This window comes from Streptomyces sp. NPDC037100, from assembly GCF_055606225.1.
Genome location: NZ_JBVJSX010000007.1, coordinates 84,815 through 198,667, shown reverse-complemented (window position 1 = coordinate 198,667; position 113,853 = coordinate 84,815). Strand labels below are relative to the sequence as shown.

Genomic DNA, 113,853 nt, shown 5'->3' with positions numbered 1-113,853 from the left:
CAGGCGGGACTTGGGCAGGCGGGACTTGGGCAGGCGGGACTCGGGCAGCCGCAGCCGGGAGCCGGGCAGACGGGACCTCGGCAGCGTAGGGGGCGGCCCGGTCCCCGGGTAGTGAAATACGGGTGCGTGCACGTGCCGCGGCCCGCATGATCGGTGGGTCGTCGTGCCGCCGCCCGCAGATCGGAGCCCTCACGTGATCCGCCGCGTCACCGTCCCGAGCCTCTTCCCGCCGCCCACCTACTCCCACGCGTCCGTCGTGGAAGCCGGCACGCGGCTGGCGTTCCTCGCCGGGTCCGTACCGCTGGGCCCGGACGGCACGCTCGTGGGACCCGGCGATCCCGTACGGCAGGCGGAACAGGTCATCGACAACCTGCGCGAGCAACTGGCGGCCGTCGGCAGCGACCTGGGGCATGTCGTGGCGACCGACGTGTACGTGGTGAGCGGCGAGCCGGCCGTACTGTCCGCCGTCTGGAGCGTGGTCGAGGCGTCCGGACTCAGTACGGGTCCGCACTCGTCGACGCTGATCGGCGTGGCGTGTCTCGGGTACACCGGGCAGTTGGTGGAGATTACGGCGACAGCAGTCGTTCCCGAGTAGGCGAGGACCGCCATGTTGATCGAGCACCGCGGACGGCGCCCCGTCGTCCCCGAGTCCGCGTACGTCGCCCCGACGGCCGTTCTGTGCGGGGCCGTCGTCCTCGGTGAGCGCAGCCGGGTGCTGCACGGGGCCGTGCTCACCGCCGAGGACGGGGAGGTGCGGGTCGGTTCGGACGTCGTCGTCATGGAGAACGCGCTGGTGCGGGGGCGTGCCCGACACCCCGCCGTGATCGGTGACGCGGTGCTCGTCGGCCCGCACTCCCATGTCAACGGGGCGACCCTGGAGGACGAGGTCTTCGTGGCGACAGGCGCCTGCCTCTTCCCGGGGGCCGTCGCGGGCGCCGGCTCGGAGCTGCGGATCCACAGCGTGCTGCACGTCAACTCCGTGCTGCCGCCCGGCACGGTCCTGCCCATCGGCTGGATCGCGGCGGGCGCGCCCCGGGCCCGGCTCTTCGCCCCCGGGGAGCACGACGAACTCTGGCAGATCCAGGAGGCGCTGGACTTCCCCGGCACGGTGTACGGCATCCCGCGCGGCACGTCGATGCGGGAGGTGATGGCCCGCCAGGCGGGGTTCTACGGGGCTCATCAGGGCGACGTCCCCCTGGACAGCCCGGCATGAGCTACTGCTCTCCGGTTCTCCCCCACACCCTCCGTTTCGGCAGCGGCCCGGCGTAGCTCCCCACCCGGCTCGTCGTCAGGCCCAGCGCCACCAGCGACTCCGCCAGTCTGACCGCCGCGGCGACCCCGTCGACGACCGGCAGGCCCAGCTTTTCCCCGACGATCCGCTGCAGCCCCGTCATGCCGGCGCAGCCCAGGACGAGCACCTCGGCCCCTGCCGCGCAGGCCCGTTCGGCGGCGGCCAGGAACGCCGTCTCGGTCCGCTCCCCGTCACCGAGGTCGAGCACGTTCAGGCCCGTGCCGACGATCGCCGCGCAGTTGCGCGCCACACCGGCCGTCTCCAGGCTGTCCTCGATCTGGCCGCACGAGCGTTCCAGGGTGGTCACGACGCCGTAGCGGCGGCCCAGCAGGCAGGCGAGATGCGCCGCGGCCTCGGTGATGTCGACGACCGGTACGTCGACCAGTTCCCGTGCGCCCTCCCTCCCGTGCTCCCCGAATCCGGCCATGACCACGGCGTGGTACTGCGGTCCGTCGTAGGTCCGCAGCGTGTCCAGGACGGCGGCGGCGGACAGGTAGCTGTCGAGCCAGCCCTCCGCGGACGCCGGTCCCCAGGCGGGGGTCAGTCCGGTCACGGTGGTGCCCGGGCCTGCCGCGGCCCGGGCACCTCGTACGATCTCCTCGGTCATCTCCTGCGTGGTGTTGCAGTTGGTGACGACGATCCGCACGTCTCTCAGACCTCCGCGGTGGTGCGTTGGGGACGGCACAGGGCCGCGTACAGCCCGGCGGCGAGCGCCGTGCCGATGAACCAGGAGTAGGGGGCGACGTCGCTGAAGGTCTTCACCAGCGCGAGCACCGCCGCGACACCGGCCGCCGGGAGGAACGCCCACAGTGCCTTGGGGTTGAAGCCCTTGCGGTAGTGGTAGCGGGCGCCGGGCGAGGCGTCGAACAGCTCGTCGACGTTCACGCGCCCGCGCTTGACCCAGTAGTAGTCGACCATGATCACGCCGAACAGCGGGCCGAGGAACGCGCCCAGGCCGCCGAGGAAGTAGTTCACGACGGTCGGGTTGGAGAAGAGGTTCCAGGGGGTGACGAGCAGCGCCGCGACGGTGCTGATCATGCCGCCGACCTTGAACGTGATCTTCTGTGGCCACACGTTGGCCAGGTCGTACGCCGGTGAGACGAAGTTGGCGACGATGTTGACGCCCATGGTGGCGATGGCGAAGGTCAGCGCCCCCACCACCAGCACCCAGGTGTTGCCGATCTCGGCGACGAGGTGGGCGGGGTCGGTGATCTCCTTGCCGAAGACCTCGAACGCGCCCGCGGTGACGATGACCGACACGATCACGAAGGCCGTGGAGTTGACGGGCAGGCCCCAGAAGTTGCCGCGCTTGACGGACTTGTAGTCGGGGGCGAAGCGGGAGAAGTCGCAGAAGTTGAGCATCAGGGTGCCGTACGTGGCGAGGACCAGGCCGATCGCGCCGAACCACTGGCGCCACTGCTCGCCGACCGAGACCGGGTGCGGGGTCGAGGTGAGCGAGATCGTCCAGCCAGCCTTGGCGAGAATCCAGACGGCCAGCGCGATCATGACGAGCCAGATCGCCGGGCCGCAGAAGTCCTGGAACTTGCGCACCGACTCCATGCCCCTGCTGATGATCGCCGCCTGGACCAGCCACAGGGCGATGAAGGAGACCCAGCCGAGCGCGTCCAGGCCCAGGAAGGAGTTGTGCGTCCACGACTCCAGACCGGGCCACGCCGCCAGCAGCATCACGTTGACGGCGACGGAGGCGAGGTAGGTCTGGATGCCGTACCACATGATGGCGATCACGGCCCTGATCAGCGCCGGGATGTTGGCACCCCAGATGCCGAAGGCGATGCGGCTGACCACCGGGAAGGGCACGCCGTGGCGCTGGCCGATCTTCCCCATCCAGTTCATGCCGATGTAGATGATCACGAACCCGACGAGCAGGGACGTGAAGATCTGCCAGACGTTCATGCCCAGGAAGAGCAGTCCGGCGGCGAACGTGTAGTTGCCGAGGTTGTGGACGTCGGACATCCACATGGCGAAGAGGTCGAAGACCTTCCAGTTGCGCTTGCCGGCGGGCGCGAGGTCTTCGTTGGTGAGCCGGGGATCGGGGACGAACGCTGGGGTACCGGTGGTCGCGGCACGATCGGCGAGGGACACGGGGCCTCCAGAGCAAGGGGACGACGGAGGGCTGCGCTGCGGGGGCTGCACGGCGGGCGCGTTTGGTATACCAAACTGCCGCCATGGTCTCGCCGTCAACAGTTCCGACAGATATCGCTCCCGTTAACGCTCCGTAAAAGCCACCTCGCGTCGGCGAAGATGGGCTGCATGACGAAGATCGAACCCCTGGGAGCGGTGCGCGAACGCGTCACGTCCGAGCTGCGGCAGCAGATCATCGCGGGCAGCCTGCTTCCCGGCGACCGCCTGGTCGAACGCGAGCTGGCGGAGCGTTTCGGCGTCTCGCGCGTGCCGGTCCGGGAGGCGATCCGGGCCCTCGTGGCCGAGGGCTTCGTCCACTTCGAGACACCCCGCCGCACGGTGGTGCGCCGTCTCACCCCGACCGACGTCAAGGAACTGTTCGAACTGCGAGAAGCCCTGGAGGTCTACGCCGCCGGACTCGCCGCGTCCCGCGCGACCCCGGAGGACCTGGCCGCGGTCCAAGAGCTGATCGACCGCGCGGCCGGTGCCACCGAGGCCGGGGACGCCGAGGCGATCACCGACATCAACAGCCGGCTGCACGACCGCATCATGGCGATGGCCGGCAACAGCCTGCTGAGCGAGGCCCTGGAACCGGTCGCCGGGCGGCTGCGCTGGATGACCCGGCGCAACGAGGAGTGGCCCCAGCTCCTCGTGGAACACCGCGAGCTGTACGAGGCCATCGCCTCGGGCGACCCGGACCGGGCCCGAGCGCACGCGCTGACGCATGTGCGGACCAACTACCGCTCCACGGTCCGCCACCTGTTCGGCGAGGAGGCCGCTCCCGGGCCGCCTGGGGAAGAGGCCGCTCCCTGACCGCCCCGGGTCGGCAGCTCCGCCGCTCGTCCGGCCGTCCGCAGGACGTCGCGCAGCATGGTGGGGGTGAGCCGGCCGGTGAAGGTGTTGCGCTGGCTGACGTGGAAGCAGCCGAAGAGTTCCAGGCCGTCGAGGTGGAACCGGGCGCCGTGGGAGAAGGCGGGGCGTGGCCGGGGCACGGACCAGCCGGCCTCGGCGAACGCGGGCAGTGCGGCCTGCCAGCCGAAACCGCCGAGCACCACCACGGCCCGCAGTGTCGGGCGCAACAGCCGCAGTTCCTGCACAAGCCAGGGACGGCAGGTGTCCCGCTCCTCGGGGGTGGGTTTGTTGGCGGGCGGGGCGCAGTGCACGGGCGAGGTGACACGCACGCCGTGCAGCTCCAGGCCGTCGTGGGCGTGCACGGCGGTCGGCTGGGAAGCGAGGCCCACGTCGTACAGCGCCTCGTAGAGCACGTCCCCGGAGCGGTCGCCGGTGAACATCCGGCCGGTGCGGTTGCCGCCGTGCGCGGCGGGAGCGAGTCCGACGATCAGCAGCCGGGCGTCCGCCGGCCCGAAACCGGGCACCGGCCGGCCCCAGTACGTCCAGTCCGCGAAGGCGGCCCGTTTGGCCCTGGCCACCTCCTCGCGCCAGGAGACCAGCCGCGGGCAGGCCCTGCAGTCCGCGATGCGCCGGTCGAGGAGGGGAAGACCGCTGGCGTCCATCACTCCACGGTAGGGGTGGCGGGGACCATTCCCCGCACCGGGGGCAGAACGCTCAGGACACGCCGGCACGCGAACTCGAGGCGATGGCCGTGTCCGGCGCGGGCCGTGCGCCGACGCGGCGCAGCCAGAGCAGGGCCCCGGACAGCAGCAGCGCTCCGGTCAGCAACCATGGCAGTGGGCCCGGCGGCAACACCCCGACGAGGAGGCCGATGAGCGCACCGGCCAGCTGCAGGGCGAGCGACTGGACGGACAGGGCGGTGGCCCGGCCCGCACCGGCGACGCGGCGGTGCAGGAGGTCGTTCTGGTTCGGAGACGCGGCGCCGATGCCGAGGTAGAGCAGGCAGAAGCCGACGACCGCCAGGGCCGTGGCCATCGGGTGCACTGAGGTCGCGCCGAGGGCGAGCAGAAACAGGCCGGTGGCCCCGGTGCCGAGACAGACCAGCACGGCCCGTTCGCCACTGCCCGCGACCCGGGCGGTGAGCGGCGCGAGGTGGCTGCCGACACCGTTGCAGACGAACCCCACGCAGGAGAGCGCGGCGTACACCATCGCTCCGGAGCCCGGCGCTCCGGTCAGCTCGACGGTACGGCCCGGTACGAGCATTTCGATGGTGGCCACGCCGCTGCCGACGGCCGCGGCGGTGAGCAGGATCCGGCGTACCAGTGCGTCGCGGCCGCCCAGCCGCAGTCCGCCCAGGACGGTGACCGGGACGCCGCGCAGCACCGAACGCAAGGTGGCCGGCGGCCGCGGCGGCTCCCGCAGGACGGCCAGCACGTAGCAGACGAGGACGACCCTGACGGCGGCTGCCAGCAGCATCGGAACAGACAGGGGCAGCACCGCACCGGACGTCGCCTCGCTCAACCGGGCGCCCAGGTCGGGGCCCAGCCCGAGGAGCCAGGGCAGGGCGCCACCGAGCAGCATGCCGACCGCGAGCGCGGCGGAGGTCGCGGAGCCGCCCCTGGCCAGGCCCGTGCGCAGCTCGGCGTCCGGGCCGGAGCACTCCTGGACGGTGTCGACGTACCAGGCCTCGGCGGTGCCGCTGGACAGGGCCCGGGCCGCGCCCATGAGCACCATGCCGGCGGTGAGCACCCACGCGGTGGTGCCGAGGCCGACCAGGACGCAGGCCACCAGGTTGAGCACCCCGGCCACGGCCAGCACCGGCCGGCGCCCGAGGACGTCGGAGAGCCCGCCCGTGGGCAGCTCCAGCGCGGCCACGGTGAGCGAGTGGGCGGCGAAGAGCCACGCGATCGTGGCCAGGGACATGCCGCGCTCGCTCAGCAGCAGGACCATCGAGGCCAAGCCGAGGCCCGACGGCAGCCATAAGAGTGCGCAGACGGTGACGTAACGTCGGCGAGCTGTCCGCGCCCTGAGCGGCTCGCTCATGAGGCGCCCTGCCGGTCCGTGTCCCCACGGTCGTGCGGGGCGATGGGCAGACCGGCGGTGAGCAGCACCACGTGTTCGGCACGCGGGTCGTCCGCGTCCCGGGCCGTCAGCTCCTCCAGCTTCCGGGCCACGGTGTCCCAGAGCTCCGTGAGCGAGTGAGCCGTCAGCCGGGGCATGAGGTCACTGACCCCGGACGGCTCCACCCATTCCTGGCCGAGACGCCCGGCGGCCAGGTCCGCCTCGTGCCGGGCGAGGGACCTCTCGAGATGCTCGACCTGCTGCCGCCGCGAGAGGCTGACGAAGGCCCGGCCCGCGGCGGTGGACTCCATCGTCTCGTTGCTCCAGGACGTGAGGGTGTGCAGCGCTCGCCAGCGCCGCTCCCGCCCGTCGCGGTGCTCGGCCTCGGCGATGAACGCGTACTTCGCCAGTACCCGCAGGTGATAGCTGGTCGACGCCGACGACTCCCCCGTCCGCGCGGCCAGCTCACTCGCCGTGGCGGGCCCGTCCTGCCGCAACAGCCCGAGCAGCTGGATGCGCAGGGGGTGGGTCAGGGCCTTCAGCGCGGCGGTGTCGTGTTCAGGATCGAGTAGGCGCTTGTGCTCGTCGCTGTCCATGGCGGGGAGGTTAGGCCGCCGAAGGCACTTGGCAAAACAGTTTTTGCAAAATTTCTTTGGCAGAGCGGGTTCTTCGGCGGCCTGAAGCGGGGGCCATCCCCGCGGGCGACGTCGAGGGCTCTCGAAAGGCTCTCGGAGGACCCTCGGAGGACTAAGGTCGAGAACATGGCTTCTCAGGGTGCGCAGCACGACAGGACGGACGGAGCGGCAGGCCCGACGCCCGGCTCCCCCACGCCCGTCGGCATCTCCGAGGGCGGCGATGCCCAGCCCCTGGATCCGAAGGTCGCCGCGGCGATCACCGCTGCCGAGGCCGCAGGCCCACAGACGGGGACCACCGTCCGCGTCGACAGCTGGATCTGGTCCGTACGCCTCGTCAAGAGCCGCTCCATGGGAGCCACCGCCTGCCGGGGCGGCCACGTGCGCGTCAACGGCGAGCGCGTGAAGCCCGCACACGCCGTCCGTGTCGGTGACGAGGTGCGCCTGCGGCACGAAGGCCGCGAACGGGTCGTCATCGTCACGCGGCTCATCCGCAAGCGGGTCGGCGCCCCCGTGGCCACCCAGTGCTACATCGACAACTCCCCGCCGCCCCCGCCCCGCGAGGCCGTAGCCCCCGCCGGCATCCGCGACCGCGGCGCAGGCCGCCCGACCAAGCGGGACCGCCGCGAAATGGAACGCCTCCGCGGCTCGACGGGCCCCGGCAGCGTGTCCGGCCCCGGGCCCGTTCCCGGCGGCGGAGCCTTCGGCAACGGCTCGGGCAGACCGAGGCCCTGAGCGAGCGGCAGGTCAGACCGCCCCGGGGAGGGGCCGTGGGCAAGGCACCGTGGGCAAGCCGAGACGCGGCCGGTCACATCCGACGCCGCAGCAGCCGGAGCAGATCCGCATTGTGCCGCCGCCGCGCCCACGCTATGAGGGTGAGCGGCACGATCAGAATCACCGGCGTCGCCGCGTACTGCCCGTCGAAGACGGCTGTCTGCACGATGAACGCGCCCACCATCAACGCGCTCAGCGCCATCGCCGCCACCGACTGAAGCACCGGGATCAACAGCGCGATCGCCCCGGCCAGTTCGAGCGCGCCGATGGTGTACATCCCCGCGCTTCCCCAGCCGAGCCGGTCGAACGACTCGGCAGCCGACGCGTGTCCGATCAGCTTCGGCAGGGCGCTCGCGATCCCGTAGAAGAGCGCGAGCAGCACCTGCAGAGCACGCAGGGCGATTCGCGCACGCCGCCCGCGAGCGGTCGCGGACTCGGCGATGACGACGCCGGCCGGGGTGGGATCGGGCGGGACGGCAGCGGTGATCTCGGACATGAAGGTCTCCTGGTCAGAGCGGTCCGTAGGGGTGTCGGAGAGGTAGACCGGCCCTCGCTCCGGAACTCATCGCCGCCCCGGGAACATGAAGCGGAATGGTCACCGCGACGCTGCCGGCCCCGCCCGACCGGTCACGGACAGAGCAGGTGGAGCCTCTCCCTCGGGTAGGGGGTCGCCCGGCTTTCCTCCTGGAGGGTGCGGTAGAAGTCGGTCATCGCAGACGCGACCGGGGCGTTGCGAATGAGGATCTCGGCTGTCCCTGGCGGCGCTCCGGCCGGTGGTCTCCCTTGCGCCGAAGCTTGTATCAGCTCTCCACGGATCTCCCAGTCCCGGCCGTACAGGGCGGTGATCAGCCAGTTCACGAGGTAACTGGCCGTGTAGCAGCGGTCGTAGGCGTCGTGCTCGTCGTAGAAGTCGGCCTCGGCGGGCGTCAGGTCGAAGCGGGTGGACAGGGCCAGGCCGAAGTCGGCGAAGTACAGGCGTCGGCCGTCGGTGAGGATGTTCTCGAAGTGGGCGTCGAAATGGAGAAGCCCACGGCCGTTCATGAAGGACGTGCCGTACGTCAGTTCCTTCTCCACGAGGGCACACGCCCGGTCGAGCGCCTCGTCACCGGCTTGCATCTGCGCCGTGAGCCAGGCGTGCAGGGTCCGGGGTATGTACTCCAGGAAGAGCGCGACGCTCGCCGAGGACCGTTGCAGGGCCTCGACCCGCCGTCTCACCGCCGTGCTCCCTCCCCAGTAGGCCACGACCTTCTCCACATCGGCGAGCTCCTCCGCCTGGTGCGGTGCCTCGTCCGGCAGCACCCTCCAGTGGTACATCAGCGGAGAGCCCTGGAACTGTCCGGACAGCGCCCAGTTCGTGGTCATGGTGTGGGCGGCGACCTCCCGCCACGCCCCGAACGAGGGCCCGCCGATGCCGTACTGGCAGACCATGGGCAGTCCGAACATGTTGGCAGTCGAGCGGTGGTGTTCGGGCCGCTGCTCCAGGTCCGTGAGGGGGATGCGCTTCACGAAGACCGGTGTGCCGGACACCTTCAGCCGGGCCGATTTCCCGCCGATGCCGGTGCCCAACGGCTCAGCCGCGTCCACCAGTTCGCGCAGTTCGGCGTCCCCGAGCAGCGCCAGGGAGGTCGCGACCGTGTCGTACCGGCTCAGGCGCCCTGGTTCCACTCCCCCCAGCCTGCTTTCACGCACCCTCGGTGACCTCGTCCGACGGCACCGCCCGTACCCATACTCGATCCTCTGTCAGATAGCGCTCCACCTTCAGGCCCGCCTCCTCCAACGCCTCCTCGAACTGCTCCCGGGTCAGGGGCCGCGCGCGGAACGTCTGGGTCCAGACCGCGTCCGGGAACTCGTACTCCGCGCGCACCGAATGAACTCCGTCGCCGACCGGCTCCGACGACGTGATCCGTACGGTGAAACCGCTGGGGTCCCTGCGCTCGCGCGGCAGGTTCTCGTGGTAGTCCTCCCCCTCCCGCTGGATCAGCACGCAGCCGCCCTTCGCCACATGGCGCACGCAGGTACGCAGTAAGCCCCGCCGCACCTCGGCATCTCCCGCGTGCACGAGGAACGACGCCAGCAGCACCACGTCGAACGTCTCGCCCAGTGCCAGCTCCTCGATCGGGCCGCATATCGTCCGCGCGCCGCGCACGCGCTCCAGCATGGGGGCGGACTCGTCCACCGCCGTGACCGTGAATCCCCGCTCCAGCAGTGCGTGGGTCATGCGTCCCACCCCGCTGCCGAGCTCCAGAATGCGGGCGCCCTCGGGGACCGCCGCCGCGATGACCTCCGGTTCGTCCCCGATGGGCAGCCGGGAGTACAGCTCCACGGCGCAGCCGTCCGGGGTGATGGCCCCGGGTCCCGTCCCCTCGTGCCCCTCACGCATTTTCATCTCCATGCCCGCACAACGGACCGCGTCCGCACACCCGTTCCCGTCGACCTCCACTTCACCCGACCGAGTGAATGAGACAGCGAGGGCGTGGAGTTGAGGCGAAGGCGTGGAGTTGCGCCCGGGGGTGCCCGGCCTCAGCGCTTGAAGGGTGGAGCTGCGACGAGGGCACGGTGGTGAGCCCTGGACGGCTGCAAAGACCTGGCGGCCACAGCCGAACCCACCCGTGCCGCCCGTACCAGTGGCCACCCGACCGCGGTGGTCCCCCACCGCCCGCTCCATCGACGTGTGCCTCGGCGCACCGGCCACCGGCAGGCCCTCGTCGACCATCGACGTGCGCCTCGGCGCACGGCCACCGGCAGGCCCTTGTCGACCTTGGTGGACCTTCGCCACGAGGAGTACGTTGCAAGCAGGAGTGGTGATCGACGATGCGTACAGGCAGTGAACCGAGGACCGCGCGCAGCGCCCTGCGGGCGCGCTTCTGGCTGAGCCTGTGGGGACTGGTCTGGGCCCTCTTCGGGACGGCGGCGTTCGCCATCACCGGGCGGACCGGGTGGGCGATCGCCTGCGGGGTGCTGCTGCTGATCGTCACGATCGACCTGGCCGTCGTTCTGCGGCACATCCGCCAGGGCCCGCACTATCAGCCGGGCCCCGATATTCCGCCCTACCAGCCGCCGGACAAACGTTCCTGAGGCGCACGGGGCAGGCCCCTCACGAGTCGAAGCGCGCGGCCTTCAGGAACTCCGGGTTCGGGTCGAGCGCCGCCGCCAGGCGGAAGTGGCGCTTCGCCTGGTCGGGACGCCCCTGGCGCTCATACGTACGGGCGAGCGCGAAGTGGGCGAACGCGTTGTCCGGCTCCCGCTCCAGGACGATCTGGAACTCCAGCTCAGCCGGCCTCAGCTGCGCCGCCGCGAAGAAGGCACGCGCCCGCAGCAGTCGCGCCGCGGTGTTCTCCGGGTGCGTGGCGATGACGCCGTCGAGCAGCTTCACCGCGCCCCTGGGGTCCCGCGCGGCGAGCAGTTGCTCGGCGGCGCGGAAGTCGATGACATGCGTCTCCGGGGTACGTCCGGTCGGACCGCTGGTCTCGGGCACGGCTGAGTCCTTCCCTCACTGCACGGGTTCAACGCCCCCGCTGGGTACCGCTATTCCGTGGGAGACGGCCGGGGCGTCCGCGACCTGCGCACCAGCTCGGCCCACACGTCCTTCACTCGCTGCTCCAGCCGCTCCAGCGGGACGTCGTTGTCGATCACGATGTCGGCGATCTCGCGGCGCTGCTCGCGCGTCGCCTGGGCGGCCATCCGCGCGCGGGCGTCCTCCTCGGCCATGCCGCGCAGGCGTACGAGCCGGTCGAGCTGGGTCTCGGGTGCCGCGTCGACGACGATCACCAGGTCGTACAGCGGCGCCAGGCCGTTCTCCGTGAGGAGTGGGACGTCGTGGAGGACGACCGCGTCCTCGGCGGCGGCCTCTTCGAGCTCCCGGGAGCGGGCGCCCACCAGGGGGTGCACGATCGAGTTCAGCACGGCGAGTTTCTCCGGGTCGGCGAAGACGACCGCGCCGAGGCGGGGCCGGTCCAGGCTGCCGTCGGCGGCGAGGATCTCCTTCCCGAAGGCCTCGACGACCGAGGCGAGCCCCGGCGTCCCCGGGGCGACTACCTCCCGCGCGATACGGTCCGCGTCGATCAGCACGGCCCCGCACGCGACGAGCAGCCGTGACACCTCGCTCTTGCCGGCGCCGATCCCGCCGGTCAGACCCACCTTCAGCATGCCCCGCAGCTTAGGCCCTGCCACTGACACGCCCCTCGCCCGGGCCGGACCGGGGGTCGGTCGTCGCCTTCTCGTCAGCTGTCACTCACTCGGTCAGCTGCAGCTTGCTCGTTCAGCCGTCGCCCGCTTGTTCAGCCGCCGCCTTCTCGGTCAGCTACAGCCTGCTCGTTCAGCCGTCGCCCGCTCGTTCAGCCGTCGCCTTCTCGTTCCGCCAGGAACTTCTCGAACTCCTGGCCGATCTCGTCCGCCGACGGGATGTCCACCGGCTCGGCGAGCATGTTGCCCCGCGTCTCGGCGCCGGCGACGGCGTCGTACTGGTGCTCAAGACCCTCGATGAGCGCGGAGAGATCCTCGTCGCCCTCTCGGATCTGCCGGTCGATCTCCGTCTGGGTGCGGTGGGCGTCCGAGCGCAGGGCGTGCGCGATGCCGGGGAGGACCAGTCCGGTCGCCGCCGTGATGGCCTCCAGGACCGTCAGGGCCGCGTCCGGGTACGGGGAGCGGGCGATGTAGTGCGGGACGTGCGCGGCGACGCCCAGGACGTCGTGACCGGCCTGGAGCAGGCGGTACTCGATGAGGGACTCGGCGCTGCCGGGCACCTGTGCCTCCTCGAACGGGCTGGGGTGGCCCGGGACGAGGTCGGTGCGGTTGCCGTGCGGGGTGAGGCCGACGGGCCGGGTGTGCGGGACGCCCATGGGAATGCCGTGGAAGTTCACGGAGAGGCGGACGCCGAGCCGCTCCACGATCTGCTTCACGGCGGCGGCGAAGCGCTCCCACTCCACGTCCGGCTCGGGGCCGGACAGCAGCAGGAACGGCGCGCCGGTGGCGTCCTGCACGAGCCGCACCTCGAGAGCGGGGTCCTCGTAGTCGCTCCAGCGGTCGCGCTTGAACGTCAGAAGCGGGCGGCGGGCGCGGTAGTCGACGAGCCGGTCGTGGTCGAAGCGGGCGACGACCTGATGGGGCAGGGAGTCGAGCACCCGGTCGACGATCTGGTCGCCCGTCTCACCCGCGTCGATGTATCCGTCGAAGTGGTAGAGCATGACAAGTCCGGCCGACTCCTGGGCCAGCGCCATGTCGACGACGGCCAGCCCCTTCGGCTCCCAGGCGTACAAATCCTGCGGATCAAGCACAGTGACCGCTCCTCCTCGTGTTCACACTGCACAACGCCGTTGCGGGCGTGGGCATTCCCGCAGGAGGAGATTCATGATCTTGGCGGCGGGAGCACGGAGCCTTCAGGGGCGCGCGAACCCGGCGACGAACCCCACGGTCCGCAGCCGAACGATGGCCCGAAAACACCGAGGGGCCGCACCTGGAAAGGTACGGCCCCTCGATCAGGAGCTACAGCTCAGCGGGCGTTCAGCTCTGCCCACCGGCCAGCTTCTCGCGCAGCGCGGCGAGCGCCTCGTCCGAGGCCAGCGCGCCGGAGTTGTCCGGGCCCTCGGAGGAGTACGAACCGCCACCGCCGGACGCGGCCGGAGCGGCAGCCTCGCCACCCTCGGCAGCGGCCTTCTCGTCCGCCTCGCGGGACTTGATGACCTGCGCCTGGTGCTGCTCGAAGCGCTGCTGCGCCTCGGCGTACTGGGTCTCCCACGCCTCGCGCTGGGTCTCGTAGCCCTCGAGCCAGTCGTTGGTCTCGGGGTCGAAGCCCTCGGGGTAGATGTAGTTGCCCTGGTCGTCGTACGACGCGGCCATGCCGTAGAGCGTCGGGTCGAACTCGACCGAGGCCGGGTCCGAACCGAAGGACTCGTTGGCCTGCTTCAGCGAGAGGCTGATGCGACGGCGCTCGAGGTCGATGTCGATGACCTTGACGAAGATCTCGTCGTTGACCTGGACGACCTGCTCCGGGATCTCCACGTGGCGCTCGGCCAGCTCGGAGATGTGGACCAGACCCTCGATGCCCTCGTCCACGCGGACGAACGCACCGAACGGAACCAGCTTCGTGACCTTGCCGGGCACGACCTGGCCGATCTGGTGGGTGCGGGCGAACTGCTGCCACGGGTCTTCCTGGGTCGCCTTCAGCGACAGGGAGACACGCTCGCGGTCCATGTCGACGTCGAGGACCTCGACGGTGACTTCCTGGCCGACCTCGACAACCTCGGAGGGGTGGTCGATGTGCTTCCAGGAGAGCTCGGAGACGTGGACCAGGCCGTCGACGCCACCCAGGTCCACGAAGGCACCGAAGTTGACGATCGAGGAGACGACGCCGGAACGGACCTGACCCTTCTGGAGGGTGGTGAGGAACGTCTGGCGGACCTCGGACTGGGTCTGCTCGAGCCAGGCACGGCGGGACAGGACCACGTTGTTGCGGTTCTTGTCCAGCTCGATGATCTTGGCCTCGAGCTCCTTGCCCACGTAGGGCTGGAGGTCGCGGACGCGGCGCATCTCGACCAGGGAGGCCGGGAGGAAGCCACGGAGGCCGATGTCGAGGATGAGACCACCCTTGACGACCTCGATGACGGTACCGGTGACGATCCCGTCCTCTTCCTTGATCTTCTCGATGGTGCCCCAGGCACGCTCGTACTGGGCGCGCTTCTTCGAGAGGATCAGGCGGCCTTCCTTGTCCTCCTTCTGGAGGACAAGGGCCTCGATCTCGTCACCGACGGCGACGACCTCGTTGGGGTCGACGTCGTGCTTGATCGAGAGCTCGCGGCTCGGGATCACACCTTCGGTCTTGTAACCGATGTCGAGCAGGACCTCGTCCCGGTCGACCTTCACGATGACGCCGTCGACGATGTCGCCGTCGTTGAAGTACTTGATCGTCTCGTCGATCGCGGCGAGGAAGGCTTCCTCGTTACCGATGTCGTTGACCGCTACCTGCGGGGTGGTGGCGGTGGTCTCGGTGCTGCTCGTCATGTGGGAAAGGGCTCCGGTACGGACATTGAAGTCGTAGGTACTGCTACGCCGGGAGCCCGTTTCGCTCTGCAGAAGCCGGACAGCCAAGGAAGCGCCACTCAGAAAACGGTGGCGCCTCGACAACCGAGGGGACATACATACAGATGCGAGCGCAGCCTGCTACGTCTGAGGTGCGCAGGCCCGCAGCGCAACTTGTAGCATACGGGGGCAGCCGGGCAGGGTCAATGCGCGAAGCCGCCCACGCGGGGCGAACGCCGCATATCCGGCACAAGTCGTGTCCTTCGAGGCCACGCGCAGCGCGCGACGCCCCCTCTGCGACACCGGCGGGACCGGCTGAACGGAAGTGCCCGCACACTAGTACGAGGGAGCCGATCATCCAAGAGTCCGAAGCGTCCGAACACGAGGCCACCCGGCGCGATGCCGATGTCACGGAAAGCTCCCGGGCCAATCGTGGCTGGTGGGACCGCAACGCGGACGAGTACCAGATCGAGCACGGCACCTTCCTCGGCGACGACCGCTTCGTGTGGGGTCCCGAGGGGCTGGACGAGGTGGAGGCCGAGCTGCTCGGGCCGCCGGAGGAACTGAAGGGCCGGGACGTCCTGGAGATCGGCGCCGGCGCCGCCCAGTGCTCGCGCTGGCTGACCGCCCAGGGGGCGCGCCCGGTCGCCCTGGACATCTCGCACCGGCAGCTTCAGCACGCGCTGCGCATCGGCGGTTCCTTCCCCCTGGTGTGCGCAGACGCCGGTGCGCTCCCCTTCGCCGACGCCTCGTTCGACCTGGCCTGCTCGGCGTACGGGGCGCTGCCCTTCGTCGCCGACCCTCGTCAGGTCCTGCGGGAGGTGCGCCGGGTGCTGCGGCCCGGGGGACGTCTGGTCTTCTCGGTGACGCACCCGATCCGCTGGGCCTTCCCCGACGAGCCGGGGCCCGAGGGGCTGTCGGTGTCGGCCTCGTACTTCGACCGCACGCCGTACGTCGAGCAGGACGAGGAGGGCCGGGCGGTCTACGTCGAGCACCACCGCACGCTCGGCGACCGCGTCCGGGACGTCGTCGCGTCGGGCTTCCGTCTGGTCGACCTGGTGGAGCCGGAGTGGCCCGTCTGGAACACCTCGGAGTGGGGCGGCTGGTCGCCGCTGCGCGGGAACCTGATCCCGGGTACGGCGATCTTCGTCTGCGAGCGAAGCGATACGGGGGCACCACCGGCCGCAGGCTCGGGGAGGGACTGAGGCACGTGCGCGTGGGGCCTCTTCCCCGGCGTACGACACTGAGGGCGTGATCCGTTACGACGCCCTGGAAGCCCTGCCCGTACGCGGTGCCCTGCCCGCCCTGGCCGACGCCCTGGAGGGGCACGGCACCGCCGTCCTCGTGGCGCCGCCCGGCACCGGCAAGACGACCCTGGTGCCTCTGGCGCTGGCGGGGCTGCTCGGGGAGGGGCCCGGGCGGCGGGTGATCGTGGCCGAGCCACGGCGGATCGCGGCCCGGGCGGCGGCGCGGCGGATGGCCTGGCTGCTGGGCGAGAAGCCCGGGCAGAGCGTCGGCTACACCGTGCGCGGGGAGCGGGTCGTCGGGCGGCACACGCGCGTGGAGGTCGTCACGACCGGTGTGCTGGTGCAGCGGCTGCAACGGGACCAGGAGCTGGCCGGCGCCGACGTGGTGGTGCTCGACGAGTGTCACGAGCGGCATCTGGACGCGGACACGGCGGCGGCGTTCCTGTGGGACGTACGGCAGACGCTGCGTCCGGAGCTGCGGCTGGTGGCCGCCTCCGCGACGACCGACGCGCAGGGGTGGGCGCGGCTGCTGGGCGGGGCGCCGGTGGTCGAGGCGCAGGGGGCCGCTCATCCGGTGGAGACCGTGTGGGCGCCGCCGGTGCGTCCCGTACGCCCGCCGCACGGGACGCGGGTCGATCCGGCGCTGCTGGCGCACGTGGCGTCCGTGGTACGGCGTGCGCTGGCGGAGCGGGACGGGGACGTGCTGTGTTTCCTGCCGGGCGTGGGCGAGATCGCCCGGGTCGCCGGGCAGCTCGGGGAGCTCGCGGGCGTCGAGGTGCTCCAGGTGCACGGGAGGGCGCCGGCGGCCGTCCAGGACGCGGCGCTGGTGCCCGGGGAGCGGCGGCGGGTCGTCCTGGCCACGTCCGTCGCGGAGTCGTCGCTGACCGTGCCCGGGGTGCGGGTGGTGGTGGATTCCGGTCTGGCGCGCGAGCCGAGGGTGGACCACGCGCGCGGGTTGAGCGCGCTGACGACCGTGAGGGCGTCACAGGCCGCCGGGCGGCAGCGAGCGGGGCGGGCCGGGCGTGAGGCCCCGGGAGCGGTGTACCGCTGCTGGGCGGAGGCCGAGGACGCGCGTCTGCCGCGGTATCCGGCGCCGGAGATCAAGGTGGCCGACCTGACGGCGTTCGCGCTGCAGGTGGCGTGCTGGGGGGATCCTGACGCGTCCGGGCTGGCGCTGCTGGACGGGCCGCCGAGTGGGGCGATGGCGGCGGCGCGGGACGTCTTGGCGGCGGTGGGTGCGGTGGATTCCGTCGGGCGGGCCACGGAGCGGGGAGTCAGGCTCAGCCGGGTGGGGGTGCATCCCCGACTGGGGCGGGCGTTGCTCGACTCCGTTCCGTTCATGGGGGCCGAGAGGGCCGCGGAGGTCGTGGCGCTGTTGAGCGAGGAGGCTCCGCGGGAGTACGGCGATGATCTGGCGGGTGCGTTGCGTCGTGCTCGGCGTGGGGGCGACGCCTATGCGTCGCGGTGGCAACGTGAGGTTCGGCGGCTGCGTGCCGCCGTCGGGGAGATTTCCCACCCACCCGCCGGTGACCAGCGTCCAGACGCCCGGACAGAGAACCTCGGCCATCTCTCCGAGGATCGCCGGGCGGGCCTCGTCGCCGCTCTCGCCTTTCCCGAGCGGGTCGCGAAGGCCGATGGCGGGTCGTACCTCATGGCGTCCGGGACGCGGGCGGAGGTCGGCGCGGGGAGTGCGCTGCGGGGTGCGGAGTGGGTGGCCGTCGCCGTGGCGGACCGGCCCGTCGGCAAGGGGCACGCGCGCGTGCAGTCGGGGGCGGTCGTGGACGAGGACGTGGCCCGGCTCGCCGCGGGGGCGCTGCTGGAGGAGCGGGACGAGGTCGGCTGGGACGGCGGGGACGTCGTGGCACGGCGGGTGGAGCGGCTGGGAGCCGTGGAGCTGACCGTGCGGGCGTTGCGGGACGCCGATCCGGGCCTCGTGCGCGGCGCGTTGCTCGACGGGCTGCGGCGTGAGGGGTTCGGGCTGCTGCGGTGGTCGGCGGAGGCCGGCGTTCTGCGGCAGCGGCTCGCGTTCCTGCGGCTGCATCTCGGTGAGCCCTGGCCGGACGTGTCCGACGAGGCGCTGCACGCGCGCGTGGAGGAGTGGCTGGAACCGGAGCTCGGCCGGGCACGGCGGCGGGCCGATCTGGCGCGGATCGACGCCGGGGAGGCGCTCGCCCGGCTGCTGCCCTGGGCCTCCGGTCAGGCGGGGCGGCTCGAGGAGCTGGCCCCGGAGCGGTTGACGGTGCCGAGCGGGTCGAGGATCCGGATCGACTACTCCCGGCCCGAGCAGCCCGTGCTGGCGGTGAAGCTGCAGGAGATGTTCGGGCTTCAGGAGTCGCCCCGGGTCGCCGGGGTGCCGCTGCTCGTGCATCTGCTGTCCCCGGCCGGCCGGCCGGCCGCCGTCACCGCCGATCTCGCCTCGTTCTGGCGGGAGGGCTACAAGGGGGTGCGGGCGGAGCTTCGGGGGCGGTATCCGAAGCATCCGTGGCCCGAGGACCCGGCGGGGGCCGAGCCGACGCGGCACACCAACGCGCGGCTCAGGCGCTGACCGACGACGGTTCCTCGGCCGCCGTGGAGGCCGGGCCGGAGGGGCGGCGGCCGCGGGCCTCCAGGTACAGCGCGAGGACCAGCAGGAGGACCCCCAGGCCGAGGAAGCCCCACGGCAGGTAGGACGTCATGAGCAGGACGAGCAGCCGCTGGGACTTCACCAGGTCGACCGTGTGCGTGAGGTAGTCCTCGCGCATCTTCACGTGGCCGGCGAACGCGGTCACCTTGCCGCGGTCGCCGAGGAGAGTGCCGCCGCGCAGTTCCTCCCGGTGGATCTCCTCTCCGTACACGGGCGCGCCGGTGAGGGGTTCGACCCAGAACTTGCGGACCGTGGTGTACCAGCGGGTCGTGCCGGTCTGCGCCACCGCCTCGGGGGTGAGGCCCTTGACGGGCAGGGTCTTGGGGATCCTCACCTTGGTCCAGGGGATGGTCTGCTCGAAGTAGTAGACCTCCAGGCCGCGGAAGTCACGGGTGCCCTTGTAGGCGATGGGCGCGGTGACGCGGGCCTGGGCGTCGAAGTACTCGTAGTCCCGTTTCTCGGTCAGGAAGGGCCACTTGAACTCGATGCCCTGGCGGCGCACCGGATCGCCGTCGACCATCTCGCCGGTGGCGTGGACGGGTTCCTGGGTGTGGGCGTCGAAGATGTAGCGCTCGGGAATCTTGGAGACCATCGCGCCGTCGGGTCCGACGACGTAGGACAGGCCGTCCCAGACGACGACGTCCCGGCCCGCCGACTCCTCGATCCGTTCAGAGGCCTCCACGTTGCCCCTGAGGGTCTGGACGATGGTGACCTTGGGGACCTTCTTCGCCTTCATCGTGCCGTAGTCGAGGAGGGTGGCGTTCTTCGCCTCCAGGACCATGTCCTGGTACTGGTTCGCGGGAACCTTGGCGAGGCGCGGGAAGGCGTACCAGCGCAGCAGCGGGGACAGGGCCGCGAAGAACACGGCGAGGGCGAGCAGGACCAGGCCGGCCTTGCGGCGCATCTCGGCCTCCCTCCCGGGCGGGCGGTCAGGGGTGTGCGGGCACGGTCGTCAGCAGCGGTTTCGGGGACGTCCCGCCTGACGGGGAGCCGAGGGCGGTCAGCGTCAGGACCACGGCGAACGCGAGGGCCAGACCGGTGGCGGCGGCGATGAGAGCGCGCATGCGGAACCTCCCCACGGGTCGCGACGGGCAAAGCTGATGCACCGTCAGGTTCCTCGGCACCGTAGCAACGCGCGACCGAGATGAGAACACGTTGCACACACAACGACGCCCCTCCTTATCAAGAGGGGCGTCGTCCGTCGTACCTGAGAGCTACACGCTCGGGCTGTCCGACGCGCTCGGGCTGTCCGACGGGCTCGGGCTGTCCGACGGGCTCGGCGCGGACGTCTCGGCCGCAGCCACGGTCAGTTCGACCGTGAGCGTCGCCCCGCCTGCCGTGGTGATGCGGAGCAGGAACGTGCCGGTCGTGTCGTCGGCGTACAGCTGGGGCAGCTTCAGCAGGCCCTTCGCGTCCGTCTTCAGACCCGTCAGGGTGCGGACGGACTTGCCGTCGGCGCCCTTGAAGTAGGGGCCCTTGTCGGTGGCGGTCGGGTCGTCCGCCGACTTGATCAGCGTGGCGGTGGCCGCGACGCCGTCGGCGACGGCGCCCTTGTAGGTGGCCTTCACCTCCACCTGGTTCGCGAACTCGCCGCCGGGGGCACAGGTCAGGGCGGCGTCGCCGGTACGGACGAGGGCGTCGGCCGCGCGCTCGGTCACGGTGGCCTTGTAGTCGAGGCCCGGGAGGGCCCGCCCCACCACGGTGGCGCGGACGGTGACGGCGCCGGTCTTCTCCCCCGCCTCGAGGGCGGGCGCCACGGCCACGCCGGAGCCGTTGGTGGCGACCGTGGCCACACTCTCGCCGCCGGTGAAGGTGGTGTCCGTGTCGCCGACGATGGTGAAGCGCACCCTGACCTTGGCGACGGCCTTGCCCGCCTCGGTCTCGGCACGGGTGCTGATCCGCCGGTCGAACGCGTCGCCGGCCATGGCGGTGAGCTTTCCGGTGCCGGCGTCCTCCAGGTGGTCCACCGTGTCGGTGGGGGTGGGGGGCGTCGCGGGCGGCGACGACGGGGTGTCGGCGGGCGGCGTGGTGGGCGGCTTCGGGGTCGTCGTACCGCCGCCGCCCGGCTTCTCGGGCTTGCCGGGATCGGGCTTGGGCTTCGGGCTGCCGGGAGTGGTGGTGCCCGGTGCGGTGACGCCCGGCGTGGTGGGCGTCGGGCTCGCGCCCGCGCCGTTGTCGCTGCGGTTGCCCGGCAGCGTGCCGGTGCCGTCCGGGACCTCGTGGGTGCCCTTGCGGTAGTACTCCAGCCACCTCATGACGAGGTTGAGGTAGTCCCGGGAGTTGTTGTAGCTGAGGATCGCCCGGTCGAGGTCGCCCTGCTGGGACAGGTCCCAGTTGTTGCGGCACAGGTAGTGGCCGGCGGCGAGCGCGGCGTCGTAGATGTTGTTCGGATCCTTCTTGCCGTCGGCGTTGCCGTCACGGCCGGCCCAGGACCACGTGGAGGGGATGAACTGCATGGGACCGACGGCCTGGTCGTACGAACTGTTGCCGTCGTACGCGCCGTCGTCGGTGTCCTTGATGAGGGCGAAGCCGTTGCCGTCGAGCTGCGGGCCCAGGATCGGCTTGAGGGTGGTGCCGTCGGCGTTCACGCGGCCGCCGCGCGCCTGTCCCGACTCCACCCGGCCGATGGCCGCGAGGAGTTGCCAGGGCAGGTTGCAGCCGGGCTTGGCCTCGCGCAGCGCGGCCTCCGCCTTCTTGTAGGCGTCGAGGACGGTCGCGGGGATGCCGGCTTCCGTCGTGCCCGTGCCGCCAGGGGCTGGGCCCGTGGACGGCGAAGGGTTCGGGCTCTTCAGCGGCGGCAGGTCCGTGTAGTAGGGCGAGTTGCCGGTGGCACTGCCGTTGGAGGCACTCGCTTCAGGTGCGGGGGTGGCGTCGGCGGCGGTCTGTCTGCCGTGGTCGTTCACGCCCGGAGCCTGGGAGGCGGACAGGGCCGCGACCGCTACCGCGGCCACGGCGGTCGTCGCCGCCCCCTTGCGCAGCCTCCTGCCGAATTGCGCCGCCATAGAGTGAACCCCTCCCGTGGACGCCCGAGCGTCCGTCTACGCCTGCAGTGTTCGCCCTGTTGTGACGATCCAACCGCCCGAGGGGTTGCCCTCCGACAGCCACAACTCTGTTCTCTCGCGTGCTCTGCTCATTACCGCGGTCGCGCATTCGACGCGCTTCCCGCGCGACGACTCTGGCGACCCTACGACAACTTCTTTTGCCCGGGCACCCGTTCGTGACCGTTTTTCACCAGTTGGCCATGGGCGCTCGTGACGTCCTCGGCAGCACGGCATCCCGCATACTGGGCCACTCACCGCCGGGCACCCCGGCTTGGTGCAACGACCGTCGCGAGGAGCCGAGTTGCCGTTCACGCTGAGCCATGCGGCAGCCGTGCTGCCCGCCGTCCGCACCGACGGCACCGGCCGGGGCCCGCTGGTGCCCGCCGTGCTCGTGGCGGGTTCTTTCGCGCCCGACATGACCTACTACGCGGCAAGTGTCTTTTCCGGAGCGATGGAGTTCGGTGACGTCACGCACGGGTTCCCGGGTGTGTTCACGGTCGATGTGCTCATCGCCTGGGCGCTGGTGGGGTTGTGGCTGCTGGCGCGTGAACCGCTCGTGGGGTTGCTGCCGCGGGCCCGGCAGGGGCGGGTGGCGGCCCTGCTGCGGTGCGGGGCGCCACGCGCGCGGGTGCGGCCGTCCCTGGTGGCGCGGTGGTACGGGTCCGCGGTGCTCGGTGCGTCGACCCATGTGGTGTGGGACGCGTTCACGCATCTCGACCGGTGGGGTATGCGGCTGTTTCCGGTGCTGGGCCGGGAGGTGGCGGGCTCTCCGCTGTACTGGTACCTGCAGTACGGCGGTTCTGCGGTGGCCGCGGTCGTGATCGCCGTGTTCGTGGCGCAGGCGCTGCGACGGGCGCCCGTGGGCGAGCCGGTCGGGGTCCCTGTGCTGACGGGACGGGACCGGTGGGCTGCCGCTGCCATGATCTGCGGCTTCGCGGTGGTGGGGGCGGTGCAGCGGGCGTCGCGGTGGTGGGCGTACTGGGGCTCGGCCGCGAAGCCGTGGGAGATCATCCCGACGGTGTGCTTCGGCGCGGGCGCGGGACTCGTCCCGGCGCTGCTGCTCTACGCCGTGGGGGTCCGGGTGCGGCGTCCGGTCCCCGTCCCCGTCCCCGTCGATCCTGCCCCTGCCGCGGTTACGGAGCCGAGCCGCCCGGCCGCTCGCTGACGACGCCGTCGGTCGTCGTGATGTACACGGTGATGGTGGTGTGCACGGGGCGGGGACGCGGGAGCAGCGTGAGGAAGAGGGTCAGGTAGTCGCGGGCCGACCGGGCCCAGGGGCGGGAGGGTTTGCCCCGGGTGCCGGGTGTGCCGGGGAGCCGGACCTCGATAGGTGCGGGGCCGGTGACGGGGGGTGGGTCGCTACCGGCCGACGGGGTGCCGGCGCTCACGAGGCCGGTCAGGGCGGCCAGATCGACGGCGCCGACGAGGTCCGCCACGGCCTCCGTGCCGACGAGACCGGTCAGGGCGGCCACGGCGTCGGTGCCGACGAGACCGCTCAGGGCGGCCACGGCCTCCGTGCCGACGAGACCGCTCAGGGCGGCCACGGCCTCCGTGCCGACGAGACCGCTCAGGGCGGCCACGGCCTCCGTGCCGACGAGACCGGTCAGGACGGTCAGGGCGTCGGCACCGGCCAGGGCGGGGGCGGCGGTGAGGCCGCCTGCGTCCGGGAGAGCCGTGGCGGCAGCCGGGTCGGCGGAGGCGGCGGACCGTCGTCCGCCGGGGGCCAGACGCCGCCGGAGGTCCGCCGTCGTGCGGCGCAGGGCCGTACTGAAGGTGACGGGGATGCGAACCGTACTCGCGGCGGCCTCGAACGCCGGGACCGGCTGCAGTGCCACGCCTGGGCCCGGGCGACTGAGGAACGTGCGTATACCCATGCCCCGCATCTTTGCGACCGGTCGGGGCGGGGGCGCCTTCTCGGGGGCCACGCGAGTGACGGTTTCCGGGGGAGGGAGGTGGGCTGGTGGGTGGCCGGGGCACCCCGGAGACTCGGCTCGGTGGGAACCTCGGGGACCAGCGAAGGCGGCGCCCCGGGAAGCCCCGGCGAGGCAGGACTCGGAAACTCCCCGGCCGAGGCAGAACCCCCGGCACCCCGGCCAAGGCAGCACCCCCGGCACCCCGGCCAAGGCAGCACCCCTGGCACCCCGGCCGAGGCGGGAGACCCGCACCCCCGGCCGAGGAGGGGGCGCCGGGCTGCGTGGGTAACACTCCCCGCCCGGTCCGACCACGTCCGTCGGATCGCCCCCCGGGGCCCTCGCACCTCCCCGGAGCCCTCGCGCCTCCCCGGGTCCCTCGCGCCTCCCCGAAGCCCGCACACTTCCCCGGGCCCTCGCGCCTCCTCCGGCCGTGCCGCGCAGCGCCTAGTGTGCTGCCGATTCCCAGTCCGCACCCGAGCCCACCGAGACGCCCAGGGGGACGCGGAGGTCGACGGCGTTCGCCATCTCCCTGCGGACCAGTTCCTCGGCGGCGGACCGCTCCCCGGGGGCGATCTCCAGCACGATTTCGTCGTGGACCTGGAGGAGCATGCGGGAGGCGAGGCCGGCGTCCTTCAGGGCATCGTCGACCTTGAGCATCGCGATCTTGACGATGTCGGCCGCCGTGCCCTGGATCGGCGCGTTGAGGGCCATCCGCTCGGCGGCCTCGCGGCGCTGGCGGTTGTCGCTGTTGAGGTCGGGGAGGTAGCGGCGGCGTCCGAAGAGCGTCGCCGTGTATCCCGTCGCCCGGGCCTCGTCGACCGCCCTGCGCAGATAGTCCCGTACGCCGCCGAACCGCTCGAAGTACGCGTCCATCAGGGCGCGGGCCTCCGCCGCCTCGATGTTCAGCTGCTGGGACAGGCCGAAGGCGGACAGCCCGTAGGCCAGGCCGTACGACATGGCCTTGATCTTGCGGCGCATCTCGGCGTCGACCGCGGTCGGCTCGACCGCGAAGACCTGGGAGGCGGCCGTGGTGTGCAGGTCCTCGCCGGAGGTGAACGCCTCGATCAGGCCCGCGTCCTCGGAGAGGTGTGCCATCACGCGCAGCTCGATCTGGCTGTAGTCGGCCGTCATCAGCGACTCGAAGCCCTCGCCGACGACGAAGCCGCGGCGGATCGCGCGGCCCTCGTCGGTGCGGACCGGGATGTTCTGCAGGTTCGGGTCGGTCGAGGACAGGCGTCCGGTGGCGGCGACGGTCTGGTTGAACGTGGTGTGGATCCGGCCGTCCGCGGCGATCGTCTTGATCAGGCCCTCGACGGTGACGCGGAGCTTGGCCTGCTCGCGGTGGCGGAGCATGATCACCGGGAGCTCGTTGTCCGTCTGTGTGGCGAGCCAGGCCAGGGCGTCGGCGTCCGTGGTGTAGCCGGTCTTGGTCCGCTTGGTCTTGGGCAGGGCCAGCTCGCCGAAGAGGACCTCCTGGAGCTGCTTGGGCGAGCCCAGGTTGAACTCGTGCCCGGCTGCCGCGTGAGCCTCCTTGACCGCCTGCTGGACGGCGCCGGCGAACATCTGCTCCATGGCCTCCAGGTGGGGCCGGTCGGCCGCGATGCCGTGCCGCTCCATGCGGGCGAGCAGCGCGGACGTGGGCAGCTCCATGTCGCGCAGCAGGTCGGCGGCGCCGACCTCCTGCAGACGGCCCTCGAAGGCCTGGCCCAGGTCGAGGACGGCGCGGGCCTGGATCATCAGGGCCTCGGCCTCGGCGGCGTCGTCCGCTCCGAAGGCGAGCTGGCCGTCGGCCGCGGCGGCCGGGGTCAGCTCCCGGTGCAGGTACTCGAGGGACAGCGCGTCCAGGTCGAAGGAGCGGCGGCCCGGCTTGACCAGGTACGCGGCGAGCGCGGTGTCCATGGTGACGCCCTCGACGCGCCAGCCGTGCTCGGCGAAGACACGCATGGCGCCCTTGGCGTTGTGGAAGACCTTGGGCCGCTCGGCGTCGGCGAGCCAGGCCGCGAAGGCCCGCTCGTCGTCCTCGTCCAGCTGGGAGGGGTCGAACCAGGCGGCGGGCCCTCCGGGCGCGGCGAGGGCGACCTCGGCGACCGAGCCGGTGCCGAGCGCCCAGCTGTCGACCGTGGCGATGCCGAGGGGCTGGGTGCCGTGCTCGGTGAGCCAGGCGGGCAGCTCGCCGGTGCCCAGCACCGTGCCGTCCAGCTCCACGCCCTCGGAGCTGACCGGGGTGGTCTCGGCTTCCTCGGCGCCCGGGTCGACGGCGAAGAGCCGCTCGCGCAGCGACGGGTTACGGATCTCCAGGGTGTCCAGGATCATCGCGACGGCCTTGCGGTCGTAGGCCGCGCGCTCCAGCTCGGTGACGCCCTTGGGCAGCTCGACGCGGCGCTCCAGCTCGGTGAGCCGACGGTTGAGCTTGACGGACTCCAGGTGGTCGCGGAGGTTCTGGCCGGCCTTGCCCTTGACCTCCTCGACCCGCTCGACGAGCTCGGCGAACGAGCCGAACTGGTTGATCCACTTCGCGGCGGTCTTCTCGCCGACGCCGGGGATGCCGGGGAGGTTGTCGGAGGGGTCGCCGCGCAGGGCCGCGAAGTCGGGGTACTGCGCGGGCGTCAACCCGTACTTCTCGAATACCTTCTCCGGGGTGAAGCGGGTGAGCTCGGAGACGCCCTTGGTCGGGTACAGCACCGTCGTGTGCTCGCTGACCAGCTGGAAGGAGTCGCGGTCGCCGGTGACGATCAGCACCTCGAAGCCCTCGGCCTCGGCCTGGGTGGCGAGCGTGGCGATGACGTCGTCCGCCTCGAAGCCGTCCACCGCGAAGCGCTGGGCTCCCATCGCGTCCAGGAGCTCGCCGATCAGCTCGACCTGGCCCTTGAACTCGTCCGGGGTCTTGGAGCGGTTCGCCTTGTACTCCGTGAACTCCTGGGACCGCCAGGTCTTGCGGGAGACGTCGAAGGCGACCGCGAAGTGCGTGGGCGCCTCGTCGCGCAGCGTGTTGGCGAGCATCGACGCGAAGCCGTAGATCGCGTTGGTCGGCTGGCCCGTCGCGGTGGTGAAGTTCTCCGCGGGCAGCGCGAAGAACGCGCGGTAGGCCAGCGAGTGCCCGTCCATGAGCATCAGTCGCGGCCGGCTGCCGCCGGAGGTCTGGTCGGTCGTCTTCGATGCTGTCTCTGCCACGCCCCCGATCCTGCCACGCCCCACTGACACTCGGCCCCGGCCCCGCGGGCGACCGGGCTCGGACGAGCCCCCGCCGGGGACACCGGACACCGCCTTTCCGCCCGGGGCTCCCCCGCCCGGTGTCACCACCCCGTGCGAGGATCGGAGACGTACCTCACAGCGCAGTCGAAGAGGAGCGTGTGATGGCGTCGAAGCCGCCGAAGAGTGATCCGGTCCAGGACGCGCCGCAGGTCGCCGGGCCGAAGCACGCGGCCGCGGGGCTCGCGGCGATCGGGCACACGCTGCGGATCGCCCAGCAGCAGATGGGCGTGAAGCGCACCGCGCTGACGCTGCTGAGCGTGAACCAGAAGGACGGCTTCGACTGCCCCGGCTGCGCCTGGCCCGAGCCGGAGCACCGGCACAAGGCGGAGTTCTGCGAGAACGGCGCGAAGGCCGTCGCCGAGGAGGCCACGCTGCGCCGGGTCACGCCCGAGTTCTTCGCCGCGCACCCGGTCGCCGACCTGGCCGGCCGCAGCGGCTACTGGCTGGGCCAGCAGGGCCGGCTCACCCACCCCGTGTACCTGCCCGAGGGGGGCTCGCACTACGAGCCGGTCACCTGGGAGCGCGCCTTCGACATCATCGGCGAGGAGATCGCCGCGCTCGCCTCCCCGGACGAGGCCGTCTTCTACACCTCGGGCCGCACCAGCAACGAGGCCGCGTTCCTCTACCAGCTGTTCGCCCGCGAGTTGGGCACGAACAACCTGCCCGACTGCTCGAACATGTGCCACGAGTCGTCCGGCTCGGCCCTGTCGGAGACCATCGGCATCGGCAAGGGCAGCGTCCTGCTGGAGGACCTGTACAAGGCCGACCTGATCATCGTCGCCGGGCAGAACCCGGGGACGAACCATCCGCGCATGCTGTCCGCGCTGGAGAAGGCCAAGGACAACGGCGCGAAGATCATCAGCGTCAACCCGCTGCCCGAGGCGGGCCTGGAGCGCTTCAAGAACCCGCAGACTCCGCAGGGCATGGTCAAGGGCGCGGCGCTCACCGATCTGTTCCTGCAGATCCGCATCGGCGGCGACCAGGCACTGTTCCGCCTGCTGAACAAGCTGATCCTCGAGGCGGACGGCGCGGTCGACGAGGCGTTCGTGCGGGAGCACACGCACGGCTACGAGGAGTTCGCCGAGACCGCCCGAGCCGCCGACTGGGACGAGACGCTCGCGGCGACCGGCCTGACCCGGGGGGAGATCGAGAAGGCCCTGGGGATGGTTCTCGGCTCACAGCGCACCATCGTGTGCTGGGCGATGGGCCTCACCCAGCACAAGCACTCCGTCCCCACGATCCGAGAGGTCGTCAACTTCCTGCTGCTGCGCGGCAACATCGGCCGCCCGGGTGCGGGCGTGTGCCCGGTGCGCGGGCATTCGAACGTGCAGGGCGACCGCACGATGGGCATCTTCGAGCGGCCCGCTCCGGCGTTCCTGGACGCCCTGGAGAAGGAGTTCGGCTTCGCGCCCCCGCGCGAGCACGGCTATGACGTCGTGCGCGCCATCCGCGCCCTGCGCGACGGCGAGGCGAAGGTCTTCTTCGCCATGGGCGGCAACTTCGTCTCGGCGTCCCCCGACACGGACGTCACCGAGGCGGCCATGCGACGGGCCCGGCTGACCGTGCACGTCTCGACGAAGCTGAACCGCTCGCACGTGGTCACGGGCGCGCGGGCCCTGATCCTGCCGACGCTCGGCCGCACCGAGCGCGATCTGCAGGGCAGCGGCGAGCAGTTCGTGACCGTCGAGGACTCGATGGGCATGGTGCACGCCTCCCGGGGGCGCCTGGAGCCCGCGAGCCGCCACCTGCTGTCGGAACCGGCCATCGTCAGCCGGCTGGCCCGCCGCGTGCTCGGCGAGAGCAGCCGCACTCCCTGGGAGGAGTTCGAGAAGGACTACGCGACGATCCGGGACCGCATCGCGCGCGTGATCCCGGGCTTCGAGGACTTCAATGCGCGCGTGGCCCGCCCCGGAGGCTTCGCGCTCCCCCACGCCCCACGCGACGAGCGCCGCTTCCCCACGGCCACCGGCAAGGCCAACTTCACCGCCGCGCCCGTGGAGTACCCGCAGCTGCCCCAGGGCCGCCTGCTGCTGCAGACGCTGCGCTCGCACGACCAGTACAACACCACGATCTACGGCCTCGACGACCGCTACCGGGGCATCCGCAACGGCCGCCGGGTGGTGCTGGTCCACCCCGAGGACGCGCGGACCCTGAAGCTGGCGGACGGGTCGTACGTCGACCTGGTCGGCGAGTGGAAGGACGGCGTGGAGCGCCGGGCACCCGGTTTCCGTGTCGTGCACTACCCGACGGCCCGGGGCTGCGCGGCCGCGTACTACCCGGAGACCAACGTCCTGGTGCCGCTGGACGCCACCGCGGACACCAGCAACACCCCGGCCAGCAAGTCCGTCGTGGTGCGTCTGGAACAATCGGCGACCGACTGAGCGTTCGCTCAGTGACACAGGCAGCCGAGTGACGAGGACGAACGGAGCCGGGCCCGATGGGTGAGCAGCAGCATGTGAAGTTCCCGCAAGAGGTCATCGACGAGTACGCCGCGCTCGGCGTGGACCTCCTGGCCCTGTTCTCCGCGGGCCACCTCGGCAACCGGATGGGCGTCCAGATCTCCGAGGCGTCGGCCGACCGGGTCGTCGGGACCATGCCGGTGGAGGGCAACACCCAGCCCTACGGGCTGCTGCACGGCGGGGCCTCAGCCGTGCTGGCCGAGACCCTGGGCTCGATCGGGTCCATGCTGCACGGCGGCAGCTCCAAGATCGCCGTGGGGGTCGACCTGAACTGCACCCACCACCGCGGGGTGCGCTCCGGTCTGGTCACCGGTGTGGCCACGCCCGTGCACCGGGGCCGCTCCACCGCCACCTACGAGATCGTCATCACGGACGAGAACGACAAGCGGGTGTGCACCGCCCGGCTGACCTGCATGCTGCGCGACGTACGGGCGGGCGACGAGGAACACATCCGCGCCGCGAGCTGACGGACGTAGGGAAAACCCTGGAGGGGCGGGCGCGCTCTTGTCGCGACCGCCCTCCGGGCACTTCACTGGCGCCCACCCCCACAGGAGAAGACCCGTCCCACCCGCAGAAGGGTTTCTCTTGACCTCCGTACGCGCCTTCGCCGTCACCGCAGCGGCCTGTGCCACCGTGCTCGCCACCGCGCTGCCGTCCTCCGCCATCAACTCCTACAACGCCACCCCCGCCCCCGAACGCACCGAAGTCGGCGCGCTCGTGGCCACCTGGGACGACGACGGCGACCCCGCGACCTCAGACCGGGTCGACTGGGTCTGCTCCGGCACCATGATCGACGCGGACACCTTCCTGACCGCCGCGCACTGCACCTCGGACTGGCCCGACAACGTGCGGTTCCACGTCTCCCTCGACCAGGACGTGCAGTCCGGGCTCGACGCTGCGGCGAAGAAATACCCGGGCGACCCGGCCGCGCAGGCCGCCGCCGTCGCCGTCCCTGGCACCGCCCACACCCACCCCGCATACCCGGGGCCCGCCTCCGACACCCACGACATCGCGGTGATCCAGCTGCCCGCCGCCCAGGTCAAGGCCCGCTGGAGCTTCACTCCGGCGACCCTGCCCACCGCGAACCAGCTCGGCAGGCTCGGCCCGCAGGGCCTGAACGACACCGACTGGCTCGTCGCCGGATACGGCACCCAGGAAGCCGTCAACGGCCCCGGTGGCCAGACCCACCCCGGCGGCGGCGTCCGGATGAAGGCACCCGTCACCTTCAACGCCCTCAACGACTCCTGGGCCCGGCTCGCGATGACCGCCCCCCAGGGCAACGGTGGCGCCTGCTACGGCGATTCGGGCGGACCCAACTTCGCCGTGATCGGCGGCAAGCAGATCCTCGCCGCCACCACCATCACCGGCGACACCCCCTGCTACGCGACCAACGTGACGTACCGCCTGGACACCCCTGGCGCCCGCGCCTTCCTCTCGCCGTTCGTCAAGCTGCCGTAGCCCGTACCGAAGCAACCCGAGGCCCCGCCGCATCGCGCACCCGGCGAAGCGGCGGGGCACCTTGCGTCTTCACTCCTCCTTTGAAACCTCCAACTCAGCGACAACTGAGCAGAGTTGAGCGTCCGGCGGCATCAACGCCGCACGCCTGGCACAGCGGCTCGCCGACTACTGGAGCCGGCTGCCACCCCAGCCGGCTCGCCGGCTCGCCCACTGCTGGAGCCGGCTGCCACCCCAGCGAAGAACGGCGGTCGTCGCAGCCGTGCTCGCCGCCGCAGCCCTAGCCCTGCCGCAGGCTCTCGCACCCGACCGGCACCCCGGGCCGCCCTCGCCACCCCCGGCCCCGCCCCCACCGCGCCGGCCCGCACGCCCCGCCGCATCACCGTCGAAATCGCCGTTTCCGCATGCTCGGCACTCCCCCCGGATGTCGACCATCCCTTTCTCGGCGTAACGCTCCGTAACGCGCGCGCAATACACCACCGTGGTTTCACGATCCGGCCGCTTCCACGCCCTGGGCCTTTCCGATCTCTTCCGGACCGCGTGCGGTCCGAGCGCCGCACGATCTCAGCCATGGCCAACCGGAAGTGCGGGTTCTCAGAATGCGGACCTCGGCGAAAATCCACCAAACCCGTCGAGAGGGCCCGCCGCGGAGAGCGGACATCCACCCCGTCATAACAAGAAAGTCACAAGCCAGCCCTCGCCGCTGCCCCTGCCCTTACCTCGGGCTTAGAGTCACGGCCAGTCACCGCCTCCATCGGGAGTTCGGTACCAGCGCGGCACTCACCCCCCGACCAGGGCGGGGCCTGCCTGTGAAAGGACTGATTGTGCGACAGCGTTCCTTGGTGATTCTTACCTCCGTTCTCACGACCGGAGCTCTGACTCTCACCGCCTGCGGCTCCCGAGACGACAGCGGTGACAAGGGCGGAGACAACGGGAGCGGCACCACGCTGACGATCGGCGTGGACGCCCCCCTCTCCGGTGAGAACTCCACCACCGGCCTCGGCATCCAGTACGGCGCCCAGATCGCCATCGACGACGCCAACAAGAACAACTGGGTCCCGGGCGTGAAATTCAAGCTCAAGGCCCTGGACGACAAGGCGCAACCCGCCACCGGCCAGTCCAACGCCACCAGCATCGTCGGCGACAAGACCGCCGTCGGCGCCGTCGGCCCCCTGAACTCCGGCGTCGCCCAGACGATGCAGCAGGTGTTCGCCTCGGCCAACATGGTCCAGATCTCCCCCGCGAACACGGCCCCCGAGCTGACCCAGGGCAAGAACTGGCAGACGGACAAGAAGCGTCCGTTCAAGACGTACTTCCGCACCGCCACCACCGACGAACTCCAGGGCAGCTTCGCGGCCGGGTACGCGTACAACGGCCTCAAGAAGAAGAAGGCCTTCGTCGTCGACGACAAGCAGACCTACGGCGCCGGTCTCGCGAAGATCTTCAACGACCAGTACAAGAAGCTCGGCGGCAAGGTCGTCGGCACCGACCACGTCAACACCGGCGACAAGGACTTCGGCTCCCTCGTCACCAAGATCAAGAACTCCGGCGCCGACCTGCTCTACTACGGCGGCCAGTACGACGAGTCCGCGCTGCTCACCAAGCAGCTCAAGGACGCCGGCGTCAAGATCCCGCTGTTCGGCGGCGACGGCATGTTCGCCACCACCTACATCGAGGCCGCCGGCAAGTCCTCCGAGGGCGACCTCGCCACCGCCATCGGCGTCCCCGCCGACACCCTGCCCGCCGCCAAGACGTTCATCCAGACGTACAAGGACAAGGGTTACAAGGGCGACTACGGCGCGTACGGCGCCTACGCCTACGACGCCACCACCGCCATCATCAAGGCCGTCAAGGCCGCCGCCGACGCCAACGGCGGCAAGGTGCCCACCGACATCAACGACCTGCGCTCCAAGGTCGTCGACGGTGTCCAGAAGTCCGACTTCGAAGGCCTCACCGGCAAGATCTCCTTCGACCAGTACGGCGACACCACCAACAAGCAGCTGACGGTCTACCAGGTCGAGAAGGGTGCCTGGAAGGACGTGGAGACCGGCACCGCCGACCTGCAGTAGTACGGCCCGCCACAACGCCGCACCACGGGCCGCGCGGAAGGGGACCCCGACCGCGCGGCCCGTTTCCACACCCCCACACAGCACACGACCACGCACACATCCAGTGCACACGACCACCAGCGACATGGAGGCCATGCGGTGAACACCCTGCCGCAGCAGCTGGCCAACGGGCTGCTCCTCGGCTCGATGTACGGGCTGATCGCCATCGGCTACACGATGGTGTACGGCATCGTCCAGCTCATCAACTTCGCGCACGGCGAGATCTTCATGACCGGGGCCTTCGGCGCCCTCACGGTCTACTTCTACATCCTCCCCGACGGCACCTCGATGGCCATCGCCGTACCCCTCATGCTCCTCGGCGGCGCCCTCGTAGCCATCCTCATAGCCGTCGGAGCGGAACGGTTCGCCTACCGCCCCCTGCGCGGAGCCCCACGCCTGGCGCCCCTCATCACAGCCATCGGCCTCTCCCTGGCCCTCCAGGAGGTCGTGCGCAACTTCTACCCCGGCGCCGACCGCGCCCGCGCCTTCCCCGGCCTCGACGCCACCCACGACATCGGCTCCGTCACCATCAAGGACGCCGACATCTTCCTCATCCTCGCCGCCATCGGCTGCATGGCCGCCCTCGCCTTCTTCGTGCGCCGCAGCCGCACCGGCCGCGCCATGCAGGCCACCGCGCAGGACCCCGACACCGCACAGCTCATGGGCATCGACACCAACCGCATCATCGTCATCGCCTTCGCCATCGGCGGCTTCTTCGCCGCCGTCGCCGCCGTCGCCTACGGACTCAAGTACGGCAACGTCGACTACCGCATGGGCTTCCTCATGGGCCTCAAGGCCTTCACCGCGGCCGTCCTCGGCGGCATCGGCAACATCTACGGCGCCATGCTCGGCGGCGTCGTCCTCGGCATCGCCGAAACCCTCGCCTCCGCCTACATCGACGAGATCCCCGGCATGCAGCAGCTCGGCGGCCAGAGCTGGGCGAACGTCTGGGCCTTCTGCCTCCTCATCCTCGTGCTCCTCTTCAGGCCACAGGGCCTGCTCGGCGAGCGCGTCGCGGACAGGGCGTGATCACATGACCGAGACGACCAAGACCCCAGCACCGGACGCCGTCCCCACCCCGACGCCCGCCCTGCGTGGTCTCCTCCCGCTGCCCACCTCGGCCGCCCGCGCCCTGCTCCTCGCCGGTGGCATCGCCACCGCCGCCTCCGCGTTCCTCGCCTGGACCTGGACCGCCGAATTCCCCGGCGACCTCACCTACTACGGCTACCCCGGTGGCCTGCAGTGGCTGACCTTCACCGCCGGCGTCCTCACCGCCCTGTTCGCCCTCGCCTCCTACGGCGTCCGCGGCCTCGGCTGGCTCCTGCCCGCCCGCAACAACGCACCCCTCGTGCTCACCGCGCTCGGCGGCTTCACCGTCACCTGGTTCACCGTCATCGCCATCAGCGCCAACCTCGGCGGCGTCGTCAACCTCGAACCCGGCGGCTGGATCGCGGCCGTCGCCTCCCTGCTGCCCGTCATCGGCGCCTTCGCCCTCCCCCAGGAGCGCACCGGCACCGACGGCACCAAGGAAGCCATCAAGGCCTACATCGCCAAGCCCGACCACATCCCCGCCGCCCAGGCCATCGCGCCCTGGATCCAGCGGGCCGTCATCACCGTGGTCACCATCATCGGCCTCGGCGTCTTCACCTACGGCATCGACACCGAGTACGGCGAACTCTTCATCGGCTACCTCTTCGTCGTCATCTTCGCCATGTGGGCAGTGCACACCGCCGGCCTCATGGACCGCTTCTCGGCCCTCGTCGCCGCCAACCGCAGCTTCACCCTCGCCATGGGCTTCGCCGCGGCCATCGCCTTCCCCTTCACCCAGACCGACGACCACTACGCCAACATCGGTGTCAACATCCTGATCTTCGGGACCGTGGCCCTCGGCCTCAACATCGTCGTCGGCCTCGCCGGACTCCTCGACCTCGGATACGTCGCCTTCCTCGGCGTCGGCGCCTACACCGCCGCCCTCGTCTCCGGCTCCGAGTTCTCCACCATCTCCGGCGTCCACCTGCCCTTCTGGGCCTCCGCCCTGGCCGGCGCCGCCGCATCCCTCGTCTTCGGCGTCCTCATCGGCGCCCCGACCCTGCGACTGCGCGGCGACTACCTCGCCATCGTCACCCTCGGCTTCGGAGAGATCTTCCGCATCGCCGTCAACAACATGGACGGCGACTCCGGACCCGACGTCACCAACGGCCCGAACGGCATCGCCAACATCCCCGACCTGAACCTCCTCGGCTTCAACTTCGGCCAGGCCCACGACATCGGCGGATTCACCCTCGGCCGCTTCGCCAACTACTACCTGCTGATGGTCCTCATCATGGCCATCGTGGTCCTGGTGTACACACGCGCCGCGGACTCCCGCATCGGCCGCTCCTGGATCGCCATCCGCGAGGACGAGACCGCCGCCACCGCCATGGGCATCAACGGCTTCCGCGTCAAGCTCGTCGCCTTCGCCCTCGGCGCCTCCCTCGCCGGCCTCGCCGGCACCGTCAGCGCCCACGTCACCTACAGCGTCGTCCCCACGCCGTACCAGTTCGCCGGCTCCACCCCGCCCAACTCCGCGTTCCTCCTGGCCGCGGTCGTCCTCGGCGGCATGGGCACCGTCGCCGGACCGCTCCTCGGCGCCGCCCTGCTCTACCTCCTCCCCGAGAAGCTCGTCTTCCTCCAGGAGAAGTCGCTCCTCGCCTTCGGCATCGCGCTCATCCTCCTGATGCGCTTCCGCCCCGAAGGCATCATCGCCAACCGCCGGCGCCAGCTCGAATTCCACGAGACCGGCCAACTCGACGTACCGAAACAGACCACGCTGACCGACGAACCGGCCGTCACCAAGGCGGGGGCGTAAGAAACATGACCACACCTGTACTCGAAGCACGCGACGTCACGATGCGCTTCGGCGGCCTCACCGCCGTACGCTCCGTCGACTTCACGGTCAACGCCGGCGAGATCGTCGGCCTCATCGGCCCCAACGGCGCCGGCAAGACCACCTTCTTCAACTGCCTGACCGGCCTCTACGTCCCCACCGAGGGCACCGTCTCCTACAAGGGCACCGTGCTCCCGCCCAAGCCCCACCTGGTCACCCAGGCCGGCATCGCCCGCACCTTCCAGAACATCCGCCTGTTCGCCAACATGACGGTCCTGGAAAACGTGCTCGTCGGCCGCCACACCCGCACCAAGGAAGGCCTCTGGTCGGCCCTCCTGCGCGGCCCCGGCTTCAAGAAGGCCGAACGCGACAGCGAGGAACGCGCCATGGAACTCCTCGAGTTCATCGGCCTCGCCCACAAGCGCGACCACCTCGCCCGCAACCTCCCCTACGGCGAGCAGCGCAAGCTCGAGATCGCACGCGCCATGGCCTCCGAGCCCGGCCTGCTGCTCCTCGACGAACCCACCGCCGGCATGAACCCCCAGGAGACGCGCGCCACCGAGGACCTCGTCTTCGCCATCCGCGACAAGGGCATCGCCGTCCTGCTCATCGAGCACGACATGCGCTTCGTCTTCAACCTCTCCGACCGCGTCGCCGTCCTCGTCCAGGGCGAAAAACTCGTCGAAGGCACCTCCGACGTCGTCCAGGCCGACGAACGCGTCATCGCCGCCTACCTCGGCGAACCCTTCGAAGGCGACCCCGGAGAAGCCGAAGCCGCCGAGGTCGAGGCCGCCGAAGCCGCCGCCGACGCGACGGGCACCGCCAGCACCACCAAGGGAGAGGCCAAGTGACCGCACTGCTCGAGGTCGAAGACCTCCGGGTCTCCTACGGCAAGATCGAAGCCGTCAAGGGCATCTCCTTCAGCGTCGAAGCCGGCCAGGTCGTCACCCTCATCGGCACCAACGGCGCCGGCAAGACCACCACCCTGCGCACCCTGTCGGGCCTCCTCAAGCCCACCTCCGGGAAGATCCTCTTCGACGGCAAGCCCCTCAACGGCGTCGCCGCCCACAAGATCGTCGCCCTCGGCCTCGCCCACAGCCCCGAAGGCCGGCACATCTTCCCCCGCCTCACCATCGCCGAGAACCTCCAGCTCGGAGCCTTCCTCCGCAAGGACAAGGACGGCATCGAAAAGGACATCCAGCGCGCCTACGACCTCTTCCCCATCCTCGGGGAACGCCGCAAGCAGGCCGCCGGAACCCTCTCGGGCGGCGAACAGCAGATGCTCGCCATGGGACGCGCCCTCATGTCCCAGCCCAAGCTGCTCATGCTCGACGAGCCCTCCATGGGCCTCTCCCCGATCATGATGCAGAAGATCATGGCGACCATCTCGGAGCTCAAGTCCCAGGGCACGACGATCCTCCTCGTCGAACAGAACGCCCAGGCCGCGCTCTCCCTCGCCGACCAGGGCCACGTCATGGAGGTCGGCAACGTCGTCCTGTCCGGGACGGGACAGGACCTGCTGCACGACGAGTCCGTGCGCAAGGCGTACCTGGGCGAGGACTGAGGTCCCCGGCCCGTACGCCGAGAGGCCCGCTCCCCTTCGCAACCGAAGGGGAGCGGGCCTCTCACGTTGCTGTCAGCCCTTGCTGGCCTTCTTCTCCTCGGCGTCCTCAATGACCGCCTCCGCCACCTGCTGCATCGACATCCGCCGGTCCATCGACGTCTTCTGGATCCACCGGAAAGCGGCCGGCTCCGACAGCCCGTACTCCGTCTGCAGAATCGACTTCGCCCGGTCCACCAGCTTGCGCGTCTCCAGCCGGAGGGTGAGGTCGGCGACCTCCTTCTCCAGCTCCTTCAACTCCGTGAACCGCGAGACGGCCATCTCGATCGCCGGCACGACGTCCGTCTTGCTGAACGGCTTCACCAGATACGCCATCGCACCCGCGTCCCTGGCCCGCTCCACCAGATCGCGCTGCGAGAACGCGGTCAGCATCAGCACCGGCGCGATACTCTCCTCCGCGATCTTCTCCGCCGCGGAGATACCGTCCAGCTTCGGCATCTTCACGTCGAGGATGACGAGGTCGGGCCGGTGCTCGCGAGCCAGCTCCACCGCCTGCTCCCCGTCCCCGGCCTCGCCGACGACGGTGTACCCCTCCTCCTCCAGCATCTCTTTGAGATCGAGCCGGATCAGCGCCTCGTCCTCGGCGATGACGACCCGCGTCGTCATCGGAGGCACGTGCGACTTGTCCTCTTCAGGCACGTCAACAGGCTGGGGCGACTCGGGGGCACTCACGTGGGCTCCTTGGTAGGGGCAGGCCGGTACTGCTCCCAAGAGCGTACCTAGCTGCGGTATGGTGGTCAGGCAGTGGGTCGAGGTCAACCTTGGATTCACCGGGCCCCGGTAGCCCAATTGGCAGCAGGCAATGGATTCAAAACCCATACAGTGTCGGTTCGAGTCCGACCCGGGGCACTTTTCCTTGGTTTCCAAGGTCACCACTTCGAAGCGGATGTCCACGTTCCCGTGAACATCCGCTTTTTGCTGCGTGTCGCCGTATCCGCAGCCCCACAGTGGCCTCATGTACGACGTCAGCACACGCAAGCGAGTCCTCGCACTGGTGGCCCAGGGCCGCAGCCTGAATTCGGTGAGCCGCGAGACGGGCATCTCGCGGGCCGCGATCCGCTCCTGGTGGGACCGCATCGAGCCGCGGCCTCGTATGCCACATCCGGACCCCGGTCCACCCTCTGACGAATTCGCATACGCCTACTTACTGGGCCTCTACCTCGGTGACGGTTGCATCAGCCCTCACCCGCGTGGTGGCTACTACCTCAGGATCGCTTGTGCGGACGGCTGGCCGGGGCTCATCGAGGAGTGCCGCGAGGCCATCAGGAAGGTGCGTCCTGGCGTAGGCGTTTACGCCGTGCAAAAGCGGGGCTGTGTCGCGCTCACCAGCTATTCACGGAGCTGGCCGGTCCTCTTCCCCCAGCACGGCCCCGGCAAGAAGCACGAACGCCGTATCGCCCTCGAACCCTGGCAACAAGTCATTGTCGACGCCCATCCCTGGGAGTTCATCCGCGGTCTCATCCACTCCGACGGCTGCCGGGTCACCAACTGGACGACCCGCATGGTCGCCGGCGAGCGCAAGCGTTACGAGTATCCCCGGTACTTCTTCACCAACGCCTCCGATGACATCCGGCGGCTTTACACCGACACCCTGGACAGACTCGCCGTCGAGTGGACGCACTGCACCCGCAACGGCAACCCGTTCAACATCTCCGTCGCCCGCAAAGCCTCCGTAGCCCTCATGGACGCCCACGTCGGCCCGAAGTACTGACGGCGCTCTACTTCGGGCCGTCGTCCTCTCCGATGTGGTGGACCCGCACCATGTTCGTCGAGCCGGAGACGCCGGGCGGGGAGCCGGCCGTGATGACGACCGTGTCGCCCTTCTCGCAACGGCCGTACTTCAGCAGCAGCTCGTCGACCTGGTCGACCATCGCGTCCGTGGAGTCGACACACGGGCCGAGGAACGTCTCCACGCCCCACGTCAGGGCGAGCTGGGAGCGGGTCGCCTGGTCGGGGGTGAAGGCGAGGAGGGGGATCGGGGAGCGGTAGCGGGAGAGGCGGCGGGCGGTGTCGCCTGACTGGGTGAAGGCGACCAGGAAGCGTGCCCCCAGGAAGTCGCCCATTTCCGCGGCCGCCCGGGCCGCCGCGCCGCCCTGGGTGCGGGGCTTGTTGCGTTCGGTGAGGGGCGGGAGGCCATTCGCCAGGATGTCCTCCTCCGCCGCCTCGATGATGCGCGCCATCGTGCGGACCGTCTCGATCGGGTGTTTGCCGACGCTGGTCTCGCCGGAGAGCATCACCGCGTCGGTGCCGTCGATGACCGCGTTGGCGACGTCGGAGGCTTCGGCGCGGGTCGGGCGGGCGTTGTCGATCATCGAGTCGAGCATCTGGGTGGCGACGATGACGGGCTTGGCGTTGCGTTTGGCCAGTTTGATGGCGCGTTTCTGGACGATGGGGACCTGTTCGAGTGGCATTTCGACGCCGAGGTCTCCGCGGGCCACCATGATGCCGTCGAAGGCGGCGACGATCTCGTCGATGGTCTCGACGGCTTGGGGTTTTTCGATTTTGGCGATGACGGGGAGGCGGCGGCCTTCCTCGTCCATGATGCGGTGGACGTCCTGGATGTCGCTTCCGGAGCGGACGAAGGAGAGGGCGATGACGTCGAAGCCGGTGCGCAGGGCCCAGCGGAGGTCGTCCTCGTCCTTTTTGGAGAGGGCGGGGACGGAGACGGCGACGCCGGGGAGGTTGAGGCCCTTGTGGTCGCTGATCACGCCGCCTTCGAGGACGGTGGTGTGGATGCGGGGGCCGTCGACGGTGGTCACCTTGAGGCAGACCTTGCCGTCGTCGACGAGGATGCGTTCGCCGGTGGTGACGTCGTCGGCGAGGCCGGCGTAGGTGGTGCCGCAGATGTCGCGGTCGCCTTCGACGCCTTCTTCGACGGTGATGGTGAAGGTGTCGCCGCGTTCGAGGAGTACGGGGCCTTCGGTGAAGTGGCCGAGCCTGATTTTCGGGCCTTGGAGGTCGGCGAGGAGGCCGACGCTGCGGCCGGTCTCGTCTGCTGCTTTGCGGACCCGTTGGTAGCGCTCCTCGTGTTCGGCGTGGCCGCCGTGGCTGAGGTTGAGACGGGCTACGTCCATTCCGGCGTCGACCAGGTTTTTGATCCGGTCGTACGAGTCGGTGGCGGGTCCAAGGGTGCAGACGATTTTTGCTCGGCGCATGAAAGGAGCCTATGAGTTACCGACTGGTAGAGAATTGGTCGGGCATGACCACTCAACAGACTTTGCGTGAAGCGTTATTGACAAGTGTTGAATTGTGCGGCATGGCGCTCCGATGAGCACTTGGGGAATTCGGTCGGGTATTCGGAAACGGCCACGCCGAAGTGCCTACAGCTGCGGCGGCACCATCGTGAAGCGGGCGTTGATCTGGGCGTGGACGCGTTGGCGCTGGGGTTCGAGGTCGAGGGGGGCGGGGGTGTCCTCGGCGGCGCCGGCGAAGGCCGCGGAGCGCATGCGGCCGGGGGCCTGGGGGTAGGCCGGCGGGGCGCTCTCGGCGCCGATGTCGGCGAGTTCGACCAGGGCGGAGAGGCGGGTGCCGAGGGCTTCGGCGTACTCGCGGGCGCGCTGGACGGCTTCGTGTACGGCCTTCTTGCGGGCTTCGCGGTGGGCGGGTGAGTCGGGGCGCAGGGTCCACCAGGGGCCGTCGACGCGGGTGAGGTCGAGGTCGGCGAGGCGGGTGGTGAGTTCACCCAGGGCGGTGAAGTCGGTGAGCTCGGCGGTGACGCGGACGCTGCCGTGGTAGGTGCGGACGCGTTCGCCGCGACCGTGTTTGGTGAGTTCCGGTGTGATGGAGAAGGCGCCGGTCTCCAGGCGTTCGACGGCGTCGCCGTAGGACTTGACGAGGTCGAGGACGCCGGCGTTGCGGCGGGTGAGGTCGTCGAGGGCGGAGCGGCGGTCGCGGCCGCGGGCGGCGACGGTGATGCCGATGCGGGCGATCTCGGGGTCGACTTCGAGGCGGGCCTCGCCGCGGACGGCGATGCGGGGGGCCTCGGGCGTGCCGTAGGGGACGGCGGGCTGGGAGGCGTCTGGGGTGGCCGCGGTCATACGCCCCACTCTGTCATGTCTGGGCTGGTTGGCGGTTCGGGACGGGGAGGCCGAGTCACCAGATCGCAACCTGCCGGGTCTGTTGCGGTCGGTCATGGACGGGTCAGAATCTACGCGCGTTATCTACGCGCGTCGTTCACAGATTCCGCGAGGAGCCAGACATGCCGTTGAACCGCCGGAAGTTCCTGGAGAAGTCCGCCGTGACCGGGGCGGGGGTGGCGCTGGCCGGTGCGGTGTCGGCGCCGGGTGCGCAGGCGGCCGAGGCGAAGCGGTACGCGTTCACCGTGCTGGGGACGACGGACCTGCACGGCAACGTCTTCAACTGGGACTACTTCACGGACAAGGAGTTCGACGACAAGGACCACAACGACGTCGGCCTCGCGAAGGTCTCGACGCTGGTGAACCGGGTCCGTGCGGAGAAGGGCCGCCGCAACACGCTGCTGATCGACGCGGGCGACACCATCCAGGGCACGCAGCTGTCGTACTACTACGCCAAGGTCGATCCGATCACGGCCGAGGGCGGCCCGGTGCACCCGATGGCGCAGGCGATGAACGCGATGGGCTACGACGCGGCGGCGCTGGGCAACCACGAGTTCAACTACGGCATTCCGGTGCTGCGGAAGTTCGAGCAGCAGTGCCGTTTCCCGCTGCTGGGCGCCAACGCGCTGGACGCGAAGACGCTGCGGCCGGCGTTCGCGCCGTACAGCATGCACCGGCTGCGCACGCCGCACGGGCGGGACGTGAAGGTGGCGGTGCTGGGGCTGACCAACCCGGGCATCGCGATCTGGGACAAGGCGAACGTGCAGGGCAAGATGACGTTCCCGGGTCTGGAGGAGCAGGCGGCCAAGTGGGTGCCGAAGCTGCGGTCGATGGGTGCGGACGTGGTCATCGTGTCGGCGCACAGCGGTTCGTCGGGGACGTCGTCCTACGGTGACCAGCTGCCGTACATCGAGAACGCGGCCGCTCTGGTGGCCGAGCAGGTGCCGGGGATCGACGCGATCCTGGTCGGGCACGCGCACACGGAGATCCCGGAGTACTTCGTCGCGAACAAGAAGACCGGCAAGAAGGTGGTGCTGTCGGAGCCGCTGAAGTGGGGCCAGCGGCTGACGCTGTTCGACTTCGAGCTGGTCTGGGAGAAGGGCTGCTGGAAGGTCGAGAAGGTCGGTGCGAAGGTCCTGAACTCCAACACGGTGGAGGAGGACCCGAAGATCACGAAGCTGCTGACGGACGAGCACGAGAAGGTCGTGGCGTACGTCAACCAGGTCATCGGCACCAACGCGGCGGAGATGACGTCGGTCGAGGCGCCGTACAAGGACGTGCCGATCATCGATCTGATCAACCACATCCAGGCCGACACGGTGAAGCAGGCGCTGGCGGGCACGGAGTACGCCGCGCTGCCGGTGCTGTCGCAGGCGGCGTGCTTCTCGCGCAGCGCGCGGATCCCGGCCGGTGAGGTGACGATCCGGGACGTGGCGGGTCTGTACGTCTTCGAGAACACGCTGGAGGCGCGTCTGATGACGGGTGCGCAGATGAAGGCGTATCTGGAGTACTCGGCGAACTACTTCGTGCAGACAGCGCCCGGCGCTGCGGTGGATCCTGCGAAGCTGACGAACGCGAACGGCACACCGGACTACAACTACGACGTGGTGAGTGGCCTGTCGTACGAGATCGACATCGCGAAGCCGGCCGGTTCGCGGGTGACGAATGTGCGGTTCGAGGGGCAGCCGCTCGCGGACGACGCGAAGTTCGTGTTCGCGGTGAACAACTACCGGGCCAACGGCGGCGGGAACTTCCCGCATGTCGCCGCGGCCCAGATGCTGTGGTCGAACTCGGACGAGATCCGTAACACCATGATCGCCTGGGTGAAGGCGAAGGGGGCGATCGACCCGGCCGCCTTCGCGGCGGTGGACTGGAAGCTCACGCGGGAGGGCACGCCCGTCTTCTGAGGCGCGTGCTTCGTCACCTCCGGTCGTCGACGAGCGGGGTCAGTGCGGGTGCCTCGCGGGGCGGCGGGACGTGGGCCCGCTGGGTGAGGCCGAAGGTGGTGAAGGCGGTGCGGGCGGGGAGTGCGTAGGCCTCCCCGCCCGTCACGGTGTTGAGGATGATCGCGCTGCGCCAGGCGGCGAGTCCGAGGTCGGGGGCACCGACGCCGTGGGTGTGGGTTTCGGCGTTCTGGACGTAGACCGTGCCGGTGACGGACGGGTCGAGGACGAGCCGGTGGTCCTCGTCGATGCGGGGCCGCTCCTGGTTGTCTCGGCGCATGTAGGGGTCGAGGCCGGCGAGGATCCGGTCGAGGGGGCGTTCGCGGTAGCCGGTGGCGAGGACGACGGCGTCGGTGGTGAGTCGGGAGCGGCTGTTCTGCAGGTCGTGCTCCAGGTGCAGTTCCACTTTGGTCGTGGCGACCCGGCCGGCGGTGCGGACCCGCACACCGGGGGTGAGGACGGCGTCGGGCCAGCCGCCGTGCAGGGTGCGGCGGTAGAGCTCGTCGTGGACGGCGGCGATGGTGGCGGCGTCGATGCCCTTGTGCAGCTGCCACTGGCCCTCGACGAGCCGGTCGCGGGTGGACTCGGGCAGGGCGTGGAAGTAGCGGGTGTGGTCGGGGGTGAAGTGCTCCAGGCCGAGCTTGGAGTACTCCATGGGCGCGAAGGCCTCGGTGCGTCCCAGCCAGTGCAGCTTCTCGCGTCCGGCGGGCCGGTTGCGCAGCAGGTCGAGGAAGACCTCGGCGCCGGACTGTCCGATGCCGACGACGGTGACGTGTTCGGCGGCGAGGAGTGCTGCGCGGTGGTCGAGGTAGTCGGCGGCGTGCACGACGGGCACGCCGGGGGCCTCGACGAGGGGCTTGAGGGGGTCGGGGACGTAGGGCTCGGTTCCGATGCCGAGGACGACGTCGCGGGTGTAGGTCCGGCCGAGGGCTTCTGCTTCTCCGTCGCTGTCGAGCTGGGTGAAGTCGACCTCGAAGACGTCGCGTTCGGGGTTCCAGCGGACGGCGTCGACCTGGTGACCGAAGTGGAGTCCGGGGAGGTTCTCGCTGGCCCAGCGGCAGTAGGCGTCGTACTCGGCGCGCTGGATGTGGAAGCGCTCGGCGAAGTAGAAGGGGAAGAGCCGCTCGCGGGACCTGAGGTAGTTGAGGAAGGTCCATGGGCTGGTGGGGTCGGCGAGGGAGACCAGGTCGGCGAGGAACGGGACCTGGAGGGTGGCGCCCTCGATGAGCAGTCCGGGGTGCCAGCCGAAGGCGGGGTTCTGGTCGTAGAAGACGGTGTCGAGGCCGCCGAGGGGGTGAGCGAGCGCGGCGAGGGAGAGGTTGGCGGGGCCGATGCCGATGCCGACGAGGTCGCGGGGGGCGTCGGGGCCGGGGGTCGGTGCGGGGTTCATCGGGGGGTGTGTCCTTCCACGAGTGTGGCTCGGCTCGCTGCCGCGAGCTGCAGCAGGGCGGCCAGGTCGTCGGGCCCGGTGGCGGGGTTGAGGAGGGTGGCCTTGAGCCAGAGCCGGCCGTCGAGGCGGGCCCGGCCGAGGACGGCGCGGCCGTCGGTCAGCAGCGCGCGGCGCACGGCGGCCACGGTGACGTCGGTGGCGCCCTTGGGCCGGAACAGCACGGTGCTGATGGCGGGCGGGGCGTGCAGCTCGAAGCCGGGGTGGGCGTCGACGAGGGCGGCGAACTGCCGGGCGTGGGCGCAGACCTGGTCGACGAGGGCTCCGAGGCCGCTGCGCCCCAGGGTCTTGAGGGTGACGGCGAGTTTGAGGACGTCGGGGCGGCGGGTGGTCCGCAGGGACCGGCCGAGCAGGTCGGGGAGTCCGGCCTCGGTGTCGTCGTCGGCGTTGAGGTAGTCGGCGCGCTGCCGCAGGGCGGCGAGGTCGTGGGTGTCCCGGACGGCGAGGAGGCCGGCGGCGACCGGCTGCCAGCCGAGTTTGTGCAGGTCGAGGGTGACGGTGTGGGCGGCGTCGAGGCCGGTGAGGCGGGTGCGGTGCCGGTCGCTGAAGAGGAGGCCTCCGCCGTAGGCGGCGTCGATGTGCAGCCGGGCGCCGTGGGCGGCGCAGCGGGCGGCGATCTCGGGCAGTGGGTCGATGAGTCCGGCGTCGGTGGTGCCGGCGGTGGCGGCGACGAGCAGCGGGCCGGGCAGGCAGGTGAGGGCCTCGTCGAGCGCGTCGGGGTCGAGCGTTCCGCCCGGGGCTGGTACGACGACGGGTTCGGGCAGTCCGAGCAGCCAGGCGGCGCGGGGCAGTGAGTGGTGGGCGTTGGCCCCGCACACGAGCCGGGCGGATCCGCCGTGGGCTTCCCGGGCGAGGAGCAGGGCGAGTTGGTTGGATTCGGTGCCGCCGGTGGTGACGAGGGAGTCGGCCGGCTCGCTCTCCGGGTAGATCTCCCTGGCCAGCACGCCTGCCGCCAGGGCCTCCAGCTCCGAGGCCGCCGGGGCCTGGTCCCAGGAGTCCAGGGACGGGTTGAGGGCCGAGGCGGCGAGGTCGGCGGCGGTTGCGACGGCGAGGGGCGGGCAGTGGAGGTGGGCCGCGCACAGGGGGTGGGCCGGGTCGGCGGCGCCTTCGGCGAAGGCCCTGACCAGGGTGGGCAGGGCGTGGGGGTCGCCCTGGTCGGCCAGGAGCTCCCCCACCGTTTCCCGCAGGCGGGCGGCGACCGCGTCCGGCCCGCCCGTCGGCAGCGGACCGCCCCGGGCCCGGGCGCCGGTGTCCAGCGCCTCGAGGACGGTGTCGAGCAGCGGCCGCAGGGCGCGGCGGCCTTCGGGACCTGAGGCGAGGGGCGGGTTGCTCATGGGGTTGTCCTCCGGGGCGCGGGGCGGCTCGCCCGTACGGCTCAACGACCCGACCGGGGTGGAGGTATCTCCCGGCGGGAAAACCGCTCGGAGCGGCGCGGCCACCGGCCCGGGTCTGCAGCCCGTCGAGTGCCCTAAGTCACCGCCCCGGTTCTCCCCGGTCCCAGCCCCGCCGGCCCCACTTCTCGCCGACCCCGGTTCTTTCGGGCTCCGGCCCCGTCGACCCCAACTCTCCCCGGCCCGGTTCTCCCGGGCCCTGGCGCGACCCCGGTTCTCCCGGGCCCCGGCGCGACCCCGGTTCTTTCGGGCCCCGGCCCCGCCGCCCCCGACTCTCCCCGGCCCCGGCCCCGCCGCCCCGGTTCTCCCGGGCCCCGGCGTGACCCCGGTTCTCACCGACCCTGGCCCCGCCGCCCCGGTTCTCCCGGGCCCCGGCGCGACCTCGGTTCTCCCGCGCCCCGGCCCCGCCGCCCCCAACTCTCCCCGGCCCCGGCCCCGCCGGCCCCAACTCTCCCCGGCCCCGGCCCCGCCGGCCCCAACTCTCCCCGGCCCCGGCCCCGCCGGCCCCAGCTCTCCCGTGCCCTAGTTCCCGTCGGCCCCTTGGACCCGCAACGCCCTTTCCAGGTCGTCCAGTTGGTCGACGAGCTTGCGGCGCAGCGCGGGGATCGGGTCGGCGTCGCGCAGGCATTCCTCGCCGAGGCGGAGGGTGTCCGCGTCGACGGCGTGTGCGGGGAAGGCCCAGCGGCCGGCGGCGTCGGCGATGGCGGGGCCGCGGCGGCCGGCGACGGCGACCGCGTCGGCGTAGTAGCGCCCGACGTACTCGCGTACCAGGTCGGCCTGTTCGGGCTGCCAGAAGCCGCGGGCGGTGGCGGTGAAGAGGTAGTTGGACAGGTCGTCGGAGCCGAACATGGCCTGCCAGGCGCGGGCCTTGGCCTCGGGGTCGGGCAGGGCGGCGCGGCAGCGGGCCGCGCCTTCCCGGCCGGTGGCGCTGGGGTCGCGTTCCAGTTCGGCGGTGATGGCGGCCTCGTCGGTCGCGCCGAGGACGGCGAGCCGGGCGAGTACGCGCCAGCGCAGCTCGGGGTCGAGCTCTGGGCCGCCGGGGACGGTGCCGTCGGCGAGCCAGGCGGCGATGGTGTCGGGGTGGGCGGCCACGTCGATGCGGTGGCGTACGGCGATCAGTCGCAGGCCGGGGTTGTCGCCGTCCTCGGTGCGGCGGATGAGGTCGCGGCACAGTTCGGAGAGGGTGGCGAGTGCGCCGGGCCGTTCCTCGGGGGCGAGGTAGCGGTCGGCGATGTAGGTGGAGGCGAAGGCGAGCACGCCTTGGACGATGGCGAGGTCCGTCTCCAGCGGGAGGTGGGCGCGGGCGGTCTCCAGGTAGGCGAGGGGGGCGAGTTCGCCGTCGCGGACGGCGTCCCGGAGGGCGTTCCAGACGACCGCGCGGGTCAGCGGCTCGGGCAGGCCGGACAGGTCCTTGCGGACGGTTTCGAACGACTCGGGGTCGAAGCGGACCTTGGCGTAGCTGAGGTCGCCGTCGTTGAGCAGGAGCAGGGCGGGCCGCTTGCCGATGGGGTGGGCTTGGGTGTGCGGGAGGTCGAGGTGGAGGCGTTCGCGCAGCACGAGCTGGCCGCCGTCGTCGCCGAGGTCGCGGTCGTAGAGGCCGGCGGCGATGCGGTGCGGGCGGCTGCCGGCGCGGTCGACGGTGAGGGCGCAGGTGCCGTGCTCGCCGGGGGTGATGCGCGGGGTGAGGGTGTCGACGCCGGTGGTGCGCAGCCAGGCGTCGGCCCAGGCGTGGACGTCTCGGTCGGTGGCGCTCGCGAGGTTGTCGATGAAGTCGGCGAGGGTGGCGTTGCCGTACTTGTGCCGGGCGAAGTGGGTGTTGATGCCGGCGAGGAAGTCCTTCTCGCCGAGCCAGGCGACCAGTTGCCGCAGTGCGCTGGCGCCCTTGGCGTAGGAGATGCCGTCGAAGTTGAGCAGCGCGGAGGCGGTGTCGTCGACGGCCTCGGGGGCGACGGGGTGGGTGGAGGGGCGCTGGTCGGCGTCGTAGCCCCAGGACTTGCGGGTGACGCCGAAGTCGGTCCAGGTGTCGGTGAAGCGGGTGGCTTCGGTGAGGGTCTGGTAGCCCATGTACTCGGCGAAGGACTCGTTCAGCCAGATGTCGTCCCACCACTTGAGGGTGACGAGGTCGCCGAACCACATGTGGGCCATCTCGTGGGCGATGACCATGGCGCGGGTCTGGCGTTCGGTGTCGGTGACGGCGGAGCGGTAGACGAACTCGTCGCGGAAGGTGACCAGGCCCGGGTTCTCCATGGCGCCGGCGTTGAACTCGGGGACGAAGGCCTGGTCGTAGGAGTCGAACGGGTAGGGCTCGTCGAACTTCTCGTGGTAGCGGTCGTAGCACGCGCGGGTGACGTCGAGGAGTTCGTCGCAGTCGGCGTCCAGGTAGGGGGCGAGGGAGCGGCGGCAGTGCAGGCCGAAGGGCAGGCCGCGGTGCTCGGTGCGCACGGAGTGCCAGGGGCCTGCGGCGACGGCGACGAGGTAGGTGGAGATGAGCGGTGTGGGGGCCGCGGTCCATACGCCGTCGGCGTGTTCGGTGATGCCGTTGGCGAGGACGGTCCAGTTCTGTGGGGCCGTCACGGACAGTTCGAAGACGGCCTTGAGGTCGGGCTGGTCGAAGGCGGCGAAGACGCGCTGGACGTCGTCCATGAACAGCTGGGTGTAGACGTAGGTCTCACCGTCGGTGGGGTCGGTGAAGCGGTGCATGCCCTCGCCGGTGCGGGAGTAGCGCATCCGGGCGTCCACGTGCAGTTCGTGTTCGCCGGCGGTGAGGTTCGGCAGGGCGAGCCGGTTGCCGTCCAGGGCCTGCGGGTCCAGGGGGTGTCCGTCGAGGGTGACGGAGCGCAGCTCGGCGGGCTTGAGCTCGACGAAGGTGTCCCCGTCCACGCGGGCAGCGAACCTGATCAGGGTGCGGGAGTCGAAGGTCTCGTCGCCGCCGGTCAGGTCGAGTTCGATCGTGTAGTGGTGGACGTCGAGGAGCTCTGCTCGGGTCTGCGCTTCGTCGCGCGTCAGTACGGACATGCGAGACATGCTGCCTGATGGCGTGGGCAAGGCACAGAGGCGGATCGGTACGTGCCCAATGTCCGTCTCTAGGTGCGGTCCTTTTCGAGCTCCCCGGCGTGCGCCCCCAGGGGCCGCTGCGTGGGCACGCGCGCGTCGGGATGCGGCAGTCCGGGGCGCGCGGGGTGTGCGGGGTGTGCGGCGGTCTCGGTGTGTTCCCCCGCGAAGGCGCGCAGGCGGTGCACCTCCCTCTCCAGGGCGAGATGGCGCCGGTGGGTGTCGTAGAGGTAGCGGACCTTGGTGCGCAGGGTCCAGGGGTCGACGGGCTTCATGACGAGGTCGGCGACGCCGAGCCGGAAGGCGGCGGTGGTCAGTTCGTGGTCGGCGCCGAAGCCGGTGAGCAGGATCACGGGGATGTGCTGGGTCTGCTCCACGCGCCGCATGTAGCGCACGACCTCCAGCCCGCTGACGCCGGGCATGCGCACGTCGAGCAGCAGCAGGCCGACCTGGCCGCGGAGCACCTGCTTGAGTGCCTCGTCGCCGCTGGTGGCCCGGCCGAGCAGGTAGCCCAGTGGGGCCAGGGCGCTTTCGAGCGCGTACAGCGTGTCCTCATGGTCGTCGACGATGAGGATCCTGGTATCCGACGGCATGGCCCCACGCCCCTCCCTCGTGGAGGACCAGAGTAGTCCGGGACGCTGACGCGCAGTGCTCGTCAGCTGACATGCTGTGTACAGCGCAGCATGCCCCGAGCGGGCCGTCGTGTCACTCCCCCGGGGCGTGCGCGACGTCAGTTGCCGCCTGGGGCGGCGCCGTTGAGCGCCTCGTCCGCGATGCGCTCGTGGTGGCGGATGACCTCGGCGACGATGAAGTTCAGGAACTTCTCGGCGAAGGCGGGGTCGAGTTTGGCGTTCTCGGCGAGGGCGCGCAGCCGGGCGATCTGGCGGGCCTCGCGGGCCGGGTCGGCGGGCGGCAGCTGGTGCCGGGCCTTGAGGTGGCCGACCTGCTGGGTGCACTTGAAGCGCTCGGCGAGCATGTGGACGACGGCGGCGTCGATGTTGTCGATGCTGTCGCGCAGCCGGGCGAGCTCTTCTCGGACGGCGGGGTCGACGTCACGGGAACCGGTGTTGCTGGTGGTCATGGGGCGTCAGCCTACGGGGATCACGCCGGGTCGCCGAAGGCCGTCTCATCCCTCGGCGGCGAGAGTTGCTTGTGGAAGCAGATGTCCTCGTGGCCGCCGGGGACGCCCCGGACGCGGGCCTGTTCCCGGAAGCCGAGCCTCGGGTAGAAGCCGGGCGCCTGGAAGCTGTACGTGGAGACGATCATGTCGGTGCAGCCGCGTCGGACGGCCTCGTCCTGTGCGGCGCGCATCAGCCGCCCGCCCCAGCCGGCGTGCCGCTGGTCCTCGCGCACCCAGAGCATGTCCACCGAGCAGAGGGTGCCCCAGGTCCAGGCGGTGAGCCCGCCGACCAGGTCGCCGCTGGCGTCGGTGGCGGAGACGGAGAGGGGCTCGGTGACGGCCCCGTCGGCGGCGGCGGTGTTGAACGCGGTCAGCTCCTCGTCGAGCCGCTGTTCGAGGGCGTCGTCCCGGCCGCCCACCCGGAGCGAGCCGGTGGTGGTGTGCTGTTCGCTGGTCACGGCCCGGATTCTGCCGGAGGTGCGCGGGAGGCGACGACCGGATTTCGCCGTGCCGGGCCCGTCCGCGGCGGGGCGTGTCCTCGTACAGTGGAACCGGGTTCAGGGCGTCTTGGGGGTGAGGCGTGGCGAACGACGGGCCGGTCGAGCACGGCTACCCGCACCTGGAGACGGTGCGGGCCGCCGTCACGGCGCTGTACAAGCGACTGTCCTACGACACCGTCCGGACGTTCGCGACGAGTGTGCTCCCCGTCGACGTGGCGTTCTGCGACACCGACGATCTGCATCTGGGGGCGCAGCGGGTGGCGCACGAGCTGGTGCGGCACTACCGGCTGCCGGATGCCCGGCTGGTCGTGAGCTTCCGGGAGATGCGGCACGCGGCGAATGTGGAGCTCACGGCCGGGCCGGAGTACTTCGTGGAGCTGAACGACCGGTTCCGTACGCATCGGAGGGACATCGGGGCGGCTCTCGCGCACGAGGTGACGCATGTGTACCTGCATCGCCTGGACCTGTCTTTCCCCAGCGTGCGGGACAACGAGATCCTCACGGACACGACGACGACGTACCTGGGGGCGGGGTGGCTGCTGCTGGACGCGTACCGGGAGGACGGGGCGTCGTCGCAGAAGCTGGGGTATCTCACGCCGGAGGAGTTCGGGTACGTGCTGGCCAAGCGGGCGCTGGCCTTCGGGGAGGACCCGGCGGTGTGGTTCACCAGTGCGCAGGCGTACACGGCGTATGTGAAGGGGATGGAGCTGGCTCGCCGTGACGAGCAGCAGCCGCCGTTGACGGCGGCGGGATGGGCGGGGCGGCGGCGGTACGCCCGGGACCGGCGGCACGCTGCGGCCCGCCCGCCGCAGCCGGGGGTGCCGTACGCGTTCTCGCCGGACGGGGGCGGGCGGTTGCGCGTGTCGTTCCCCTGCCCCACGTGCCATCAGCGGATCAGGGTGCCGGTGCGGGGGCGGGTCCGGGCGCGGTGTGCGCTGTGCCGGAGCGTGCTGGAGTGCGATACGTAGGGGGCGTGGGCGGGCTGGGCCGGGGGTTGCGCTTCGGCGCACGGGCTGTGACACGTGAGGTGCCGTCGGCGGGCTGAGCCGGGAGCGGGCTTTTGACGCCGGGCCCCGGCCGTCAGTGCGGGTGGTCGCCGCTGGTGATCTCCCGGTACTGCTCCACGGTCGGCTTCTCGATCCGCGCGTCGGGTCCGTACATGGCCTTCGCGAGCCGGGCGCGCAGCCGCTCGGACCGCTTGACCCTGCGGCGGACACCCCCCGCGTCGACCTCGCGCCCGATCTCGTAGGGCGGGTTCTGCTCGTGCTGGGTGAGGGTGAACAGCTCGGCCTGGGTGAGGGGCTCGTGGACCTCGAGGTACTCACCCGTCGGCAGCCGCTTGATGGTGCCGGTCTCCCTGCCGTGCAGCACCTTGGCGCGGTCGCGGCGCTGCAGGCCCATGCAGATCTTCTTCGTGACGATGAAGGCGACGACCGGCAGCACGAAGACCCCGATCCGCACGAACCAGGTGATCACGTTGATGGACAGGTGCAGATGGGTGGCGACGATGTCGTTGCCGCCGCCGATCAGCAGCACCGCGTACAGCGTCAGCCAGGCCACGCCGAGGCCGGTGCGCACGGGCGCGTTGCGCGGCCGGTCCAGGATGTGGTGCTCGCGTTTGTCGCCGGTGATCCACGCCTCGAGGAAGGGGTACAGGCCGAGGGCGAGCAGGATCAGCGGGAAGAGCGAGAAGGGGATGAACACGCCGAGGACGAGGGTGTGCCCCCAGAGGTTGATCTCCCATCCAGGCATCACCCGGATCAGCCCCTCGGAGAATCCGAGGTACCAGTCGGGCTGGGCGCCGGTGGTGACCAGGTCGGGGCGGTAGGGGCCGAAGGCCCACACGGGGTTGATCTGGGCGACCGCGCCCATCACCGTCAGGACGCCGAAGACGAGGAAGAAGAAGCCGCCGGCCTTGGCCATGTAGACCGGCAGGAAAGGCATCCCGACGACCGAGCGCTCCTTGCGTCCGGGGCCCGGGAACTGGGTGTGCTTGTGGTAGAAGACCAGGATCAGATGGGCGGTGACCAGGCCCAGCATGATCCCGGGCAGCAGCAGGATATGGACGGGGTACAGCCGCGAGATGATGTCCTCACCCGGGAACTCGCCGCCGAACAGGAAGAACGACAGGTACGTCCCGACGATCGGGATCGACAGGATCGCGCCCTGCGCGAAGCGGATGCCGGTGCCGGACAGCAGGTCGTCGGGCAGGGAGTAGCCGGTCAGGCCGGTGATGATGCCGAGCATCAGGAGGGTCCAGCCGAAGAGCCAGTTCAGTTCGCGCGGCTTGCGGAAGGCTCCGGTGAAGAACACCCGCATCATGTGCACCAGCATGCCGGTGATGAAGACCAGCGCCGCCCAGTGGTGGATCTGCCGGATCAGCAGCCCGCCGCGCACGTCGAAGCTGATGTCCAGCGTGGACTCGAACGCCCGGCTCATGAGCACGCCGTTGAGCTCGGTGTAGGAGCCGTTGTAGACGACCTCCTGCATGCTCGGCTCGAAGAACAGGGTGAGGTAGACGCCGGTGAGGATCAGCACGACGAAGCTGTAGAGGGTGACCTCGCCCAGCATGAAGGACCAGTGGTCCGGGAAGACCTTGCGCATGTTGGCCCTGGCCAGGCCGAACAGCCCGAGCCGCCCGTCCGCCCAGTCGGCGAGCTTCTCGCCCCTGCCTGCGGGAGACCCCCTGCGGGCGGAGTCCGTCCCGTACACCCGTCGTGCGCCGTCGTCGCCCATACGTCGTCGCCTCCCCGTCCGGATCCTTCCCAGCGTGGCACGGCGTCGCGGCCGTGCAAACGGGACGTGGGGACGGTTGGGCCAAGGGGACGAGCGGCCCGGCTCAGCGGCTGCCGGAGTCCCTCACGATCCCCTGCGCCCGCGCCGCCACCAGCCACTTCGGGAACTCGCCGACCAGCCGGTCGTACAGCTCGGCGTCGGGCACCTGTTGCGGATCCGCCCCCACGTGGAAGAACCCGGCGTTGTCGACGACCCGCTTGCCCGGCACGGCCAGCTCGTCCAGCTTGCGCAGGAAGTCGAACTGCTTGCTGCCCGGGTCGCCGAAGCCGATGAACTGCCAGAACAGCGGCAGCTTGGCCGCCTTGCAGAGGTACCGCTCCGCGGCGAGCTTGTTGATGGGCCCGCCGTCGGTCTGGAACACCACGAGGGCGGGCTCGGCAGACCCGCTGTCCAGGTAGTGGTCGATGACGGCGTCCATCGCCAGGTGGTAGCTGGTCTTCCCCATGTGCCCGAGCCCGGCGACGGTCCGCTCGATCCGTCCCCGGTGATCGGCGAGGGCGATGTCGGTGACGGCGTCGACGTCGGTGGAGAAGAACACGACCGGCACGCTGCCGTCGTCGTCCAGATGCGCTGACAGCCCGAGCACCCGGTCGGCCAGCGCCTGCACACTGCCGTCCTTGTAGTACGGCTTCATCGAGCCCGAGTAGTCGACCACGAGGTAGACCGCGGCCCGCAGCCCGTCGAGGCCGTGCTTCGCGAGGGACACCCCGGCACTCTTGTAGAGGTTCACCAGCGTCGGCGCGGTCCCCTCGAACGTGCGCAGGCTGATCGCGGTCATACGTGTCCCCCTGGATCATCGGACGTGAATGCCGAGAGTATGCCTCGCCGACCCGCCGGTGGACGCGGGTGGACACTGACGTACGCTTACGCGCCCCTGGCCCGGCGCCGCGCGCCGGTGCTTGCGGGGGCGCGCGTCGGTCGCTGGTGCTCCAGGCGGCCGGGGCGGCGGGAAAGGTGACGGAGCCGACAGGCAGGGTGATCCCGGTGAAGCGTGCCGGAGTGGCGTTCTTCGTCGCCGTTCCCGTGGCCGCCACGGCGCTGGCCTACTTCCTCGCACCCGCGGACTCCGGCGAGCCCGCGGCGAAGCCCTCCGTGTCCGCCGCCCAGGCGGCCCGGGAAGAGGCCAAGGACCGGGCCGAGGAGGAGCGGGCGGAGGACGACGAGGTGATCGCCGGGCTGCCCGCGGGCCTGGCCGCCCCGGAGAAGAAGGAACTGGCGCAGCGGATCGTGGCGAGCGCCCACCAGTCGACGCTGAACTGGCGTGCTCTCTACGGCTCCATCGAGGACCTGGAGGACGGGCGGGGCTACACCGCCGGGATCGCCGGCTTCTGCACCGGCACCCACGACCTGCTCGCCCTTGTCGAGCGCTACACCGAAACCCACCCGGACAACGGCCTGGCCCGCTACCTGCCGGCCCTGCGCACGGTCGACGGCACGGACTCCCACGAGGGGCTGGACCCCGGCTTCACCGCGGCCTGGAAGGCGGAGGCGAAGCTCCCGGCCTTCCGCAGGGCCCAGGACGAGCACCGTGACGCGGTGGCCTTCGACCCGGCGGTCCGCCTGGCCAAACTGGACGGCCTGGGCACACTCGGCCAGTTCGTCTACTACGACGCTCTGATCTTCCACGGCCCCGACGCCGGCCCCAAGGGCTTCTACGGCCTGCGCGAACGCGCGCTGCGGGTGGCGGACACACCGGCCGAGGGCGGCGGTGAGAAGGCGTACCTGGACGCCTTCCTCGACGTCCGCCGCACCGCCATGGCCGCCGACCGCACGGACACGAGCCGTATCGACACCGCCCAGCGCCGTTTCCTGAACGAGGGCAACCTGCGCCTGGAGACGCCGCTGGAGTGGGCCGTCTACGGGGACACGTACAAGGTGCCGTGACCAAGGCCCGTACGGGGTGTCGTGGCCGGCAGGAGAAAGCCGAAAGCCGACAGGAGAACACCGGCGGGAGAACGCCGGCAGGAGAAAACGACAGCGCCTGCCCGGTCGTCCGGTCGGGGACTTGCTGGGCAGGCGCTGTCAGTGTTCCGTACGCCGTTGTACGGGACGTCTTGTGCGGTGCGGTCAGACCATCAGCGCGCGGTCCGTGGGACGGATCGGCGCCGGCAGCTCGCTCGCCCCCGTGAGGGCACGGTCCACTCCGCGCGCCGCCGAGCGGCCCTCCGCGATCGCCCAGACGATGAGCGACTGGCCGCGGCCGGCGTCACCGGCGACGAACACGCCCGGCACGTTGGTCCGGAAGTCGGCGTCGCGGGCGATGTTGCCGCGCTCGTCGAGCTCCAGGCCGAACTGCTCGACCAGGCCGTTCTCCCGGTCGGTGCCGGTGAAGCCCATGGCCAGGGTGACCAGCTGGGCCGGGATCTTGCGCTCCGTGCCCGGCTTCTGGGTCAGCTTGCCGTCGATGAACTCCACCTCGGTGAGGTGCAGCCACTGGACGTTGCCGTCCTCGTCGCCCTCGAAGTGGGTCGTCGAGACGGAGTAGACCCGCTCGCCGCCCTCCTCGTGGGCCGAGGTGACCTTGTACAGCATGGGGAAGGTCGGCCAGGGCTGGTTGGTCGGGTGCCGCTCCTCGCCCGGGCGGGGCATGATCTCCAGCTGCGTGACGGAGGCCGCGCCCTGGCGGTGGGCGGTGCCCACGCAGTCCGCGCCGGTGTCGCCGCCGCCGATGACCACGACGTGCTTGCCCTCGGCCGACAGCGGAGTGGTGACGTAGTCGCCCTCCTGGACCTTGTTGGCCAGCGGCAGGTACTCCATGGCCTGGTAGATGCCCTTGAGCTCGCGGCCGGGCACCGGCAGGTCACGGGCCGTGGTGGCGCCGACGGCCAGGACGACCGCGTCGTAGCGCTTCTTCAGGTCCGTGGCCTTCAGGTCGCGGCCGATCTCGATGCCGGTGCGGAAGCGGGTGCCCTCCGCGCGCATCTGCTCGATACGGCGGTTGATGTGCCGCTTCTCCATCTTGAACTCGGGGATGCCGTAGCGGAGGAGGCCTCCGATGCGGTCCGCGCGCTCGTAGACGGCGACGGTGTGGCCGGCGCGGGTCAGCTGCTGGGCGGCGGCGAGACCCGCCGGGCCCGAGCCGACGACCGCGACGGTCTTGCCGGACAGGCGCTCCGGGATCTGCGGGGCGACGTCCCCGGTCTCCCACGCCTTGTCGATGATCGAGACCTCGACGTTCTTGATGGTGACCGGCGGCTGGTTGATGCCGAGCACACACGCCGACTCGCAGGGAGCGGGGCACAGGCGGCCCGTGAACTCCGGGAAGTTGTTCGTCGCGTGCAGGCGTTCCGAGGCGGCGGCCCAGTCCTCGCGGTAGGCGTAGTCGTTCCACTCGGGGATGAGGTTCCCGAGCGGGCAGCCGTTGTGGCAGAACGGGATGCCGCAGTCCATGCAGCGGCTGGCCTGCTTGCTGATGATGGGCAGCAGGGAGCCGGGGACGTAGACCTCGTTCCAGTCCTTGACGCGCTCCTCGACGGGGCGGGACTTGGCGACCTCGCGCCCGTGGTTCAGGAAGCCCTTCGGGTCAGCCATTGATCGCCGCCTCCATCATCTTCTCGTGGGTCTCGGTCTCGGACAGACCGGCTCGCTCGGCGGCTTCCTTGGCGGCGAGCACTGCCTTGTACGTGCTGGGGATGATCCTGCTGAAGCGCTCGACGGCGGTGTCCCACTCGCCCAGGAGCTTCTCGGCGACGGTGGAGCCCGTCTCCTCCTGGTGGCGGCGGATCACGTCGTGCAGCCACTGCTTGTCGGTGTCGTCGAGCGGCTCGACGGCGTCCAGGTTGCCGGCGTTGACGTTGTCCCGGTCGAGGTCGATGACGTAGGCGATGCCGCCGGACATACCGGCCGCGAAGTTGCGGCCGGTCTCGCCGAGCACCACCGCGTGACCGCCGGTCATGTACTCGCAGCCGTGGTCGCCCACGCCCTCGGAGACGACCGTCGCACCGGAGTTGCGGACGCAGAACCGCTCGCCGACCTTGCCGCGCAGGAACATCTCGCCGCCGGTGGCGCCGTAGCCGATGGTGTTGCCGGCGATGACGCTGTACTCGGCGAGGTGGTCGGCCGCGCGGTCCGGGCGGACGACGATCCGGCCGCCCGAGAGGCCCTTGCCGACGTAGTCGTTGGCGTCGCCCTCCAGGCGCAGCGTGACGCCGCGCGGCACGAACGCGCCGAAGGACTGGCCTGCGGAGCCGGTGAAGGTGATGTCGATGGTGTCGTCGGGCAGGCCCGCGCCACCGAACTTCTTCGTCACCTCGTGGCCGAGCATGGTGCCGACCGTGCGGTTGATGTTGCGGATCTCCACCTGGGCGCGTACCGGCTGGGCGTCGGTGGCACCGGCCGCGGAGAGGGCGTCGGCGGCCAGCTTGATCAGCTGGTTGTCGAGCGCCTTCTCCAGGCCGTGGTCCTGGGCGATGAGCTGGTGGCGCACCGCGCCCTCGGGCAGCTCGGGCACGTGGAACAGCGGTGCCAGGTCCAGGCCCTGTGCCTTCCAGTGGTCGACGGCCCGCGTGACGTCGAGGGTCTCGGCGTGGCCGACGGCCTCCTCGATGGAGCGGAAGCCCAGCTCGGCGAGGATCTCGCGGACCTCTCCGGCGATGAACTGGAAGAAGTTCACGACGTACTCGGCCTTGCCGTTGTACCGCTCGCGCAGGACCGGGTTCTGCGTGGCGATGCCGACCGGGCAGGTGTCCAGGTGGCAGACGCGCATCATGACGCAGCCGGAGACGACGAGCGGCGCGGTCGCGAAACCGAACTCCTCGGCGCCGAGCAGCGCGGCGATGACCACGTCGCGGCCGGTCTTCAGCTGGCCGTCGGTCTGCACGACGATGCGGTCGCGCAGGCCGTTGAGCAGCAGCGTCTGCTGGGTCTCGGCCAGGCCGAGCTCCCAGGGGCCGCCCGCGTGCTTCAGCGAGGTCAGCGGGGAGGCGCCCGTACCGCCGTCGTGGCCGGAGATGAGCACCACGTCCGCGTGCGCCTTGGAGACGCCCGCGGCGACCGTGCCGACGCCGACCTCGGAGACCAGCTTCACGTGAATCCGCGCCTGCGGGTTCGCGTTCTTCAGGTCGTGGATCAGCTGGGCCAGGTCCTCGATGGAGTAGATGTCGTGGTGCGGCGGCGGCGAGATGAGGCCGACGCCCGGCGTCGAGTGACGGGTCTTGGCGACCCACGGGTAGACCTTGTGGCCGGGCAGCTGGCCGCCCTCGCCGGGCTTGGCGCCCTGGGCCATCTTGATCTGGATGTCGTCGGAGTTGACCAGGTACTCGGAGGTCACACCGAAGCGGCCGGAGGCGACCTGCTTGATGGACGACCGGCGGGCCGGGTCGTACAGGCGCTCCGGGTCCTCGCCGCCCTCACCGGTGTTGGACTTGCCGCCCAGCTGGTTCATGGCGATGGCGAGGGTCTCGTGCGCCTCCTGGGAGATGGAGCCGTACGACATGGCGCCCGTGGAGAACCGCTTGACGATCTCCGAGACCGGCTCGACCTCGTCGATGGAGATCGGCTGCCGGTCCGACTTGAAGCCGAACAGGCCGCGCAGCGTCATCAGGCGCTCGGACTGCTCGTTCACGCGCTCGGTGTACTTCTTGAAGATGTCGTACTTGCCGGAGCGCGTGGAGTGCTGGAGGCGGAAGACCGTCTCCGGGTCGAACAGGTGCGGCTCGCCCTCGCGGCGCCACTGGTACTCGCCGCCTATCTCCAGCGCGCGGTGCGCGGGGGCGATGCCGGAGGCCGGGTAGGCCTTGGCGTGCCGGGCGGCGACCTCCTCGGCGACGACGTCGATGCCGACACCGCCGATCTTGGTGGCCGTGCCGTTGAAGTACTTCTCGACGAAGGCGTCGTCGAGACCGACGGCCTCGAAGACCTGGGCGCCGCGGTAGGAGGCGACGGTCGAGATGCCCATCTTGGACATGACCTTCAGCACACCCTTGCCGAGGGCGTAGATGAGGTTGCGGATGGCCTGCTCGGGCTCGATGCCGGGCAGGAAGGTGCCGGCGCGGACCAGGTCCTCGACGGACTCCATCGCCAGGTACGGGTTCACGGCGGCGGCGCCGTAGCCGATGAGCAGGGCGACGTGGTGGACCTCGCGGACGTCACCGGCCTCGACCAGCAGGCCCACCTGGGTGCGCTGCTTGGTGCGGATGAGGTGGTGGTGGACGGCCGCGGTGAGCAGCAGCGACGGGATCGGCGCGTGCTCGGCGTCCGAGTGGCGGTCCGACAGGACGATCAGGCGGGCGCCGTTCTCGATGGCGGCGTCGGCCTCGGCGCAGATCTCGTCGATGCGCGCGGCCAGCGCGTCGCCTCCGCCGTGCACCCGGTACAGGCCGGAGAGCGTGGCGGCCTTGAAGCCGGGCATGTCGCCGTCGGCGTTGATGTGGATGAGCTTGGCCAGCTCGTCGTTGTCGATCACCGGGAAGGGCAGCAGGACGCTGCGGCAGGAGGCCGCGTTCGGGTCGAGCAGGTTGCCCTGGGGGCCCAGCGACGAGCGCAGGGAGGTGACCAGTTCCTCGCGGATGGCGTCCAGCGGCGGGTTGGTGACCTGCGCGAACAGCTGGGTGAAGTAGTCGAAGAGCAGGCGCGGACGGTCCGACAGCGCGGCGATCGGCGAGTCGGTGCCCATGGAGCCGATCGGCTCGGCGCCGGCCTTGGCCATCGGCGCGAGGAGGACGCGCAGCTCCTCCTCGGTGTAGCCGAAGGTCTGCTGGCGGCGGGTGACCGAGGCGTGCGTGTGCACGATGTGCTCGCGCTCGGGCAGGTCCTCCAGCTCGATCTCGCCGGCCTCGATCCACTCCGCGTAGGGGTTCTCGGCGGCGAGCTCGGCCTTGATCTCGTCGTCCTCGATGATGCGGTGCTCGGCGGTGTCGACGAGGAACATGCGGCCGGGCTGGAGGCGGCCCTTGCGGACGACCTTGGACGGGTCGATGTCCAGGACGCCGACCTCGGAGCCGAGGACGACGAGGCCGTCGTCGGTGACCCAGTAGCGGCCGGGGCGCAGGCCGTTGCGGTCGAGGACCGCGCCGACCTGGGTGCCGTCGGTGAAGGTGACACAGGCCGGGCCGTCCCAGGGCTCCATCATCGTGGAGTGGAACTGGTAGAAGGCGCGCCGGGCCGGGTCCATGGAGTCGTGGTTCTCCCACGCCTCCGGGATCATCATCAGCACGGAGTGCGGCAGCGAGCGGCCGCCCAGGTGCAGGAGCTCCAGGACCTCGTCGAAGGAGGCGGAGTCGGAGGCGTCCGGCGTGCAGACCGGGAAGATCCGGTCGATGGCCTTGTCGTCGGACCCGAACAGGTCCGAGACGAGCTGCGACTCGCGGGCCACCATCCAGTTGCGGTTGCCCTTGACGGTGTTGATCTCACCGTTGTGCGCGACGAAGCGGTACGGGTGGGCCAGCGGCCACGACGGGAAGGTGTTCGTCGAGAACCGGGAGTGCACGAGCGCGATCGCGGAGGCGAAGCGGCGGTCGGACAGGTCCGGGAAGAAGGGCTCCAGCTGGCCGGTGGTCAGCATGCCCTTGTAGACGATCGTCCGCGCGGACAGCGACGGGAAGTAGACGCCGGCCTCGCGCTCGGCGCGCTTGCGCAGTACGAAGGCCTTGCGGTCGAGGGCGATACCCGTGGCGGGCACCGCGGCGCCGTCGGTGACGAAGATCTGGCGGAAGACCGGCATGGTCGACCGGGCGGTGGCACCCAGCAGCTGGGGCGCGACCGGCACCTCGCGCCAGCCGAGGACGGTCAGGCCCTCGTCGGCCGCGATCGTCTCGATCTGCGAGACGGCGTCGGCGGTGGAGTCCTCCGGCAGGAAGGCGATGCCGACGGCGTAGGAACCGGCGTCGGGCAGTTCGAATCCGGCCACGTCACGGAAGAAGGCGTCCGGGACCTGCGACAGGATGCCGGCGCCGTCGCCGGAGTCGGGCTCGGAGCCGGTGGCGCCGCGGTGTTCGAGGTTGCGCAGAACGGTCAGAGCCTGTTCCACCAGGGTGTGGGACGCCTCGCCGGTGAGGGTGGCGACGAAGCCGACGCCGCAGGCGTCGTGCTCGTTGCGGGGGTCGTACATACCCTGCGCAGCAGGGCGAGCATCCATGAACGACCAGTTCTGGCCATTCGCGGAATGCTGGGACGGCTGGCGCGGCGTACGCATCGGCTCTCCCGTCGTCGTCAGGTGGCTGGGGGCACCTCCCAGGCCCTTGAGGCTCTGGGGGAGCATGTGCCGAGGGACGACGTTGGCCCTCGCGTGATCGCAAAATTTCGTGCAGGTTACATGATGGAGCGGTTCTCGGGAACCGGGATAATCCGTTCCAACATGCGGACACTGCGGGTTCGCGGCGGGGGTACCGCACCAGCAGTGGAAGCTGTGGAGGGACCGCACGAAACGATCGGGTCAGATCGGTTTGCGTCGGCCCGGGGAGCGGGACAGGCGTCTTCGCCCGACCCGCTGAGGGTGCGCGGCGAGCATCGTTGCCCGCAGCGCTTACGGCTCATGCCCGGCGGTCGCACATCCGAAACCAACGAGTAACGACTACTTATGCAGCCCATTGCATAAGTCCGAGCCTCGCTATCCTACGGCCGTTCCGAAGGCGGTGCCCAGGACGTAGGTCACACCGGCCGCCGCGCCTCCCAGCAACAGCTGCCGCAGCCCGCTGTACCACCAGGTGCGTGCCGTCACCTTGGCCACCACCGCACCGCACAGGAAGAGGCCGAGCAGCGCCAGCAGCACGGCCGGCCACATGCTGCTCGCCCCCAGCAGATAGGGCGCGACGGGAATCAGCGCGCCGAGCGCGAAGGAGCCGAAGCTGGACACCGCGGCCACCGTGGGCGAGGGCAGATCGCCGGGGTCGACACCCAGCTCCTCCCGGGCGTGGATCTCCAGGGCCTGCTCGGGATCCTTCGACAGCTGCCGGGCCACCTCCTGGGCCAGCCGCGGCTCGACACCCCTCGACTCGTAGAGCGCGGCGAGCTCGGCCTCCTCGTCCTTGGGGTGCTTGCGCAGCTGGCGGCGCTCCACGTCCAGCTCGGCCTCGACGAGCTCACGCTGCGAGGCGACGGAGGTGTACTCGCCGGCGGCCATGGAGAAGGCACCTGCAGCCAGGCCCGCGAGTCCGCTGAGGACGACGGTCTGCTGACCGACCGCCCCGCCCGCGACACCGGTCATCAGGGCGAGATTGGAGACCAGGCCGTCCATCGCGCCGAACACCGCGGGACGCAGCCAGCCGCCGTTCACGTCCCGGTGCGTGTGGTTGTCCCGGTGCGCCTCGTGCAGCGTCGCCTCGGTCTCGATGATGGCCATGAAAAGAACCCCACTCCCCGTCCACGGACTACCCTTTGGACACGTTCCAGACTTTTACAGCACCAAAACTATGCCCCGAATTCCGCCTCCGCCAGCAAGGAAAGGCTGCGCTAACCTGCGGGTTTACCGATTTCCGCTCACTTGATCATCACCATGCGCAGATGTCGACCGGGTGATGCTGGGGCGCGTGAGGCTCGGCGGCGCCACCGGAGTGGGACACATCCCCCATGGCATCGATCGGGCTCCGGGCACGGGCACGGGGCGCACTGCTGGGCCTGGCCGTCGGTGACGCGCTCGGGGCCCCGGCCGAGAACATGAAGCCCTCCGAGATCCGCGCCCGGTGGGGCCGGATCACCGGGTACGTCGCCGAGGACCCGGCGGGCACGGACGACACCGAGTACGCGATCTTCTCCGGCCTGCTGCTGGCCCGGCACGGCTCCGCACTCACCCCGGGCCATGTGGAAGCGGCCTGGCACGAGTGGATCGCCGACCGCGACGAGGGCCCCTTCCGCGGCGCCGGGTTCAGCGAACGCGGCACCCTCGAGAACCTCCGCCGGGGCCTGGCCGCCCCGATCTCCGCCCAGCACCGGCACGCCTGGAGCGACGGCCTGGCCATGCGCGCGGCCCCCTTCGGGGTGTTCGCGGCGGGCCGCCCGGCGGAGGCGGCCCGGCTGGTCGCGATCGACGGCTCGGTGAGCCATGACGGCGAGGGCATCCACGGCGGCCGGGCGGTGGCCGCGGGTGTCGCGGCGGCGATGGCGGGCGCCCCGTCGGACGCGGTGGTGGCAGCGGCCCTCGCGGTCGTCCCCGACGACTCCTGGACGGCCCGCAGCCTGCGCCGCGCGGTGGCCGTCGCCCACCGCGGCGAACGCGCGGTCCGCTCCGCGGTCGTCATCGGCGGCTACCCCTGGACCGACCTGGCCCCCGAGGCGGTCGCCCTCGCCTTCGGCGCGTACGCGGCGGCCGACGGCGACTTCGAGCAGTCGGTCCTGACCGCGGTGAACATGGGCCGCGACGCGGACACGACGGCGGCGGTGGCGGGGGCACTGGCGGGCGCGACGCGGGGCGTGTCGGCGATCCCTCAGGCCTGGGCGACCCCCATCGGCCCGGTCCACGGCAGATGCCTCCCGGCGATGGCCGGCTACCACGTCCTGGACGTGGCGGACCTGCTGACACCGGCGCCCTGTGGCACAGAGCCGGGGCCGACGGACTTCGTCCTGGCGGGCGACGGAACGGAGGCCCCCTCATGACCACACACGAGGTGACCACACACGGGGTGACGACAGACGAGGCGACCACACACGAGGCGACCACACACGAGGTGACCACACACGGGGTGACGACAGACGAGGCGACCACACACGAGGTGACCACACACGGGGTGACGACAGACGAGGCGACCACACACGGCGTGAAGACACGCGGCGTGAAGGCACACGAGCCCGAGGCCGCCGACGGCGAGGGCGCCCCACGGGAGACCAGGACCCCTCGGACGCCAGGTACGGGCGGTGCGCGGGTGGGAGACAGCAGGGCCGGAGGCGAAGCCGAGGCCTCAAGACGAGCCGAAGGCCTCCTGCTCGGACTCGCCGCCGGCGACGCCGCCGGCTGGCCCGCAGCCCGGCACAGAGCCGCCCGCATGCCCGACTGGACCCGCCGCCTCACCCGCGAACTGGACACCTTCGCCGAACACAACGCCACCACCACCCTCCCCGTCCCGATCGCCCTGAACCAGCCCCCCGAGCCCCTCCGCCTCGGCCCCTCCGACGACGCCGAGTGGGCGGCCTTCGCCGCCGAAGCCCTCCTGCGCGCAGGCGACGACACCGTCCTGAACGACCTCAGCCGCGAACGCCGCACCCGAGCCGCCATCGACCTCACCTGGAACGCCCTCGCCGCCGAGGTCGCCGCCGCAGCGGACCGCGCGCCCGAGATCGAATCCGCAGTCCTCCCCCTGCGCGCCCGCATCTCCGTCCGCGCCGGCCTCGGCAACCTCGCCACCGGCCTGCGCCCGCCCGCCACCGGCCACGACAACCCGCACTACTTCGACGACGCCGCCTGCGTACGCGCCTGTGTCCTGGCCGTGGCCCACCCCGGCGACCCCCGAAGCGCCGCCGACCTCGCCGAGTTCGACGCCCGCTACACCCAGGACGGCGACGGCGTCCACGGCGCCCGCGCGATGGCGGCCGCACTCGCCCTCGCCCTGGCCGGCGCGGACGTCGACGCCTGCGTCGCCGCGGCCCTCACCGAACTCCCCGAGGAGACGGAGATCGGCCGCAACGCCCGGCACGCCCTGAGGCTCGCCGCCGCCGCGGACAGCGCCTTCGCCCTGGTCCCACCCCTGGAGCACCAGATCGTCGACCACGTCTACAGCTACGGCATCGCCGCCGCCGAGACCGTCCCGGTCGCCCTCGCCCTGGCCACCGCCGCCCGCGGCCGCATCGCGGAGGCGATCCCCGCGGCGGCCTGCCTGTCCCGCGTCGCGGACTCCGCCCCGGCCCTGGCGGGCGCCCTCACCGGCGCACTGGGCGGCGGCGCGTCCGTCCCCGAGTCCTGGCGAGAGACCTGCCGCACCCTCTCCGGCTGCGTCCTGCCCCGCCTCACCGGCACGGACCTCGTGGAACTCGCCGAACTCCTGGAAGCCGTACAACCGGCCCGCCCGGGTGGATGATGCGGCCATGCAGCCCAAAGCACAGCAAAACGCCCTTCTGGACGAGCGGATCACCGGTGCCCTGGTCGGGGCGGCGGTCGGCGACGCTCTCGGCGGCCCCGTCGAGGGCTACTCGCCCGAGCAGATCCTCGAACGCCACGGCGGTCGCGTCCACGGCGTCGTCGGCCCCTGGCACGGCGAGGACTGGCGCACCGCCCGCCCTCTCGCCCCGTACCACAAAGGCGACGGCCACGTCACCGACGACACGTTGATGACCCACGCCCTGATCCGCGTCTACGCCCGGGTCCGCGACCACCTCGACGCCTACGCGATCGCCGACCACCTGGTCCCCGACCTGATGACCGAGCCCCGCTGGATCCCGGAACTGGAGACTGAGGCACTCCCCCTGCAGCGGATCTTCCTGGCGGAGAAGTGGCTGGTGACGAGGATCCACTACGGCCACGCCGACCCGCGCGAGGCCGGCACCGGCAACATCGTCAACTGCGGCGCGGCGATGTACATGGCCCCGGCCGGACTGGTCAACGCGGCCGACCCGCGCGCGGCCTACGCCGAGGCCCTCGACATCGCCGGCGCACACCAGTCGTCGTACGGCCGTGAGGCGGCGGGCGTCCTGGCCGCGGCCGTGGCGGCGGCGTGCACGCCCGGCGCGACCCCGGACTCGGTCGTCTCCTCGTGTCTCTCCCTCGCGAAGGACGGCACCCGGGCCGCGATCGAGCGGGTCTGCGAGGAGGCCTCCCGCCACACGGATTTCGAGTCGGCCCTGCGGCCGCTGCGCGAGGCGGTGACCCCCTACGACACGGTGGGCCCCGACTACCGCGCTCCTTCGCTCGGCGCGCGCCGCCCGTCCCGCCTGCACGCGATCGAGGAACTGCCCATCGCGCTGGGCATGCTGCTGGTGGCACGCGGCGACTACCGCCACGCGGTCCTCGGCGCGGTGAACTACGGCCGCGACTGCGACTCCATCGCCACGATGGCCGGCGCCATGGCGGGCGCCCTGGGCTCCCCGGTCCCGGAGGACTGGGCCAAGACGGTCGCGGAGGCGAGCCGACTGGACCTCTGGGAACCGGCGGCCACCCTCACCGCCGTGACCCGCGAGATCTTCACCCGGGACATGTCCCGCCGTCGTGCCCACGAGCAGGCCTTCGCATCCCTGGGAGGCCGGCCGTGCTCCGACTGACCTGGGTCCAGCCGGAGGACCTGATCGGCCACGAACTCCGCCAGGCGGCACTGGACGGACGCGAGCCGAGGGCGGTCGCGGCCCGCTGGCGCGCGGCGGGCGGCCCGGACGCCCCGGCCGGCGCGGGCGCGTCCCCCACTCCCGCGTCCCGCTACCTGCGCCGGCTGGCCGCAGACCTCCTGGACGAACTGGCGGACCTGCCCAGCCGCTTGGCCGACGACGAACCCACGGACCTGGAGAGGATCAGGGCGGCATGCCCCGACTGGCCCGCGCCCCTGGGCACGCCGGCCACCACCCCGGACCACCTGGAAGCCGCCTGGCTCGGCCGCGCCGCCGGCTGCCTCCTGGGCAAGCCGGTCGAGAAGCTCCCCCTCGACGCCATCCGCCGACTCGCCCGCTCCACCGGCAACTGGCCCCTCACCACCTACTTCACCGCCCGGGGCGTCCCGGCGGAACTCCTCGAACGGCATCCCTGGAACCGCCGCTCGGCAGCCACCTCCCTCGCCGAGAACATCGACGGCATGCCCGAGGACGACGACCTCGACTACCCCGTGCTCAACCTCGTCCTGCTCCAGCGGCACGGCAGGGCCTTCACCACCACGGACGTGGCCCGGACCTGGCTCGACGAACTCCCCGCCGGCCGCACGTTCACCGCGGAACGCGTCGCCTACCGCAACCTCCTGACCGGCCTGGAGCCCCCGCACACCGCCCGCCACCGCAACCCGTTCCGCGAATGGATCGGCGCCCTGATCCGCGCCGACGTCCACGGCTGGACCAACCCCGGCGACCCGGCCGCGGCGGCCGAGCAGGCCCACCGGGACGCCACCCTCACGCACACCGCCAACGGCGTCTACGCCGCGATGTTCACGGCGGCCGCCATCGCGACGGCCGCGACCGGCGACCACGACATCCACACCTGTGTGCGCACCGGCCTCACCGTCGTCCCGCCACGCTCCCGCCTCGCCCGGGCCGTCCGCGAAGCCGTCCGGCTCGCACACGAGCACGAGGACTTCGACACCGTCGTCGACGCACTCCACGCCACCTACGCCGCCACCCACCACTGGGTGCACGCCGTCCCCAACACCGCTCTGATCGCCGCCGCCCTCACCCACGCGAACGGCGACTTCACCGGCTCCGTCTGCCGCGCGGTGGGCGGCGGTTGGGACACCGACTCCAACGGCGCGACGGCCGGCAGCATCACCGGCCTGCTGGCCGGGCACCCCGCGGCGCTCCCCGACCGCTGGACGGCACCCCTGAAGAACCGGCTGGCCACGTCCGTCGGCGACTTCAACGGCATCGGCTTCGACACCCTCGCCCACCTCACGCACCGGGAGACCCGCCGCCCATGACCGTGTCCACGACCGCGCCCCTCACCGGCCTCCGCGTCCTCGACCTCGCCACCCTCTTCGCCGGCCCGATGGCCGCCACCCTGCTCGGCGACTTCGGCGCCGAGGTCGTCAAGATCGAGCACCCGAGGAAGCCGGACCCCTCCCGCGGCCACGGCCCGTCCAAGGACGGAGTGGGCCTGTGGTGGAAGATGCTGGGCCGCAACAAGCGGACCGTGACCCTCGACCTGTCGAAGCCCGGCGGCCGCGCCACCCTCCTGCGTATGGCCGCCCGCACCGACGTGATCATCGAGAACTTCCGCCCCGGCACCCTGGAGAAGTGGGACCTCGGCTGGCCGGAGCTGTCGGCGGTCAACCCCCGCCTGGTCCTGGCCCGCGTCACCGGCTTCGGCCAGTTCGGCCCCTACGCGCACCGGCCCGGCTTCGGCACCCTGGCCGAGGCGATGAGCGGCTTCGCCGCGATCACCGGCGAACCGGACGCGCCCCCGACCCTCCCGCCGTTCGGCCTGGCCGACGCGATCGCGGGCCTGACGACGGCGTACGCCGTGATGACCGCGCTCGCCGCCCGCGAGCGCACCGGTGAGGGCCAGGTCGTCGACACGGCCCTGATCGAGCCGATCCTGGCCGTCCTCGGCCCCCAGCCCCTCTGGTACGACCAGCTCGGGCACGTCCAGCCCCGCACCGGCAACCGCTCCCCCAACAACGCCCCGCGGGGCGTCTACCGCACCGCGGACGGCACCTGGGTCGCCGTCTCCACCTCCGCCCAGTCGGTCGCGGAACGCGTGATGCACCTGGTCGGCCGCCCGGAACTGATCGACGAGCCCTGGTTCGCCACCGGTTCCGACCGCGCCCGCCACGCCGACGTCCTGGACGAGGCCGTCGGCGGCTGGATCGCCGCACACACCCGCACCGACGTCCTGGACGCCTTCGAGAAGGCCGAGGCGGCGGTGGCCCCGGTCCAGGACGTCCGGGACGTGATGGCGGACCCGCAGTACCAGGCCCTGGACACCATCACCACCGTCGACGATCCCGAACTCGGCCCGCTGCGCATGCAGAACGTCCTCTTCCGGCTCTCCGCCACGCCCGGCGCGATCCGCTGGGCCGGCCGCCCGCACGGCGCCGACACCGAGGAGGTCCTCACCGAACTGGGCCTGACCGCGGACGACCTCACGGCGCTGCGCGCGGAGGGCGCCCTGTGACGGCGTACCCGCTCACCTGGCTCTACGCCCCCGGCGACCGCCCGCACCTGGTGGCGAAGGCCCTCACCAGCGGCGCCGACGTGGTCGTGGTCGACCTGGAGGACGCGGTCGCCCCCGACCGCAAGGCCTACGCCCGCACCGCCACCGCGGAGCTGCTCACCGACCGGCCCCCGGTGCCGGTCCACGTCCGCGTCAACGCGCTGGGCGGCTGCGGCGAGCAGGACATCGCCGCCCTCGTGGGAGCGCCGGGCCTGTCCGGGCTGCGGCTGCCCAAGGTGACCTCGGCCGCCGAGATCGTCCACGTGGCCCGCCGCACGGCCCGGACCGACCTGTACGCGCTCCTGGAGACGGCCCTCGGTGTGGAGCGGGCCTACGCCGTGGCGACCGCCCACCCCCGTCTGCGGGGCATCTCGCTCGGGGAGGCCGACCTCTGTGCCGACCTCGGCGTCCGCGACGACAAGGGCCTGGACTGGTCCCGCTCCCGGGTGGTCGTGGCCGCCCGGGCGGCGGGCCTGCCACCACCGGCCCAGTCGGTCCACCCGGACATCCACGACCAGGAGGGCCTGGCCGCGTCCTGCGCGCACGGCCGCGCCCTCGGCTTTCTGGGCCGGGCCGCGATCCACCCCCGCCAGCTACCGGTGATCGTGCGTGCCTATCTGCCCGGTGAGAGGGAGATCGAGCAGGCGGAAACGGTCCTCAAGGCGGCCGCCGTCGAGCAGGGCGCCCAGGCCCTGCCGGACGGCCGCTTCATCGACGCGGCGATGGTCACGGCGGCCCGACGCACCCTGTCCCTGGCCCGCCACCGCTGAAGCACGGACGGCCACACCCCGACCCACCCCGTCCACGACTCGCCGCCACTCACGCACCGACGGCCACACCCCGACGCGCCCACTCACCTACCGACGGCCACACCCCGACCCACCTTGTGCACGACTCGCCGCCACTCACGCACCGACGGCCACACCCCGACGCGCCCACTCACCTACCGACGGCCACACCCCGACCCACCCCGTCCACGACTTGCCGCCGCTGACGTGCCGAGGGCGCCCGGGGAGAGTCCCGGGCGCCCTCGGCACGTCGCATGCGGCGGACCGTCAGGTCTTCTTCCCCGACCCGGCCTCGTTCCTGGCACCGTCCGCCTCGGCCTCGTCCGCGGGCTCGTCGTCCTCACCGGCGTCCTCGGCCCGGTCGGCCTTGCCCGCCGCATCGGCCGACTCGGCGCCGTCGGTCTCGCCGCCGGAGGCATCCGCACCCGGCTCCACGACGGCCTCCCGGCCGGGCCGCTTCTTCGACGACACGACCAGGTACGTCACCGCGAGCAGGAACACGAGGATCGCGGTCCACACGTTCAGGCGGAGACCCAGGATGTGGTGGGCGTCGTCGACGCGCATGTACTCGATCCATCCACGCCCCGCGCAGTACGCGGCGACGTACAGCGCGAACGCCCGGCCGTGTCCGAGCCGGAAGCGGCGGTCGGCCCAGATGACCAGCAGCGCCACACCGATGCACCACAGCGACTCGTACAGGAACGTCGGGTGGTAGGTACCCGGCACCCGCCCGTCCGACGAGGAGGTGATCTCCAGGGCCCAGGGCAGATCGGTGGGCTTGCCGTACAGCTCCTGGTTGAACCAGTTGCCCCAGCGGCCGATCGCCTGGGCGAAGGCGATGCCCGGCGCGACGGCGTCGGCGTAGGCCGGCATCGGGATGCCGCGGCGACGGCAGCCGATCCACGCGCCCAGCGCACCCAGCGCGATCGCGCCCCAGATGCCGAGGCCGCCCTCCCAGATCTTGAAGGCGTCCACCCAGTCACGGCCCTCGCTGAAGTACAGCTCGTAGTCCGTGATCACGTGGTAGAGCCGGCCGCCGACCAGACCGAACGGCACGGCCCAGACGGCGATGTCGGCCACCGTGCCGGCCCGCCCGCCCCGGGCGATCCAGCGCTTGTTGCCGAGCCAGACCGCGACGAAGACGCCGATGATGATGCAGAACGCGTAGCCGCGCAGCGGAATGGGGCCGAGATACAGCACCCCGCGTGACGGGCTGGGAATGAAGGCAAGTTCCATGGCAAGGTCGACGCTACCGTGCCGCACCGGGCCCGCGGCAGGCAGCCCGGCTACGGGTCCATAACAGGGGCGTGAGAATGCCCCTTACTCCTTGTTCGCCTCCTGCACCATCTGCTTCAGCTTGGCCGGGGTCATCGTCCGGTCCTGGTAGATGTTCTCGCCGTCGAACAGCACGGTCGGCGTGCCCGAGAAGCCGCCCTTGTTGAACGCCTGGTGGGACTTGGCGACCCAGCCGTTGTGCGTGCCCTTCTCGACACAGGTGCGGAAGGAGGGGGTGTCCAGACCGTCGACCTTGCCGGCCAGCTCGATCAGCTTGGCGTTGTCCGCGTAGGCGTCGTCGACCTCCGAGGGCTGGTTGTCGAAGAGCACGTCGTGGTACGCGGGGAACTTCCCGGCGTCCTGGGCGCAGGCCGCCGCGTTGGCGGCGTTGCGGGAGCCGGTGCCGCGCATGTTGCCGTCGATCAGGGTGACCAGGTGGTACTCGACCTTCAGCTCGCCGGCGTTCGTCAGCTCGTGGATCACCGGTCGGTACGCCGTCTCGAAGGACTTGCAGGCGGGGCAGCGGAAGTCCTCCCACACCGTGAGCGTGGACTTGGCGCTGTCCTTGCCGACGGGGAGGGCGAGGCTGTCCTTGCCCTGGGCTCCGGACGGCACCACGACCGGGCCCGAGGCCTCGCTGCCGTCGTCCTTGCCGGCATTGGCCGCGATGACGCCGATCACCGCCGCGAGTCCCAGGACGGCGACGACGGCTCCGCCCACCACCAACGCGCGCCGGCGCTTGTCCGCGGACTTCTGCTTCTCGCGCTCGACCGCCAGCTTCTCCCGGGCGGTGCGCTTTCCCTCACGGTTCTTCTCGCTCACACCCCGGAAACGAACCGGGGAGGCGCACCGCGCCTCCCCGGCCCCAGGTCCACCCGTACGGGGGACCTGTATGACTTCCCGGTTCCTTACGCCTGCCGGCGCACGCCCTTGGCGAGGTCGCCCGCGAGCGCGCGCACGGCTTCCAGCCCGGCCGCGTCGTCCGGGGCGTCCAGCATCGCCTTGACGAAGGCCGAGCCGACGATCACGCCGTCGGCGAAGCCGGCGACCTCGGCGGCCTGGGTGGCGTTGGAGACGCCGAGCCCGACGCAGACGGGCAGGTCGGCGCGCGTGGCCCGGGTGCGTTCCACCAAGCCCTGGGCCTGCGAGCTGACGGTGGCGCGGGTGCCGGTGACGCCCATGAGGGAGGCGGCGTAGACGAAGCCGCTGCCGACCGCGGTGATCTGCGCGAGCCGCTCGTCCTTGCTGCTGGGCGCGACGACGAAGACGGTCGCCAGACCGTGCTTCTCCGCGTGCTCCCTCCACAGCGCCGACTCCTGCACGGGCAGGTCGGGCAGGATGCACCCGGCGCCGCCCGCTTCGGCGAGTTCGGCGGTGAACCGCTCGACGCCGTAGCGGTCGATGGGGTTCCAGTACGTCATGACGAGGATCGGCTTGCCCGTGGCGGCGTGGGCCTCGCGGACCGTGCGCATCACGTCGGCGATCTTCACTCCGCCGCGCAGGGCGATGTCGTCGGCGGTCTGGATGACCGGGCCGTCGAGGACGGGGTCGCTGTGCGGCAGGCCCACCTCGACGACGTCGGCGCCGCCGTCGATGACGGCCTTGATCGCCTCGATGCCGCCGTCCACGGTCGGGAACCCGGCCGGGAGGTAGGCGATGAGGGCGGCGCGCCCCTCGGCCTTGGCCGCGGCGAGGGTTTCGCCCAACAGCTCGATGTTGCCGCTCACTTGGCGTCCCCCTCGATCTCGGCGGTGTCGGTGTCCGCGTCGGCGGCGACCTCGGCGTCGGTGTCGTACAGGCCGAAGTAGCGGGCGGCGGTGTCCATGTCCTTGTCGCCGCGGCCGGACAGGTTGACCACGATCAGCCCGTCCTTGCCCAGCTCCTTGCCGACCTCCAGGGCGCCGGCCAGGGCATGTGCGCTCTCGATGGCCGGGATGATGCCCTCGGTGCGCGACAGCAGGCGCAGGGCCTGCATCGCCGCGTCGTCGGTGACCGCACGGTACTCGCCGCGGCCGGAGTCCTTCAGGTAGGAGTGCTCCGGGCCGATGCCCGGGTAGTCCAGACCGGCGGAGATCGAGTACGGCTCGGTGATCTGGCCCTCGTCGTCCTGGAGGACGTAGGAGCGCGAGCCGTGCAGGATGCCGGGCTCGCCCGCGGTGAGGGTCGCGGCGTGCTCGCCGGACTCGACGCCGTGCCCGGCCGGTTCACACCCGATGAGGCGGACGTCGGTGTCCGGGATGAAGGCGTGGAAGAGGCCGATGGCGTTGGAGCCGCCGCCGACGCAGGCGACGGCCGCGTCGGGCAGGCGCCCGGCGCGCTCCAGGAGCTGACGGCGGGCCTCGACGCCGATGACCCGGTGGAAGTCGCGGACCATCGCCGGGAAGGGGTGCGGGCCTGCGACGGTGCCGAAGAGGTAGTGGGTGTGGTCGACGTTGGCGACCCAGTCGCGGAAGGCCTCGTTGATGGCGTCCTTCAGCGTGCGACTGCCGGACTTCACGGCGATGACCTCTGCGCCGAGCATGCGCATGCGGGCCACGTTGAGGGCCTGGCGCCGGGTGTCGATCTCGCCCATGTAGATCGTGCAGTCGAGGCCGAAGAGCGCACAGGCGGTGGCCGTGGCCACGCCGTGCTGTCCGGCGCCCGTCTCGGCGATGACCCGGGTCTTGCCCATGCGCTTGGTGAGCAGGGCCTGGCCGAGAACGTTGTTGATCTTGTGGGAGCCGGTGTGGTTGAGGTCCTCCCGCTTCAGGAAGATCCGTGCGCCGCCGGCGTGTTCGGCGAACCTCGGCACCTCGGTGAGGGAGCTGGGGCGGCCGGTGTAGTTGACCAGGAGGTCGTCGAGTTCCTTGGCGAACTCGGGGTCGTGCTTGGCCTTGTCGTACTCGACGGCCACCTCGTCGACGGCCGCGACGAGGGCTTCGGGGATGAACTTGCCGCCGAAGGCCCCGAAGTAGCCGTCGGGGTCGGGGGTTTGGCCCTCGGGGTCGGGGATGAAGAACTGGCTGGGCATGCGAATACCTCACGGTGAGTGTGTGTGTTGATCACTGTTCGCCGTGGGGGCGGGGAGGGTCAGTCGGCCGCGGGCCCGTCGGGGCTGGTCGCGCAGTTCCCCGCGCCCCTTACGGGGCGCCGCTGCCATCGCATGCCGTTGACCTGGCCCGGCTCGTCACCGATGACGTACCGGACGCGGCGGCCGTGGACCCGGCGGGCGGGCGCACGGCAGCCGCGGGGGCGGCAGCCGCGCGCGAGGCGGGCGTACCGGTCCACGGTCGTCAGGGTGGAAGTCATCGGGGCAAGCTTAGCGGTGATCAGCTCCGGCCGTGCCGGAGTGCGGGATGCTCGCCGGCCGCGACGAGGTCCGAGACGGCCGTCCTGGGGTCCTTGCCGGTGACCAGGGACTCACCGACCAGCACCGCGTCGGCGCCGGCGTTGGCGTAGGCGATGAGGTCGTGCGGGCCGCGGACTCCGGACTCGGCGATCTTGATGATGTGGTCGGGGATCTCCGGTGCCACCCGCTCGAACGTGCCGCGGTCGACCTCGAGGGTCTTGAGGTTGCGTGCGTTGACGCCGATCACGCGGGCGCCGGCGTCGACCGCGCGCTCGACCTCGTCCTCGTCGTGCACCTCGACGAGCGGGGTGAGCCCGATGGACTCGGCCCGCTCGATGAGGGACTCCAGGGCCGGCTGGTCGAGGGCGGCGACGATCAGCAGCACGACGTCGGCGCCGTAGGCGCGGGCCTCCCACAGCTGATACGACGTGACGATGAAGTCCTTGCGCAGGACCGGGATGTCCACCCGGGCGCGGACCGCCTCCAGGTCGGCGAGCGAGCCGCCGAAGCGGCGTTCCTCGGTGAGGACGGAGATGACGGCCGCGCCGCCCGCCTCGTAGTCAGCGGCGAGACCGGCCGGGTCGGCGATCGCGGCCAGCGCGCCCTTGGACGGGCTGGAGCGCTTGACCTCGCAGATGACCTTGACACCGTCGCCGCGCAGTGCGGCCACACCGTCCTTGGCCGCGGGAGCCTTCGCCGCGCGCTCCTTGAGCTCGTCGAGGCTGACGCGCGCCTGCCGCTCCGCGAGGTCGGCACGGACTCCGTCGATGATCTCGTCGAGCACACTCACGCGAGCGGCCCCCTTCCAGACTCTTGACAGTTCCAGCGACCGATCGGAAAGCGATGGTCACTGCGATGGTATCCGCAGCCGGGCGTAGGCCTCACATCCGGTTGACGCCGGCCCCTCCCCCACACTGGACGTCCGTCCGCTGATCAAGGGTGGAGCCAGCCGCCGAAGGGCAGGTTCCGGACGACGGAGAAGGCCAGCAGCAACGCCCCGAGGCTCCACACCAGCCCCGGCCGGGGGTCGATCCGCAGCGGGCGCCCGCGGACCGCGTGGACCACCCATACGGTCCACAGCACGGCGAAGCCCAGATAGCCGAGGGTCGCGAGCGCGTTGGCGTGCAGCGCCGTGAGGACGTCCCCGTGGACGAAGGCGTGCGCGCTGCGCAGTCCGCCGCAGCCGGGGCAGTAGAGGCCGGTGTAGCGCAACAGCGGGCACACGGGGTAGTGACCGGGCTCGTTGGGGTCCACGGTGCCCACGTAGGCGAAGGCGGCGGCGACGGCCGCGAGCACGCCGGTGGGGACGGCCAGACGGCTCGGGACGCTCGGCGTCGCCCTTCGGCTCTCGGCGTTCACGGTATGCATTGTGCCCCGCACGCGCGTCAGGGGCGGTCCCGGCACCCGAGTGCCGGCCGCCCCTCACGCGACCAGGGTGTTCCGCGGGGGTCAGCCCTCGGCGCGCGCCGGCTCGCGGTCGCCCGTCATCCGGTGCGGCTGGTGCAGGTCCTTGGGCTGGCCCAGGCCCATCATCCGCATGATGCCGCCGACGACACCGCCGAGCAGCACGACCACCATGCCCGCCCAGAAGCCCACCGGCTGGTCCATCACCATGAACGCGCCCGAGACGCAGAAACCGATGAAGGCGATCGTGACACCGGTCCAGGCGGCCGGGGTGTGACCGTGGCTGCTGCCCGCCATTGCTTGCTCCTCGTTGCTGTGTGCGTGTCTGAGCAGGACGCTCGGGCCCATTGTCCCGCACGCGCGCGGCCGGGGTGAGCGGGGGTACTCCCCCGTTCGCCCGGCCGCCCGTGTGGGCTCAGGCCCCGGTCGGGTCCTCGCCGCGGTCGAGCGCCTTCCACAGGTCCTCGGGCCGGTCGGGGTCGACGGCGGGGGCCTTGCGGCGCGGCTGGGGCGTGCCGGACCGCTCGTAGCGGCCGGACATGCCGGGCCACAGCCGGCCGTACCGCAGGGCGAGCAGCCCGGCCAGGAGGATCAGGACGCCGCCGGCGACCGCGACGTACGGCCAGGCGGTGTGGCTGAGGGCGTCGACGGAGGCCGAGGTGTCGCCGGAGGCCTGCGCGGCCTGCTCGTCGAGTGCGGAGCTGTCGGAGGCGCCGAGCAGGGCCGCGGCGACGATGCCGACGCCGGAGAGCGCCAGCAGCGCGGCGACGACCAGGCGGCCGGCGCGGCGGACCGCGAACACGGCGACGAGCGCGGCGAGGCCCACTATGGCGAGCGCCGCGGGAACGCCCGTGACATCACTGCCCTTGGCGGTCAGGGGGAAGGCGCCGCCGGCCACCGTCGCGGTGCCCTGCGACCACTCCTGCCGGGTGGCGAGCAGCGCCACGGCGGCGCCGAGGGCGCCGCTCAGCAGCGCGACGGCGAGGCTCAGGCGGCCGGCCCGGGCGGATCCGGGGGCTTCGGAACGGGGGTGAGGTACAGCAGTCACGTACCCCACTATCGCCTGAAGCCCGGGCGAACCGTCACCCGGGGTGCATCTCAGGCGCTTCCGAGCCGGTTCGCCGTGTGGACGGCCCGCAGTACCGCGGCCGCCTTGTTGCGGCACTCGGTGTCCTCGGCGACCGGGTCGGAGTCGGCGACGATGCCCGCGCCGGCCTGCACGTACGCGGTGCCGTCGCGCAGGAGGGCGGTGCGGATGGCGATGGCGGTGTCGGAGTCGCCGGCGAAGTCGAGGTAGCCGACGCAGCCGCCGTAGAGGCCGCGGCGGGACGGTTCGAGTTCGTCGATGATCTGCATGGCGCGGGGCTTGGGGGCGCCGGAGAGGGTGCCGGCCGGGAAGCAGGCGGTGAGGACGTCGAAGGCGGTGCGGCCCGGGGCGACGCGGCCGGTCACGGTCGAGACGATGTGCATGACGTGCGAGTACCGCTCGACCGACATGAAGTCGACGACCTCGACCGAGCCGGGCTCGCAGACCCGACCGAGGTCGTTGCGGCCCAGGTCCACGAGCATGAGGTGCTCGGCGCGCTCCTTGGGGTCGGCGAGCAGCTCGTCGGCGAGGGCCTGGTCCTCCTGGGGGGTGGCGCCGCGCCAGCGGGTGCCGGCGATGGGGTGCACCATGGCCCGGCCGTCCTCGACCTTGACCAGGGCCTCCGGGGACGAGCCGACGACGTCGAACCCGTCGAAACGGAACAGGTACATGTACGGGGACGGGTTGGTGGCCCGCAGGACCCGGTAGACGTCCAGCGCGCTCGCGGTGCACGGCGTCTCGAAGCGCTGGGAGGGGACCACCTGGAAGGCCTCACCGGCCCGGATGCGCTCCTTGATGTCCTCGACGGCCACCTGGAAGTCGGGGCCGCCCCACAGCGCGGTGTACTCGGGGAGCTCGGAGGGCGGGAGGACGGCCGGGGGCTGGGCGACCGGGCGGGAGAGGTCGGCCTCCATCGCGTCGAGGCGGGCGACGGCGTCGGCGTGGGCTTCGTCGACGCCCGTCTCCAGGTCGTTGTGGTTGATCGCGTTGGCGATCAGCAGGACCGAGCCCTCCCAGTGGTCCATGACGGCCAGGTCGCTGGTGAGGAGCATGGTCAGCTCGGGCAGCTTCAGGTCGTCGCGTTCGCCGGGGCCGATCTTCTCCAGGCGGCGGACGATGTCGTAGCCGAGGTAGCCGACCATGCCGCCGGTGAAGGGCGGCATGCCCTGCTGGTGGGGCGTGTGCAGCGTCTCGATGGTGGCGCGCAGGGCGGCGAGGGGATCGCCGTCGGTGGGGACGCCGACGGGCGGGGCGCCGAGCCAGTGGGCCTGTCCGTCGCGTGCGGTCAGTGTCGCGGCGGAGCGCACGCCGACGAAGGAGTACCGGGACCACGAGCGGCCGTTCTCCGCGGATTCCAGCAGGAAGGTGCCGGGCCGCTCGGCGGCGAGCTTGCGGTAGAGCGCGACCGGGGTGTCGCCGTCGGCGAGGAGCTTGCGGGTGACGGGGATGACCCGCCGGTCGGTGGCGAGCTTGCGGAACGTCTCGAGGTCCATGGCCGCTGACCTTACTGATCCCGGGCGGGGCGGTCGGAGCCGCCGTCCTTGAGGAGCACGTCCTCGTCGAAACAGGTCCGGGCTCCGGTGTGGCAGGCGGCGCCGACCTGGTCGACCTTGACGAGCACGGTGTCGGCGTCGCAGTCCAGGGCGACGGACTTCACCCACTGGAAGTGGCCGGAGGTGTCGCCCTTGACCCAGTACTCCGCGCGGCTGCGTGACCAGTAGGTGCACCGGCCGGTGGTCATCGTGCGGTGCAGCGCCTCGTCGTCCATCCAGCCCAGCATCAGCACTTCTCCGGTGTCGTACTGCTGGGCGATGGCGGGCAGGAGGCCGTCGGCGCTGCGCTTGAGGCGCGCGGCGATCTCCGGGTCGAGGGGACTGGGCGTGCTGGTCATGGTGACCATTGTGCCGGGCGCCACGGACAGGGCTGGTGGAGTGTCCACTGGGCGGACCCCGGGCCCGGACGTAGGCTGGGCCGCATGTCGACCCATGCCAAGCGTGAACGACTTCTCCTCGCCGACCTGTTGGAGACCGCGGGTCCGGACGCGCCCACCCTGTGCGAGGGCTGGAGGACCCGGGACCTCGCCGCGCACGTGGTGGTGCGCGAGCGCCGCCCGGACGCCGCCGGCGGGATGCTGATCAAGCAGCTCGCGCCGCGCCTGGACAAGGTGATGGCGGAGTACACCGACAAGCCGTACGAGGAGCTGATCCAGCTGATCCGTACGGGCCCCCCGCGGTTCTCCCCCTTCTCCCTCAAGCCGGTCGACGAGGCGTCGAACATCATCGAGTTCTACGTCCACGCCGAGGACGTCCGCCGCGCCCAGCCCGACTGGTCGCCGCGCGATCTCGACCCCGTCTTCCAGGACGCCCTGTGGTCCCGCCTGGAGCGCACCGCCCGCCTGATGGGCCGCGGCGTCCCGACGGGGCTGGTCCTGCGCCGCCCCGACGGCCAGACGGCGGTCGCCCACCGGGGCACCCCGGTGGTCACGGTCACCGGCGAGCCGTCCGAGCTGGTGCTGTTCTCCTACGGCCGCCAGAGCGCGGCCAAGGTCGATCTGGACGGTGACGAGAACGCGATCGCGAAACTCAACGAGACGAAGCAGCTCGGGATCTGAGAGTCATGCCGGAGCCCCGGTCGCAGCACGCGGCCGGGGCCCCTCGGCGGGCAGGGGCGGCGTCACCGCACCGGGTGGCCCGCCTCCCGCAGCGTCTGCTTGACCTGGCCGATCCGCAGGTCCCCGAAGTGGAACACCGACGCGGCCAGGACCGCGTCCGCGCCCGCCTCGACGGCCGGGGGGAAGTCGCCCAGCCTGCCCGCGCCGCCCGAGGCGATGACGGGAACCGTGACGTGCTTGCGGACGGCCCGGATCATCTCCAGGTCGTAGCCGTCCTTGGTGCCGTCCGCGTCCATCGAGTTGAGCAGGATCTCGCCGGCGCCCAGTTCCGCGGCCCGGTGGGCCCATTCGACGGCGTCGATGCCCGCGGAGCGGCGGCCGCCGTGGGTGGTCACCTCGAAGGAGCCCGCATCGGTGCGGCGGGCGTCCACCGACAGGACCAGGACCTGACGGCCGAAGCGCTCGGCGATCTCGCGGATGAGCTCCGGGCGGGCGATGGCGGCGGTGTTGACGCCGACCTTGTCCGCTCCCGCCCGCAGCAGCTTGTCCACGTCCTCGGCGGTGCGGACGCCGCCGCCGACCGTGAGCGGGATGAACACCTGCTCGGCCGTGCGGCGCACGACGTCGTAGGTGGTCTCGCGGTTGCCCGACGAGGCCGTGATGTCCAGGAACGTCAGCTCGTCGGCGCCCTCGGCGTCGTACACCTTGGCCATTTCGACGGGGTCGCCCGCGTCGCGCAGGTTCTGGAAGTTGACGCCCTTGACGACCCGGCCGTTGTCCACGTCCAGGCAGGGGATGACTCGGACCGCCAGGGTCATGAATCGTGCTCCTCTAGTGCTCTTCGGAGGGTGTCCCTCTGAATGCTTCCACTTCCACCGACACCAGGACCCGGGAGTCGATGAAGCCCTGCACGACCAGCAGGGTCGTGACCGGGCGTACGGCGTCGAACATCTCCTTGTGGGCCCGGCCCACCGCGTCGACGTCCCGGGCGTGCGCCAGGCACACACGGGTGCGGATCACCGACTCGGGTGCGAGCCCGAACTCGGCGATCGCCTCCAGGGCGGTGGTGAAGGCGACCTTGGCCTGCTCGTACGGGTCGCCCTCGCCGTAGAGCACGTCGCCCTTGAAGGCGGTCGTGCCCGCGACCAGCACACGGTCGCCCGCCGCGACGGCGCGTGCAAAACCGAAGGACTCTTCCCAGGGACTTCCGCTCTGCACACGCCGCACGGTCATGACGACACAGCCTCCAAGGCCTCTTCCAGGGTGAACGCCTTCGCGTACAGCGCCTTCCCGACGATGGCGCCCTCGACACCGAGCGGGACGAGATCGGCGATGGCCCGCAGGTCGTCGAGCGAGGAGACCCCGCCGGAGGCCACGACGGGGCGGTCGGTGGCGGCGCACACATTGCGCAGCAGTTCCAGGTTGGGGCCCTGGAGCGTGCCGTCCTTGGCGATGTCGGTGACGACGTACCGCGCGCAGCCCTCCTTGTCGAGGCGTTCCAGCGTCTCGTAGAGGTCGCCGCCGTCACGGGTCCAGCCGCGCCCGCGCAGGGTCGTGCCGCGGACGTCGAGACCGACGGCGATCTGGTCGCCGTGCTCGGCGATGACCTTGGCGACCCACTCCGGGGTCTCCAGGGCGGCCGTGCCCAGGTTGACGCGCTTGCAGCCGGTGGCGAGGGCGGCGGCGAGGGTCTCGTCGTCGCGGATGCCGCCGGACAGCTCCACCTTGATGTCCATGGCGCCGGCGACCTCGGCGATCAGCTCGCGGTTGTTCCCGGTGCCGAAGGCGGCGTCGAGGTCGACCAGGTGCAGCCATTCGGCGCCGGAGCGCTGCCAGGCGAGGGCGGCCTCCAGCGGGGAGCCGTAGGAGGTCTCCGAGCCGGACTCGCCGTGCACCAGGCGGACGGCCTGGCCGTCCCGGACGTCGACGGCGGGGAGGAGTTCGAGCTTGCTCACAGTGTTCCGATCCAGTTGGTGAGGAGCTGGGCTCCGGCGTCGCCGGACTTCTCGGGGTGGAACTGCGTGGCCCACAGGGCGCCGTTCTCGACGGCGGCGACGAACGGCTTGCCGTGGGTGGACCAGGTGACCTTGGGGGCCGTCATCGCCGGGTTGTGCGTCTCCAGCGACCAGTCGTGCACGGCGTAGGAGTGCACGAAGTAGAAGCGGGCGTCCGGGTCGAGGCCGGCGAACAGCTGCGAGCCGGGCGCCGCTTCGACGGTGTTCCAGCCCATGTGGGGCACGATCTCGGCCTGGAGCGGCTCGACGGAGCCGGGCCACTCGTCGAGGCCCTCGCTCTCCACGCCGTGCTCGATGCCGCGCGCGAAGAGGATCTGCATGCCGACGCAGATGCCCATGACGGGACGGCCGCCGGACAGCCGCCGGTCGACGATCCAGTCGCCGCGCGCCTCGCGCAGGCCCGTCATGCAGGAGGCGAAGGCGCCGACGCCGGGGACCAGCAGACCGTCGGCGTTCAGGGCCTTGTCGTAGTCACGGGTGATCTCGACGTCGGCTCCCGCGCGGGCGAGGGCGCGCTCGGCGGAACGGACGTTGCCGAAGCCGTAGTCGAAGACGACGACCTTCTTCCGCGTCTTCAGGGGGCTGCTCAATTCCACACCTCCAGCCTCACCACACCGGCCGCCAGGCACATCGCGGCGCCGATCGACAGCAGCACGATCAGGCCCTTGGGCATCTCCTGCTTGACGAAGGAGTAGATCCCGCCGACGAGGAACAGGCCGACGACGATCAGCAGGGTCGAGGTGCCGTTCACAGGGCGCCCTTCGTGGAGGGGAGGATGCCGGCCGCGCGCGGGTCGCGCTCGGACGCGTACCGCAGGGCCCGGGCGAGCGCCTTGAACTGGCACTCCACGATGTGGTGCGCGTTGCGCCCGTAGGGCACGTGCACGTGCAGCGCGATCTGCGCCTGGGCCACGAAGGACTCCAGGATGTGCCGGGTCATGGTGGTGTCGTACTCGCCGATCATCGGCGCCATCTTCTCGGGCTCGGTGTGCACGAGGTAGGGGCGGCCGGACAGGTCGACGGTGACCTGGGCGAGGGACTCGTCCAGCGGGACCGTGCAGTTGCCGAAGCGGTAGATGCCCACCTTGTCGCCGAGGGCCTGCTTGAAGGCGGCGCCGAGGGCGAGGGCGGTGTCCTCGATGGTGTGGTGCGAGTCGATGTGCAGGTCGCCCTCGGTCTTCACCGTGAGGTCGAACAGACCGTGTCGGCCGAGTTGGTCGAGCATGTGGTCGTAGAAGCCGACGCCGGTCTTGATGTCGGTCTTCCCGGTGCCGTCGAGGTCGATCTCGACGAGGACCGAGGTCTCCTTGGTCACCCGCTCTATGCGGCCTACGCGGCTCATGTGCTCTGCTCCTTCTTCAACTCACGTACCGCGTCGAGGAACGCGTCGTTCTCTTCGGGGGTTCCGGCGGTGACCCGGAGCCAGCCGGGCACGCCGTTGTCCCGGACCAGGACGCCCCGGTCGAGGATCTTCCGCCAGGTCTCGTGGGAGTCCTCGAACCGGCCGAACTGCACGAAGTTCGCGTCCGACGCGGTGACCTCGTAGCCGATGGCGAGCAGTTCGGTGACCAGGCGGTCCCGTTCGGCCTTGAGCTGCTCGACGTAGCCCAGCAGCGTGCCGGTGTGCTCCAGGGCGGCCAGGGCGGTCGCCTGGGTCACGGCCGACAGGTGGTAGGGCAGCCGGACCAGCTGGACGGCGTCGACGACGGCCGGGTGCGCCGCGAGGTAGCCCAGGCGCAGGCCCGCCGCGCCGAACGCCTTCGACATGGTGCGGGAGACGACGAGGTTCGGGCGGCCCTGAAGCAGCGGCAGCAGCGAGTCGCCGTGGCTGAACTCGATGTACGCCTCGTCGACCACCACCATCGACGGCTTCGCCGCCTGCGCGGCCTCGTACAGCGCGAGGACCGTCTCGGGCGGGACGGCCGTGCCTGTGGGGTTGTTGGGGGTGGTGATGAAGACGACGTCCGGCTGGTTCTCGGCGATGGCCTTCTCGGCGGCGGCGAGGTCGATGGTGAAGTCCTCGCCCCGCGGGCCGGAGATCCAGCCCGTGCCGGTGCCGCGCGAGATGAGGCCGTGCATCGAGTACGACGGCTCGAAGCCGATGGCGGTGCGGCCCGGTCCGCCGAAAGTCTGCAGCAGCTGCTGGATGACCTCGTTGGAGCCGTTGGCCGCCCAGACGTTGGCCACGCCGACCTCGTGACCGGAGGTGTCGGTGAGGTACTCCGCCAGACGCGTGCGCAGCTCGACCGCGTCCCGGTCGGGGTAGCGGTTGAGGTTCCGGGCGGCCTCACGGACCCGCTCGGCGATCCGCTCGACCAGCGGCTCGGGCAGCGGGTAGGGGTTCTCGTTGGTGTTCAGCCGTACGGGGACGTCCAGCTGGGGCGCGCCGTAGGGGGACTTGCCGCGCAGCTCGTCCCGTACGGGGAGATCGTCGATACGTACGTCGCTCACTTGCTCTCCGGCACCTTCCAGCCGAACCTTGCCTTGATCGCCGCGCCGTGCGCGGGCAGGTCCTCCGCCTCCGCCAGCGTCACCACATGGTGCGCGACCTCGGCCAGCGCGTCCTGCGTGTAGTCGACGATGTGGATGCCGCGCAGGAAGGACTGGACGGACAGGCCCGAGGAGTGGCAGGCGCAGCCGCCGGTGGGCAGGACGTGGTTGGAGCCGGCAGCGTAGTCGCCGAGGGAGACCGGCGCCCAGGGGCCGATGAAGATCGCACCGGCGTTGCGGACGCGGTCGGCGACGGCGGCGGCGTCGGCCGTCTGGATCTCCAGGTGCTCGGCGCCGTACGCGTCGACCACCTTCAGGCCTTCGTCGATGCCGTCGACCAGCACGATCGCGGACTGCCTGCCCGACAGGGCCGGGACGATCCGGTCGTCGACGTGCTTGGTCGCGGCGACCTGCGGCTCCAGTTCCTTCTCGACCGCGTCGGCGAGTTCGACGGAGTCCGTGACCAGGACGGCGGCGGCCAGCGGGTCGTGCTCGGCCTGGCTGATCAGGTCGGAGGCGACGTGCACCGGGTCGGCCGTGTCGTCGGCGAGGACCGCGATCTCGGTCGGGCCGGCCTCGGCGTCGATGCCGATCCTGCCGGTGAAGTAGCGCTTGGCGGCGGCGACCCAGATGTTGCCGGGGCCGGTGACCATGTTCGCGGGCGCGCAGGACTCGGTGCCGTAGGCGAACATGGCGACGGCCGTGGCGCCGCCGGCCGCGTACACCTCGTCGACGCCGAGCAGCGCGCAGGCGGCGAGGATCGTCGGGTGCGGCAGGCCGCCGAAGTCGGCCTGGGCGGGCGAGGCGAGCGCGACGGACCCTACGCCGGCCTCCTGCGCGGGCACGACGTTCATGATCACGGAGGACGGGTACACGGACCGGCCGCCGGGCGCGTAGAGCCCGACTCGGTCCACCGGCACCCACTTCTCGGTCACGGTGCCGCCGGGCACCACCTGGGTGGTGTGGGTCTCGCGGCGCTGCTCGCGGTGGACGATCCGGGCGCGGCGGATGGACTCCTCCAGGGCCGCGCGCACGGCCGGGTCGAGTTCCTCCAGCGCACGGGTGAGCGCGGCGGCCGGCACGCGCACCTGGTCGAGCCTGACCCCGTCGAACCGCTCGGCGGCGTCGATCAGCGCCGCGTCGCCCCGATGATGCACGTCCTCGCAGATCGGACGCACCTTCTCCAGGGCGGCCGCTACGTCGAAGTCGGCTCGGGGCAGCAGGTCGCGCAGGGCGGGGCCCTCGACGAGGGCGTCGCCGCGCAGATCGATTCGGGAGATCACGTGCTCAATTCTCTCAGACCTGGGTGAGGCGTCGTTCGCGCGTATCAATGGCTGATACAGAACGCCGCAGGAAGCCGGAGGATCACCCTCACGTGGTGTGTTCGGGTGGTCACACAGCGGGCATGAACAGGTGTACGAAGAAGTGACCCGTGAGTATCCGGGGAGGAAGGAAGCGCTGTGACCGAGGGGGCCGGCCTGCGTGCCGGGGAGCTGCCCGAGGACCTGACCGCGGCCGAGGCCGGCATGTGGCAGGCCTTCCGCAACGGCACCGTGTACGACCTGAGCAGCGGCGACGCCGTGGTGGACGATCCGCACGGCGGTCACCCCTGGGGTTCGGAGCGGACCGTACGGGCCCGGATCGTGTGCTGGCTGCTGCTCGACGGCCCGCCCGCCCTGGCCGGCCGCGTGTCGTCACTGAAGCTGATGGGCGTACAGATCAACGGCTCCCTGGACCTCGCGGGCGGCACGGTGGTGCCGTACGTCGAGATGCGCCGGTGCCGTTTCGAGCAGGACGTGCTGCTGCCGGAGGCCCGCTTCACGACCCTGCGGATGGTGGACTGCTCGGTGCCCCGGCTGGAGGCGGCCCGGGTGCACACCGAGGGCGATCTGCACCTGCCGCGCTGCCGCTTCCACCACGGCATCCGGCTCACGGACGCGCAGATCGGCACGGACCTGATGCTCAACCAGGCGATCGTGCACCGGGACCACAGCGGCCGGTCGATCGCCGCGGACGGCATGACCGTCGGCCAGGACTTACAGGCCGAGCTGCTGACGTCGCACGGCGAGCTGAGCCTGCGCGCCGCCACCGTCGGCGTCTCCCTGAGCCTGCGCGGGGCGCGTTTGTCCAACCCCTACGAGCGGCTCGCGCTGAACGCCCCGCAGCTGACCGTCGAGCGCAGCCTCTATCTGACGCCGGCGGGGGTCGGCGCCCAGGCGATGAGCGGGATGACCCCGGCGCAGGGGACACGGATCCAGCGCTTCGCCTGCGAGGGCGGCATCCGGCTGGACGACGGCCGGTTCGGTGACGCCGTCGACTTCGAGCGGGCCCGGTTCACCCTCACGGACGACCAGGAGCTGTCGCTGCGCCGGGTGCAGACACCGGAGCTGCGGTTCCTCGGGGAGCAGCCGGTGCGCGGGCGGGTGGTGCTGTCCGGGGCGAAGGTCGTCAATCTGATGGACCGGGCGGACGCCTGGCCGGGCCCGGGGCGGCTGCACATGGGCGGCTTCACCTACGAGAACCTGGTGCCGCGCGGGCCGTTCTCCCTTGCCGAGCGGCTGGACTGGGTGGCCGCGGCGACCGCCGAGTACAACCCGGAGCCGTACGAGCGCCTCGCCTCCGTGCTGCGGGCCGGCGGGGAGGACGAGGACGCCCGCGAGGTGCTGCTCGCCAAGCAGCGCCGGCACCGCGAGAGCCTGCCGATGGCGGCCAAGCTGTGGGGTTACGCGCAGGACTGGACGGTCGCCTACGGATACCGGCCGGGCCGGGCCGCGGTGTGGATGGCGGTGCTGTGGGCGGCGGGCTCCCTCGCCTTCGCGCAGGCCGGCCATCCGCCGATGAAGCGGGGCGAGCATCCGGAGTGGAACCCCCCGCTCTTCACCCTGGATCTGCTGCTGCCGGTCATCGACCTGGGCCAGGTGGGCTTCTGGCAGCTGCGGGGGGCCTGGCAGTGGCTGGCGACGGCGATGATCCTGCTGGGCTGGATCCTGGCGACGACGGTGGCGGCGGGGGCGACCCGGCTGTTGCGGCGCAACTGATGGTGCTGGTGTGACCACAGTTATTGAACTGTCACGGTTTTACGTTCTCTTGACCATCGGATGTACAACTTTCCGCAGGTTCCATGAACGGTCTGGCGCCGTCATGACCAGCCGACTTTCAATGGTCGGCACCATGGCAATGCAGCTCCCGTTCATCCGCACGAGCCGGATGGCAAGGACCTCCCCCCACCTCGTCGGCGAGCCGTGCGCCGGCGACGAGGTGCTGCTCGACGCGCCCGACGCCCGGCTGAGTCCGGCGCTGGTCGCCGCCGCCCGGGGCGACCACGGGCCGGCCGCGACGCTGCTCTTCGCCACCCGCGCGGCCTGCGAGTGGGAGCGGCGCGACCGGTACGTGACCCGGCTGGCCGCGTTCGCCCGCTCGCGGCCGGAGTGGCTGGACGCCTGGCTCGCCATCGCCCCGCAGGACCCAGACGCGCTGCTGGTCGGGGCCCAGCTGGCGGTGGACCGTGCCTGGCGGTCACCGGCCCGGGCCGAGCTGCTGCGCGAGGTGAGCCCCCTGATCACGTCAGCCGCCCGGGGCGACCAGCGGGACCCGGTGCCCTGGCGGCTCGCGCTCGACCACGCCCGGGGCGCACAGGCCGGGCACACGTACTTCGAGGAGCTGTGGGCGGCGGCCGTGCGCCGTGCCCCGCACCACTACGGCTGCCATGTGGCGGCCCTGCGCTACCTGGCCACCTACTGGCACGGCTCGCACCACGAGTGCTTCGACTTCGCCGACCGGGCCGCCCAGGACGCTCCCGCCGACGCGCTCGTCCAGGCCCTGCCGCTGCGGGCGGCCTTCGGCTACCTCACCGACCGGTGCGGGCCCGAGGTGCCGCGCGAGCGGCTGGACGCGGCGGCCGACCGGGCGATCGCGCTGTCCCCGCTGCTGCCGCCGGCCGACCCCTGGCCGGCCCGGATGCGGAACCTGCTGATCTTCGTCCTGGCACGCCTGGAGCGCTGGCCCGACGCCGCCGAGCAGCTGCGCCTGAACGGCCCGTACGCCACCTCCTACCCCTGGGACCGGGTGTCGGACGACCCGCTCGGTCACTTCCTGGCGGTACGCGAGGACATCCTGGCCGGGGCGGTCGGGGCGACCGGAGGCCCCTCCGGGCATCCACGGAGTGAACGGGGCGGACGAGTCCGTCCCGGCGACCATTAGGCTTTTGCGTCGTGACCACCGTCCGGCTCCCCCTCTTCCCCCTGAACTCGGTGCTGTTCCCGGGGCTCGTGCTCCCGCTCAACGTCTTCGAGGAGCGGTATCGCGCCATGATGCGCGAGCTGCTGAAGACGCCTGAGGAGGAGCCGCGCCGGTTCGCCGTCGTGGCGATCCGCGACGGCCACGAGGTGGCCCCGAGCGCGCCCGGCATGCCCGACCCGACGGCCCTGCCCGAGCGGGGGCCGGCGGCCGGTTTCGGGACCGACCCGGTGAAGGCGTTCCACAAGGTGGGCTGTATCGCGGACGCGGCGACGATCCGGGAGCGAACCGACGGCTCCTTCGAGGTGCTGGCGACCGGCACGACCCGGGTGAAGCTGCTGTCGGTCGAGGCGTCCGGGCCTTTCCTGACGGCCGAGCTGGAGCCGCTGGAGGAGGAACCGGGCGACGAGGCCGCGCCCTTGGCCGAGGGGGTGCTGCGCTCCTTCCGCCAGTACCAGAAGCGGCTGGCCGGGGCGCGGGAACGGTCTCTGGCGACGGGGGCCGACCTGCCGGACGAGCCGGGCGTGGTGTCGTACCTCGTGGCGGCCGCCATGATGCTGGACACCCCGACCAAACAGCGCCTGCTCCAGTCCCCGGACACCGCGTCGCGCCTGCGAGACGAGCTGAAACTCCTTCGCTCCGAGACGGCGATCATCCGTAGTCTGCCGTCGCTGCCGGCGTCGGAGCTGACGCGCGGCCCGATGAGCCTCAACTGAGGGAAAGACACGTCTCGACGGAAACGAAGAGCACGGTTTCTCGCCGGGACGCCAGGGACGGATCCGGCCACCGGGACGACTGAAAACCTGTGGGGCCCCCGTGATCGGCCTGCTTATGATCAAGCCCGACCGGCCATGATCATGGCCATGACCGCATCAAGGGGGATACACAATGAGTCGTGCGCGCATTCTCGCCGTCGCCGCTGGTGTAGCGATCGGTTCCACGCTTCTGGTCGCGCCCGCGCACGCGGCGCCCGCCAAGGCCCAGGACCGCGTCGAGTGCACCAGCCTGAGCAACGGGCAGCTGTGCATATCGCTGAACACGAGCCCCAGCCGCGTCGAGGTCTTCTACACGAAGAAGTCCGGCGGGCAGATCAGGGCGAAGCTGGGCTACCGCACCAGCAACGGCGGCGGGAGCACGTTCGGACCTACCGAGAGCATCTCGACAGGCGACCGGGAAGTCGAGACCTGGACCATGAGCTACCGCTGTGACGTGGACTGGAAGGGCCTGATCAAGGTCGAGGGCCAGGGGACCTTCGAGACCCCGTGGGCGACCTGCTGACCCAGGCTCAGCAGGTGTGACCGACCTCGTGTGCCGCCCCGTCCGGGAACCTCTCCGGGCGGGGCGGTCCGCGTTCCACCGTCTGGAAGGATGCCGCTCCATGGCGAAGAAGTCGAAGAAGCAGCAGTCCGGCGGCACACCCGCGACCGTGGCCCTGACGGCGGCGGGCGCCACGTACACCGTCCACGCCTACGACCACGATCCCTCGCACCCCTCCTACGGCGAGGAGGCGGCCGAGGCCATGGGCGTCTCCCCCGACCGCGTCTTCAAGACCCTGGTCGCGGACGTCGACGGCGCCCTGACCGTGGCGGTGGTCCCGGTGGCGGGCCAACTGGACCTGAAGGCCCTGGCGACGGCCGTCGGCGGCAAGCGCGCGGCGATGGCCGACCCGGCCCTGGCGGAGCGCACGACGGGCTACGTCCGCGGCGGCATCTCGCCCCTGGGCCAGCGCAAGAAGCTGCCGACGGTCCTCGACGCCTCGGCTTCGGCGCACACGACGATCTGCGTGTCGGCGGGCAGGAGGGGCCTGGAGGTCGAGCTCGCCCCGGAGACCCTGCAGAAGCTGACCGGGGCGGTCATGGCTCCTATCGGCCGGTAGCGGGGGGCGGTGCGGGCCTCCATCGGCCACTCGAGGCAAGCCCCCGTCCGTCACCACCGGCCGCCGGCCCCGGCGTCTACCGGTCGTCGTCGGCGGTGGGCTGTCCCGGATACGGCCCCGGTGCGAACTCCGGTTCCGGATCGCGGGGTCCGAACAGCGCCATGAGTCCGAGGTGCAGCACCAGTGCGGCCAGCGGCCAGGCCAGGAGTGCCCCCTTCGCACCCAGCTTCAGCGGCGCGTCGAAGGTCACGCCCCGTCCGACTTCCCGCGCGTGCGCGATCACGTCCTCGGCGGGGCCGAGCCACACCCCGACCCGCCAGGCGAGCAGCGAGCCGAGCAGGCCCCCGAGGGCCAGCCCCACCACCAGCGGCACGCCCCCGCGCCGCCGCAGCAGGAAGACGGCCAGCGCGCTGACCGCCCCGAAGGCCAGGCCGAGCAGCGTGAACGTGCCGTCGACGCCGATGGCCTGCTCCCCCTCGGTGTCCTTGAGGTAGACGACCCAGTTCTTCTCCACCACGTCGCCGACCAGCGGCACGTGCGGCGCGAGCCACCACCACAGCACACCGAGCAGCACCCCGCCGAGCGCCACGGCCACGGCGATCACCGCGGCCTCCCGCAGTTCCGTCTTCATCCCGGGGCCGTCCTGTCCGTACCAGCCGGGGCCGGCGTGCTCGGCGTGCTGGGACCCGGGCGCCACAGGCCCAGCGTCCGGCGGCTGCCACGAATGCTGTGCGGAGTGTCCGTGCGGCGGCGGGGGCGGAGTCAGTGGTGCGGTCACCCTGCCATCGTGCCAGGCCCGCCTGTGTGCCGCGTCACCGGACGACCGCTCCGCGGTCAACGGACGGCCGCCCGGCGGTAGGCCCAGGTCGCCACGGCCAGCGAGACGACGCCCACGGCCCCGCACACCGCGAGGTCCCCGAGCACGAAGGCCCAGTCGGGATGCGGCCCGAACGTGCGCGCGAAGGCCTCCACGCCGTACGTCGACGGCAGCAGGTCCCGCGCGAAGCGCACGACCTCCGGCATCCGGTCCGCCGGCAGCACACCCAGCAGCAGCGCCGCCGACATGCCCAGCTGCCCGAGCAGCGTGGCCAGTTCCGGCCGGGGCGCGAGCAGGCCCAGCGCCGCGCCCAGCCCGGCGAGCGCGGCGCCCGCGAGCGGGATCACCGCCATGAGGACCCACAGATGGGCCATCGGCAGCCCGAACAGCACACAGCCGAACACCGCGGTCACGACGGTCCCGGGCACGGTGAACGACGCGTACGCGCCGGCCGCACCCAGCACCACCGCCGCCGGCGGCACCGGCAGCGTCGCGTAGTGGTCGAGCCCGCCACTGGCCCGCAGCTGCCCGAAGTACTGCGCGAGCAGGTTCAGCGCGACGAAGGCGACCACCAGGACCGACGACCCCGCGACGACGGCCTGCGCCTCCGCCCCGTCGTCCACGACCCCGCGCATCAGGACCATGATCCCGACCGACTGGAAGGTCGCCACGAACAGCAGCGGGATCCGCGCCACCCTCGCCCGGGACAGCTGGGCCCGGTACACCGCAGCCAGCGACGGCCACAGCCGCGCCCGGGGCCCGAGCTCGGCCGCGCCCGCGGCGGGCCTCTCAGCGGCCAGGGCACTGCCCGGCAGGACATCGGCGGGTACGACACTCACGTCGCGCTGCTCCCCTTCGCTCGGGTTCGCTCCGGTCCACTGCGGCAGTCGCCTGTTCGGTACGGATCCGACGGCCGGTGTGCTCACGGCCCGCGCGTCCGGCGCCCTGGTGCTCACACCTTCACCAGCCCCTGCTGCACGGCACCGCCGAGGGCGAGGTACACGTCCTCCAGGCTCGGCGTGGCCAGGGTGAAGTCGTCGAGAGCGGCGAAGGCGGCCCCGCCGGTGACGGTCGCGACGACCGCCCGGGCCTCCTCGGGCCCGAGCCGGAGCGTCCAGCGGCGGCCCGACTCCACGACGCGGTCCTTCAGCGCGGCCACCTCGGGCACGTGCACCGGAGCCGCGTCCCGCCACACCAGGTCGACGCGCACCTCACCGGCGACCTGCTCCTTGAGCCCGGCGGGCGTGTCACAGGCGATCACCCGCCCCCGGTCGAGGACGGCCACCCGGTCCAGCACCGTCTCGGCCTCGATGACGTTGTGCGTCACGAGCAGCACGGTCGTCCCGCGCTCGGCCCTGCGCCGGTCGACGGCGGACCACACGGCCCGCCGCGCCACCGGATCCATGCCGGTGGTCGGCTCGTCGAGCACCAGCAGCGGCCGCTCCCCCACCAGGGCCGCCGCGAAGCACGCCAGACGCCGCTGGCCCCCGGAGAGCTTCTTCAGCGGCCGCCCGGCGAGCGCCGCCAGGCCCAGCTCGTCGAGGACGGCGTCCCGCTCGGCCCGCGCCTGCCGCACGTCCAGGCCGCGCAGCCGCCCGGTGGTCTCGGCGGCGAGCGACACGGTCAGCTCGTCGAGGGCGGTCGACTCCTGCCCGAGGTAGGCGAGGATCCGCGCCGCCCGCTCGGGGTGGCGCACGATGTCGTGGCCGAGGATCTCCACACCGCCGCGGTCGGGCCGCATCAACCCGGTCAGCTGGCGCACGAGGGTGGACTTGCCGGCGCCGTTCGGACCGAGCAGGCCGAAGATCTCGCCGCGGCGGATGTCCAGCGTCACGTCGTCCGTGGCCCGGACCTCGGGCGCTGCGGGAGTGCCGCGCCTGCCCCGGACCGCCGGATAGGTCTTGGTCAGCCCGCGCACCGCGCACACGACGTCACCATCGTGCCGAAATGCCTGTGCCGCGCGCTTACTCACAAGGGACGAGACTACGGGGTCGGCGACCCCGGTCCGCTCTCGGGTCGGTCCGTACCGGGAAATCCGTCGGCAAGAACTCAGGCCTCGACGGGCGGGTGCTCCACGCCCGTGCGCACACTGATCTCCCGCCAGAAGCCGGCCCGGATGGCGTACCGGTCCCGCTCGTCGATCTGGTCGTCCTTGTGGGCGAGCAGGCCGAAGCGGGCCGCGTAGCGCAGCAGCTCCCCGTCGACGCGGTGCGGGATGCGCGGGTACATCCCGGACAATTTCGGCAGGTGGGTCTGGTCGCCGAGGCGCTCCACCCAGCGCCGGGCGAAGACCTGCCCCACCTCGAAGGGGTCACCGCCGACGGTGGTGATGTCCTCCTCGCGGTCGGCCCATCGCTGCTCGGCCGTGGTCAGCTGGGCGAGTGTCGGCATCGAGGCGGCCTCGGGGGGCTCGGCCGTGGGCCGGTCGACCCAGCCCTTGTCGGAGGACCACCGGAGGGTGGCGGAGGCGGGGGGCTGGGCGGGCTGGGCGCCGGGGGCGCGCAGGGCGGCCAGGTCTTTGGGCGTGGGAACGCCTTTGGGGGCGGGCGCCCGCTCCTCGGTGCCGTTCTGCCCGGCGCCGGCCTCCTGGTGCCGGGGCTGTGGGGCGGACCGGTCGGTCGCGGCGCCGAGCGCGGACTCGGGCAGCGGCGCGGAGAGGATGGCGGCGATCTCGGGCCGGGGCGCGGGCTGCGGCGCGCACACCCCGGTGAAGTCCTTGGCGCGGACGGCCTTGGTGATCCACGTTCGGTCCAGGACGCGCCGCTCGTCGGCTTCGGCGACCAGGTCCTCGGACTGGTTGTAGTCGCCGTCGGCGGCCTGGACGGCCCACAGGTGGACGGCGACGCCGTGCTCCTTGGCGGCCATCATGCCGGGCAGCAGATCGCCGTCGCCGGTGACGAGGACGACGTCGGAGCAGGCGCGGTTGCGGGCCAGTTCGGTGAGTTCGGCGTGCATCGCGGCGTCCACGCCCTTCTGCGCCCAGCGGCCGTCGCTGCGGGTCAGGGCGCCGAGCCGGACGGTGACCCGGGGCATCACGCGCAGCCTGCGGTGCTCGGGCTGCGGGACGCGGTCGGGGGCGCCGTCGAACCAGTAGATGCGCAGCAGCGGCTGCTGTGTGTCGGATTCGGCGCGCTCACGCAGCCCCTGGATGAGGGCGGTGTGGTCGACGGTGATGCGGGACCGCGAGGGCTCCCCGGCGAGGAGACTCGCCGCGGCTCCCAGCAGATACCCAGCGTCCACCAGGACGATGCAGCGGTCCACGCGACTCACCCTCTTCCCAGGAGGTTTGCTTCGGGCTCGCTTCGAGTCTGCCCGACGGCGCGGAGGTTAACGGCCGGAACTCGATCTTCGGCGTGGCGTTTCGGGTCCTCCCGCCACGACCACCCCTGTCACGCACGGTAATTGTCCGACATGCGATCGTTGTCGGCCTGTGTGAATCTGGTCCCGGCCCTGGCCCCTAGTCCCCTACAGGAGGCATCACCATGGCCAAGAACAAGAACCGTGACCGTAAGCAGCAGCGTCCGACCGAGCGTGGTCAGCGGGCCGACCGCAGCCCCGCCTCGCAGACGGAGCCCCAGCCCGAGGTCGAGGCGACCCCCGGCGAGATGGCGTCGGCCAAGCGAAAGCGCAGCTTCGGCCACAACTGACGTCTGTGTGGCGGGTTGTTGAGCCCACGCACATGAACGAGGGGCGTACCCGATCCCGGGTACGCCCCTCGAGCGCCTCAAGAGCCCTGCGTCACCCGGCGAGGCAGGACGGTCCGAGCAGCACCTTCAGGTCGCCGAAGAGCGCCGGGTCCGGCTTCACCCGGTGCCGGTCCAGCCGCAGCACGGTCGTCTTGGTCGGCCCCTGGAGCTTGATCCGGACCTCGCTGTCGCCCTTGTGGTGGCTGAGGACCTCTCCGAGGCGGCTGACCAGCGGCGGGGTGACCCGGGTGGCCGGGATGGTGAGGACCACGGGTGCGTTGGTGCCCGCGTTCGACAGGTCCGGGATCATCAGCTCCATCGCGACGAGCCGCGGGATGTCCTCGCGCTTGTCGAGGCGGCCCTTGACGAACACCACGGCGTCCTCGACGAGTTGCGTCGAGACGAGCTGGTAGGTCGCGGGGAAGAACATGCACTCGATCGAACCGGCGAGGTCCTCGACGGTGGCGATGGCCCAGGCGTTGCCCTGCTTGGTCATCTTGCGCTGCAGGCCGGAGATGATGCCGCCGATGGTCACCACGGAGCCGTCGGAATAGTCACCGCCGGTCAACTGGGAGATGCCCGCGTCCGCCTTGTCGGACAGGATGTGCTCCAGGCCGAACAGCGGGTGGTCGGAGACGTACAGACCGAGCATCTCCCGCTCCTGGGCGAGGAGATAGGTCTTGTCCCACTCGTCCGGGGAGAACTCCACGTCGAGCCCGAAGCCCGGCTCGCTGGTCTCGGCCTCGCCCATGCCGCCGAAGAGGTCGAACTGTCCCTCGGCCTCCTTGCGCTTGACCGCGACCACGTTGTCGATCATCGGTTCGTAGTGCGCGGTGAGGCCCTTGCGGGTGTGGCCCATCGCGTCGAAGGCGCCGGCCTTGATCAGCGATTCGGTGGTGCGCTTGTTGCAGACCACCGCCTCCACCTTGTCGAGGTAGTCCGGGAAGGAGACGTACTTCCCCTTGGACGTGCGGCACCTGATGATCGACTCGACCACGTTCGTGCCGACGTTGCGGACGGCGGAGAGGCCGAAGAGGATCACGTCGTCGCCCTGGGCCGCGAAGTTGGACATCGACTCGTTGACGTCCGGCGGGAGGACCTTGATGCCCATGCGTCGGCACTCGTTGAGGTAGACGGCCGACTTGTCCTTGTCGTCCTTCACCGACGTGAGCAGCGCGGCCATGTACTCGGCGGGGTGGTTCGCCTTGAGGTACGCGGTCCAGTACGAGACGAGTCCGTACGCGGCGGAGTGCGCCTTGTTGAACGCGTAGCCGGCGAAGGGGACCAGCACGTCCCACAGGGCCTGGATGGCCTCGTCGCTGAAGCCCTTCTTGCGGGCGCCCTCCTTGAAGAGGACGAAGTTCTTCGCCAGTTCCTCGGGCTTCTTCTTGCCCATCACGCGACGGAGGATGTCGGCCTCGCCGAGCGAGTAGCCGGCGATGATCTGGGCGGCCTTCTGCACCTGCTCCTGGTAGACGATCAGGCCGTAGGTGACGTCCAGGACCTCCTTGAGCGGCTCCTCCAGCTCGGGGTGGATGGGCGTGATCTCCTGCTGGCCGTTCTTTCGAAGGGCGTAGTTCGTGTGGGAGTTCATGCCCATGGGGCCCGGGCGGTACAGGGCCGACACGGCGGAGATGTCTTCGAAGTTGTCCGGCTTCATCAGCCGGAGCAGGGAGCGCATGGGGCCGCCGTCGAACTGGAAGACGCCGAGGGTGTCGCCGCGCTGGAGCAGTTCGAAGGTCGTGGGGTCGTCGAGCGGGAGGCTCAGGAGGTCGATGTCGACCCCCTTGTTGGACTTCACCATCTTGACGGCGTCGTCCATGATCGTGAGGTTGCGCAGGCCCAGGAAGTCCATCTTCAGCAGGCCGAGCGACTCACAGCTCGGGTAGTCCCACTGCGTGATGGTCACGCCGTCGGTGTGCCTGACCCAGACCGGGACGTGGTCGGTGATGGTCTCGCTGGACATGATCACGCCGGCGGCGTGCACGCCCATCTGCCGGACCAGGCCCTCGACGCCCTTGGCGGTGTCGATGACCTTCTTCACGTCCGGCTCGTTCTCGTACATCGCCCGGATCTCGCCCGCCTCCGAGTAGCGGGGGTGCTCGGGGTTGGTGATGCCGTCGAGGTTGATGCCCTTGCCGAGGACGTCGGCGGGCATGGCCTTGGTGAGGCGGTCGCCCATCGCGTACGGGTAGCCCAGCACGCGCGCGGAGTCCTTGATCGCGTTCTTGGCCTTGATGGTGCCGTAGGTGCCGATCATGGCGACCTTGTCGGCGCCGTACTTCTCCGTCACGTACCGGATCACCTCGACGCGCCGGCGCTCGTCGAAGTCGATGTCGACGTCGGGCATGGAGATGCGCTCGGGGTTGAGGAACCGCTCGAAGATCAGGCCGTGCGGGATGGGGTCGAGGTCGGTGATGCCGAGGGCGTAGGCGACGATCGAGCCGGCCGCGGAGCCTCGGCCGGGGCCGACCGCGATGCCCTGCTTCTTGGCCCACATGATGAAGTCGGCGACGACGAGGAAGTAGCCCGGGAAGCCCATCGAGATGATGGTGTCCATCTCGTACTCGACCTGCTTCATGCGGTCGTCCGGGATGCCGTCCGGGAAGCGGCGGTGCATGCCGCGCAGGGTCTCCTCGCGGAACCAGCTGACCTCGGTGTACCCCTCGGGGATGTCGAACTTGGGCATGAGGTCGCGCTTCTCGAACATGCCTGTCGTGTCGACCATCTCGGCGATCAGGCGCGTGTTGGCGCAGCCCTCCTGCCAGGCGTCCGAGGAGTCGATGGCGTACATCTCGTCCGTGGACTTCAGGTAGTAGCCGGTGCCGTCGAACCGGAAGCGGTCGGGGTCGGAGAGGTTCTTGCCGGTCTGGATGCACAGCAGCGCGTCGTGGGCGCTGGCCTCGTGCGCGTACGTGTAGTGCGAGTCGTTGGTGACCAGCGGGGGGATGCCGAGCTTCTTGCCGATCTCCAGGAGGCCGTCGCGGACCCGGTGCTCGATGTCGATGCCGTGGTCCATCAGCTCCAGGAAGTAGCGGTCCTTGCCGAAGATGTCCTGGTAGTCGGCGGCGGCCTTCAGGGCCTCGTCGAAGTGGCCGAGGCGCAGCCGGGTCTGGACCTCGCCGGAGGGGCAGCCGGTGGAGGCCACGATCCCCTCGGACCACTGGGCGATGGTCTCCTTGTCCATCCGGGGCCACTTCTGCAGCCAGCCCTCGGCGTACGCGTCGGAGGACAGCCGGAAGAGGTTGTGCAGGCCGACGCTGTTCACGGCCCACATCGTCTTGTGGGTGTAACCGCCGGAACCGGAGACGTCGTCCCGCTTCTGGTGCGGCTGACCCCACTGGATCTTGCGCTTGTTGCGCCGGGACTCGGGCGCGACATAGGCCTCGATCCCGATGATCGGGGTCACACCGGACTTCTGGGCGGTGTGGAAGAAGTCGTAGGCGCCGTGGAGGTTGCCGTGGTCGGACATGGCGATGTGCGTCATGCCCATCTCGTTGCACGCGTTGAACATGTCCTTCAGCCGCGCGGCACCGTCCAGCAGCGAGTACTGGGTGTGGACGTGCAGGTGCGTGAACGGCGGCTTTGACACGGCTGCGGCCTCCAGAGAAAACGTACGACAAATGGGGCCCGGCAGGCTGCGGACAGTCTGGGGGACAGCGTCGAAGTCTATGCCTCGGCACTGACACCTCGAGGGCTGACCCGCGTACCTTCGTGCGAGGTTCGCGGGCACTCCCGTGGGCCGCAGCACGTTAGGCAGAGGGCGGACCTGCCGCCCTGAGACGTTTGCACCAGGAGGCACCCAGCGATGTCGTTCCCGCAGCTCGACGACGAGCACCGCGGTGAGGAGATCCTCGCCGTCTTCGACACCGCCTTCGGCGAGCTCCTGGCCGCCGACCCGGCCGCGTTCCGCGTGAAGTTCCGGAAGATGGCGGCCTCGGCCTTCGCCTTCTACCGGGGGACGGCCGGCCTGTTCTACCACGACCTCGACGAGGAGAACGCCGTCAGGGGTGGCGGGAAGACGCTCAGCGGGCCGTACCTGGACGAGCGCACCTCGCGGGTGTGGATCCACGGCGATCTGCACGCGGAGAACTTCGGCACGTACATGGACGCCAACGGCCGCCTGATCTTCAACGTCAACGACTTCGACGAGGCCTACGTCGGCCCCTTCACCTGGGACCTCAAGCGGCTCGCCGCCTCCATCGCGCTGATCGGCTACGCGAAGGCGCTCAGCGACGAGCAGATCTCCGAGCTGGTGACGATCTACGCGGTCGCCTATCGCGAGCGGATCCACGCCCTGGCGACGGGCGCGAAGAGCGACGAGGTGCCGCCGTTCACGCTGGACACGGCGCAGGGCCCGCTGCTCGACGCGCTGCGGGACGCCCGCTCGCTGACCCGCTTCGGCCTGCTGGACTCGATGACGGAGATCCGCGACTTCGAGCGCCGCTTCGCCGCGGGAGGCGGCTCCGTCGAGCTGGACGCGGCCACGCGCTACAAGGTCCTCGCCGCCTTCGACGGTTACCTGGAGACGCTGCCCGACAGCTCGCTGACCCGTCCGGACTCCTACCGCGTGAAGGACGTCGTCGGCCGGCGCGGCATCGGCATCGGCTCGGCGGGGCTGCCGTCGTACAACATCCTGCTGGAGGGGCACAGCGACGCCCTGGAGAACGATGTCGTGATCTACATCAAGCAGGCCCAGACCCCGGCGGTCTCGCGGCACATCACGGACCAGGCGATCCGCGGGTACTTCCAGCACGAGGGGCACCGCACGGTCATCTCCCAGCGCGCCCTCCAGGCGCACGCCGACCCGTGGCTGGGCTGGACCGAGCTGGACGGCGCGGGCCAGCTGGTCGCCGAGGTCTCGCCGTACGCGGTGGACCTCGACTGGGGCGACATCGACGACCCGGCCGAGATCGCCCAGGTGGTGGCCGACCTCGGCCGGGCGACGGCCACGATGCACTCGGCGGCGGACGACCAGTCCGGCGAGTCCCTGGTGCCGTTCTCCACGGAGCGGGCCATCGACGCGGCGATCGCGGCCGACGAGGAGGGCTTCGCGCCCCTGCTGGTCGACTTCGCGCACAGCTACGGCGCCCGCGCGCGTGCCGACCACCAGACCTTCGTGGACCTGTTCCGCAACGGCCGCATTCCGGGCCTGTGACGGCAAGGCCTCTCACAGGCATCCTTTAGGGGTCCCTTACAGGCCCCCGTGACACACTCTCCTATCGTTATGGACATATCCGGGATCCAGCTCAGAGCCGTACGCGCGGCGCTGTTCACGGCCGTGGTCGTGACGCTCAGCACCGCGTCGCACGTCCTGCTGTCCCGGGCCCCGCTGCCCATGGGCACGGTGGCGGCGGTCACCACCGCCGTGTTCGTGATCGCGTTCGCCCTGGCGGGCCGCGAGCGCTCCTTCGGGAGGATCGCGGCCCTGCTGATCCCACTGGAACTCGCCGCCGACACGGTTTTCACCACGGGCCAGCACGCCTGTTACGGCCGGGCGGGCGGTCCGGTCGCCGGCCCGCTGCGCTCGGTCGGCCTGGACGTGCTGTGCGGCGGCGGCGAGGTCGGCACGCCGCTGGCCCGGATGGCCGGCGCCACGGGCACGGAACGGCTCGCGAGCGCGGTCGCCCACGCCGACCCGGCCACCGCCTGGTTGCTGCTCGGCGCGCACATCGGCGTCGGGCTCCTCGCCGCCGTCTGGCTGCGCCGCGGCGAGCGGGCCCTGGCCCAGCTGCTGCGGGCGGTGACGGCGACCACGTTCCGGCCGCTGCTGCTGGCGGTCGCCGCGGTCGCGGTGGAGCGGGCCCCGACCGGGCGGCGTCTGCCGGCGCGTGCCGCCCACCGCACGCCCACCGCACGCGACCGGATCCTCGCGTACTCCCTGGGACGGCGTGGACCGCCGTGCTCACCCGCCTTCGCGTAAGGCACCCGTCGTCGTGGGAGGCACCTTCGCCCCCTGCGGCCCTTTCGAGCACCAGCAGTCCCCCTACGTGTCCCGCACACACTGATGTGCGCGTCCCCTACGGAGAACATCACCATGAGCAAGCGCAACAGCCAGTCGGCGAAGACGGCGGCCCGTGAGCGGCTGCGCATCGAGCGCGAGCGCGAGGCCAAGCGGGCGAAGACCAACCGGCAGATCATCGTCGCCTGCTCCATCGTCGGTGTCCTGGCGATAGCCGGCGGCATCGGATACGCGGTCGTCCAGGCCAACAAGCCCACCCACTGGGAGGCCGTCAAGGACGAGAAGGTCGTCACGCCGGCCAACACCACGGGCACCGACGGCACCACGGTCGTCATCGGCAAGGACTCGGCAAAGAAGACGCTGAAGATCTACGAGGACCCGCGCTGTCCCGTGTGCGCCCAGTTCGAGCAGACCGTCGGCCCGACCGTGAAGAAGGACATCGACGACGGCAAGTACAAGATGCAGTTCGTCGGCGCCACGTTCATCGACGACAAGGACAACGGCGAGGGCTCCAAGAACGCCCTGAGCGCGATGGGCGCCGCGCTGAACGTCAGCGACAAGGCGTTCCTCGACTACAAGGCCGCGCTGTACTCGGCGAAGTACCACCCCGAGGAGACGACCGACAAGTTCAAGGACGACAGCTACCTCATCAAGGTCGCGGACACCGTCCCCGAACTGAAGGGGAACAAGAAGTTCCAGGACGCGGTCGAGAAGGGCACCTACGACGCCTGGGCCATGGCCATGTCGAAGACCTTCGACGACAACAAGGACGGCGTGAAGGGCACTCCGGGCTTCGTCATGGACGGCAAGCAGCTCACCGCCGACAGCCAGGGCACGCCACTGATGACCGTGGACGACTTCAACCGGGTCGTGGGCGAGGCCCTCAAGAAGTGACGGCAGGTCAGGGACCGGTCGGCATGTGAAGAGCGGGCGAACTTCCGGAGTTCGCCCGCTCCGGCGCATACCGACCAGTAACCTGATCGGTCGTGACCAGTCGATACAGATCATCGAATACGTCAGAGGGCCTCAACTCCCTCACCCCGCGCCGCCGTACGGTCGTCAAGGCCGCGGCGGCGACCGCTGTCCTGGCCGGGCCGCTGGCGGCGACCCTGCCGGCGCGCGCCGTCGACCAGGCGCCCGCCTTCCTGCACGGCGTCGCCTCCGGTGACCCGCTGCCCGACGGCATCCTGCTGTGGACCCGCGTCACCCCGGTGCCGGAGGCGATACCCGGCTCAGGAGTCGGCCCCGACACCGAGGTGAGCTGGGTCGTCGCCAGGGACAAGGCGTTCACCACCGTCGTCGCCAAGGGCTCCACGACGGCGACGGCGGCCTCCGACCACACCGTGAAGGCCGACATCCGCGGCCTGGAACCGGGCACCGACTACTGGTTCCGCTTCTCCGCCGGCGGCACCGACTCCCCCGCGGCGCGCACCCGCACCGCCCCCGCGCACGACGCCGCCGTCACGGGCCTGCGCTTCGGCGTGGTCTCCTGCGCCAACTGGGAGGCCGGCTGGTTCTCCTCGTACCGGCACCTCGCTGCCCGCGGCGACCTGGACGCCTGGCTGCACCTCGGCGACTACATCTACGAGTACGGCACCGGCGAGTACGGCACCCGCGGCACGGTCGTGCGCCCGCACGCCCCGGCCCACGAGATCGTCACGCTCGCCGACTACCGCATCCGGCACGCGCGCTACAAGACCGACCCGGACCTCCAGGCGCTGCACGCGACGGCCCCGGTCGTGGCGATCTGGGACGACCACGAGTTCGCCAACGACACCTGGTCGGGCGGCGCGGAGAACCACACGGAGGGCGCGGAGGGCGCCTGGTCCGCCCGCCAGGCCGCCGCCAAGCAGGCCTACTTCGAGTGGATGCCGGTGCGCCCGGCGATCGCCGGCACCACCTACCGCCGGCTGCGCTTCGGCAAGCTGGCCGACCTCTCGCTGCTGGACCTGCGGTCCTTCCGCTCGCAGCAGGTGAAGGTCGGCGACGGCGAGGTCGACGACCCGGACCGCACGCTCACCGGCCGCGCCCAGCTCGACTGGCTCAAGGCGGGACTGAAGTCCTCCGACACCACCTGGCGGCTGGTCGGCAACTCGGTGATGATCTCGCCGTTCGCCATCGGCTCGCTCTCCGCCGACCTGCTGAAGCCGCTGGCCAAGCTGCTGGGCCTGCCGCAGGAGGGCCTCGCCCTCAACACCGACCAGTGGGACGGCTACACCGACGACCGCCGCGAGATCCTGGCGCATCTGCGGACGAACGCGATCCGCAACACGGTCTTCCTCACCGGCGACATCCACATGGCCTGGGCCAACGACGTGCCGGTGGACGCCGGCACCTATCCGCTCTCCCCCTCGGCCGCCACGGAGTTCGTCGTCACGTCGGTCACCTCCGACAACCTCGACGACATCGTGAAGGTCCCGGAGGGCACGGTCTCCGCGGTCGCCTCCCCCGTCATCCGCGCCGCCAACCGGCACGTCCACTGGGTCGACACCGACCGGCACGGCTTCGGCGTACTGGACATCACGGCCGAGCGCGCGCAGATGGACTTCTACGTCGTCTCCGACCGCACGAAGCGCGACGCGACCGCCAAGTGGTCCCGCTCCTACCGCACCCGCAGCGGCACGCAGAAGGTCGAGCGCACCTACGACCCGGTCTGAGCCGGCCGGCCCTCTCAGAGGGTGTCGAGGAAGCCGAGCGCCACCCGCCAGGTGGCCTCGGCGGCCTCCTCGTCGTAGTCGGGCAGGTCGGGGTCGGTGTAGAGGTGGCCGGCCCCGGCGTACCGGTACACCTCGACGTCGGCGCCGGTGCGGCCCATCTGGAGGTACCAGGCGCTGAGCCAGTCGTCCGTCTCGAAGGGGTCCGGCTCCGCCACGTGCAGCTGGACCGGCAGGTCGTCCGCCGTGACGTCGGGCGCGATGTCCGACGTGCCGTGCAGGAGCAGCAGGCCGCGGGCCTTGTCGTCGCCGAGGGCGAGGGTCTGGGCGATGGAGGCGCCGAGCGAGAACCCGGCGTACACCAGCCCGCGCTCGGAGTAGGGAGCGGCGGCCAGCACGGCCCGCTTCAGCAGCTCCTCCTTGCCGATCTTCTCCTTGTGCTCCATGCCCTCCTCGACCTCATCGAAGGTGCGCCCCCCGAAGAGGTCGGGCGTCCACACCTCGTGTCCGGCCGATCGCAGCCGGTCAGCGGCCTGGAGCACCGCGGGCCGCAGTCCGAAGGTCGAGTGAAAGAGCATGATGTTCATGAGGCCATGGTGCCAGCCGGGTGTGACGGCCCGAGTTCCCGGCACTACCCAGGACGCAGCAGAAGTCACATGTTCATGCACCCCGGGAGCCGGTTAGGTTCGGGGGCATGGAGAACCTGCTACGACCGCTGATCGTGGTCGGTGGCTCGGTCGTGCTCACGCTGGTGATCGGCTGGGCCACCGACTTCCTGCTGCGCAAGGCCGACGAACGGCATCACGACACCCCGCTGTGGGGGCTGCTCCGCCGTGCCCGCATCCCCTACCAGCTCGTGCTGTGCGCCGCCCTGCTGAGAGGCTCGTACGACGAGGCGCAACTGCTGCAGAGCCGCGAGGAGGCCGCCGGCCGGGTACTGACCCTGGTGCTGATCGGGTCGACCGCCTGGCTGATCATCCGGATCGCCGGGGCGATCGTCGAGACGTCCTACAGCCGGTACGCCCATGCCCGGGTCCAACGGGACCCGGCCCGGGTCCGCCGGGTGCGCACCCAGGTGACGCTCATCATGCGGGTCGTGTCCGCGATCGTCGGCGTGGTGGCCGCGGCGAGCATGCTGCTGACCTTCCCGGCGTTCAAGGCGGCCGGTGCCTCGCTGCTGGCCTCGGCCGGCATCCTCGGCATCGTCGCCGGTGTCGCCGCGCAGTCCACGCTGAGCAACATGTTCGCGGGCTTCCAGATCGCCTTCGGTGACATGGTGCGCATCGGCGACACCGTCGTCGTGGACGGCGAGTGGGGCACGGTCGAGGAGATCACGCTGACGTTCCTGACCGTCCGCACGTGGGACGAGCGCCGGATCACCATGCCGGTGTCGTACTTCACGTCCAAGCCGTTCGAGAACTGGTCGCGCGGCACCCCGCAGATGACCGGCACCGTCTTCTGGCACGTGGATCACTCCGCGCCGCTGGAAGCGATGCGCGAGAAGCTGCGCGACATCCTGCGCGAGTGCCCGGCCTGGGACGGCCGCGAATACAACCTGACCGTCACGGACAGCACCCCGAGCACCATGGAGGTGCGGGCCTTGGTGACGGGCAAGGACGCGGACGACATCTGGACGGTGCGGGTCACGGTCCGCGAGCAGATGCTCAGCTGGCTGGCGGACGAGCACCCGTACGCGCTGCCCCGGATCAACACGGCGGACGCGATCCTCCCGCCGTCCTCCCGCGGCAACGGCCACCGCCCGTCCCAGGAGACCGTACCGGCCCAGCAGCGCCGCTATCACGGAAACGGCTCCGGACGGCCGGGGTAGTGACGGCACGGGCCGACGCCCGTACGGACGACTGGAGGGGCTGCCCGCGGCGCGGGCAGCCCCTCCTCCTCGGCTGTCGGGTCAGTGGCCGCGCTCGGCGCCGCCGTTGACCTGGATGATCTGCGAGGTGATGTGCCCCGCGCCCGGGGAGGCCAGCCAGTGCAGGGTCTCGGCGACGTCCCCCGGGGTCCCGGCCCGACCGTTCGACGTCTCGCCGATGAGCCGGTTGCGGCGCTCCTCGGCCATCGCGTCACCGAAGAACTCGGTGTCCTCGATGTACCCGGGGGCGACCACGTTGACGGTGATGCCGCGCGGCCCCAGCTCCCGGGCCAGATCGTGGGCGTAGGGATGCAGCCCCGCCTTGGCCGCCGCGTACGCGCCGGTTCCCGATCCGCGGTAGGCGGCGATGGAGCTGAGGAACAGCACCCGGCCGCCGGGCTCCGCGAGCCGCGGCTTCAGCGCCTCGGTGAGCAGGACCGCGGTCAGGGTGTTGAGCCTGAAGTTCACGTTCCAGCTGTGCGCGACGGCCGCGAGCGGATCGTCACCCGGGGCATCCGGTTCGAGCAGCCCGCTGCCCCCGGCACTGTGCACGAGCACGTCCACGGATCCCAACTCGCGCTCCACGAAGGCGGCGACGCCGCGCACGTCCTCCGGCTCGGCGAGATCGGCCGCGTAGGTCGACGCGCCGGGCACGTCGGCCTTCTCCAGCACCTCGGTCCGCCGCCCGAGCAGCACCACCCGGTCCCCGCCGGCGGCGAACACCCGGGCCGCCGCGAGCCCAATTCCCGTACCTCCACCACTGATTACCACGTTCCGTGCCATGCGAACGACCCTACGAGGCCCCGGCCGCCCGCCGTCAAACGGCATCCGGAGCCGACGCCGGCTCACCGCAGGCTACGGACGTCGAGGTGCCGCAGGACCCGGTCGACCACCTCGGGATCAGCCCCGGGCTCGCTGCGCGCCGCCAGCACCTCGTGGCGCGCCGCGCTCAGCATCTCCTGCTGGATCCGCCGCAACCTCCTCACCCGCCGGGCGCCCTCCCGGTACGCCTCCCGCCGCTCGTCCTCCGCGAGTTCGGGACTGATCCGCACGCCGATGTCGTAGGCGCGCCGCAGCATCTGCTCGGACAGCTCCTCCGGCAGCTCCTCCTTGTCCTGGATCTCCCGCAGTCTCTCCTTCGCCGCCTTGGCCGCCCGGATCGCCAGCCCCTTGGCGAGCTCCTTCTCCCGGTCGGTGTCGGCCTTCACGCCGAGCCGCCGCACCAGCCACGGCAAGGTGAGCCCCTGGAGCACCAGCGTCGCCATGATCACGCCGAACGCGATGAAGATGATCTCGTCCCGGCTGGGGAACGGCGCACCCGTGTCGGTCTCCAGCGGGATCGCCAGCACCAGCGCGACCGAGGCCACCCCGCGCATCCCCGACCACCACATCACCACGGTCTCGCGCCAGCTCACCGGGATGTCCTCGTCGTAGTCCCGCCGCGCGTGCAGCCGCTTGGTCAGCCAGGTCGCCGGCAGCAGCCACAGCAGCCGGGCGAACACGACGACGACCACCACCACCGTCGCCCACCACAGCAGCTCGCCCCAGCGCCCGGAGGCCGTGCGGATCGCGTTGTGCAGCTCCAGCCCGACCAGCCCGAACGCCACTCCGGTGACGAGGGTGTCGACGATGTTCCAGAACGTGTGCCCGGCCAGCCGCGTCATGACGTCGTCGGCGTCGGAGCCGTACTCCGCGAGGAACAGTGCGGTGGTGAGCACGGCGAGCACCCCGGACCCGTGCAGTTCCTCGGCCATGACGTACGAGGCGTACGGCACCAGCAGGGTCAGCCCGATCTGCAGGGTCGCGTCGCCGAGCACCTCCATCAGCTTGTTGGCGCCCCAGCCCAGTGCGAGCCCCACCGCCACGGCCACCACGGCCGACAGCACCAGGTCGAGTCCGGCCTTCCAGGGCGAGAACGTCCCGCTGACGGCCGCGGCGATCGCCACGTGGTAGAGGACGATGGCCGTCACGTCGTTGAAGAGCCCCTCACCCTCCAGGATCGACACCAGCCGGCGGGGCAGCCCCAACTGCCCGGCCACGGCGGTCGCCGCGACCGGGTCCGGCGGCGCCACCAGCGCGCCCAGCGCGAACGCCGCCGCGAGCGGCAGCCCCGGCACGATCGCGTCGGCCACGGCGGCCACGCAGGCCATGGTGACGAACACCAGCGCCACGGCGAGCAGGAAGATCGGCCTCTTGTTCGCCGCGAACTGCCGCCAGGACGTGCGCCGCACGGCGGCGTACAGCAGGGGCGGCAACAGCAGCGGCAGGATCAGGTCCGGCGCGATCTCGACGTTCGGCACGAACGGGAGCAGCGCGAGGACTATCCCCAGGAGCGTCATCAGCACCGGGGCGGGCACCTTGAACCGGTCCCCCACGGGGACACTGATCACGGCCCCGAGCAGCAGCACGAACAGCAGGGCCAACTGATCCACGGTCAGCGCTCCGAATGGTCAGATGTTCACACGACTGACCTCAAGCCTGCCACGCAACTCCCGGGACAAACCGGTTCGGCACCCACCACGTGGGGTCAAAGCGAACGCCGCATCCCCTGGTGCGGAATGCCAGCCTCCAAGTACTCGGGCCCATAGGGCTCGTACCCGAGCCGCTCGTAGAAGCCCTGCGCGTGCGTCTGCGCGTGCAGGTCCACGGCCGTCAGCCCCCGCGCGCGTGCCGCGTCCTCGATGGCCCGCACCAGGGCGGCGCCGACACCGAGTCCACGCGCCGGCCCCGTCACGGCGAGCCTGCCGAGGGAGCCCACCAAGGGGTCCCCGCCGGTCTGCGCGACGGCCGCCTCCCCCTGCAGCAGCCGCCCGGTCCCGAGCGGCACACCGTCCTCACCGGCCGCCAGCACATGGACCGCGCCGGAGTCGTACGCGTCGTACTCGAGGTCCTCCGGTACGCCCTGCTCGCCGACGAAGACCTCCTTGCGCACCGCGAAGCACGCCTCCCGGTCGGCCGGGTCCTCGGCGATCCGCACCACGTACGGGGTGCTCACGCGTAGGTCTCCTCGCGGACCTGGTCGAGGGCTTTCTGCAGGTCCTCCGGGTAATCGCAGGAGAACTCCACCCACTGCCCGTCCCCGGGGTGCTCGAAGCCGAGCCGCACCGCGTGCAGCCACTGCCGGGTCAGGCCGAGGCGCCTGGCGAGGGTCGGGTCGGCGCCGTAGGTGAGGTCGCCGACGCAGGGGTGCCGGTGGGCGGCCATGTGGACGCGGATCTGGTGCGTGCGGCCGGTCTCCAGCTTCACGTCGAGCAGCGAGGCCGCGCGGAAGGCCTCCATGAGGTCGTAGTGCGTGACGGAAGGCTTGCCCTCGGCGGTGACGGCCCACTTGTAGTCGTGCTGGGGGTGCCGGCCGATGGGTGCGTCGATGGTGCCGCTGGTCGGGTCGGGGTGGCCCTGGACGAGCGTGTGGTACCGCTTGTCGACCGTGCGCTCCTTGAACTGGCGCTTGAGCGAGGTGTACGCCCGCTCCGACTTGGCCACGACCATCAGCCCCGAGGTGCCCACGTCGAGCCGGTGCACGATGCCCTGGCGCTCGGCGGCGCCGGAGGTCGAGATGCGGTACCCGGCGGCGGCGAGCCCACCGATCACGGTCGTCCCGGTCCAGCCCGGGCTGGGATGCGCGGCGACACCGACCGGCTTGACGATCACGACCACGTCGTCGTCGTCGTGCACGATCTCCATGCCCTCGACCGGCTCGGCGACGATCTGCACCGGCGCGGGCGCCTGCGGCATCTCGACCTCCAGCCAGGCGCCGCCGTGCACGCGCTCCGACTTGCCGACCACCGACCCGTCGACCGTGACCTTCCCCGCGGCGGCGAGCTCGGCCGCCTTGGTACGGGAGAAGCCGAACATGCGGGAGATGGCGGCGTCGACGCGCTCGCCCTCCAGGCCGTCGGGCACGGGCAGGGTACGGATCTCGGGAATCGTGCTCACCCGTCGAGTATGCCGGACGGCTACGACGGCACCGTACGCGCGCTCAGTCCTTGTGGACGGTGCCGTCCGGGTCGAGGCCCCGGAAGGACAGCAGCACGATCAGGACGCCACCGCACACGATCGCCGAGTCGGCCAGGTTGAAGACGGCGAAGTGCTTGGGCGCGATGAAGTCCACGACCGCGCCCTCGAAGACGCCCGGTGCCCGGAAGATCCGGTCGGTGAGGTTGCCCAGCGCACCGCCGAGCAGCAGGCCGAGCGCGATCGCCCAGGGCAGGCTGTAGAGCTTGCGGGCGAGACGGGCGATCACCACGATCACCGCCGCCGCGATCATGGTGAAGATCACGGTGAAGGCCTCGCCGAAGCCGAAGGCGGCGCCCGCGTTGCGGATCGCCTCGAACCTCAGCCAGTCCCCGATGATCTCGATGGGCGGGTGGTGCTCCAGCTTGGCGACCACGATCAACTTGCTGATCAGGTCGAGGGCGTAGGCGAACGCGGCGACGGCGAACAGCACCGCGATCCGGCGCCTGCCCCGGGGCCGCCCGGCGGTGGCCTCCGGCTCGCCGGAGCCGGACGTCCCCGCCCCGGCCGCCGGGTCGGTGCCGGGCTCCCCGGCCGGGGTGCCCTCGGCGTCGGGCCGCTCCTTGCCGCCCCCGGCCGCGTCCGGTGTGTCCGGCGTACCGATGATGCGCTCCGCCTCTGCCACGTGAGTCCCTCAACCTAGGTGCCTGACTGAGGACGAGGGTACGGCACGCCCTGCGCGTCCCACGTGCTCAGGAGGCATTCGGCGGCCCGTCAGTACCGGCGCTCCTGCTTCTGCTTGCACTCCACGCAGAGCGTGGCGCGCGGGAAGGCCTGCATCCGGGCCTTGCCGATGGGATTGCCGCAGTTCTCGCACAGGCCGTAGGTGCCCGCGTGCAGGCGTTCCAGGGCGCGCTCGGTCTGGAGGAGCATCTCGCGCGCGTTGGCGGCCAGGGCCAGCTCGTGCTCGCGGGTGATGTTCTTGGTGCCGGTGTCCGCCTGGTCGTCGCCCGCGCCGTCCCCCGAGTCCCGCATCAGGCCCGCGAGCGAGCGCTCCGACGACGTGATCTCCTCCCGCAGCCGGGTCTCCTCGGAGGTCAGCTCGGACCGCGCCTCCTCGACCTCCTCCGCCGTCCAGGGGTCCTCGCCGAGGCGTACCGCGAGCTCGCCGGGCTCCGCCGCGGCCACCCGTGCCTTGGGAACGGCGGTCTTCGCCGCCGTGGCCGGGCCAGGAGTCTTCTTCGCAACCACCGTCGTCGCTCCCGTCTGCTGCGCGGCCTCCGCCGCACCCGCCTTCTTGGCCGTGCTGGTCGCGGCCGTGTCCTGTGTGACCGCGCCGGTCCGGGCAGCGCCCTTCCCGGCCGCGCTCTTCGTGGTGGTGCTCTTGCCTCCGGCGGCCTTCTCGGCCGGGGCCTTCTCGGGTGGGGCCTTCTTGGCGGCGGCCTTCCTGCCGGCCTTCGCGCCCGCCGCCGCCCCGCCGACGGCCTTCTCGACGTCGGCCGATCCACCGACCGCCTTCGTGCCCCTCGCCCTGCCTCCCGCCCTCCCGGCGGTCGTCTCCTCGGCCGGGGTGGTCCTCCCGGCCGCCGGCCTCTTGCCTGCCGTCTTCCTCCCCGCCGCCCGCTCGGCCGGTCCCCGCTCGGCCGATGCCTTCGCCGCGCCCTTCCCGGCCGCTGCCGTTTTGGCCGTGGCCGCCTTTGCGGGTGCCGCTCTCACCGCGGCCGCCTTGGCCGGTGCCGCTCTCACCGCGGCCGCCTTGGCCGGTGCCTTCTCGGTCACGGCACGCGAAGCCACCCCTTCCTGGGCCACGGCCTTCTCCGCCGTCGCCTTCCTCCTGGCCCTCTTCGCCCCGGCCGCCCTCGTCCCCTCGGCCGCCTTCCCCGCGTGCTCCTTCGCCGCCCGCCCCGCCGAACCCCCCTGGGTTGACTTCTTCCCGCCCACGTCCTTCGCAGCGCCGCCGGCGGCCTTCGCGGACCTGCCGGACGCCGGCTGCTGTACGGCGGTCTTCTTCGCCACCATGGCCGCGGCCCCTTCACATATTGTGATCTTGCTCGCGAATCGTGCTGGGACGATAAATCGACTCGAGTCCCGCGGCAACGGGGCACACCGCTCGATTCGCCCGCCTCGCGCACGCCGTGCGGCGAGCATGCATCCGTTGTGCCCAGCTCCCCGCCCGGTAATCCGCCGAGCCGGACGTCCCAGGATCCGAACACCTATACCGTGCTATTCGGGTCATCAAACCCATATCGCACACCACGCGGCACACCGGCCCCGGCCGCCCCGGAAACCGGTCGGCCGCTGTCCGCACGGCGCCGTACACTGGGCGGAGCGAAAAGCGTGGATGGGGACGAGTAGCGGCGTACGCAGCCCAGAGCGACCCGGGGACGGTGGAAGCCCGGGGGCGAGCGCGACGTGAAGATCACCCCGGAGCCGCCGGAAGAAAGCCGGAGCCAGTGGGCTGCGGCCGGTAGACCCGGCATCGCGACCCCAATGAGGGGGCTCGCCGGCGCACACCCCGTGCCGGAGGGCCAAGGAGGGTGGTACCGCGGGAGCGCGCCGAAGGCGGCGCAGGCAGACGTAGCTCTCGTCCCTCCGGACGGAAGGCAGCAAGTCCGCCGGAGGAAGCCCGCTGATGACATCGCCGACGTACCGCCAGGTGCCCGCCCAGGTCGACCTGCCCGCCCTCGAGCACGCCGTGCTCGACTTCTGGCGCGAGCAGAAGATCTTCGCCAAGAGCCTGGAGCAGTCCGAGGGCCGCCCCGAGTGGGTGTTCTACGAGGGCCCGCCCACCGCCAACGGCATGCCCGGTGCCCACCACATCGAGGCACGCGTCTTCAAGGACGTCTTCCCCCGCTTCCGCACCATGCGCGGCTACCACGTGGCCCGCAAGGCCGGCTGGGACTGCCACGGCCTCCCCGTCGAGCTCGCCGTCGAGAAGGAGCTCGGCTTCTCCGGTAAGCAGGACATCGAGGCCTACGGCATCGCGGAGTTCAACGCGAAGTGCCGCGAGTCGGTGACCCGGCACACGGACGCCTTCGAGGCGCTCACGACCCGCATGGGCTACTGGACCGACCTCCAGGACCCGTACCGCACGATGGACCCCGAGTACATCGAGTCGGTCTGGTGGTCGCTGAAGGAGATCTTCAACAAGGGCCTGCTGGTCCAGGACCACCGCGTCGCCCCCTGGTGCCCCCGCTGCGGCACGGGCCTGTCGGACCACGAACTGGCACAGGGCTACGAGACGGTCGTCGACCCGTCGGTCTTCGTCCGCTTCCCGCTCACCTCCGGCCCGCTCGCCGGCGAGGCCGCGCTCCTGGTCTGGACGACGACCCCGTGGACCCTGGTGTCCAACACCGCCGTCGCCGCCCACCCCGAGGTCACCTACGTCGTGGCGACGAAGGGCCCGGAGGGTTCGGAGAAGCTCGTCGTCGCCGAGCCGCTCCTCGCCAAGGCCCTCGGCGAGGGCTGGGAGACCACCGGCCAGTCCTTCACCGGCGCCGAGATGGAGCGCTGGACGTACCAGCGCCCCTTCGAACTGGTGGAGTTCCCGGCCGACGCCCACTTCGTGGTCAACGCCGAGTACGTCACGACCGAGGACGGCACGGGTCTGGTCCACCAGTCCCCCGCCTTCGGTGAGGACGACCTCAAGGTCTGCCGCTCCTACGGCCTGCCGGTCGTGAACCCGGTCCGCCCGGACGGCACCTTCGACGAGGACGTCCCCCTCGTCGGCGGCGTCTTCTTCAAGAAGGCCGACGAGAAGCTCACCGAGGACCTCGACAGCCGCGGCCTGCTCTTCAAGCACATCCCGTACGAGCACAGCTACCCGCACTGCTGGCGCTGCCACACCGCGCTCCTCTACTACGCGCAGCCCTCCTGGTACATCCGCACCACGGCGCTCAAGGACCGCCTCCTCGCGGAGAACGAGGGCACCAACTGGTTCCCGGAGACGGTCAAGCACGGCCGGTACGGCGACTGGCTGAACAACAACATCGACTGGGCGCTGTCCCGCAACCGCTACTGGGGCACCCCGCTGCCCATCTGGCGCTGCGAGGACGACCACCTCACCTGTGCCGGCTCCCTCGCGGAGCTGACCGAGCTGACCGGCACGGACCAGTCGGGCCTCGACCCGCACCGCCCGTTCATCGACGAGGTCACCTTCGCCTGCCCGCAGGGCGGTTGCGGAAAGACGGCCACGCGCGTGCCCGAGGTGATCGACGCCTGGTACGACTCGGGTTCGATGCCGTTCGCGCAGTGGGGCTACCCGTACAAGAACAAGGAGCTGTTCGAAGCCCGCTACCCGGCGCAGTTCATCTGCGAGGCCATCGACCAGACGCGCGGCTGGTTCTACACGCTGATGGCCGTCGGCACGCTGGTCTTCGACAAGTCCTCGTACGAGAACGTCGTCTGCCTCGGCCACATCCTCGCC

Annotated in this window: 101 protein-coding genes and 1 tRNA gene (1 of these 102 running past the window's edge); 40 read left to right on the top strand and 62 right to left on the bottom strand. The window is 71.2% G+C overall.

The genetic code is table 11. From position 1 onward, the window contains the following. The first annotated feature begins 193 nt into the window (after positions 1-193). Together ACZ7EG_RS23915 and ACZ7EG_RS23910 are read left to right on the top strand one after the other, a co-directional pair. Complete coding sequence (locus ACZ7EG_RS23915; protein WP_471082378.1) at positions 194-595, top strand: RidA family protein; 402 nt, start codon at positions 194-196, stop codon at positions 593-595. A gap of 12 nt (positions 596-607) precedes the next feature. Beyond that, positions 608-1,213 carry a gamma carbonic anhydrase family protein gene (locus ACZ7EG_RS23910; RefSeq protein ID WP_471082375.1) on the top strand — a complete coding sequence of 202 codons (606 nt, stop codon included), beginning with the start codon at positions 608-610 and terminating at the stop codon, positions 1,211-1,213. Between the two features lies 1 nt (position 1,214). On the opposite strand, the gene ACZ7EG_RS23905 is transcribed toward ACZ7EG_RS23910, so the two are convergent. Continuing rightward, the gene (locus tag ACZ7EG_RS23905) at positions 1,215-1,937 is read right to left on the bottom strand and encodes an aspartate/glutamate racemase family protein (RefSeq protein ID WP_471082372.1); all 723 of its coding nucleotides are present in this window, start codon (positions 1,935-1,937) and stop codon (positions 1,215-1,217) included. Between the two features lie 5 nt (positions 1,938-1,942). Further along, positions 1,943-3,394, bottom strand: a complete 1,452-nt coding sequence (locus ACZ7EG_RS23900; protein ID WP_471082369.1) for an NCS1 family nucleobase:cation symporter-1 — start codon at positions 3,392-3,394, stop codon at positions 1,943-1,945. Positions 3,395-3,562: 168 nt separating this feature from the next. On the opposite strand from ACZ7EG_RS23900, the gene ACZ7EG_RS23895 reads away from it, so the two are divergent. After that, a complete protein-coding gene (locus tag ACZ7EG_RS23895) occupies positions 3,563-4,246 on the top strand; it encodes a GntR family transcriptional regulator (RefSeq protein WP_471082366.1) in 684 nt (227 codons plus the stop codon). Here ACZ7EG_RS23895 and ACZ7EG_RS23890 read toward each other — a convergent pair. From ACZ7EG_RS23890 to ACZ7EG_RS23880, 3 genes are read right to left on the bottom strand one after another with little or no spacing between them, the layout of a single operon-like run. Beyond that, complete coding sequence (locus ACZ7EG_RS23890) at positions 4,171-4,947, bottom strand: uracil-DNA glycosylase (protein WP_471082363.1); 777 nt, start codon at positions 4,945-4,947, stop codon at positions 4,171-4,173. The genes ACZ7EG_RS23895 and ACZ7EG_RS23890 overlap by 76 nt on opposite strands. Before the next feature lie 52 nt (positions 4,948-4,999). Then, complete coding sequence (locus tag ACZ7EG_RS23885) at positions 5,000-6,328, bottom strand: MFS transporter (RefSeq protein WP_471082360.1); 1,329 nt, start codon at positions 6,326-6,328, stop codon at positions 5,000-5,002. Continuing rightward, positions 6,325-6,942, bottom strand: coding sequence for a helix-turn-helix domain-containing protein (locus ACZ7EG_RS23880; RefSeq protein ID WP_471082357.1), 618 nt, complete (start codon positions 6,940-6,942; stop codon positions 6,325-6,327). The genes ACZ7EG_RS23885 and ACZ7EG_RS23880 overlap by 4 nt, the downstream gene beginning before the upstream one ends. 165 nt (positions 6,943-7,107) lie before the next feature. Here ACZ7EG_RS23880 and ACZ7EG_RS23875 point away from each other — a divergent pair, with 165 nt between their 5' ends. Further along, complete coding sequence (locus tag ACZ7EG_RS23875) at positions 7,108-7,713, top strand: RNA-binding S4 domain-containing protein (RefSeq protein WP_471082354.1); 606 nt, start codon at positions 7,108-7,110, stop codon at positions 7,711-7,713. A gap of 73 nt (positions 7,714-7,786) precedes the next feature. On the opposite strand, the gene ACZ7EG_RS23870 is transcribed toward ACZ7EG_RS23875, so the two are convergent. From ACZ7EG_RS23870 to ACZ7EG_RS23860, 3 genes are all read right to left on the bottom strand, one after another. After that, positions 7,787-8,248: a DoxX family protein gene (locus ACZ7EG_RS23870; protein ID WP_471082351.1), complete on the bottom strand. Its 462-nt coding sequence runs from the start codon at positions 8,246-8,248 to the stop codon at positions 7,787-7,789. Between the two features lie 131 nt (positions 8,249-8,379). Further along, on the bottom strand, positions 8,380-9,417 hold the full coding sequence (locus tag ACZ7EG_RS23865; RefSeq protein WP_471082348.1) for a protein kinase family protein: 1,038 nt from the start codon (positions 9,415-9,417) through the stop codon (positions 8,380-8,382). A gap of 16 nt (positions 9,418-9,433) precedes the next feature. After that, a complete protein-coding gene (locus ACZ7EG_RS23860; protein ID WP_471082346.1) occupies positions 9,434-10,132 on the bottom strand; it encodes a class I SAM-dependent methyltransferase in 699 nt (232 codons plus the stop codon). A 431-nt stretch (positions 10,133-10,563) separates the two neighbouring features. Here ACZ7EG_RS23860 and ACZ7EG_RS23855 point away from each other — a divergent pair, with 431 nt between their 5' ends. Further along, positions 10,564-10,827 (top strand): DUF6343 family protein, encoded by a 264-nt coding sequence (locus ACZ7EG_RS23855; protein ID WP_471082343.1) that lies wholly within the window; start codon positions 10,564-10,566, stop codon positions 10,825-10,827. 19 nt (positions 10,828-10,846) lie between these two features. On the opposite strand, the gene ACZ7EG_RS23850 is transcribed toward ACZ7EG_RS23855, so the two are convergent. The 4 genes from ACZ7EG_RS23850 to rpsA form a co-directional block, all read right to left on the bottom strand. Further along, positions 10,847-11,227 (bottom strand): tetratricopeptide repeat protein, encoded by a 381-nt coding sequence (locus ACZ7EG_RS23850; RefSeq protein WP_104779441.1) that lies wholly within the window; start codon positions 11,225-11,227, stop codon positions 10,847-10,849. A gap of 50 nt (positions 11,228-11,277) precedes the next feature. Then, complete coding sequence (gene coaE / locus ACZ7EG_RS23845) at positions 11,278-11,898, bottom strand: dephospho-CoA kinase (RefSeq protein ID WP_471082340.1); 621 nt, start codon at positions 11,896-11,898, stop codon at positions 11,278-11,280. Positions 11,899-12,086: 188 nt separating this feature from the next. Then, complete coding sequence (locus tag ACZ7EG_RS23840; RefSeq protein WP_471082337.1) at positions 12,087-13,025, bottom strand: PAC2 family protein; 939 nt, start codon at positions 13,023-13,025, stop codon at positions 12,087-12,089. Positions 13,026-13,251: 226 nt separating this feature from the next. Next, positions 13,252-14,748 carry a 30S ribosomal protein S1 gene (gene rpsA / locus ACZ7EG_RS23835; protein WP_062926262.1) on the bottom strand — a complete coding sequence of 499 codons (1,497 nt, stop codon included), beginning with the start codon at positions 14,746-14,748 and terminating at the stop codon, positions 13,252-13,254. Between the two features lie 224 nt (positions 14,749-14,972). Between rpsA and ACZ7EG_RS23830 the strand changes: the two genes are divergently transcribed. After that, positions 14,973-15,971: a class I SAM-dependent methyltransferase gene (locus tag ACZ7EG_RS23830; RefSeq protein ID WP_471082334.1), complete on the top strand. Its 999-nt coding sequence runs from the start codon at positions 14,973-14,975 to the stop codon at positions 15,969-15,971. A gap of 46 nt (positions 15,972-16,017) precedes the next feature. Then, entirely contained in the window at positions 16,018-18,558 is a 2,541-nt protein-coding gene (gene hrpB, locus ACZ7EG_RS23825) for an ATP-dependent helicase HrpB (RefSeq protein ID WP_471082331.1), read from the top strand. On the opposite strand, the gene pgfA is transcribed toward hrpB, so the two are convergent. From pgfA to ACZ7EG_RS23810, 3 genes are all read right to left on the bottom strand, one after another. Next, positions 18,548-19,540 (bottom strand): cell envelope lipid trafficking protein PgfA, encoded by a 993-nt coding sequence (gene pgfA / locus ACZ7EG_RS23820; RefSeq protein WP_471082328.1) that lies wholly within the window; start codon positions 19,538-19,540, stop codon positions 18,548-18,550. The two genes, hrpB and pgfA, sit on opposite strands and share 11 nt — an antisense overlap. Before the next feature lie 25 nt (positions 19,541-19,565). Beyond that, complete coding sequence (locus tag ACZ7EG_RS23815) at positions 19,566-19,700, bottom strand: SPW_0924 family protein (RefSeq protein WP_107426737.1); 135 nt, start codon at positions 19,698-19,700, stop codon at positions 19,566-19,568. Between the two features lie 150 nt (positions 19,701-19,850). Beyond that, a complete protein-coding gene (locus ACZ7EG_RS23810; RefSeq protein ID WP_471082324.1) occupies positions 19,851-21,638 on the bottom strand; it encodes a lytic transglycosylase domain-containing protein in 1,788 nt (595 codons plus the stop codon). Positions 21,639-21,978: 340 nt separating this feature from the next. On the opposite strand from ACZ7EG_RS23810, the gene ACZ7EG_RS23805 reads away from it, so the two are divergent. Beyond that, complete coding sequence (locus ACZ7EG_RS23805) at positions 21,979-22,842, top strand: DUF4184 family protein (protein WP_471082322.1); 864 nt, start codon at positions 21,979-21,981, stop codon at positions 22,840-22,842. On the opposite strand, the gene ACZ7EG_RS23800 is transcribed toward ACZ7EG_RS23805, so the two are convergent. After that, the gene (locus tag ACZ7EG_RS23800; RefSeq protein WP_471082319.1) at positions 22,811-23,551 is read right to left on the bottom strand and encodes a hypothetical protein; all 741 of its coding nucleotides are present in this window, start codon (positions 23,549-23,551) and stop codon (positions 22,811-22,813) included. The genes ACZ7EG_RS23805 and ACZ7EG_RS23800 overlap by 32 nt on opposite strands. Before the next feature lie 483 nt (positions 23,552-24,034). Next, on the bottom strand, positions 24,035-26,761 hold the full coding sequence (gene polA, locus ACZ7EG_RS23795; RefSeq protein WP_471082316.1) for a DNA polymerase I: 2,727 nt from the start codon (positions 26,759-26,761) through the stop codon (positions 24,035-24,037). Positions 26,762-26,943: 182 nt separating this feature from the next. Between polA and ACZ7EG_RS23790 the strand changes: the two genes are divergently transcribed. From ACZ7EG_RS23790 to ACZ7EG_RS23755, 8 genes are all read left to right on the top strand, one after another. Continuing rightward, the gene (locus ACZ7EG_RS23790; RefSeq protein WP_471082313.1) at positions 26,944-29,223 is read left to right on the top strand and encodes an FdhF/YdeP family oxidoreductase; all 2,280 of its coding nucleotides are present in this window, start codon (positions 26,944-26,946) and stop codon (positions 29,221-29,223) included. Positions 29,224-29,279: 56 nt separating this feature from the next. Further along, a complete protein-coding gene (locus tag ACZ7EG_RS23785) occupies positions 29,280-29,768 on the top strand; it encodes a PaaI family thioesterase (protein ID WP_471082310.1) in 489 nt (162 codons plus the stop codon). Between the two features lie 118 nt (positions 29,769-29,886). Beyond that, entirely contained in the window at positions 29,887-30,759 is an 873-nt protein-coding gene (locus ACZ7EG_RS23780; protein WP_471082307.1) for a trypsin-like serine protease, read from the top strand. Positions 30,760-31,595: 836 nt separating this feature from the next. Beyond that, positions 31,596-32,825 (top strand): branched-chain amino acid ABC transporter substrate-binding protein, encoded by a 1,230-nt coding sequence (locus ACZ7EG_RS23775; RefSeq protein WP_471083036.1) that lies wholly within the window; start codon positions 31,596-31,598, stop codon positions 32,823-32,825. 138 nt (positions 32,826-32,963) lie between these two features. Then, positions 32,964-33,893, top strand: a complete 930-nt coding sequence (locus ACZ7EG_RS23770) for a branched-chain amino acid ABC transporter permease (RefSeq protein WP_403572726.1) — start codon at positions 32,964-32,966, stop codon at positions 33,891-33,893. A gap of 4 nt (positions 33,894-33,897) precedes the next feature. After that, positions 33,898-35,712 (top strand): branched-chain amino acid ABC transporter permease, encoded by a 1,815-nt coding sequence (locus ACZ7EG_RS23765; RefSeq protein WP_471082303.1) that lies wholly within the window; start codon positions 33,898-33,900, stop codon positions 35,710-35,712. A gap of 5 nt (positions 35,713-35,717) precedes the next feature. After that, positions 35,718-36,581 (top strand): ABC transporter ATP-binding protein, encoded by an 864-nt coding sequence (locus ACZ7EG_RS23760; RefSeq protein WP_471082300.1) that lies wholly within the window; start codon positions 35,718-35,720, stop codon positions 36,579-36,581. Beyond that, complete coding sequence (locus ACZ7EG_RS23755; protein WP_189589764.1) at positions 36,578-37,294, top strand: ABC transporter ATP-binding protein; 717 nt, start codon at positions 36,578-36,580, stop codon at positions 37,292-37,294. Before ACZ7EG_RS23760 ends, ACZ7EG_RS23755 begins: the two co-directional genes overlap by 4 nt. A 72-nt stretch (positions 37,295-37,366) precedes the next feature. Here ACZ7EG_RS23755 and ACZ7EG_RS23750 read toward each other — a convergent pair whose 3' ends face one another. Further along, positions 37,367-38,023 (bottom strand): ANTAR domain-containing response regulator, encoded by a 657-nt coding sequence (locus tag ACZ7EG_RS23750; protein ID WP_471082297.1) that lies wholly within the window; start codon positions 38,021-38,023, stop codon positions 37,367-37,369. 102 nt (positions 38,024-38,125) lie between these two features. Here ACZ7EG_RS23750 and ACZ7EG_RS23745 point away from each other — a divergent pair. Together ACZ7EG_RS23745 and ACZ7EG_RS23740 are read left to right on the top strand one after the other, a co-directional pair. Then, a tRNA-Leu gene (locus ACZ7EG_RS23745) sits at positions 38,126-38,200 on the top strand. A 106-nt stretch (positions 38,201-38,306) separates the two neighbouring features. Further along, positions 38,307-39,062 (top strand): transcriptional regulator, encoded by a 756-nt coding sequence (locus ACZ7EG_RS23740; RefSeq protein ID WP_471082294.1) that lies wholly within the window; start codon positions 38,307-38,309, stop codon positions 39,060-39,062. Positions 39,063-39,069: 7 nt separating this feature from the next. Here the strand turns inward: ACZ7EG_RS23740 and pyk are convergent, their stop codons facing one another. Both pyk and ACZ7EG_RS23730 read right to left on the bottom strand, forming a co-directional pair. Next, a complete protein-coding gene (gene pyk, locus ACZ7EG_RS23735; RefSeq protein WP_471082291.1) occupies positions 39,070-40,506 on the bottom strand; it encodes a pyruvate kinase in 1,437 nt (478 codons plus the stop codon). Between the two features lie 165 nt (positions 40,507-40,671). After that, positions 40,672-41,388 (bottom strand): SIMPL domain-containing protein, encoded by a 717-nt coding sequence (locus ACZ7EG_RS23730; RefSeq protein ID WP_471082288.1) that lies wholly within the window; start codon positions 41,386-41,388, stop codon positions 40,672-40,674. A gap of 161 nt (positions 41,389-41,549) precedes the next feature. Here ACZ7EG_RS23730 and ACZ7EG_RS23725 point away from each other — a divergent pair, with 161 nt between their 5' ends. Continuing rightward, positions 41,550-43,334, top strand: coding sequence for a bifunctional metallophosphatase/5'-nucleotidase (locus tag ACZ7EG_RS23725; RefSeq protein ID WP_471082285.1), 1,785 nt, complete (start codon positions 41,550-41,552; stop codon positions 43,332-43,334). 13 nt (positions 43,335-43,347) lie between these two features. On the opposite strand, the gene ACZ7EG_RS23720 is transcribed toward ACZ7EG_RS23725, so the two are convergent. From ACZ7EG_RS23720 to ACZ7EG_RS23695, 6 genes are all read right to left on the bottom strand, one after another. After that, positions 43,348-44,760, bottom strand: coding sequence for a lysine N(6)-hydroxylase/L-ornithine N(5)-oxygenase family protein (locus tag ACZ7EG_RS23720; RefSeq protein WP_471082282.1), 1,413 nt, complete (start codon positions 44,758-44,760; stop codon positions 43,348-43,350). Beyond that, positions 44,757-46,151 carry a pyridoxal phosphate-dependent decarboxylase family protein gene (locus tag ACZ7EG_RS23715; protein WP_471082279.1) on the bottom strand — a complete coding sequence of 465 codons (1,395 nt, stop codon included), beginning with the start codon at positions 46,149-46,151 and terminating at the stop codon, positions 44,757-44,759. Before ACZ7EG_RS23715 ends, ACZ7EG_RS23720 begins: the two co-directional genes overlap by 4 nt. 579 nt (positions 46,152-46,730) lie before the next feature. Next, positions 46,731-49,223: an aminopeptidase N gene (gene pepN, locus ACZ7EG_RS23710; protein WP_471082276.1), complete on the bottom strand. Its 2,493-nt coding sequence runs from the start codon at positions 49,221-49,223 to the stop codon at positions 46,731-46,733. 68 nt (positions 49,224-49,291) lie between these two features. Continuing rightward, positions 49,292-49,852 (bottom strand): response regulator, encoded by a 561-nt coding sequence (locus tag ACZ7EG_RS23705; protein ID WP_471082273.1) that lies wholly within the window; start codon positions 49,850-49,852, stop codon positions 49,292-49,294. Positions 49,853-49,989: 137 nt separating this feature from the next. Further along, the gene (locus tag ACZ7EG_RS23700; RefSeq protein WP_351626312.1) at positions 49,990-50,340 is read right to left on the bottom strand and encodes a chorismate mutase; all 351 of its coding nucleotides are present in this window, start codon (positions 50,338-50,340) and stop codon (positions 49,990-49,992) included. 20 nt (positions 50,341-50,360) lie between these two features. Beyond that, positions 50,361-50,837: a GNAT family N-acetyltransferase gene (locus tag ACZ7EG_RS23695; RefSeq protein ID WP_471082269.1), complete on the bottom strand. Its 477-nt coding sequence runs from the start codon at positions 50,835-50,837 to the stop codon at positions 50,361-50,363. A 122-nt stretch (positions 50,838-50,959) separates the two neighbouring features. Here ACZ7EG_RS23695 and ACZ7EG_RS23690 point away from each other — a divergent pair, with 122 nt between their 5' ends. Further along, positions 50,960-51,847, top strand: a complete 888-nt coding sequence (locus tag ACZ7EG_RS23690) for a hypothetical protein (protein WP_471082266.1) — start codon at positions 50,960-50,962, stop codon at positions 51,845-51,847. 112 nt (positions 51,848-51,959) lie between these two features. On the opposite strand, the gene qcrB is transcribed toward ACZ7EG_RS23690, so the two are convergent. Continuing rightward, positions 51,960-53,615: a cytochrome bc1 complex cytochrome b subunit gene (qcrB, locus tag ACZ7EG_RS23685; protein WP_471082263.1), complete on the bottom strand. Its 1,656-nt coding sequence runs from the start codon at positions 53,613-53,615 to the stop codon at positions 51,960-51,962. A gap of 103 nt (positions 53,616-53,718) precedes the next feature. Continuing rightward, positions 53,719-54,453 (bottom strand): vWA domain-containing protein, encoded by a 735-nt coding sequence (locus ACZ7EG_RS23680; RefSeq protein ID WP_471082260.1) that lies wholly within the window; start codon positions 54,451-54,453, stop codon positions 53,719-53,721. Between the two features lie 206 nt (positions 54,454-54,659). On the opposite strand from ACZ7EG_RS23680, the gene ACZ7EG_RS23675 reads away from it, so the two are divergent. Beyond that, positions 54,660-55,559: a chitosanase gene (locus tag ACZ7EG_RS23675; protein WP_471082257.1), complete on the top strand. Its 900-nt coding sequence runs from the start codon at positions 54,660-54,662 to the stop codon at positions 55,557-55,559. Positions 55,560-55,742: 183 nt separating this feature from the next. On the opposite strand, the gene ACZ7EG_RS23670 is transcribed toward ACZ7EG_RS23675, so the two are convergent. From ACZ7EG_RS23670 to ACZ7EG_RS23660, 3 genes are all read right to left on the bottom strand, one after another. Continuing rightward, complete coding sequence (locus ACZ7EG_RS23670) at positions 55,743-57,206, bottom strand: glutamate synthase subunit beta (RefSeq protein WP_471082254.1); 1,464 nt, start codon at positions 57,204-57,206, stop codon at positions 55,743-55,745. Beyond that, positions 57,199-61,806, bottom strand: a complete 4,608-nt coding sequence (gene gltB, locus ACZ7EG_RS23665; RefSeq protein ID WP_471083033.1) for a glutamate synthase large subunit — start codon at positions 61,804-61,806, stop codon at positions 57,199-57,201. Before gltB ends, ACZ7EG_RS23670 begins: the two co-directional genes overlap by 8 nt. A gap of 414 nt (positions 61,807-62,220) precedes the next feature. Further along, positions 62,221-62,952, bottom strand: coding sequence for a VIT1/CCC1 transporter family protein (locus ACZ7EG_RS23660; protein WP_471082251.1), 732 nt, complete (start codon positions 62,950-62,952; stop codon positions 62,221-62,223). Positions 62,953-63,179: 227 nt separating this feature from the next. Between ACZ7EG_RS23660 and ACZ7EG_RS23655 the strand changes: the two genes are divergently transcribed. From ACZ7EG_RS23655 to ACZ7EG_RS23630, 6 genes are read left to right on the top strand one after another with little or no spacing between them, the layout of a single operon-like run. Continuing rightward, positions 63,180-64,202 carry an ADP-ribosylglycohydrolase family protein gene (locus ACZ7EG_RS23655; RefSeq protein WP_471082248.1) on the top strand — a complete coding sequence of 341 codons (1,023 nt, stop codon included), beginning with the start codon at positions 63,180-63,182 and terminating at the stop codon, positions 64,200-64,202. Then, on the top strand, positions 64,199-65,617 hold the full coding sequence (locus ACZ7EG_RS23650; protein ID WP_471082245.1) for an ADP-ribosylglycohydrolase family protein: 1,419 nt from the start codon (positions 64,199-64,201) through the stop codon (positions 65,615-65,617). Before ACZ7EG_RS23655 ends, ACZ7EG_RS23650 begins: the two co-directional genes overlap by 4 nt. Before the next feature lie 7 nt (positions 65,618-65,624). Next, complete coding sequence (locus ACZ7EG_RS23645) at positions 65,625-66,794, top strand: ADP-ribosylglycohydrolase family protein (RefSeq protein WP_471082242.1); 1,170 nt, start codon at positions 65,625-65,627, stop codon at positions 66,792-66,794. Next, a complete protein-coding gene (locus ACZ7EG_RS23640) occupies positions 66,782-68,143 on the top strand; it encodes an ADP-ribosylglycohydrolase family protein (RefSeq protein WP_471082239.1) in 1,362 nt (453 codons plus the stop codon). Before ACZ7EG_RS23645 ends, ACZ7EG_RS23640 begins: the two co-directional genes overlap by 13 nt. Beyond that, positions 68,140-69,339 (top strand): CaiB/BaiF CoA transferase family protein, encoded by a 1,200-nt coding sequence (locus ACZ7EG_RS23635; RefSeq protein WP_471082236.1) that lies wholly within the window; start codon positions 68,140-68,142, stop codon positions 69,337-69,339. The genes ACZ7EG_RS23640 and ACZ7EG_RS23635 overlap by 4 nt, the downstream gene beginning before the upstream one ends. After that, the gene (locus tag ACZ7EG_RS23630) at positions 69,336-70,148 is read left to right on the top strand and encodes an HpcH/HpaI aldolase/citrate lyase family protein (protein ID WP_471082233.1); all 813 of its coding nucleotides are present in this window, start codon (positions 69,336-69,338) and stop codon (positions 70,146-70,148) included. The genes ACZ7EG_RS23635 and ACZ7EG_RS23630 overlap by 4 nt, the downstream gene beginning before the upstream one ends. 285 nt (positions 70,149-70,433) lie before the next feature. Here ACZ7EG_RS23630 and lgt read toward each other — a convergent pair whose 3' ends face one another. From lgt to hisI, 11 genes are all read right to left on the bottom strand, one after another. After that, the gene (gene lgt / locus ACZ7EG_RS23625; protein WP_471082230.1) at positions 70,434-71,402 is read right to left on the bottom strand and encodes a prolipoprotein diacylglyceryl transferase; all 969 of its coding nucleotides are present in this window, start codon (positions 71,400-71,402) and stop codon (positions 70,434-70,436) included. 84 nt (positions 71,403-71,486) lie between these two features. Next, complete coding sequence (locus ACZ7EG_RS23620) at positions 71,487-72,263, bottom strand: DsbA family protein (protein WP_471082227.1); 777 nt, start codon at positions 72,261-72,263, stop codon at positions 71,487-71,489. An 86-nt stretch (positions 72,264-72,349) separates the two neighbouring features. After that, positions 72,350-73,168, bottom strand: a complete 819-nt coding sequence (gene trpA, locus ACZ7EG_RS23615; protein ID WP_471082224.1) for a tryptophan synthase subunit alpha — start codon at positions 73,166-73,168, stop codon at positions 72,350-72,352. Then, the gene (gene trpB, locus ACZ7EG_RS23610) at positions 73,165-74,451 is read right to left on the bottom strand and encodes a tryptophan synthase subunit beta (protein WP_471082221.1); all 1,287 of its coding nucleotides are present in this window, start codon (positions 74,449-74,451) and stop codon (positions 73,165-73,167) included. Before trpB ends, trpA begins: the two co-directional genes overlap by 4 nt. Before the next feature lie 59 nt (positions 74,452-74,510). Then, complete coding sequence (gene trpM, locus ACZ7EG_RS23605; protein ID WP_471082218.1) at positions 74,511-74,729, bottom strand: tryptophan biosynthesis modulator TrpM; 219 nt, start codon at positions 74,727-74,729, stop codon at positions 74,511-74,513. Between the two features lie 20 nt (positions 74,730-74,749). Then, complete coding sequence (trpC, locus tag ACZ7EG_RS23600; RefSeq protein WP_104779391.1) at positions 74,750-75,559, bottom strand: indole-3-glycerol phosphate synthase TrpC; 810 nt, start codon at positions 75,557-75,559, stop codon at positions 74,750-74,752. Positions 75,560-75,702: 143 nt separating this feature from the next. Beyond that, positions 75,703-76,137: a DUF2752 domain-containing protein gene (locus tag ACZ7EG_RS23595; protein WP_471082215.1), complete on the bottom strand. Its 435-nt coding sequence runs from the start codon at positions 76,135-76,137 to the stop codon at positions 75,703-75,705. Between the two features lie 81 nt (positions 76,138-76,218). After that, entirely contained in the window at positions 76,219-76,470 is a 252-nt protein-coding gene (locus ACZ7EG_RS23590) for an HGxxPAAW family protein (RefSeq protein ID WP_344457028.1), read from the bottom strand. A gap of 118 nt (positions 76,471-76,588) precedes the next feature. Next, positions 76,589-77,230, bottom strand: coding sequence for a TIGR02234 family membrane protein (locus tag ACZ7EG_RS23585; RefSeq protein WP_471082212.1), 642 nt, complete (start codon positions 77,228-77,230; stop codon positions 76,589-76,591). A gap of 41 nt (positions 77,231-77,271) precedes the next feature. Further along, positions 77,272-78,753: an anthranilate synthase component I gene (locus ACZ7EG_RS23580; protein WP_471082209.1), complete on the bottom strand. Its 1,482-nt coding sequence runs from the start codon at positions 78,751-78,753 to the stop codon at positions 77,272-77,274. 11 nt (positions 78,754-78,764) lie between these two features. Further along, complete coding sequence (gene hisI / locus ACZ7EG_RS23575) at positions 78,765-79,151, bottom strand: phosphoribosyl-AMP cyclohydrolase (protein ID WP_471082206.1); 387 nt, start codon at positions 79,149-79,151, stop codon at positions 78,765-78,767. An 84-nt stretch (positions 79,152-79,235) separates the two neighbouring features. On the opposite strand from hisI, the gene ACZ7EG_RS23570 reads away from it, so the two are divergent. Beyond that, on the top strand, positions 79,236-79,871 hold the full coding sequence (locus ACZ7EG_RS23570; protein ID WP_471082203.1) for a TIGR03085 family metal-binding protein: 636 nt from the start codon (positions 79,236-79,238) through the stop codon (positions 79,869-79,871). A gap of 62 nt (positions 79,872-79,933) precedes the next feature. Here the strand turns inward: ACZ7EG_RS23570 and hisF are convergent, their stop codons facing one another. The 8 genes from hisF to hisD are packed head-to-tail and all read right to left on the bottom strand — an operon-like array spanning position 79,934 to position 85,658. Continuing rightward, positions 79,934-80,689 (bottom strand): imidazole glycerol phosphate synthase subunit HisF, encoded by a 756-nt coding sequence (gene hisF, locus ACZ7EG_RS23565; RefSeq protein WP_471082200.1) that lies wholly within the window; start codon positions 80,687-80,689, stop codon positions 79,934-79,936. A 13-nt stretch (positions 80,690-80,702) separates the two neighbouring features. After that, a complete protein-coding gene (locus ACZ7EG_RS23560) occupies positions 80,703-81,104 on the bottom strand; it encodes a RidA family protein (protein WP_031107367.1) in 402 nt (133 codons plus the stop codon). After that, positions 81,101-81,826 carry a bifunctional 1-(5-phosphoribosyl)-5-((5-phosphoribosylamino)methylideneamino)imidazole-4-carboxamide isomerase/phosphoribosylanthranilate isomerase PriA gene (gene priA, locus ACZ7EG_RS23555; protein WP_398730293.1) on the bottom strand — a complete coding sequence of 242 codons (726 nt, stop codon included), beginning with the start codon at positions 81,824-81,826 and terminating at the stop codon, positions 81,101-81,103. Before priA ends, ACZ7EG_RS23560 begins: the two co-directional genes overlap by 4 nt. Then, positions 81,823-82,464, bottom strand: a complete 642-nt coding sequence (gene hisH / locus ACZ7EG_RS23550; RefSeq protein WP_361872395.1) for an imidazole glycerol phosphate synthase subunit HisH — start codon at positions 82,462-82,464, stop codon at positions 81,823-81,825. Before hisH ends, priA begins: the two co-directional genes overlap by 4 nt. Positions 82,465-82,472: 8 nt before the next feature. Beyond that, entirely contained in the window at positions 82,473-82,637 is a 165-nt protein-coding gene (locus tag ACZ7EG_RS23545) for a hypothetical protein (protein WP_471082195.1), read from the bottom strand. Next, on the bottom strand, positions 82,634-83,227 hold the full coding sequence (hisB, locus tag ACZ7EG_RS23540; protein ID WP_053671868.1) for an imidazoleglycerol-phosphate dehydratase HisB: 594 nt from the start codon (positions 83,225-83,227) through the stop codon (positions 82,634-82,636). Before hisB ends, ACZ7EG_RS23545 begins: the two co-directional genes overlap by 4 nt. After that, positions 83,224-84,336: a histidinol-phosphate transaminase gene (locus ACZ7EG_RS23535; RefSeq protein ID WP_471082192.1), complete on the bottom strand. Its 1,113-nt coding sequence runs from the start codon at positions 84,334-84,336 to the stop codon at positions 83,224-83,226. The genes hisB and ACZ7EG_RS23535 overlap by 4 nt, the downstream gene beginning before the upstream one ends. Then, positions 84,333-85,658, bottom strand: a complete 1,326-nt coding sequence (hisD, locus tag ACZ7EG_RS23530; protein WP_471082189.1) for a histidinol dehydrogenase — start codon at positions 85,656-85,658, stop codon at positions 84,333-84,335. The genes ACZ7EG_RS23535 and hisD overlap by 4 nt, the downstream gene beginning before the upstream one ends. Before the next feature lie 177 nt (positions 85,659-85,835). Here hisD and ACZ7EG_RS23525 point away from each other — a divergent pair, with 177 nt between their 5' ends. The 5 genes from ACZ7EG_RS23525 (at position 85,836) to ybaK (ending at position 90,487) form a co-directional block, all read left to right on the top strand. Next, a complete protein-coding gene (locus tag ACZ7EG_RS23525; RefSeq protein WP_471082186.1) occupies positions 85,836-87,413 on the top strand; it encodes an oxidoreductase in 1,578 nt (525 codons plus the stop codon). Between the two features lie 121 nt (positions 87,414-87,534). Next, positions 87,535-88,575: a hypothetical protein gene (locus tag ACZ7EG_RS23520; protein WP_471083029.1), complete on the top strand. Its 1,041-nt coding sequence runs from the start codon at positions 87,535-87,537 to the stop codon at positions 88,573-88,575. An 11-nt stretch (positions 88,576-88,586) separates the two neighbouring features. Next, positions 88,587-89,327: an LON peptidase substrate-binding domain-containing protein gene (locus ACZ7EG_RS23515; RefSeq protein ID WP_471082183.1), complete on the top strand. Its 741-nt coding sequence runs from the start codon at positions 88,587-88,589 to the stop codon at positions 89,325-89,327. A gap of 172 nt (positions 89,328-89,499) precedes the next feature. After that, complete coding sequence (locus tag ACZ7EG_RS23510; protein WP_471082180.1) at positions 89,500-89,889, top strand: hypothetical protein; 390 nt, start codon at positions 89,500-89,502, stop codon at positions 89,887-89,889. Positions 89,890-89,989: 100 nt separating this feature from the next. Further along, positions 89,990-90,487, top strand: a complete 498-nt coding sequence (gene ybaK / locus ACZ7EG_RS23505; RefSeq protein ID WP_471082177.1) for a Cys-tRNA(Pro) deacylase — start codon at positions 89,990-89,992, stop codon at positions 90,485-90,487. Between the two features lie 76 nt (positions 90,488-90,563). On the opposite strand, the gene ACZ7EG_RS23500 is transcribed toward ybaK, so the two are convergent. The 4 genes from ACZ7EG_RS23500 to ACZ7EG_RS23485 form a co-directional block, all read right to left on the bottom strand. Beyond that, positions 90,564-91,265: an AAA family ATPase gene (locus ACZ7EG_RS23500; protein ID WP_471082174.1), complete on the bottom strand. Its 702-nt coding sequence runs from the start codon at positions 91,263-91,265 to the stop codon at positions 90,564-90,566. A gap of 56 nt (positions 91,266-91,321) precedes the next feature. Further along, complete coding sequence (locus ACZ7EG_RS23495) at positions 91,322-92,143, bottom strand: ABC transporter permease (RefSeq protein ID WP_471082171.1); 822 nt, start codon at positions 92,141-92,143, stop codon at positions 91,322-91,324. 113 nt (positions 92,144-92,256) lie between these two features. After that, positions 92,257-93,231, bottom strand: coding sequence for an ABC transporter ATP-binding protein (locus tag ACZ7EG_RS23490; protein ID WP_471082168.1), 975 nt, complete (start codon positions 93,229-93,231; stop codon positions 92,257-92,259). 122 nt (positions 93,232-93,353) lie between these two features. Further along, entirely contained in the window at positions 93,354-94,565 is a 1,212-nt protein-coding gene (locus tag ACZ7EG_RS23485; RefSeq protein ID WP_471082165.1) for an NYN domain-containing protein, read from the bottom strand. Positions 94,566-94,786: 221 nt separating this feature from the next. Between ACZ7EG_RS23485 and ACZ7EG_RS23480 the strand changes: the two genes are divergently transcribed. Beyond that, entirely contained in the window at positions 94,787-94,951 is a 165-nt protein-coding gene (locus tag ACZ7EG_RS23480) for a hypothetical protein (RefSeq protein WP_167526560.1), read from the top strand. Between the two features lie 91 nt (positions 94,952-95,042). Here the strand turns inward: ACZ7EG_RS23480 and dnaE are convergent, their stop codons facing one another. Continuing rightward, on the bottom strand, positions 95,043-98,582 hold the full coding sequence (gene dnaE, locus ACZ7EG_RS23475; protein WP_471082162.1) for a DNA polymerase III subunit alpha: 3,540 nt from the start codon (positions 98,580-98,582) through the stop codon (positions 95,043-95,045). A 216-nt stretch (positions 98,583-98,798) separates the two neighbouring features. On the opposite strand from dnaE, the gene ACZ7EG_RS23470 reads away from it, so the two are divergent. The 4 genes from ACZ7EG_RS23470 to ACZ7EG_RS23455 all read left to right on the top strand — a co-directional run bounded on the left by ACZ7EG_RS23470 (position 98,799) and on the right by ACZ7EG_RS23455 (position 103,609). Further along, positions 98,799-100,148, top strand: a complete 1,350-nt coding sequence (locus ACZ7EG_RS23470; RefSeq protein WP_471082159.1) for a DUF2252 domain-containing protein — start codon at positions 98,799-98,801, stop codon at positions 100,146-100,148. 69 nt (positions 100,149-100,217) lie between these two features. After that, positions 100,218-100,913 (top strand): hypothetical protein, encoded by a 696-nt coding sequence (locus ACZ7EG_RS23465; protein WP_471082156.1) that lies wholly within the window; start codon positions 100,218-100,220, stop codon positions 100,911-100,913. Positions 100,914-101,027: 114 nt separating this feature from the next. Next, complete coding sequence (locus tag ACZ7EG_RS23460; protein WP_471082153.1) at positions 101,028-101,846, top strand: thioredoxin domain-containing protein; 819 nt, start codon at positions 101,028-101,030, stop codon at positions 101,844-101,846. A 92-nt stretch (positions 101,847-101,938) separates the two neighbouring features. Continuing rightward, positions 101,939-103,609, top strand: coding sequence for an alkaline phosphatase D family protein (locus ACZ7EG_RS23455; RefSeq protein ID WP_471082150.1), 1,671 nt, complete (start codon positions 101,939-101,941; stop codon positions 103,607-103,609). Positions 103,610-103,623: 14 nt separating this feature from the next. On the opposite strand, the gene ACZ7EG_RS23450 is transcribed toward ACZ7EG_RS23455, so the two are convergent. Then, the gene (locus ACZ7EG_RS23450) at positions 103,624-104,238 is read right to left on the bottom strand and encodes a dienelactone hydrolase family protein (protein ID WP_471083026.1); all 615 of its coding nucleotides are present in this window, start codon (positions 104,236-104,238) and stop codon (positions 103,624-103,626) included. A gap of 62 nt (positions 104,239-104,300) precedes the next feature. Here ACZ7EG_RS23450 and ACZ7EG_RS23445 point away from each other — a divergent pair, with 62 nt between their 5' ends. Next, positions 104,301-105,434 carry a mechanosensitive ion channel family protein gene (locus ACZ7EG_RS23445; RefSeq protein WP_471082147.1) on the top strand — a complete coding sequence of 378 codons (1,134 nt, stop codon included), beginning with the start codon at positions 104,301-104,303 and terminating at the stop codon, positions 105,432-105,434. Positions 105,435-105,515: 81 nt separating this feature from the next. On the opposite strand, the gene ACZ7EG_RS23440 is transcribed toward ACZ7EG_RS23445, so the two are convergent. The 6 genes from ACZ7EG_RS23440 to ACZ7EG_RS23415 all read right to left on the bottom strand — a co-directional run bounded on the left by ACZ7EG_RS23440 (position 105,516) and on the right by ACZ7EG_RS23415 (position 111,446). Beyond that, the gene (locus ACZ7EG_RS23440) at positions 105,516-106,256 is read right to left on the bottom strand and encodes an SDR family NAD(P)-dependent oxidoreductase (RefSeq protein WP_471082144.1); all 741 of its coding nucleotides are present in this window, start codon (positions 106,254-106,256) and stop codon (positions 105,516-105,518) included. Between the two features lie 62 nt (positions 106,257-106,318). Then, complete coding sequence (locus tag ACZ7EG_RS23435; RefSeq protein WP_471082141.1) at positions 106,319-107,905, bottom strand: Na+/H+ antiporter; 1,587 nt, start codon at positions 107,903-107,905, stop codon at positions 106,319-106,321. Between the two features lie 95 nt (positions 107,906-108,000). Further along, positions 108,001-108,468, bottom strand: a complete 468-nt coding sequence (locus ACZ7EG_RS23430) for a GNAT family N-acetyltransferase (protein WP_471082138.1) — start codon at positions 108,466-108,468, stop codon at positions 108,001-108,003. Then, complete coding sequence (locus ACZ7EG_RS23425; protein ID WP_471082135.1) at positions 108,465-109,409, bottom strand: RluA family pseudouridine synthase; 945 nt, start codon at positions 109,407-109,409, stop codon at positions 108,465-108,467. Before ACZ7EG_RS23425 ends, ACZ7EG_RS23430 begins: the two co-directional genes overlap by 4 nt. Positions 109,410-109,452: 43 nt before the next feature. Next, positions 109,453-110,112, bottom strand: coding sequence for a signal peptidase II (gene lspA, locus ACZ7EG_RS23420; protein WP_471082132.1), 660 nt, complete (start codon positions 110,110-110,112; stop codon positions 109,453-109,455). An 89-nt stretch (positions 110,113-110,201) separates the two neighbouring features. Continuing rightward, positions 110,202-111,446, bottom strand: coding sequence for a TraR/DksA family transcriptional regulator (locus ACZ7EG_RS23415; RefSeq protein ID WP_471082129.1), 1,245 nt, complete (start codon positions 111,444-111,446; stop codon positions 110,202-110,204). A 613-nt stretch (positions 111,447-112,059) separates the two neighbouring features. Here ACZ7EG_RS23415 and ileS point away from each other — a divergent pair. Beyond that, positions 112,060-113,853 carry the 5' portion of an isoleucine--tRNA ligase gene (gene ileS, locus ACZ7EG_RS23410; RefSeq protein ID WP_471082126.1) on the top strand. Its footprint extends 1,359 nt past the window's final position, so 1,794 of the gene's 3,153 nt are visible here — the first part of the coding sequence; it begins with the start codon at positions 112,060-112,062; the stop codon falls past the right edge of the window.

What these genes read in the sequence shown, in the direction of transcription:
- ACZ7EG_RS23445 (WP_471082147.1), top strand. Translation starts at nt 104,301, where the DNA reads ATGGAGAACCTGCTACGACCGCTGATCGTGGTCGGTGGCTCGGTCGTG.
- ACZ7EG_RS23875 (WP_471082354.1), top strand. Translation starts at nt 7,108, where the DNA reads ATGGCTTCTCAGGGTGCGCAGCACGACAGGACGGACGGAGCGGCAGGC.
- rpsA (WP_062926262.1), bottom strand. Translation starts at nt 14,748, where the DNA reads ATGACGAGCAGCACCGAGACCACCGCCACCACCCCGCAGGTAGCGGTC.
- ACZ7EG_RS23810 (WP_471082324.1), bottom strand. Translation starts at nt 21,638, where the DNA reads ATGGCGGCGCAATTCGGCAGGAGGCTGCGCAAGGGGGCGGCGACGACC.
- ACZ7EG_RS23670 (WP_471082254.1), bottom strand. Translation starts at nt 57,206, where the DNA reads ATGGCTGACCCGAAGGGCTTCCTGAACCACGGGCGCGAGGTCGCCAAG.
- ACZ7EG_RS23635 (WP_471082236.1), top strand. Translation starts at nt 68,140, where the DNA reads ATGACCGTGTCCACGACCGCGCCCCTCACCGGCCTCCGCGTCCTCGAC.
- gltB (WP_471083033.1), bottom strand. Translation starts at nt 61,806, where the DNA reads ATGCGTACGCCGCGCCAGCCGTCCCAGCATTCCGCGAATGGCCAGAAC.
- ACZ7EG_RS23860 (WP_471082346.1), bottom strand. Translation starts at nt 10,132, where the DNA reads ATGCGTGAGGGGCACGAGGGGACGGGACCCGGGGCCATCACCCCGGAC.
- ACZ7EG_RS23470 (WP_471082159.1), top strand. Translation starts at nt 98,799, where the DNA reads ATGTCGTTCCCGCAGCTCGACGACGAGCACCGCGGTGAGGAGATCCTC.
- ACZ7EG_RS23560 (WP_031107367.1), bottom strand. Translation starts at nt 81,104, where the DNA reads ATGACCGTGCGGCGTGTGCAGAGCGGAAGTCCCTGGGAAGAGTCCTTC.
- pgfA (WP_471082328.1), bottom strand. Translation starts at nt 19,540, where the DNA reads ATGCGCCGCAAGGCCGGCCTGGTCCTGCTCGCCCTCGCCGTGTTCTTC.
- ACZ7EG_RS23705 (WP_471082273.1), bottom strand. Translation starts at nt 49,852, where the DNA reads ATGCCGTCGGATACCAGGATCCTCATCGTCGACGACCATGAGGACACG.
- hisI (WP_471082206.1), bottom strand. Translation starts at nt 79,151, where the DNA reads ATGACCAGCACGCCCAGTCCCCTCGACCCGGAGATCGCCGCGCGCCTC.
- ACZ7EG_RS23700 (WP_351626312.1), bottom strand. Translation starts at nt 50,340, where the DNA reads ATGACCACCAGCAACACCGGTTCCCGTGACGTCGACCCCGCCGTCCGA.
- ACZ7EG_RS23645 (WP_471082242.1), top strand. Translation starts at nt 65,625, where the DNA reads ATGCAGCCCAAAGCACAGCAAAACGCCCTTCTGGACGAGCGGATCACC.
- ACZ7EG_RS23570 (WP_471082203.1), top strand. Translation starts at nt 79,236, where the DNA reads ATGTCGACCCATGCCAAGCGTGAACGACTTCTCCTCGCCGACCTGTTG.
- trpM (WP_471082218.1), bottom strand. Translation starts at nt 74,729, where the DNA reads ATGACTTCCACCCTGACGACCGTGGACCGGTACGCCCGCCTCGCGCGC.
- ACZ7EG_RS23440 (WP_471082144.1), bottom strand. Translation starts at nt 106,256, where the DNA reads ATGGCACGGAACGTGGTAATCAGTGGTGGAGGTACGGGAATTGGGCTC.
- ACZ7EG_RS23855 (WP_471082343.1), top strand. Translation starts at nt 10,564, where the DNA reads ATGCGTACAGGCAGTGAACCGAGGACCGCGCGCAGCGCCCTGCGGGCG.
- ACZ7EG_RS23890 (WP_471082363.1), bottom strand. Translation starts at nt 4,947, where the DNA reads ATGGACGCCAGCGGTCTTCCCCTCCTCGACCGGCGCATCGCGGACTGC.
- ACZ7EG_RS23590 (WP_344457028.1), bottom strand. Translation starts at nt 76,470, where the DNA reads ATGGCGGGCAGCAGCCACGGTCACACCCCGGCCGCCTGGACCGGTGTC.
- ACZ7EG_RS23520 (WP_471083029.1), top strand. Translation starts at nt 87,535, where the DNA reads ATGGTCGGCACCATGGCAATGCAGCTCCCGTTCATCCGCACGAGCCGG.
- pepN (WP_471082276.1), bottom strand. Translation starts at nt 49,223, where the DNA reads ATGTCCGTACTGACGCGCGACGAAGCGCAGACCCGAGCAGAGCTCCTC.
- ACZ7EG_RS23800 (WP_471082319.1), bottom strand. Translation starts at nt 23,551, where the DNA reads ATGGGTATACGCACGTTCCTCAGTCGCCCGGGCCCAGGCGTGGCACTG.
- ACZ7EG_RS23790 (WP_471082313.1), top strand. Translation starts at nt 26,944, where the DNA reads ATGGCGTCGAAGCCGCCGAAGAGTGATCCGGTCCAGGACGCGCCGCAG.
- ybaK (WP_471082177.1), top strand. Translation starts at nt 89,990, where the DNA reads ATGGCGAAGAAGTCGAAGAAGCAGCAGTCCGGCGGCACACCCGCGACC.
- ACZ7EG_RS23680 (WP_471082260.1), bottom strand. Translation starts at nt 54,453, where the DNA reads ATGACCGCGATCAGCCTGCGCACGTTCGAGGGGACCGCGCCGACGCTG.
- ACZ7EG_RS23815 (WP_107426737.1), bottom strand. Translation starts at nt 19,700, where the DNA reads ATGCGCGCTCTCATCGCCGCCGCCACCGGTCTGGCCCTCGCGTTCGCC.
- lgt (WP_471082230.1), bottom strand. Translation starts at nt 71,402, where the DNA reads ATGGAACTTGCCTTCATTCCCAGCCCGTCACGCGGGGTGCTGTATCTC.
- ACZ7EG_RS23460 (WP_471082153.1), top strand. Translation starts at nt 101,028, where the DNA reads ATGAGCAAGCGCAACAGCCAGTCGGCGAAGACGGCGGCCCGTGAGCGG.
- ACZ7EG_RS23655 (WP_471082248.1), top strand. Translation starts at nt 63,180, where the DNA reads ATGGCATCGATCGGGCTCCGGGCACGGGCACGGGGCGCACTGCTGGGC.
- ACZ7EG_RS23415 (WP_471082129.1), bottom strand. Translation starts at nt 111,446, where the DNA reads ATGGTGGCGAAGAAGACCGCCGTACAGCAGCCGGCGTCCGGCAGGTCC.
- ACZ7EG_RS23885 (WP_471082360.1), bottom strand. Translation starts at nt 6,328, where the DNA reads ATGAGCGAGCCGCTCAGGGCGCGGACAGCTCGCCGACGTTACGTCACC.
- trpB (WP_471082221.1), bottom strand. Translation starts at nt 74,451, where the DNA reads ATGCCCAGCCAGTTCTTCATCCCCGACCCCGAGGGCCAAACCCCCGAC.
- ACZ7EG_RS23465 (WP_471082156.1), top strand. Translation starts at nt 100,218, where the DNA reads ATGGACATATCCGGGATCCAGCTCAGAGCCGTACGCGCGGCGCTGTTC.
- ACZ7EG_RS23870 (WP_471082351.1), bottom strand. Translation starts at nt 8,248, where the DNA reads ATGTCCGAGATCACCGCTGCCGTCCCGCCCGATCCCACCCCGGCCGGC.
- pyk (WP_471082291.1), bottom strand. Translation starts at nt 40,506, where the DNA reads ATGCGCCGAGCAAAAATCGTCTGCACCCTTGGACCCGCCACCGACTCG.
- ACZ7EG_RS23910 (WP_471082375.1), top strand. Translation starts at nt 608, where the DNA reads ATGTTGATCGAGCACCGCGGACGGCGCCCCGTCGTCCCCGAGTCCGCG.
- qcrB (WP_471082263.1), bottom strand. Translation starts at nt 53,615, where the DNA reads ATGGGCGACGACGGCGCACGACGGGTGTACGGGACGGACTCCGCCCGC.
- ACZ7EG_RS23720 (WP_471082282.1), bottom strand. Translation starts at nt 44,760, where the DNA reads ATGAACCCCGCACCGACCCCCGGCCCCGACGCCCCCCGCGACCTCGTC.
- ACZ7EG_RS23895 (WP_471082366.1), top strand. Translation starts at nt 3,563, where the DNA reads ATGACGAAGATCGAACCCCTGGGAGCGGTGCGCGAACGCGTCACGTCC.
- coaE (WP_471082340.1), bottom strand. Translation starts at nt 11,898, where the DNA reads ATGCTGAAGGTGGGTCTGACCGGCGGGATCGGCGCCGGCAAGAGCGAG.
- hisB (WP_053671868.1), bottom strand. Translation starts at nt 83,227, where the DNA reads ATGAGCCGCGTAGGCCGCATAGAGCGGGTGACCAAGGAGACCTCGGTC.
- ACZ7EG_RS23715 (WP_471082279.1), bottom strand. Translation starts at nt 46,151, where the DNA reads ATGAGCAACCCGCCCCTCGCCTCAGGTCCCGAAGGCCGCCGCGCCCTG.
- ACZ7EG_RS23740 (WP_471082294.1), top strand. Translation starts at nt 38,307, where the DNA reads ATGTACGACGTCAGCACACGCAAGCGAGTCCTCGCACTGGTGGCCCAG.
- ACZ7EG_RS23830 (WP_471082334.1), top strand. Translation starts at nt 14,973, where the DNA reads ATGCGCGAAGCCGCCCACGCGGGGCGAACGCCGCATATCCGGCACAAG.
- ACZ7EG_RS23785 (WP_471082310.1), top strand. Translation starts at nt 29,280, where the DNA reads ATGGGTGAGCAGCAGCATGTGAAGTTCCCGCAAGAGGTCATCGACGAG.
- ACZ7EG_RS23480 (WP_167526560.1), top strand. Translation starts at nt 94,787, where the DNA reads ATGGCCAAGAACAAGAACCGTGACCGTAAGCAGCAGCGTCCGACCGAG.
- ACZ7EG_RS23595 (WP_471082215.1), bottom strand. Translation starts at nt 76,137, where the DNA reads ATGCATACCGTGAACGCCGAGAGCCGAAGGGCGACGCCGAGCGTCCCG.
- hisF (WP_471082200.1), bottom strand. Translation starts at nt 80,689, where the DNA reads ATGACCCTGGCGGTCCGAGTCATCCCCTGCCTGGACGTGGACAACGGC.
- ACZ7EG_RS23730 (WP_471082288.1), bottom strand. Translation starts at nt 41,388, where the DNA reads ATGACCGCGGCCACCCCAGACGCCTCCCAGCCCGCCGTCCCCTACGGC.
- ACZ7EG_RS23510 (WP_471082180.1), top strand. Translation starts at nt 89,500, where the DNA reads ATGAGTCGTGCGCGCATTCTCGCCGTCGCCGCTGGTGTAGCGATCGGT.
- ACZ7EG_RS23765 (WP_471082303.1), top strand. Translation starts at nt 33,898, where the DNA reads ATGACCGAGACGACCAAGACCCCAGCACCGGACGCCGTCCCCACCCCG.
- ACZ7EG_RS23760 (WP_471082300.1), top strand. Translation starts at nt 35,718, where the DNA reads ATGACCACACCTGTACTCGAAGCACGCGACGTCACGATGCGCTTCGGC.
- ACZ7EG_RS23650 (WP_471082245.1), top strand. Translation starts at nt 64,199, where the DNA reads ATGACCACACACGAGGTGACCACACACGGGGTGACGACAGACGAGGCG.
- ACZ7EG_RS23660 (WP_471082251.1), bottom strand. Translation starts at nt 62,952, where the DNA reads ATGGCCATCATCGAGACCGAGGCGACGCTGCACGAGGCGCACCGGGAC.
- ACZ7EG_RS23725 (WP_471082285.1), top strand. Translation starts at nt 41,550, where the DNA reads ATGCCGTTGAACCGCCGGAAGTTCCTGGAGAAGTCCGCCGTGACCGGG.
- ACZ7EG_RS23580 (WP_471082209.1), bottom strand. Translation starts at nt 78,753, where the DNA reads ATGGACCTCGAGACGTTCCGCAAGCTCGCCACCGACCGGCGGGTCATC.
- ACZ7EG_RS23880 (WP_471082357.1), bottom strand. Translation starts at nt 6,942, where the DNA reads ATGGACAGCGACGAGCACAAGCGCCTACTCGATCCTGAACACGACACC.